The organism is Pseudomonas sp. Marseille-Q5117, from assembly GCF_946901175.1.
Taxonomy (GTDB): domain Bacteria; phylum Pseudomonadota; class Gammaproteobacteria; order Pseudomonadales; family Pseudomonadaceae; genus Aquipseudomonas; species Aquipseudomonas iranensis.
In genome coordinates this window covers 115,344-228,115 of record NZ_CAMPPP010000001.1, presented here as the reverse complement: position 1 = coordinate 228,115, position 112,772 = coordinate 115,344, and the positions used below count along the sequence as shown (strand labels likewise).

Sequence of the window (112,772 nt, the reverse complement as noted above, 5' to 3'; positions counted from 1 at the left end):
AGATGCCACGGCTGAAAGCCCGGCGCCCTGTTACGTCACGGTCACGGTGCTGGGGTTGGACGGGGAAGGCGAAGCGCCGCCGGAGCTGCTGGCAACGGTGGCCGCTGCTCTGAATGACGATGACGTCCGTCCGGTGGGTGATCGCGTGACTGTGCAGAGCGCAGAGGTGATCCGTTACGAGATTGACGCCATCTTGCACATGGCCAGCGCTGGGCCGGAAGCGGATGCCAGTTTGGCCGAGGCCAAAAACCGCTTGGCAGGCTGGATCAATCCACGCAAGCGCTTGGGCGTCGAGGTCGCCCGCTCCGCTGTTGACGCACAGTTGCACGTTGCCGGCGTTGCCCGAGTTGAGTTGGTCGGCTGGCAGGATCTGGCCCCGACCAAGGCGCAAGCGGCGTTTTGTACGCGCTACAACGTGAGGCTGGCGAGCTGATATGAAAAGTCTTCTGCCGCTCAACAGCACGCAACTCGAACGGGCCATGGAGGCCGCATTCTTCGAAAAGACGATTGTCCCTCTGCGCGACCTCTACAACGCCGATACCTGCCCGGTGCATTTGCTGCCGCACCTGGCATGGGCGTGGTCGGTGGATCGCTGGGATTACCGGTGGCCTGAGGCGACCAAGCGCGCGGCCATCAAGGCGTCGTACTACATCCACAAGCACAAAGGCACCATCGGCGCGTTGCGCCGGGTGGTCGAGCCGCTCGGCTACCTGATCGAGATTGTCGAGTGGTTCAACACGGTGCCTGAGGGCGTGCCGGGCACCTTCGCGCTGAAGGTCGGGGTGCTGGATACCGGCATCACCGAAGAAATGTATCAGGAGCTTGAGCGCCTGATTGACGATGCCAAGCCCGTCACCCGGCAACTGACCGGGCTGGCGATCAGCTTGGAAACTCAAGGCGATTTGAATATCGCCGTGTCCCTCTACGAAGGCGACGAAATCGACGTTTACCCGCCCGTCATGCGTGACATTGAGGTCACTGGCCGCTTTGGCGTGGTCGGTCGCGAACACACCATTGATACCCTGGACGTTTACTATGATTGATGCGAACTCGCAGTTTTTCGCGATCCTCACGAACGTGGGGATGGCCAAGCAGGCGAACGCCGACGCGCTCGGCATTCCCTGGCTGATCACACAAATGGGTGTGGGTGATGCCAACCCCAACGGGCTGGCGGACCCGCCCAACCCGGTGCCGTCGGCCAGTCAAACCAAGCTGCTCAACGAGTGGCGCCGCAAGCCGCTCAACCAACTGAAGATTGACCCGGTCAACCCGGCGGTGATCATCGCCGAGCAGATCATCCCGGCCGATGAGGGCGGTAAGTGGATCCGCGAAATCGGCCTCTACGATGCCGACGGCGATCTGGTGGCGGTGGCCAACTGCGCGCCAAGCTTCAAGCCGCTGTTGTCGCAAGGCTCAGGACGCACGCAAATCGTGCGGATGAACTTCATTGTCACCAGCACCGGCAATATTCAGCTCAAGATTGACCCGGCGATTGTGCTGGCCTCGCGGGCCTACGTCGACGCGGCCATTCTGGAGGTGCTGCCGAAGAACAAGGCGGCCGGCCAATACACCCGCGTCAAGGTCAACGATCGCGGGGTTTTCGTCTTCGGGGATAACCCGGAAACACTCGCCGGGATGGGCATCAAGGACACTTACACCAAGACCGAAATCGAGGCGATGCTTGCCCAGGCCTCGGCGCTGCCGATCGGCGCAACGGTGGCGTTTCCGCTGAACAAGGTTGCGCCGGGCTTTCTGGAGCTGGACGGCAGCGTTAAGAGCATCGCGGTTTATCCCGATCTGGCCGCTTTCCTCGGAACGGCCTTCAACAAGGGCGACGAGGGTGCCGGAAATTTCCGCTTGCCGGAATCACGCGGCGAGTTCCTGCGCGGTTGGGATCACGGACGCGGGGTTGATGCAGGTCGTGTGATCGGCAGCTTTCAGGCTGATGCTCTGAAAACTCACTTCCATTATCTGCCCACAGAGAGTGGCGGCAATCAGGCATCTGATCCTGCGGGAATCAATCCGACCTCTGTACTAAAAGACAATCCAGTTGACTGGCTTGCGCGAACCGCCGGGGATAATCCTACCTTTAACACGTTAGGGAATCCCCGTACTTACAGCGCGGGCGCAGAAGTAGAAACTCGGCCCCGCAACATGGCGGTGGTCTGGTGCATCAAGGCCTGGAACGCGCCCATCAATCAGGGTGTTATTGATATCGGGGCGCTGGAACAGCGGGTGAACGAAAACGAATTCGGTCGCCTGCTGAATATTCAGAAGTTCACGGCCAGCGGGACCTACATTCCGACGCCGGGGATGAAGAAGGTTCGGGTTCGGATCGTTGGTGGTGGTGCCGGATCTGGTGGCGCCTCGGCTACAACCGCCAGTCAGGTTGCAGCCTCCGGCGGTGGCTCGGCGGGCAGCTATGCGGAATCGCTGCTGACGGCTGCTGATGTTGGTGCCAGTCAGTCTGTGATCGTTGGTCTTGGCGGCGTCGCGGGCACGGCTTCAGGGACAAGCGGGACCAGTGGCGGTTCTGGCGGCGCTACCTCGGTAGGGGCGTTGTTGTCAGCCCCTGGCGGATTGGGATCAATCTTTTCTATTGCTATTTCAACGGCATCGCAGGCCTTGCTTGTAGGTGGTTACCCGGGCGCGCAGGCCTCCGGAGGAAGCATTGTGAACATGCCCGGGGCGCCTGGAAGTCCCGGCATTGCCGTTAGTGGCTCGACGTTGGCCGGGCACGGCGGTAGCGGTCCGCTTGGATCTGGCGGTAGCGGCTACGGTATTGGTGCGGCGATTCAGGTCGGTACGGGTTACGGTGCTGGTGCCGGTGGCGTAGCTAACGGGCCGTCTGCTGTGGCTCGGAACGGTGCGCCGGGCTCTGCCGGTGTAGCGATCTTTGAGGAGTACGCGTGATGAAAAAATATGCACTTTTGTACATGGGCAAGGCTGTTCAATTGTTCGAAACCGCCGGCGACATCAAGACGATGTTTCACCCGGACATGAATTGGATTGAGTGCCCCGTTGAAGTCCAAGAGGGCTGGCAGTACGACGGCCAGCAATTTGTTCCGGATGACGTTCCGGTTGTTTCACTGGATGAGCTCAAGGCCGCTGTAGCGTCTGAGCGTTTCCGGCGTGAGGGTGTCGGCATTGTTGTTGACGGCCTGCAAATCGAAACGACCCGCGACAGCCAGGCGCTGATTGCCAGTACCGGATTGTCCGCCGTCCTCGATCCCGAATACCGCTGCAACTTCAAAACGGTCGACGGATTTGTCGAAATCGGATCGGCGCAAATCATCACCATCGCCAAGGCTGTGCGAGCACACGTTCAAGCCTGTTTTGACCGCGAGCTGACGCTGTTGCGCGCGATCGAGGCCGGCGAGTATCACGACGAAATGCTGTCGCAGGGCTGGCCGGGTTCTACGCCGCCAGATCCGGCCGAGCTGCAATAAACGCCCCGCACTGACGGGGCGTTTTCTTTTCCGTTACGCATAACACGAACACCCTCACAGCCTCGCTTATGCGGGGCTTTTTCGTTTCTGGAGACTGACCCTTATGAGTTTTTTCCACGGCGTCACGACCACGTCGGTCGACACTGGCGCGCGCACTATCTCGCTGCCGTCGTCATCGATTATCGGTCTGTGCGACACCTTCACTCCTGGCGTTCTCGGCGGCGGTACGGCCAAGGCGGGAGAACTGAAGTTGATCACCACCGAGCGCGAAGCCGTCGCCGCCTTCGGCGCCGATTCGGCAATCACCAAGGCCTGTCAGGCGATCTACGTCAAAGCCAAGGCGGTGATCGTCGCCATCGGCGTGGCCAAGCTGGAAGACCCCGCGCTGCAGACCTCGGCGATCATCGGCGGCGTGCTGGAGTCGGGGCAGCGTACTGGATTGCAGGCGCTGCTCGACGGTAAAAGCCTGTTCAACGCCCAGCCGCGGTTGCTGATCGCCCCGGGCCACACAGCGACTCAGGCGGTGGCCACGGCGCTCGACAGCGTGGCGCAGAAGCTGCGCGCTATCGGCATCATCGACGGCCCGGGTACGACCGACGAGGCCGCTATTGCCTACGCCGAGAACTTCGGCAGTCGCAACCTGTTCATGGTCGACCCGGGCGTCAAGTATTGGGACACCATCACCAGCAAGACCGTCGACGCACCCGGTTCGGCTTGGGCGGCGGGCCTGTTCGCCTGGACCGATGCTGAATACGGTTTCTGGGCTTCGCCATCGAACAAGGAGTTGACCGGCATCACTGGAACCGGTCGCGCGGTCGAGTACCTGGACGGCGACGAGACCTGCCGGGCCAACCTGCTCAATAACGCCAATATCACCACGATCATTCGCGACGACGGTTACCGTCTGTGGGGCAACCGTACGCTGTCGAGCGATCCGAAGTGGGCGTTTGTCACCCGCGTTCGCACGCTGTTCATCCTCATGGACGCGGTGCAGGCCGGGCACAAATGGGCGGTCGACCGCTCGATCACCAAGACCTATGTGACCGATGTCACCAACGGTCTCAACGCGTTCATGGCCGATCTGAAAGCCCAGGGCGCGATCATCAACTTTGAAGTGTTCCCCGACACCGAACTGAACACGGCCAGCCAGATCGCCCAGGGCAAGGTGTATTGGCGCATCCGTTTCACCGACGTGCCGCCGGCAGAAAACCCGAATTTCCTTTTCGAAGTCACCGATCAATGGATGACCGAAGTGCTTGAAGCAGCCTAAGGGGGCGTAGCCAATGATTCCTCAGACTTTGTACAACACCAACCTGTTCGTCGACGGCGTGAACTTCTCCGGCGACGTGCCCAGCCTGACGCTGCCCAAGCTTACCACCAAGACCGACGAATATCGTGGGGGCGGCATGGCCGGCCCCATCGAGATGGATCAGGGACTGGAAAAAATGGAAGCCTCGTTTGTCACCAAGGGCGTGCGCCGCGAGTCGCTAAAATACTTCGGTCTGGCCGACGGCACAGCGTTCAACGCCACGTTCCGAGGTGCCTTCAAGGGCCAAAAGGGCGCGGTGACAGCGGTCGTTGCCACCCTGCGCGGCCGGCTCAAAGAGGTCGATCTCGGTGACTGGAAAGCGGGCGATGCTGCCGAGATCAAACACGCCGTAGCCATCACTTATTACAAGCTCGAAATCGATGGGCGCCTGATGTACGAAATCGACATGGTCGCGGGCATTCAGGTGATCGACGGCAAAGACCAACTGCTCGAAGTGCGCAATGCGCTCGGCCTGTAAGGAAAGATTCAGATGACTCAAGCAATCGCTCAAAACCTGCCGGCCTGGCTGTCGCTCAGCGCACACGGCGCCGTCGTGACGCTGACCCGCCCAACCAAAGCCAACAGCATCGATGTAGAAACGCTGAACTTGCGTAACCCGACCGTGCGTGAAGTGCGCGCGGCTGATCGTGCTGCCAACGGCGATGATGAACAGCGCGAACTGATGCTGTTCGCCGGTCTCGCCGAAGTCGGACTGAAGGATCTCGAAGGCCTCAAGCTGACGGATTATCGCCGCGTGCAGACGGCGTATTCGCACCTTGTACCGAAAACCGATTATTCGGACTCGATGCCGGCATGGTTGTCGCTGACGACCGATCAGGTGCTGGTAACGCTGTCGTGCCCGAGTGAAATCAACGGCGTGACGGTCGACAAGCTGGCCTTGCGTTCGCCAACCGTGGGCGACGTGCGGGCGGCCAACCGTGAAGTGGGTGGTGATGATGAGCAGCGCGAACTGGTGTTGTTTGCTGCGTTGTCCGATGCGCCTGTCGCGGATCTGGAGGGCCTGAAGCTGGTGGATTTTAACCGCTTGCAGGCCGGCTATTTTCGCATGGACGACGACGACGGGCTTTAACCCCAGCGTGATCAAGTCGGCGGCGAAACGTCTGGCGGCGGAAACCGGATTTTCCGCCGCCGAGATCCAGTCGATGCCGTTCGCGGATATGGTGTGGTGGCTCACCGATTGAGCCGCCATCGGTAGTGCTGGGCACATGAGGGCCATGACATGGCAAACAAACTCGCCCTCGGGCTGGTGATCGGCGGTGCCGTCAGTTCCACGGTCGGCGCCGCGTTCAAGGACGTGACCGGGCGCATCAAGCGCCTCGAGGCAGAAGGCAACAAAGCGCGGGTGCTGCAGCGCACGATTGGCGACACCATCCGCCTGCGCGAAGAATGGAAAAAGGCTCACGACACCGGCGCTGCCGGCGCGTCCAAATTACTCAATCGTTTGAACTCGAACCTCGACAGCTTGAAAAAGCAGGGGATCGAGGTCGGCCGGCTGGAAAAAGCCTATCGCTTGATGGGGCAGACGGCCAACAAGGCCGAGCTGAAAGCCAAGGGGCATCAGCAGATTGATGATGGTGTAAAGGGCATGAAGGGCGCCGTCGGTGCAGCGGTGGTCGGTGTCGGTGCCATGGCGGTACCGACCAAGGTCAGCGCTGATTTTGGCGCCATTGTGCGAGACATCGCCATCAAGGCCGGCATTGCCAACAAGGCGCAAGAGCAGGAGATGTCGCGCAAGATCATCGACACTTCACGCGACACCGGCATGGCGCGCAATGATGTGGCCGACGTGGTCAATCAGTTGGTTGGCGCCGGTATGGACCTGAGCAAGGCGCTGGAGTACGCGCCTGTCGCGGCCAAGTTTGTCGTGGGGCAGGGATCCAGCGGCGTCGACACGGCGAAGATGATCAACGCCCTGGGGCAGAACGCCAAGATCACCGACCCCAAGCAGATGCAGCAGGCGCTGGAGGCGATCGCTTACCAAGGGCAGGCGGGCAGCTTTGAAGCGGCCGACATGGCCAAGTGGTTCCCGGAACTGCTGGCCAACATGGCCAGCAACGGCATCACCGGCTTGGATGCGGTGACCCAACTGGGTGCCATGCTGCAGGTGCAAATGAAACAGGCCGGCAGTTCGGACGAGGCGGCCAACAACCTGAAAAACTGGATGGGCAAAATCGGTTCGACCGATACGGTCAAGGCTTACGAAAAAGCCGGCATCGATTACAAGGGATCGATGCAGACCGGTTTGCAAAACGGCCTGTCGACGCTTGAGACCAGCATGTCGCTGGCTCAGAAGTACATTCAGGCGACCGATCCGAAGCGTGCGGCGGCCATGGCCGAAGCGACGTCAAAAATCAGCAAGGAAGCCGACCCGGAAAAGGCCAAGGCCATGATGGCCTCGCTGGAAGAATCCCTGCGCACCGGCGACCTGTTCGCCGATATGCAGGTCAAGGCCGCACTGTCGGCTTACATGCAGAACAAGGCGCTGTACAGCCAGCTCAAAAACGATTCGCGTGACGCCACCGGGATCCTCGACAAGAACCTCGCCGAGCGGCGCGAGTCGTCATCGCAGAAATGGGCGGAAATGGCCCAGTCCATGGATGACGCCATGCGCAGCATCGGCGATGCGTTGCGCCCGGTGACGGACACCGTGGCCGAGTCGTTGACCAAGGTGACTAAAGGCATTACGTCGCTGACTGATAGCGCGCCCGGGGTAGTTGCCGGTATCGCCACGGTCGGGGCGGGGCTGATCGCCTTAAAGGGTATCTTCAGCACGATCAAGATCGGCAAGGGGCTGCTAAACCTTGCGCGTGGGTCGCGCGGTGGCAGGAGAGAAAGAGACGCCGGCAATCAAAAGCCCGGAGAACTTGATCTGGTAGCGACTGGCCTGGATGTTGTTTCGCGGGTGAAGGAAGCGGCAACAGGCAGCCTTGGCACAGAAACTGGCGCAGGTAACGACGGCGTCAAAAAGGTGTTCGTCGTCAATGCCAACGCCATGGGCGGCGCTGGCGGCGCGGATATCCAAGGCGAGTCTCGCCGGCGTGGTCGCGGCTCGCGGCGCAGTGCTTCGCGGCGGCGGCCGCTGCCTCGCCCTGGGGCGGCGCGTTCACCGCTGCCGCGTCCGTCTGTTCCCGTACCACGGCCGGTCACTCCACCGGTACCGGCTGTTCCGGCGGGCACGATGGCCAAGCTGGGCGGGGTTGTGCAGGCCGTTGGTAAGGTCGGCAAAGTCGCCAAGATGATTCCAGGCGGTACGCTGCTGGAGTCCGGGGCCATGGCCTATGAGACGTTTGAAAACGCCAAGACCGAGGACGAAAAAGCCGAGGGCTACGGTGCGGCCGCTGGCAACCTGGCCGGCACCATGGCCGGCGCAGCAGCTGGGGCCGCCATCGGTTCGGTGGTCCCGATCATTGGCACGGCCATCGGCGGCTTGATCGGTGCTTACCTTGGCAGTCAGGGCGGTGCGGCGCTGGGCGGGTCGTTGGGCAAGTCGCTGTTCGGTGGCGAGGATGAAAAGCCCGAACAAACGGCAAAGGCACCGGTGCCGACTACGCCGCTCATGCTTACGTCAGCGGCGCAGCAAGGTCCGGTGCTGGGGGATGTCGCGCGCTCGATGGCGGTGACGGCGCCGCTCAAGTCGGCGGCGCTGGCGATTCAATCCAAGGAACCGGAAAAACCGGCGCCGGCCAAGGTGGATCAGCAGTTTCAGTATTCACTGAGCATGCCGGTGACCGTGCAGGGCGACGTCAAGGACCCGCAAACCTTGGCGCAGGATCTGATGCCGCACATGCAGCGAATGATGGCGGATGCGGCGAAGGGTAACGCCGCCAAGCTGTACGACGAACCCCATGTCTAAGGAGGTTTCATGGCTTACATGGAGCAAATGCAATCGAGCCTGAAGTATCTGGTCGAGGCGGCGGAAACCGGCCGACGCAGTGCCGATGGCATGCTGACCCCGGTCAACGGCGCGATCCGCGAACTGACCGGCGCTGCGTCCGAGCTGGAGAACATCCCGTTTGTTGGTCCGGCCATCGGCGCCAAGCTTCAGCGGGTGATGCGCGGCGTCGACGCGGCTCAGGCCAAGGTCGGTCAGGTGGTGGCGGTATATGGCCGCGCCACCCGGGCGGCGGCTGAAGTGCAGGATCGGCTGGGCACATTGAAGGAGCAGGCGGGCAAGGCGGCCACGGCGATCAACAACGTCGCCGGCAAGGTCAGCCCATCGCTGGCCAACATCGTGCCCACCAGTTCCTTTGCCGGGGAAGCCACGCCGGCGCCGGAGGCGGTGAAGCCGTTCCCGCACCTGATGATCATTCAGCCGCGTGATCCGAAAATTGAGCCGTACTACTTCAACCTGGACACGGCGGCCTTTGATGAGCTGAGCCGCTCGACCGAATTCCGCTGGGCGTCTCAGGAGCGGTTGACGCGCCGGCCGGCGAAGCAGGCCATCGGTATGGGCGATGAAAAGTTAACGCTCAAGGGCACGATCTACCCGGGCTTCAAGGGTGGGCTGAAGCAGCTCGACACCCTACGTTCTATTGGTGCCAGGCTTCAACCGCTGACTCTGACCACGGGGTATGGCGAGGTGATCGGAACGTGGTGCCTGAAAAACATCAACGAAGAACAGTCCGCGCTGCTGCACGGCGGGATTGCTCGAAAACAGGGTTTCACTTTGGAGTTTGAGCGCTATGGCGACGACATGCAGGACGTCTGATGGCGACATGCTCGATGTCATTTGCAACAACGTTTACGGCCATTTGAATGGCAGCGCCGAGGCCGTGCTCGATGCCAATCAGGGACTGGCCGATGAACCTCAGCCGTTCCGGTCTGGCGTGATTATCGTCCTGCCGGATCTGCCGAGTCCAACCAGTGAAGGCGTCAGCTTATGGGATTGATTATGGCAATGCCCAACTACGCGCTCTTTTTCTGACCCGCCCTGTGCGGGTTTTTTATTGGGAAAAATCCATGACTCCGATGTTTCGAATCGTCGCCGATGGGGCCGTCGTCACGGCCAAGATCAACGATCGGTTGTTGTTGCTGCGTACCTCTGACAAGCCGGGCATGGAGTCCGATGAGTTTGAGTTGCGTATCGACGACCGGGATGGGCAGGTGAAATTGCCACGACGTGGCAGCTCAATCGAGATCTACCTGGGGTATGCGGAAACCTCATTGGCGCGCATGGGGAGTTACACCGTGGACACGGTCGAGGTGTCAGGCCCACCGGATACCATTGTGATCAAAGGTAAGGCCAGCGATATGCGTGGCAGTGGCAAAACCATCCGCAGCGGAAGCTGGGAAGACGTGCCGCTGTCGAAGATCGTGGCTGACGTCGCCGCGCGCAATGGCTGGACGCCGGTGTGCCCGGTGTCGACCAAGGTCGCCCGGGTCGACCAGCTCAACGAGTCCGACTTTAATTTCATCACCCGTCTGGCCAAGCAGTACGACTGCACAGCCAAGGTCGCCGACGGCAAGCTGTTGGTGATGCCGCGCCAAGGCGGCCAGACAGCCAGCGGCAAGGCGTTCGGCGCTATCACCCTGACCCGCAGTGACCTCAGCCGTTGGCAATTCAGTCTCGGTGATCGCAACTCACACAAGGCAGTCGCCACCAAGCATCAGGACAAAAAGAACGGCAAGCTAGCGGTGGTCACCATCGACAATGACGACGCTCCGGACGGCCTGCCGGCAGTGCATACCGACCGCCATATCTACCCGAACAAAACCGCTGCTGAAGCGGCGGCCAAGGCCCGTCTATCAGCGTTCAACCGCTCGACCGCCGACGTGCGGCTTGAGATGCCCGGACGCACGGACATCTTCGCCGAGCGTCCCATCATCGCTCAGGGTTTCAAGGTCGGGCTTGATGGCGAATATCTGGCGGATTCGGTCGAGCAGGTGTTCACCCAGTCCGGCTGGTCGACCACGGTCGAATGCAATGCCGGCAAAGCCGGTAAATCCAAGGGCAAGAAAAAGAAAGGGCCGAAACCACCCCTCAAGGTTGTGAATATCGAGAAGCAGTAGCCGCATCCCATCGCCGCCTGAGTGCGGTTTTTTTACGTCTGGAGTTTGTATGTCCATCACTGAACAACAGCTGCAAAGCATCATGCCCAACGCCCGCCGCCAAGCGGGCGTTTTTGTATCCGCCCTCAACGCAGCCATGGCCCACCGGCAGATCAACACGCCGAAACGCCAAGCCGCGTTTCTCGCGCAAGTCGGTCACGAGTCGGGTCAGCTGCAGTACGTCCGAGAACTGGGCGGCGACCAGTACCTGAGCAAATACGACACCGGCAACCTGGCTGCAAAACTGGGCAATACGCCGGCGGCGGATGGTGATGGCCAGCGCTATCGCGGTCGCGGCCTGATCCAGGTCACCGGCCACGACAATTACCTGCGCTGCAGCTTGGCGCTGTTCGGCGACGAGCGATTGCTACGCACGCCTGAACTGCTGGAGCTGCCGCAATGGGCCGCTGAATCGGCTGCGTGGTTCTGGTCCGTGAATGGGCTAAACGCGCTGGCCGATCAAAACGAATTCAACACGATCACCCGGAGGATCAACGGCGGCCTCAATGGCCTGCAGGATCGGCTGGAGTTGTGGGGGCGGGCGAGGGCGGTGCTATGCGTCTCGGCGAACTGATCCCGGCGCCGTATCGGCTGCTGGCAAAAGGCGTGCTGCTGGTCGTCTTGGTCGGTGGTTCCACGTCCATTACCTGGCAAGTACAGGATTGGCGCTACGGCAAACAGCTCGCGGAGCAGGCCCGACTCCACACCGAAACGCTTAACCAGTTGGCCCTGGCCACGGTTGCGCAGCAGCGTGCCGAACAGAACAAACGACTTGCGCTCGAGCAGCGCCTGGCCAACAGCGAACAGACCCATTACCGAGCTTTGAGCGATGTCCAACGTGATCAAGGTCGCCTGCGCGACCGTCTTGCCACTGCTGATCTGCGCTTGTCAGTCCTACTCGACGCCACCACCGGCGCCGTCAACGGATCATTGTCAGCCACCACCGCCCCCGGCGGCGTGGTTCATGGCCCCACAAGAGCCGAACTTGACCCAGCGCATGCTCAACGAATTATCGGCGTCACCGATGACGGCGACCGGGGGCTGATTGCCCTCGCGGCCTGTCAGGCATACGCCAGAGAAGTCTCAGCACCCAAGTGAAAAAAGAGCGGCCGGTCCGGATGCGTCAACATCCAGATCGACCGCCGTCCCTGCAGATGGTCCCTGCAAGTCCAGCCAAGGCTCTTGCTCCGTGCACAAAGCGCGGCGAGCCTAGCACCTGTTTATCCATACAGTAAAGGTCTTGCTTTTTATGTCTACACCCATCATCCCTTGGATGGGCGGCAAACGCCGCCTGGCCGACCGCCTCATTCCGCTTTTTCCGCCACACGAATGCTACGTTGAAGTCTTTGCCGGCGGTGCCGCGCTCTACTTCATGAAGCCCCAGCCATCGCCGGTCGAAGTCCTCAACGACATCAACGGCGACCTGGTCACGCTTTACCGAGTCGTGCAGAACCACCTCGAAGAATTTGTGCGCCAATTCAAATGGGCGCTCAGTTCGCGACAGGTGTTCGAATGGCAGAAAATGACCCGCCCCGAAACCCTCACCGACATCCAGCGCGCCGCCCGATTCTTCTACCTGCAGCACCATGCCTTTGCGGGCAAGGTCTCGGGGCAGACGTTCGGCACGGCGACGACTGCCCCGGCCATCAACCTGCTGCGGATCGAGGAAAACCTCTCGGCCGCTTGGCAGCGCCTGTCCGGCACCTACGTTGAAAATCTCCCCTGGCTTGAATGCGCTGAACGTTACGACCGACCGCACACCTTCCACTACATGGATCCGCCTTACTGGCAGACCGCTGGTTATGGCGTGGACTTTCCGTTCGAAAACTACGAGCGGATGGCCGACTTCATGCGGCGTTGCAAAGGCAAGGTGATGGTCAGCATCAACGATCACCCGGACATCCGTCGCGTGTTCGAAGGCTTCCAATTCGAAACCTTAGACATCCGCTACACCACAACCAATCAGCGGCAAGGCAAAGCCGAGGTGAGCGGTGAGCTGGTGATCATGAACTGGGCGCCAGAATCGTTGGGCGGCTTGTTTTGAGGAATCTCGGGCTTACTTACTCCGTCCGGAGCGGGGCCGGGTGGCACACTCCGCTCCAATAGCGAAGCGCCACGATAGTGCTCCTGGCTCAATTGCGTTAAAACTCGAAGGCATTGATCAGTGGCAAAGGGTTCGACAGATGTCCCATGGCTTAGACGTTCCCATCACGCATGAATATCGCGGCCATAAGCTGATCGTAAAATTTGATTGGAACAGGCCCAACGATCCATCGCCGACAGCGGCGCATGTACTGGCAGAGAGCGCGGTGCACGGGCTCGCCAATACGGTCGCCGAATTGCCAGGCCCGTGGCCGGATTATCCCAGTGCACTGGCTGAGGCGATGGCGGCCGCTGAACGTTGGATTGATAGTCAACTACCCTGACAGCCGATCGTCTGTTTGAACAACTATTTCCTTTGGGTGCTGTCATAATGATGTCATGTGGCAGCAGGGATGTGCGCGTTTCTCCATTTCATACAGTGTGACTCCATGCTCTCCACCGATGATTTTCGATTCAATGCCCATCACTTGTTGCTCGACCTCGATGCAACCACCAGTCATCTCATGATGCTAGTCGTATCGCACGAAGTCAGTGGCAGTCGATGGGAAGAAGCGTTAGCTCGACAGCAGCGAGCCTATGCCTCCTGGGTCTCCATCCTCCCAGGCATTCACGTCGACCCGATGCCTGTGCTCGATCGCCGAGCGGCAGACACGAACAATCCTACTGCCGAGTAAGAGTGTTCGATATTGAGTATTTACGTGTGGTCCTCTTCCCAGACGATCGCGACGGATTCCCGCCATTTCACGTCGGTCACGCCGAACCGTTCGGCCATCGGCTTAGAAAAGCGTTTCAACGGTGGCCGGCCAGGCTTGGGAATAGGGACAAGGCCTGCGTCACAGCTCGCCCACTGCCATGCTTCTACGTTGTTCATCAGAGTTGCTCTGATAGTGAAACGCTTCGGTTCGCCATGGAGCTTGTAATCAATTATGTAAAAATCCGCTTGCGTCATGAGACCTCCTATTGCACATGAACAAGTGAGGTCCTTGCTGCTCAAAGATTCAAAGAGATTGTCAGACGAACAATAACGCCACGTTGAGGCTACCAAGGGGATCAATCGTGTGGCCTATGACCAAAGTCCTATTCTCCAGTGCTACCAGTGAATTTCGCAGACCTTTGCAGACCCCGAAATTATTCATGGTAGTCAGCGCCCGCCACAGCAAGCAAAAAGGCTTGATCAGCCTCGATTCGTAAATCTCTCCACTCTTGCCAATTGATCATGCCGAGCCTGTCCATTTCATCCGCCAGGCGCAGCAGTTCGTCGTGATAGGCGTCCGGGCAGTTTTTTCGAAGCGCGCAGTTGTCCAGCGCTTGATGCCAACCATCATAGGCACGCAGTTTGGCTTCCTGGTCCACGGAGAACATATTTTTGCAGATATTCATGGCGATAGCTTATCGAGGTGGTTTGAGAGTGGAGCTCAGCGATGCCACGACAGTTCATTGGCATTGACGAAAGGCCTCGAGGAAGAGGTCGAAAGCCTTGTGATTAAACGGTTCAGGTTTTTGGAGAACGCCGTTGGTCTAGATATGATCGCCAACCGAAATTTTATTGAAACTCCCAGACAATATTGCCCATCCTAATATTAGCCTGTCACATTTTGCAGGCTACTCATGAAACTCCTTTAAAGCCCATACACCGTGTGGGCTCTTTTTCTGGATGTTGAAAGTTTATGCGGTCGCGTGCACTCCGGAGAGACCATGGCTATCAGCGCGCCCGAGCAAAGTCTAAATCCGAATGCTGCCATCCGTACATTCGAAAGGGATATTACTTAGGCTTGCCTGATGAGGTTTACGTTTGTATGAGTTGCGGGGAACAACGTTTAAAAGGTCAGTGGGAGAATTTCGAGTCGCGGCGCAGACCGCCCTCTGGCTTGCTAAATTAACGATAAGTCCGTTCTTCACGAGTTTGCTACCCGCCAGTCGCAGTTTTGGGCCAATAACCGCGAGCGTCACCGGCGTAGATCATGCAGCCGTACGCGCCCGACTTGACCACACATGCTTAGAGAATTATCCCAATCTCCGACACCGGCGACTGAGGACTGATCGCAGTGCAGGCATTCCAAGACTTATGTACAAAACCTGCAGAAATGATGGCTCTGAGCCACGCTTGTCGGGCTGCAGGTCTTTAACCATCATTCTCATTTTACAACTGGCATGATCGACATGGATAAGCGGTTCGTTGGGCTATCGTTTCTGATGACCCTCGCGTGGGTCTCCGTCGTTTTGTCGGTGATGTATTGGATATCAGACTGAGTGAGGGCGCGCGACGTTGGAAGGCGTAGTGATGGGCGACAAAATGCAGCGAGAGGCCGATCGTCTGCTGGCGCAGATCGTCCGGACGGATTCGATGATCACAGCGGTGAAGGCGGGAGCACGGGCGGAGGGCTTCGTGCTTGGGCTTGAAACCGCCGGCGCGTTGCGCTCCGGCGATGCTGAAAGGCTGTACATCATTTTCGAAGCTGCTCTGGTGGAGCACCTGAAAACCTTGTCGCAACAATAAAATCATTTGGCCGGCTTGATCAGGTCGGGGCCTTGATTGCGAACATTGCCCACGACGCGATCGACCTTGAACCATTCGAAAGCCTCGGAAGGCTCGCCCTCATGCAGCACCATTTGTTCGGCGCGCTCTTTGGGTGTGGTTCGGTCGAGCCATTCGCGGGCAAGCTCTGGCGGAAGTACGACCGGTCGCCGATCGTGGACATCAATCATGCCGCCGGGGCTGTCGGCGGTGATGATCACAAAGCCGTTGTGCTCGCTGGGCTCATGCTCCTCATTCGGATACTGGCCGATCGCGGCGCACAGGATCGGGGATTTGTCGCGATGCCTGATCAGGTAGGGCTGCTTCTTCGGCCCAGCTTCATCGACCCATTCGAACCAGCTGTTGATGGCGATGATTGCCCGGTGCGGCCAGATCGCGCGGAAGAACGGGCCGTGGGCGACTTTTTCCACGCGTGCATTGATTGGCGCAGCGCGGTCTTTCGCCCAATGCGGGCGCCATCCCCAGCGAACCATGTCTGCGTGCAGAAACTCGCCCTCCTGGTGGAAGAGGGCGAGCTGAGCAGTCGGCGCGGCGTTGTACCGCTCAAAGGGCTGCTCGCCGGTCGAGTTGATGAGCGCGTTCGGCATGCTGAGCGCTGCCACGAATTCGTGAATGCCGCTGTACTGGGAAAGTCGTCCGCAAATTGCCCGCCCGCCTATCTGATATTTCCTACAAAAATTGACCGCAAGCCGTTCGGAAAGTTAACTGTATATTCGTACAGTTCTGGACGTCGTGCGTCATGAGTTACTCAATTCTAGGTCCCATCAGTCAGGGCGGCTTGAAGGTGCCGCTGTGTCTCTTCCGAGTCCCGGCCGGCTTTCCTTCGCCGGCAGCGGATCACATCGAAGCGCAGATATCGTTGGATGAGGTGATGAACATTCGTGCGCCGCATGTCTATTTGGTGTCGCTCACCGGTGAAAGCATGCAGGGTGCCGGGATCTACGAAGGGGACCTGGCCATTGTCGATCGATCAATCGAGCCAGCTCACGGCCACATCGTCATTGCGTTGTTGAATAACGAACCAGTGTGCAAGCGTCTGTGCCTTCGCGGTAGCGACGTAATACTGATGTCGGAAAACCCCAAGTATCCGCCACGGTATGTCCTTGAGGGTGATGAGCTGGCAATTTGGGGTGTGATCACCAGCAGCGTGCGCAGTCATGTCTAAGACGCTGCCGGTATTCGGCCTGATCGATTGCAACAGCTTCTACGCCAGTTGCGAACGCGTGTTTCGTCCTGACCTGGCGAAGGTGCCTATCGTGGTGCTGTCGAACAACGACGGCTGCGTCATCGCGCGGAGCTACGATGCCAAGCCCTACGTGAAAATGGGCGAGCCGTACTTCCAGATCAAGCACAAGCTCAAGCAGCATGGCATCGTCCCGTTCTCCTCGAACTATGCGCTATACGGCGACATGAGTGAGCGTGTCATGACGCTGATCGAATCGATGGTGCCGGCGGTTGAGGTCTACAGCATCGACGAAGCCTTCGTCGACCTTACCGGCATTAATGGCCTAGACGCCCTCGGCCGCAAGATCCGCAGCCAGGTGCTGCGCTGCACGGGCATCCCAGTCGGTGTCGGCATCGCTCACACCAAAACTTTAGCCAAGCTGGCCAACCACACTGCCAAGCGCCTGCAGGCGCAAACCGGTGGCGTCGTGAACATCTGCGATCCCATCAAGCGCGACTGGGTGCTTCGCAACACGGATGTAGCAGAGGTGTGGGGAGTAGGCCGGCGCATGAAATTGCATTTGGCTGGCATGGGGATCAAAACCGCCATGGATCTGGCCAAGGCCGATCCGTGGACGTTGAGAAAAAACTTTAGCGTGGTGATAGAGAAAACCGCCCGGGAGCTGGCCGGCACGCCGTGCCTGGAGCTGGACGAGCCGGATCCGCCAAAGCAGGAGATTTGCTGTAGCCGGATGTTCGGGAAGCGGCTTACGGAGCTGGCACCGATCAAGGAAGCTGTGGCCACCTACATGATGCGTGCTTCGGAAAAGCTCAGGGCGCAGAAGTCGTTGTGCAAGAAGATTCGCGTCAGCATCCGCACCGGCATGTTCAACCCCGATGAGGCTAAATACGCAAACGGTGTCGTGATCGATGTACCTTTTCCAACGGATGATGTTCGGCTGCTAACGACGGCGGCCGTCGATGCACTTGATCGCGTGTTCCGTCCTGGTTTCAGTTATAGCAAGGCGGAAGTCATGCTTCTGAATTTATGCCAGCAAGGCGAATACACGGATGATCTCTTCACCACTTCTCAGCCAATAGAGGCGAAAAGGGTGATGGGCGTATTGGATGAAATCAATGGCCGTTGGGGGCGAGGCACGCTAAGACCTGCTAGCGTCCCGGCTAATCCAGATTGGAAAATGCGTCGAGAAATGATGAGCCAAAGTTTTACTACCCGATTAGATCAGCTATGGTGCGTACCATGTGAGTTTGATTGAAGAAGTCATGTTCATATAGTAGCAGTTGTTTATCTACAAATTTTTTACTTCCAGTCCGAAGTCAGCCAAGCGTTCCTTTACAAACTCTAAACCAGTGGATTTTTCGGATGCAAACGTTTTAAAAATGTTAACTAATTCATTGCTTGATCTGACTTGATCGTTGTGTTTGGCTATTTTTATAATCAAGTCTAGCTGTGCTCGCGGTTCCGAAATCTCAGTAATCTGTCCTCTTATGAGGCGACCAATATCATTTGCGTCAGCAAAATTTGCAGCTTGCTTGTAGAAATGCAGAGCCCGTTCAAAAAAAACGGTTGGAACAAAGAACATCCATTGAATGGATTTTATCTCTTCGAAGGTCGTTTTATTTACTCGTTCTATAGCTGCTGCGTGAAGCTTATGTTCTTTGGGTAAGTCTAATAGACCGTCAAAATCTTCTAGCATGAATGATGGCGAATTTTGAACGAAGGTGCTAATGCGTAACTGCTGAACTGCCGGCAGACAGTCCCACAGCCCAAGTTCACGTTGCCACACCATGCACAATACGGTTCGTGCAAGGCTTTTTTCATCGACAATATATTCAACTAATTTTTGAAAGATTTTACCGAACTCTGCCTGCCACATTGCGGGATGCATTTTTTTCATAGCGGTAAGCGAGCTGATAGCGCGACTTCGCCTCACAGGAGGGGCATCTACGCTCAGAATCGTCTTGGTCATAACTTGGATGAAATTTCGGAAAAGAGATTCTTTGGGGCGGCCTAAAGGTCCCGCACTGAGAAATGCGTATATGTCGTTGGCTTTCGCCGGGAAATATCTTGAGTCAAGGTCCTGCATTATCCGGTCTAATGCGGCCTTCCCCTGCGCGACAGGCTGAGAAAGAATTGATCTTACAGAATTTGAAATGTGTAATCTTGCCAGTTCAGCTGAGGCTTCGAATACTTGCGCGTCGGTAACCTTAGATGGGTGTGCGCATCGGTTTCTATCTTCCACAAGCCTAACCAAATCTTGATATTCTAGATGAGATATAAACTCAAATTTATTTAGCGCCATGTCTGGTAATTCTTTCTCAAACGAGAGTGCACCAGAGATGTCGTTGCTGCTTTGTATTTTTTCGAATCTTGTCATTTGCTCTTGGGCTGATTTATCACCAGTTGCCGCCAATTCCTTTATTTTGTCTACAAGGTCGAAGGCGACGGCAATCCAACATGAAACTACAGAGGCTCTGTAGGCACCTGCCTTGTAACATTGTACCGATTCATATATATATGCTCTAGATCTGGGGTCGGAGCATGTCAGGATAAGTTCATCTAAATCAGCTAGCATGGTTAACTCCAGAGCTTTAGGATATATATAAAAGTTAGTTCGCGCCAGTTCATGTTGTTCTTAAAGACGGATGGGCTACTGAGATTCAGAAAATTTCGCAAGCTCCTTCCAGATGTAACCATAGCTGTAGCGTAGCCATGCAACCTTTAACACGTGTAAATGGCGTCGTAGCCAGCTGGTTTCTCGTGCTTGTAGTTCTTTGGCTATTTCGTTTAATAACCATTCATCCTGGAAACCACTCCAAACAGGCGGGACGGGCGTTTCAAGGTTGCTGAAACATACAGGGGCAACCTCAGAGTACAGAATGTGCTCAACAACCTCCGGATCAAAACCTCGGATTCGCTCTGCAATTGAGCCATAGTCAACAGCGCTGTCTACAAAGGCTTCTGCCAGCGCGATCTGGATACGTGCTCGTTCTGCATCAGTCAGAATATGTCCCAATGGGCCAGCTCCTCTAACTCTGCGTCGAACGTATCGGCGGCAACTCCGCCGGCAATGCCACCGGCGATGCTTCCAATGAGAACAACTGCTATGGCGCAGGCCGGAGCTCCTGGCCCACAAATAGCGGAGACCCCCAAACCTGCCAGAAAACCACCCGCCGCACCTCCACCCAGAATCGTGGCTTGACGAGCCGTTTCCTTGGCCTTGTCGTCTGCATCCAATATCTGATAAGTGGCCAATACCGCTGTCAGGACAATTCCAACCTTGCCCATGACGGACATGATTTTAGTTCCAGCAGTGAACTTCGCATTAGCGCTGCCCGATCGTTCCAAAGCTCTGTACAGGACCTCTTTCTGTTGAGCCTTGGAAAGCTGGTCGTAGTTTTTTTTGAACTGAGCCTGGGACTTCTCATTCAGGATTTCGTTGTATGTTCGACCATTTTTTTTCTTCTTTTCCGCGATGGCCAGACCTTGTGCAGAGGTCATCTTGCGGTGTTCGAACATGATTTTGTTGCGCATCTCGTTGCTGAACTTGGTCGCATCTTCAACGCTGATATTGCCAGCTTTCACGTCGGCGAATATTTGTTGAGACATTCGTCGAATATTGCGCTCGTAGTTTGCGCGGACGCGTTCATCCTTAATCGCATCAGTTGCGAAACGACTGGCCGCCCCTTCCATGCCAGCTACGGCCATCTCAAGAGGGGAGCGTTCGAGGGTATGTTCACTTTTGACAATATAACTTCCAGTTACCAGGTTTGGTTCCGTCACAAGAATATCCTTATCCCAAGATGTCATTCAGCAGTCCGTCAATACCTGCGGTCGTGCAGGTATTTTCATGATGGGCGAATGCCAAGGTGTGGCACGTTTTTCCGGTGGGGTTGGAGAATTTGACCGAATTGTTTGCATCAAATACGCCAGGCATGGAAGAGCCGTCGTCAAAGTGTGCCGTACAGGTGAGCCCTTCGTAGCTTTCTTCCGCGGGTATTTTAAAACCGATCCAGTTCCCACGGATGGCCATGGGTGTAGGCGGAATGAAGGGGGCTGGTGTATGGGAACTTCCAATTATGACCGTACCCGAGCCTCCGATCACGACGTCTCCGTGGCTACCGACAGTGCCGACTAGCGCAGCATTCTGGCCGTTAATAAACACTGTGGAGGATACTGCCGAGGCTAACGCACTTCCGCAGGTACACTTGTCATCTTTGCGAGCGGCTGCAAGGCCGTCGAAATACACATCAGGAGATCCGGACGCAATAGCTTTCGGTCCGTGCCCTGCGATGGGGCAACTCGTTGGGTCGGTGATACGCGCTGCTGGCTTTGCCATGATTGACTCCCTGTCAGTGAATGTACTCAGATGACTGTATCAGACTTGTTTCTAAGCTTGGCTCGCTAAGATGAGGGCAAGGTTGGGTTCAAGGTAGGGCGTGTGAAGATGAGCAAGGGCGAGACGTTCTAATAAAGGCCTGGGGCAAAAATGGGGCAAACCTGACGCCAAACAATGCCATTCAGTGCCAGATTAGCAATATTTACGATAGGTGAAGAAAGCCCTATAAGCCTTTACTCATGAGCTATAGGGCTTTTTCGCGTTGCTACTCCAGCACAATCGGAGTGTGGTCTTTCAGAGGTTTTTGCTCCGGAGCTTTGCCAGGCCCTGTTTAATGTGTCCAGCGTTCTCTCCAATCGCCCACAAGGCCCCGCGAACGTTGTCTCCGACTCCGGTGAAACCTTGCTGTTCAACATGAAGCGTCAGCTCCATCAGGGCTGCTTCCAGACCGAGCTGATTCTGGTAGATCCTTTCCAGCACATCCGATAACGAATACTCGTCAGCCATAGCATCGACTCCTTTCGAAAAAGGAAAGCATAGTACCGGTAGTGCCCTTTGTGGGCGGTAGTTGCTGGATGCTTAGAAATTGCTACAAAGCATTGTGTCTTTGCGGGCATGGCCAGGCTGGCCGGGGTGCAGACGAGGGACTACGCCCAATCCATCATGGGGGCGACACTAAACCGCCGAGACAGCGTAGGCCTTGATTTTACTGGGCTAAAGCTCTGATTCTGTACCATTTTACTCAACGTGTTCTTCGACGTGCTTTTGGGCGTTTTCAAGGGTGTTCAGCATCCGATTGGTACGATGTACCCATTCGAAGCCAATGCGTACCACTTTCGTTTGTGGCAGTTGTCGGGACTCGAAAACTGGCGGATGTGAGCTGTGCGCTACACCGCGCAGCACCACATCCGGCGGAATGGAGTGCAAGTCTACCAAGAGAGCGAGATTTGCGCCCCGGAAACGAACTACACGAGCGCGAATCAGAGCTGGATGAGCGGGCGATCAAGCGGGCGATAACGCAGGATTCGAGTGCATCAATGGCTGCACTTACGTTCAGTCCTGGTTGCGCTGGAAAGACTGAATGGCATTCTCGGAGTAGATTGGGGCGCTGCCGCCCCATCTATGACGATCGATGTGGCCTACTTGCTGTTCCATGGGAGCTCACGGCTAACTCATGGTCGGAAAGGGTCAGGTTCGCCAGTGCATTGTTTCAATCGAGCAATAACGTCCGGGCCGGTTTTAGCAATATCGATCCTGCCTGTTGCATCCAAATAGATGTCAATGGTTCGGCCCCATTTGGGGCTGATGTCCACGCACCTCTGAAAACCTTTATCAGTCCACCAATCAAACATCATGAAAAAGTCGTCATCAGGGAATAGGTAGCCGAACTCAACGGCTGAGCCACCATGCTTGATATCGCCTCTATGAATCCTCTCCTGAGTATTCCAAACGTAGTGAAATTCTTCCTCACTGTTCGGGGAAAAATTCACCGCTACAACCGGGGAGCAGAGGTACCAGAAAAAAAGGACGATGAGCGGCAGAAGGATCCACCGTACATACCGGCGTCCGACTTTATTTGCATCCATGTGGCTTGATACCTTTTTCCATCTCTGAGCTGTATTGTCAGTACCAATTCCATGATCATTTTAATGTTAACCCCGGCGGGGGGATGGATCAGTAAAAAGCTGGGCAGGTGCATGGAGTATTCGTTCAGAAGCTCGTTCCGCCTATGATGTATATGCTGAGATGAAGGTGGGAACTATCTCTTCTTGCATAGTTCAAGCTCCTCTTGGTTATGCAGGTCAGTAGTCACCCCGAGCCGATATTTGCAGTACTGAATTACCAACTGTCGTTCCGTACCGCTTAACTCACCTACAGTTTTGTCATCTGATTCGTACGCGAAAATATTTTCAAATTTCATTTGAAATGTCGGGCTTTTCTTGATGAAGAACATTTTTCTGGATAAGCGTCCTCCATCTTTTCATAGAAGCCGACGTAAAGGATAACGACACAGATAATTGTGCTGATGATAAGAAGCGATTTCATGATGAGGGCGGTCGCAAGAGTTTGGTTTTAATTCGAAGATTTTTTACCAGTTCCATGCCAATATTGCCTGGACAAATCTTCCCTTCGCCGGCCTGCATGGGGAATTCACGATGTCCTCCTAACGTCGTTACCCTGAAAACACTGGTCAGGGCCTGAATCAACTCAGAAGGGTGTCAATCTGAATGGCAGAAATTTTCTGATCCATATTGCCATTGAAGGTTTCAAGAGCCTGACGGGCAAGAGCCACCATGTCTCCACCTTCTTCGGCCGTCGCCAGGTTCTCCAGCAAAACGATCCCAATTACACCAGTGTTGTAGTTATGTACGCTTGAGCCTTTGAATCGTATGTCACGTCCTTCAAAGACTTTCCCCGTGCAGTCGATACCATAGTGATAGCCGATGTCATCAAACTTGGCTTGATGCTCACTTTGGATTGCCCGCATTTGTCCTGCCCCAGCACCGCAACCCATACTCCGGCCGGCATGGTGAAGGGCGATCATTGAATAGTCCCAATCATCGACCATTTCGCCTTTTGCTTTATGTGCTCCCCAAGAGGATCTTTCCACAAATTCGCATTGTTTTTGTGGAGAAGCCTGATAATCGCTTCCCTTGTTGCAGCTCTATCGTTGACCGTGATAATCGTGGGGACAGTCGGCGCGCCTGGTTTGATTTCCGCTGCTTTTGCTTCAGTAGTAAACTGTTCGGCCATAGTGTTCAATCCGTGAGTTCGCTGAGCGTCCGAGTTGGTGAGGTGAAGCCGATGGTAATTGAAATTGGTGGAATCGGTAATACGAGCTGCTGGCTTTGCCATGTTTGACTTCCTGTCTACGATTTTGCCAAGTGGAACTGTATCAGTTTCGATTTGAACTTTGGCCCGGGATTTTTAAACGGTTGCGCAGGCGCTTGTTTAAATCTGACTAGTGAAAGTCATCCGAAGCCTACGTTGTCTTGCGCCTCCCCCTACACCTAAGACAGAATCCGCCGGCTTGTGCGTCTAGCCTGCGGGTTTTATCGTCCCTGGGTCACTGAAATCAGTGGTCGGGTTTGGTAGCCCGCTTCGTGTCTAGATGCATTGCGTCACCTGATTCAGGCCGCTTCTCAGCGCTCGATATCATGGTGGTCATGCGTGGGGTCCATTCGTGGGCGCCGGGTTCTAGTGCGACCGGTCTACCAACCTGCGTATGGCCGCCACCCTTCGTTTGGTAGCGAGGGTGATGGCTTCTTTTGGTAATCGCGCTAGAGGTTTCATCCATGTTTAAAGTCACACCCAACCCGCCGGACACCAATCCCGCATCCCCCCTACAAATCCCCAGATTCAAAAAAACTCCACGACGCCGCCGAGCGTGCGCTGGATTACTACCTGCCTCCCGCCAGTCACATCAAAGCCTCCACCAACCAGCCCGAGCGCATGTTCCTCACCAACCCGGCTTACGACAGTGAGTCCCTGTTGGCCAATGCCAGTGAATCACTGGGTTCGGCCAGCATCATGCTCAACGACTTCGCCGCGTTACTGGAAAACTCGCAGCGCAAGACGTTATTGGGCATCGCCCAGGTAGTGATGCTGGGAGAGATCGCAGTGAATCAGGCGTTGGACAAAGTTGAAGTGAAGGCTTGAAGCGAACCTCGCGGTGACGGAGCGGTTAACCGTCACCGCGAGGCTAAATGGCTAGCTGAACAGTCGCCGTCACCGCTGCACGACGATTAACCGTTACTGCCCCGGCACCGCAATCCACTCACTCAACGTCTGCTGATACTTGCCAGTGACCTTGCTCAAATGCAGCCACTGATCGACATACAGTTTCCAGCTGATGTCGTCGCGCGGCAGCAGGTAGGCCTTCTCGCCGTATTGCATGTATTGATGCGGATTCACCGCGCACAAACCGGGTTTGAGTTTCTGCTGATACAGCGCTTCCGAGGCGTCGGTGATCATCACGTCGGCTTTGTTGTCGAGCAGTTGCTGGAAGATCGTCACGTTGTCGTGCAGGGCCAGCTGTGCCTTGGGCAGGAAGGCGTGGACGAAGGCTTCGTTGGTGCCGCCGGCAGGTTCCACCAGGCGCACGTTGGGCTGGTTGATCTGGTCGATGGTCTGGTATTTGGACTGGTCGGCGCAGCGCACCAGCGGGATCTTGCCGTCGGTGTCGAGGGTGTTGCTGAAGTAGGCTTTTTTCTGCCGTTCGAGGGTGACCGAGATGCCGCCCATGCCGATGTCGCATTTGCCGGCCTGCATGTCGGGCATCAGGGTTTTCCAGGTGGTCTGCACCCATTGCACCTTGACGCCGAGGCTGTCGGCCAGGGAGCGGGCCATGCTGATGTCGATGCCTTCGAAGTCGCCATCGCTGCGCTTGAAGGTGTAGGGCTTGTAGTCGCCGGTGGTGCAGACACGCAACTGGCCTTGTTGCTGGATGCTGTCGAGGTGCGAAGTGCTTGGCTCGGCGTGGGCGACGGCGGCCACGGTCAGCAGGCCGCAGAGGATCATCGTTTTTGGCATTGTCATTGTGATCGGGTTTCTGAGAAGGAAGGTGGCCCAGTGTAGTGAAAGGCCTTCTCGGGTGTCATCCCGCGCCCGGACTCAACGTACCGGGCAACGCCACCAGCGCCAGCATTCAGTTGGCTGAGTAGGGGATTACAGTTTTGACAGGTTCAGCCAACTGCTCAATACGGCGTTGGAGTTGGAGGACCTGTGGCGATAGGTGAATCGGTTTGAGAATGGCTGAGCGCAAGTGATCCCAGCCAACGATGTGTTCAGCACGCTGCTGCCAGCTGAGTAGCGGCGCAAGCCCTGGACGCAACGGTTTCTGAGTGACCTTGCTGTTACGTGTGGCGATGCAAAAGTGTGTGTAGCGAGGCAATTCATACAGGTTCAAACGCTGCAGGTCTCTGCTGCACAACAGCAAGATGTCGCCAAAGGTGAACAAGGGAAACGCCGTGACTTCGATCTTTTGTTTTTCATTGAGTGTGGTTCGCCACAGTCTGTTATCCAGATCGTCCAGGCTGATGTTTTCGTCAAGTATGAATCGCGCCGGTGGTTGACGAATCGCCAGATTTCCAGCAGCTGCGTAGGTGATGCTTGGCATTGCACCTGGCGATAAAAGAAGAAACCCGCTGAACAGAACCAGTGCTGTTGCGATTCCATAAGCGATACGCGCAAAGACATGGCCTCTGCTGATATAAAAAATCAAAATCGGGACGAGACTGAAAATGAGTGTGCCGAGGGAAAACAACCCGACAACCACTACCGCCTGCGCATTATCATCGCCGACGTAGGTCTCGAGGATCAGCAATGTGGGGAGTGACGCACACAGAACGGCTAAGCCGATCATGCCACCGATCAAGAGTCGGAAACCGTTTTTCTTCCAGCCTCCCATTCGTCGGGTGTTTTTGTTGAAAATCTTTCGAAAGTGTTTGAACAGGAAAAGTGCGAAATAGGCCAGCAGGGTCATGGAAAAAACAAACAGCATCGAAATTCCGGCGCTGAATGTGTTCGAGAACTTGAAAAGTAGAAAAATGAAAGTACAAAAGCCAAAACACAAAGGAAGCAGCAAATAGGTAGCGATCTGTTTGTGCCTTTTTGGCACTTTTTCGAACATCGATACGGTAATACCGTAGAACCATGCACTGGCGGAGAGTACGCCAAGGTAGCCCACCATGATCAGCACGATCAGTAAAAGCCAGATAGCAAGGGCTGACTTGGCATCGCTGCCTGCCAGGAAAAGGTCAGTACGACCAATTGCCCGGGTGTAGACGTATAGCCCAAGGATTGCCAACCCCGCGCCGAGAAAGCCCAGAGTGACGGTGATCTGGCTCCAGTAATCAAGAATACGTTTGAAATTGCGTTTGAAGAACTGCGTAAACGTTGGTGCGGGCGAAGCATCCATGCGATCAAGATTCCATCGGGTTTGATTGGTGGTTCTGTAACGACAAATGGCCAGATTTCTTTAGAAATCCGGCCATTCAATGCAATTGGTCTGTTTTTCTGAGTTGATCGTGATGGAAAGAATTTAAAGCCCCAATCCTTCCTGCACCACCTGCAGCAGATTGTTTTCGGTCAGGGCGATGGCATCCAGCTCCTGGCCGGTTTCAATCGACTGCATCCACCAATGGCTCTCACCATGCTCATCCACTGTACGCAGCAGATAAGTGTCCGTGGCTGACGGGTTGATCTGCACCCGCCCGGCGCCATCCTCGGTAAACCTTGCAATGGGATCAAATGTCAGGCTTCGCTCATTGGCTTCGATCACCAGTTGGTCGATGGCGTAATCGTGGCTTTCGCCATCCGGGGAGCTTTCGCAGATGTGCGTGGGATTGCGCCGAATCTTCAAACCAACCTCAGTCACCGGTTGCAGCCACGCTTCGATGCGGTGGTACAAGTCGTACACCTGCGCCGGCCAGCAATCGATCTCCAGCGCGGCATCGGCATGGGTGTGCCGGGTTTGCTTGAGTTTGGCGGCGAGTTCGTCTGCTTTACTCATTTCGGATCCCTTGGTTTGATGTCTGCCTGTTAATCGTAGACCTTTCAACGGTGTACGACGTTGCCTTGCATCATGCGCCTGCAACACAAGCGTGTCGAAATCAGCGCTGGCCAAGTCGGTCAGGATCGAAAACCATGGACGCAGGCGTCCCAAGGAGTGGGTACATGAAAAAGCTGTTTACAATTTTGGCGGTGATTGCGCTGATGGCCGGTAGCATCGGCTTGAGTTCGGCGCGGCAATCACAGTCAAGCAAAGCCCAGGCGGAATCGGTGGCGGGAGTGTTCGATTACTACCTGCTGACGCTGTCCTGGTCGCCGACCTTTTGCCTGACGCATAAAGATGACTCGCAGTGCACGGGCAAGGGCTACGGCTTCGTGCTGCACGGCCTGTGGCCGCAATACGCCAAGGGCGGCTGGCCGGAATCCTGCCCGCCGCTGACCACGTTGAACGCGGCGCAAACCAGCAAAGGTCTGACGCTGTTCCCGACCAAGAAACTGCTCGACCACGAATGGTCCAAGCACGGCACCTGCAGCGGCCTCGGCGCGATGGGTTATCTGGATGAAGCGGACAAAGCGGTGGCGGCGGTGAAAGTCCCCGATGAGCTGCAACCCTTCAGCTCCTCCTATTACTTCGAAGCCCAGGAAATTGCTGACCTGTTCCGCAAGGCCAACCCGGGGATCCCGGCCGATGGCATCGCCGTCATTTGCAGTGGCCCGGAACTGGCGGAAGTGCGCGTGTGCATGGGCAAGGATTTGCAGTTTGGCGCGTGCGGCAAGGGTGTGAAGACTCAGTGCCGGGCGGGGGATATTCGAGTTCCGCCGTCGCGGTGATAAGAAAACAGGCGTCCGACGGGACGCCTGTTTTTTATGCGGCTTGATAACTCAGTGGTTGACCAGCGTGGTGTTACAGCTGCATCCGAGGCAGTTTGGCAAAGGCGATGTCAGAGCCTCCCAACCGATTAGCACGCCTCCTCGATATGATCCGGTAACGGCATTATCGGCGGTTGCACAGATATCGGCTGTCTTCACACAGCCACCAGGGGCGGTCGACCAGGTTCCGACATCCCAGCCCGCATTCTTATGCCGTTCTACTGACTTGGGAGTTGGATGCCTGTATTTGTTACCCCTGCCAAATGAATAAACCAGACGCCGGTAACCACTTTGCACAGGTATCGGTACAGTGCCGGTAGCTTTTAAATTAGCGCCATGGTGCGGTGCTATGACTGCCACGGCGGGTGGTGGTTTTAATTTGTCGAGGAAGTATTTGTAGTCGCAGTCGCCGGTCAAGAGCCAGCAGGCCGGGAAGTCCGGGTCATTGTTCTCGATGGAAAGAACAATCCCGGAATCGTTGCGCGTGCGTCCATTGCCCAGAGTGAATCGGATGGACATCTTATTGTTCAAAACAGCCTGACCAATATCTCCCACTGGCATGTCGAGAACTCTGATGCGGCCTTTTTTATTGATTACCTCCATAGCAAAGGTCTTGTGGATGGGGTCAAGGATTTGATTGGTCACAATCCAGTTCATCTTCAGCGCGTCGCTGTCCTTGTTTTCCTTCGGACAAGCACCTGCCCAGTGATCATGATCCCAATGAGACATGATGATGAGCGGTTGTTTGCTAAAGCAGAAATCAATCAGACCCGGTTTTGAACTTTTGTTGGGGCCGACAGCGGCACCAACATCAAAGTAGATGTCTGGACAAGCCCCCCCGGAGTCACTGATCAAGGCGTTGGAGTTGCCCTGGCCAACGTCATATGCAGCCAGAAATTGTGGGCCTGGGGTCGATTGGGCGATCAGATGCTGTAACTCGACCATGTTGATCTTTTCGGCGGTGTCGAGAGAAAACTCCCGGTTAAGCATTTTCTGGTGGTCCGGGTCCACCGGGTCGAAACGAACCTGACTCGGAATCGACGTAGTAAAGAGGTTGGTGTAGAGCCTCGAGTTCCCGTTTTGTTTGCCGGGATCGCGGACTTTGAATATGTACCACTTGTCCTGATGACTCAGCAGAAACTCGTCTAGCGATGAGTACTCCCGAGAAACATGGAGTTTTATTTCTATGCGGAAAATCACCGCTTCTTCGTATGGATTCTCATCGAAACTCGCAAGTTCGCGGTGAACTTGAACGTGATGTTTGCGCTGCAATCCACATTTGTATAGTGAATTTATGGCGATCAAGTTGAACCACGCCATGGCGAAAGAGGGTTCGCCGGGAATAGCCTCAATGTCATCGATCTTGCCGTAAGCCAAATAGTTGCTGAAATCGAATGGCGGCGTGTCATCAAGTTGTTCAAGAAAGCGGTTCACGTTCAGTCCTTGAGGTCAGCGGTAAGAGCTGCATGGTGGCCTGTAGCCATTGCTTTTTGAAAGTTTTTGACTTTAACAGGTCAAGTTGCGGAGATACAGGTCGCTAACGTTCTCGTGGGGTGATGGAGCTGACTGCAATACCGTAGGTGCCTTCAATTGCCTCGATACTGTCCATGAACTACGCTCACAAAAATAAGGGTTTCGGGCTCACGCCCTAGTCGTACCTGCCCAGGACTTGCTTTTGCCTATCCCCATTCACGATCCGCATCAGGCCCCCGGAGGCACCCTTAAACGCCTGCCGCTGCGCAAAGCGGCGCTGCTGTTTATCGTTGCGGTGGGGCTGTGCCTGTCCGGTTTGCTGTACCTGCAACTGGAGCAGTCGCGGCGCCAGGATCTGGCGGTGGCGAAAGTGGCGTCGAGCAACTTGACCCGGGCCATGGCGCAGCAGGCAGAGGATACGTTTCTGGCCGCCGATCTGGTGATGACCAGCCTGGTCGACTGGATTCAGGAGGATGGTTACGGCGCCGCGCAGAAACCACGCTTGCAGAGAACCCTCGCCCGTCGGGTGCAGCAACTCGATCAGTTGCACGGCATGTTTCTCTTCGACACGCAGGGTCAGTGGGTGATTACCTCGTTCGCCGATCTGCCCCGTGGCAACGGCGTGGCTGACCGCGAGTACTTCAAATTCCACCAGCAGAACGCTTCGACGCTGGCGCACATCGGCCCGGCGATTCGCAGTCGCGAGAACGGCGAGTGGATCATCCCGATTTCCAAACGCATCAATGATCACGCCGGCAATTTTCAGGGCGTGCTGCTAGCCGGGATCAAGATGTCGTACTTCGACCGCTTCTTCGAAAGCTTCAGCCTCGATGATCAAGGCATCATGTTTCTTGGTCTGAGCGACGGCACCTTGCTCGCCCGCCGACCGTTTGATGAAAAGCTGATCGGCACTTCGCTGGCGCAGGGGCGGATCTATCAGACGTTGCTGCCGGAGGCGGCTGCGGGCACGGCGATGATCCATTCAGTGGTCGATGGCGTGATCCGTTTGTACGGTTATCGACGTTTGTCGGCGTATCCGTTGGTGGTGGCGGCGGCGACCTCGCGCGATACGATTCTCAAGGGCTGGTACGAGCGTGCGTTCCAGTCCAGCGTAATTGTCGCGCTGGTGATTCTCGGGGTTGGCCTGTTCGGCTGGGTGTTCATTCATCAGGTGCGCGACGGCGAGCGTATCGAGAATAACCTGCGCAAGGCGCAACGGGCGCTGGAGCAGATCGCCACCCACGACAGCCTTACCGGGTTGGCCAATCGGCGCTTGTTCGAGCGCTCGCTGGACATTGAGTTTGCCCGTGGCGCGCGGCAGGTCAGTCCGGTCAGCCTGATCATGCTCGATATCGATTTCTTCAAGCGCTACAACGATGCTTACGGCCATGTCGCCGGCGATCAATGCCTGGCGCAGGTGGCGCAAGTGGTGAAAACCTGCTGCCAGCGCAAGTCGGATCTGGCGGTGCGTTATGGCGGCGAAGAATTTGCCGTGCTGTTGCCGGACACGGACATCAACGGCGCGCTGGCGATAGCCGGGCAAATTCGCCGCAGCGTCATCGACAAGCACATCATCCACAGCGGCTCGCCGACCGGTTATCTCACCGTGAGCCTGGGCTGTTATGCGTTTATTCCGCACGGCAACGACAGCCCGCAGGTGTTTATCCAGCGCGCGGACGCGGCGTTGTATCAGGCGAAAAATGCCGGGCGCAATCGCGCGGCGGTGTTTGCAGCTGAAGAGGCTTTTGCCGAGCTGATGCGTTCGGATCGCTGATTCTTTCAATCGACATGAATCAGAAGTGGGAGCGAGCCTGCTCGCGAAGAGGGCATGTCAGTCGCCATATTTGTTGACTGATACACCGCTTTCGCGAGCAGGCTCGCTCCCACATTGTTTCGTGATGGACTCAAGACTATCCGGGATGGCTCTTGTTCGTTCAGCCGCCCGTGCCACCGCCCGCGCCACCCGTGCCGCCGCCGGCCGAACCGGTGCCGCCACCCGCGCCGGAACCCGAACCGCTGGCGCCGCCATTGGTGCCCGTGCCACTTCCTGCGCCGCTGCCCGTGCCGCCGCCAGAGGTTCCCGAACTGTTGCCGCCCGAAGGCGCGCCCGGGGTGTTGTCCGGCGGCATGGTCGAGCTGCTGGCGCCGCCGGACTTGGTGCCCGTCGCATCGGTGCTGTCATTGGCCGCGAAGCTGGCGGCGGACGCCGTGGCGAGCAGGCCGGCCAACAATAACGAAGTGAATTTGCGCGTCATCATGGTACGTCTCCTGATAAAGGGGATTACCTGATATTGGTCTTGCGCACTGAAACCTTGGTGCCCGTCGAGTGACGAGCGGTCAGTCGCCGCGCCAAGTGGCCTACCGTTCTTCTGCAATATTGGCTATTTGCCGAACCACCCCCGGGGACTAACGTAGCCACACATTCAATCGCTACCCCGGAGCCCACCATGCAACCTCGTGCCGATTTCTACACCGCTTCCCCAGATGCCATGAAAGCGATGATGGCGCTGGAAAATGCCGTCTCGAAACTGTCGCTGGAAAAGAGCCTGCTCGAACTGGTCAAGCTGCGCTCTTCGCAAATCAACGGCTGCGCATTCTGCATCGATATGCACACCGCCGACGCCATCAAGGACGGCGAAACCCCACGCCGCCTGTTCGCCGTGACGGCATGGCGGGAAGCGCCATTCTTCAGCGAGCGTGAGCGTGCCGCGCTGCTGTGGACCGAGTCGCTGACGCAACTGAGCCTGACCCACGCGCCGGACGAAGACTATGAAGCAGTCGCTGCGCAGTTTTCGCCGAAGGAGCTGGTTGACCTGACGGTGGCGATCAACACCATCAACGGCTGGAATCGCCTGGCGGTGGGCTTCCGCAAACTGCCGCAGGCCTGAGGCATTCACGCTTTTACCTTGTGGGAGCGAGCCTGTTCGCGAAGGCGACGTGTCAGTCACCATCATCGTTGCTGACATACCGCATTCGCGAGCAGGCTCGCTCCCACAGGGACCTGCTCAATGCCCATCGGAGCTCGGCGTCGTCGGTGGTTGCACCTTGCGCATTAAAAACACCATCACAGCGTGCATTGCTTTGTATTAATACGAAGCATTACTATTCACGCCCCTTTCTCACCACGCCGCCCATCCCCCATGCGCTCCCGCAGATCCGGCTTTTTCGAGCACTACGAAGAGTTGATCGGCACCTGGACTCGGCGCCTGCGCAATCGCGCGCACGCCGAGGATCTGGCGCACGACACCTTTGTGCGGGTGCTCGAGGCAGATTCGGCGGCGGTGCAGCAGCCGCGTGCGTATCTGCATCAGACCGCGCGCAATATCGCGGTCGATGGTTATCGGCGGGAGGACCGGCGGGGCGCTCTGGAGTCGGAGGCGTTCGAGGACACTGCGTCGTCAGCGGGCGATCCGGAGCATTACATGCACGCGATCCAGTTGGCCGACTCCATCGAACGCGCGCTCACCGAGCTGCCGCTCAACTGCCGCAAGATATTTGTATGGCAGAAGATCGAAGGCCTGACGCAGGCAGAAATCGCCGAACGCCTGGGGCTGTCCAAGAACATGGTCGAAAAGTATATGATCCGCACCCTGCGGCATCTGCGTGAGCGGCTGGATGGCTTGCAATCATGAGCGCTTGGATCTTTTCATTTTCAGCCGGACAGGACATTCCATGATGGAAACGGGTGATTGCGCCTGTGGACAAACGGCGGTGCGTGACGAAGCGGCGGCCTGGTTCGTGCGTCTGCAGGAGCCGGATGTCAGCGTCGAGCAACGGCAGCGCTTCGACGCCTGGTTGAACGAGCATCCGCAGCACCGTGAGGAATTCCAGTTGCTGCAAGGCATGTGGACCGCGGCTGATCTGTTGCCGACTTCTCGCCTCATGGCGCTTGCCGAAACGCCGCCACCTCGCCGCGAACGCCGGCCGTTGTTGCATTATGCCGTCGCCGCGAGTGTCCTCGCCGTGGCGCTGGGACTTGGCCTGTTCAGTGGTTTGAATCAGCCGGGCGGTTACCGCGCCGAATTCGCCACCGAGCTGGGCGAGCGCAAACATGTGGCGTTACCCGATGGCTCGGTGATCGACATGAACAGTCGCAGCCGCTTGCAGGTGCGTTATGAGAAGGATCGACGGCTGATCGAATTGAGCGCGGGCGAGGCGATGTTCAGTGTTGAACACGACGCCTCGCGTCCGTTTATTGTCGAAGCCGGCAGCGGCAAGGTCACAGTCACCGGTACGCGTTTCGATGTGCGCCGCGATGCCACGCAAACCCGCGTGGTGGTGGAACAGGGCGCGGTGAAGGTGCAGGGAAGTGCTGCCCCGGACAACCAATTCATCAACCTCACCGCAGGCCTCGGCACCGCGGTCGATGCCCAAGGCAAAGTCCTGCCGGCCTACGCGGTCAACCCGGCGGAACTGACCGCATGGCGCAACGGCAAGCTGGTGTTCAACAACGCCAGCCTCGGCGAAGTAGCGGCGGAAGTATCGCGCTATCGCGACAAACCGCTGACCGTATCCCAGCCGAACGTGGCCAGCCTGCGCCTGACCAGCGTGTTCAAATCCGACGACACCGACGCCTTGCTCAAAGCCTTGCCGAGCATCCTGCCGGTGACGGTGCGCACCCTCGCCGATGGCAGTCAGGAAATAATTTCCAGATAGCATTCAGGTTTTTTCCCCGTTCATCGTCTTCCTGTTCAACTGCAACTGGTTTGCATTAACAGCCGCACACTCTTGCGATCCACAGGACTCCGTACGACGTGAACATCACCACCCACCACAATAAAAAATCCCCTTGGTTGCCATTGGCTCTCGCGCTGGCGGTCAGCGCCGCGATGCCGTTGGCGTTTGCCGCTGAAGCCATTCATATCCGCGCGCAACCGCTGGGCCAGGCCTTGAGCGAGCTGGGCCAGCAAACCTCGCTGCAGGTGTTTTTCAGCCCCGAACTGGTGGCCGGCAAACAGGCGTCAGCGGTCGACGGCGACCTTTCGCCAGAGCAGGCTTTGCGGCAGCTATTGCAGGGCAGCGGTCTCGATTATCAGATCAATGAAGGCTCGGTGACGCTCGCCCCAGCCGCTACCTCCGCAGCCAGCAACGGCCCGCTGGAGCTCGGCGTGACCGACATCAAAGTGGTCGGCGACTGGCTCGGTGACGCCGACGCGGCGGTGGTGCAGAACCACCCCGGCGCACGCACGGTGATTCGCCGCGAAGCGATGGTCGAGCAGGGCGCGATGAACGTCAGCGACGTGCTCAAACGCGTGCCCGGCGTGCAGGTGCAGGACTCCAATGGCACCGGCGGCAGTGATATTTCCCTCAACGTCGGCGTACGCGGTCTGACTTCGCGCCTGTCGCCACGCTCGACCGTACTGATCGACGGCGTGCCAGCGGCGTTCGCGCCATACGGCCAGCCGCAGTTGTCGATGGCGCCGATCTCCTCGGGCAACCTCGACAGCATCGACGTCGTGCGTGGCGCCGGTTCCGTGCGTTACGGGCCGCAGAACGTCGGCGGCGTGATCAACTTCGTGACCCGCGCGATCCCGGAGAAAACCACCGGCGAAATCGGCACCACCCTGGAAACCACGCAGTACGGCGGCTGGAAACACATCGACACCGCGTTTCTTGGTGGCACCGCCGACAACGGCATGGGCGTCGCGCTGCTGTACTCCGGCGTCAACGGTCACGGTTATCGCGAGCGCAACAACGGCAACGACATCGACGACGTGCTGCTCAAGACGCACTGGGCGCCGACCGACCAGGACGATTTCAGTCTCAATTTTCACTATTACGACGCCAGTGCCGAGATGCCCGGCGGCCTGACCCAGCGTCAGTACGACGACAAACCGTACGAATCGGTGCGTGACTACGACCAGTTCACAGGCCGGCGCAAAGACGTGTCGTTCAAGTGGATCCGCCAGATCGACGAGCGCACTCAGGCAGAAATTCTCGCCTATTACACCGACAGCTTTCGCGGCAGTACCATCGCCGCGCGCGATCAGCGCACCCTCAGCTCATACCCGCGTTCCTATTACACCCTGGGCATCGAGCCGCGCGTGTCGCGGGTGTTCGATGTCGGTCCGACCACCCAGGAAGTCAGCGTCGGTTATCGCTATCTGAAAGAGGCCATGCACGAAGAGTCGAGTCGTCTGGCGCTGGTCAACAATCAGCCGGTGGTCACGCCGACCTCCGACGGCCATGTGTTCCAGGATCGCACCGGCGGCACCGAGGCCAATTCGGTGTATGTCGACAACAAGATCGACGTCGGCAACTGGACCATCACCCCGGGCATTCGCTTCGAACACATCAGCACCGATTGGCACGACCGCGCCGTGCTCGACACCGCTGGCCGGCCGGTCCCGGAGAAAAACCGCAGCATCGAAAGCAATGAGCCGCTGCCGGCGCTGAGCGTGATGTATCACCTGTCCGATGCCTGGAAGCTGTTCGCCAATTACGAAACCTCGTTCGGCAGCCTGCAATATTTCCAGCTCGGCCAGGGCGGTTCGGGTGACAGCACCGCCAACGGTCTGGAGCCGGAAAAGGCCAAGACCTACGAGATCGGCACGCGCTACAACGATGATGTCTGGGGCGGCGAGGTGACGCTGTTCTACATCGACTTCGATGACGAACTGCAATACATCAGCAACGACGTCGGCTGGACCAACCTCGGCGCGACCAAGCACCAGGGCATCGAAGCCTCGGCGCACTACGACATGGCCGCCCTCGATCCGCGCCTCGATGGTTTGACCGCCAACGCCGGTTTCACCTACACGCGCGCCACCTATGAAGGCGAGATCCCCGGCTTCAAGGGCCGCGATCTGCCGTTCTATTCGCGGCAGGTTGCGACGGTCGGATTGCGTTACGAAATCAACCGCTGGACGTACAACATCGATGGCTTCGCCCAATCGAAACAGCGTTCGCCGGGCACCGGTGTGAATGCGGATGGCAGCTTCAATGGCAACTACATCACTGAAGGCACGGCGGACGGGCAGTACGGCGACATCCCGGGTTACGTGACCTGGAACGTGCGCGGCGGCTATGACTTTGGTCCGCAGGTGTCGAACCTCAAGCTCGGTGCCGGGGTGAAGAACGTCTTCGACAAGCAATACTTCACCCGCTCCAGCGACAACAACTCGGGGATGTATGTCGGCGCACCGCGCACGTTCTTCGTGCAGGCCAGCGTAGGCTTCTAAGGCTTGATCGTTCCCACGCTCTGCGTGGGAATGCAGCCCGGGACGCTCCGCGTCCCTTGCAAAGCCGAACGCGGAGCGTCCGTTGAGGCATTCCCACGCAGAGCGTGGGGAACGATCTGGCTACGTCCTGCTCGCGAAGCTTTTAGACTTTGAGGACTTTGCCGCCGATCGCCACAGCCACCAGCAACACTGCCATCAATCCAAAGGCAAAACTCAGGCTGCTGGCATGGGCGACAAAACCGATCACCGCCGGCCCGGCGAGAATCCCGGCATAACCCAGCGTGGTAATCGCCGGTACCGCGATGCTCTCCGGCATCACCGTCTGCTTGCCCACCGCCGTGTACAGCACCGGCACGATGTTCGAGCAACCGGCGCCGACCAGCGCATAACCGAGCAGTGCCGCTTGCCAGCTCGGCGCGAAGGTGGCGAGAAACAACCCCGCCGCCGCCAACAGACCGCCGAACAGAATGATCCGCGTGGCCCCCAGCTTGCGCACGATGCGATCACCCAGCAGACGGCCCACGGTCATGGTCAGGGCAAACGCTGCGTAACCCATTCCCGCATAAGCCGTGTCGATCCCGCGTTCCTGAGCGAGGAACACTGCGCTCCAGTCCAGCGCCGCGCCTTCGGTGAGGAACACGATGAAGCACATGCCGCCGATAAACAGCACGATGCCATGGGGAATGGCGAACGCCGGGCCGGAGCTTTCGCTGCCGTAGGGCAACATGTGCGGCACGCATTTGAGCAAGGCGCCGATCAACAACACGACGACGACCAGCATCGCTGCCAGCGGTGTCAGCCCGAGGCCGAGCAGGGCGCTGACGCCCGCCGCACCGACAATGCCGCCGAGGCTGAACAGGCCGTGAAACCCCGACATCATGTGCTTGCCGCTGGCGCGTTCGACGATCACGGCTTGCAGGTTTACCGTCGAATCCACCGTGCCGAGGCCGGCACCGAACATGAACAGCGTGGCGATCAGCGCCGGGATCGATGACACCGTCGCCAGCAACGGCAGCGCCGCGCAGATCAGCAAGGTGCCGCCGGTGGCCACACGTCGGCAACCAAAACGCGTGGCGAGGATCCCCGCCAGCGGCATCGCCAGAATCGAGCCGACGCCCAGGCACAGCAGCAATAACCCCAGCGTGCCCTCATCCAGCCCGGCCCGCGCCTTTGCGTACGGCACCAGCGGCGCCCAGGCGGCGATGCCGAGGCCGGCAATGAAAAAGGCAACGCGCGTGGACATCTGTTGCAGGCGTCCGGGGACGAACGTGTCTTGGGGGTTGAGGCTGGTCATATCGATCCTTGGCAAAAAAACAACTGCATCCCGAGTGACATTCTGACGGCGTTGAGGTTCGATCGCGAGTGTCGGGTTGGCGCGGTGGACATCCTTGCACAGCATGACCTGTGGGAGCGAGCCTGCTCGCGAATGCGGTGGGTCAGATAACGCCGTGTCGACTGGCACACCGCTTTCGCGAGCAGGCTCGCTCCCACAGGGACCGTGTTAATCGTTAGAGTGGCGTTTATCCAGACGGCGAAAAAGGGCAGGGCAATGACGAGGTTCTACGACGCACGCGGCAATATCTACGGAGTGGTTTCGCCCCAAGCCTTGCGCGAATCCGGAATTGCCTTGCCCGCCAGCGCCGCCGAGTGCGCCACGTCTCGACAGCAATGGAGCGAAGCCGCCATCGCCCGGTGCTGCGATTGGCCCGACGGCCAGCGTCCGGCCAACAGCAAATCCCACCGCAGCGACGGCCTGCTGATCGGCCCGTTTCAGGCATCTGCGCCGTTCGATGTGCTGATCGTCAACACCGACGGCAGTCTCGCCGAGCGCAGCGGTAACGGCCTGACGATTTTTTCTCAGGCATTGACCGAGCAAGGCTTGCTGCCGGAGCAGGGTGCAGTGTTGCGCGTTCATCATGACAAGGGCGAAGCGCTGGGAACCGCGGTGACACCGGCCGAAGTCGAAGGCGTGCGCGGTTTCTGGCTCGACCTCGGCCAGCCCGGATTCGGCCCGCAAGCCGTTGGGGCGCAGGCAGTCGAGAGCGTTCAAATCAATAATCGCGACGTCAGCCATGTCCAGCCCTTGGCGCAACTCAATCCCGACTGGACGCACAGTCAATTCGTCCGCATCGGCAATCCTCACTGCGTAACGCTGCTCAGCGATGCGGCTGCTTTGCCGAGCAACGAGCAGATGCGTGAATCACCCCTTAACCAACGGCTGACCGCTATTGCCTACGCCATGCCCACCGGTGCCGGCAATCCCTGCCCGGCGGGCGTCAATCTGCAATGGGCCGCGCTGGCGTCGCCGCAGACGATTCTCGCTCGGGTGTTTGAACGTGGCGAAGGGCCGACAGCGTCATCCGGCACCAGCGCCAGTGCGGTGGCGTGTGCAGCATGGCGGGTGGGTTGGGTTGAAGCGGGGGAAGTGCGGGTGGTCATGCCCGGTGGTACCGCGCCGATTCTGCTGCAACAGCGCAGCGAACTCGGCGTGACTGTGCACCTGTTTGGCGTGGCCGTATCCCTTTCTGACCGTTGATCATATCTAGAAGCGTCCAGTGGTTTCGCTCACCGTGCCAGTGGTCACTGAGGTGTTCGGATTCGCCTGCCAGTAAACGACGCCAGAGGGATCGCTACTTCGTACAATGCATTTCCATTCAATAGCCTGCCGTGCCGGTATTTCAATGCTCGCGCTCCAGCGACCGTCCGACGCGCTCAAGGCAAGCGCATGGCGTGGGTCCCATGCGCCAAGCTCAAGCGTCGAGCCCACGGCATAAACGCTTTCGTCGCGCTGCGGATGGGCATTGTCGCAATTGAGGCGCAGGCTGACAGGGGCAGCGTGGGCGGCAACGCTCCAGATCCTGATAGCGCCGGCGTCCCATTCCAGAGCAGGTTTTTCAAGTTCCGTTGGCAGGCGTTCCAGATCCGAGCCAAGGGCAATCACTACGCTCTTACGGCTGCCGGAGATCGTCGCCACCAGTCCGGAATATCGCGTGTGAAACCGAATGGGGGAGTCGGCGCGGACCCCGGCGTTTTTGCGCAGCTTGATCAGTTGTCGAATCAGTGGGCCACGGTTCCAGTCATACATGTCTGGCCAATAAACGGTGGGCGTTCCGGGACTGCTCAGAATATAGGCATAGGCCTGGTTGCGTCGTTCTTCGGCTAGCGGCCAATGGTGTTGACCGGCGAAGTCGCCCGGGGAGTAGCCGGTATCGTGATTGTCGACAAAGGTCACCGCGACCTGACGCCAGGAAGGATCCGGGTTGCCGTTAAGGCCATCGCGCCACTGCGCCAGCGTGCCGTTCTGCATGCGCTCCTTGAGGGCGAAGTCGAACACCGTGCAGTGCGAACGATCTGACCAGTCTTTCAGTGCATCCTGCCAACTGGCACTGCGCCGCCAGTCCCCTTGCGGGTATTCGTTTGGGCCTTTCCACATTTCCCCGACACAGAACTGCCGGTCGCCAAAGTCTTTCATCCAGCGGTCGACAGTCTCCGGTGCATACCCTCTGACAAAATCAAAACGCAAACCCTGAGCACCAAACTGGTCGCGCAGATTGGTGAATTCTTTTTTGAAGGTTTCGAACACTTCGGCGTTGCCCGTATTCAGATCGGCCGTGCCGTCCATGAACGGGTCGCCTTCGTCACACCGGGCGCAGTCGTGACGCCATTCGTTGCGTCCTCGGGGGAACATCGTTACCACGCCCTTTTCACTCATGTGATTGGGCACCACGTCGTATACGACTTTGACGCCCGCATTGTTCAAGGCCGAGGCTGTTTGCTTGAGTTGTTCGGCAGTCCCATAGCGGCTGGACTTATTAAAGTCCTGCCAGAAATAACCTTCACCGCCGCCGCTGGCCGTGGCGCTTTGCCAACGGGACTCATCCACCCAGGGAGGAGGCATCCATATCAGTGTGAATCCATCGTTGCCGATAGTTGAGGCCATGCGGTCCAGTGCGGCATACCACTTCTCCGGGGTGCGGCTGGAGTTCCAGTGAAAGCCTTGCAGAAGAACTTCTTCGCCGCTGCCATTGCGCACAGCGACGGTTGCCTCTGCCGCGTCGCAAATATTCAGGAACAGAAAAAGCATCAGGCTGGGCAGTGAGGTCCATTTCATGATCGCACCTGGGATCGACTGATTTATGGACTTCACTTTGCGTAGCATGGACGCGTTTGTCGCCTGTCAGAGTTGACAGTCCTTTAGACTGGTTAGCGATAAAATTTCCAAGAGTCATTAGCGTTCGGCAGTGTACTGGTCACGCAAACTCCACCACCGGCATCTGCCGCTTCATCAACACCTTGCCGCCGCGAATCGAATACAGCGGCAGGCCCTGGCTGCGGATCACTTCGTAGTCGCTGTCCGCCGAAAGAATCAGCAGGTTCGCCGGGCGGCCCTGTTCCAGTCCGTAACGCTCGCCCAGGTGCATGGCTTTGGCGCTGTTGTCGGTGACCAGATCCAGCGCGCTTTGCAGGTTGCGATAACCGAGCATGTGGCAGATGTGCAGACCGGCTTCAAGCACGCGCAGGATGTTGCCGTTGCCCAGCGGATACCACGGGTCGACGATCGAATCCTGGCCGAAACACACATTCATGCCGGCTTCTAGCAGTTCATTGACGCGGGTCACGCCCCGGCGTTTGGGGAAGTTGTCGAAGCGCCCTTGCAGGTGAATGCTTTCGGTCGGGCAGGAGACAAAACTGATCCCGGAATGGCCGAGCAGGCGGAACAGTTTGGCGCAGTAGGCGTTGTCATAAGAGCCCATCGCCGTGGTGTGGCTGGCGGTGACGCGGGCGCCCATGTCGCGGCTGCGTGCTTCTTCGGCAAGCACTTCAAGGAAGCGTGAATGCGGATCGTCAGTCTCGTCGCAGTGCACGTCGACCAGGCAGCCGGTACGCTCGGCCAGGTCCATGAGGAACTTCACCGAGCTGACGCCCTGATCGCGGGTGTATTCGAAATGCGGAATGCCGCCGACCACGTCAGCGCCCATGCGGATCGCTTCTTCCATCAGCTCGCGACCGTTGCGGAACGACTCGATGCCTTCCTGCGGGAACGCGACGATTTGCAGATCGATCAGGTGACGGCTTTCCTCGCGCACTTCGAGCATGGCTTTGAGCGCGGTGAGTTGCGGGTCGGTGACGTCAACGTGGGTGCGCACGTGCTGAATACCGTGGGCGGCCAGGGCCTGAATGGTCTTCTTGGCACGGGTCTTGGTGTCTTCTTCGGTGATGGTGACTTTGCGCTCGCCCCAGCATTCGATGCCCTCGAACAACGTACCGCTCATGTTCCAGCGCGGCTCGCCGGCGGTGAGGGTGGCGTCGAGGTGGATGTGCGGCTCGACGAAGGGCGGCACCACCAGATTGCCGCCGGCATCGAGGTCATCCGGGCCGAGGGTCGGCGCTTCGGTCTGACGGGCGATGCTGTGGATCAGGCCGTCTTCAAGGTGCAACTCGTGCAGGCCTTCCTGGTTGCGCAGGCGGGCGTTGATGATGTGCATCAGGCGAATCCTTTTTATAGGTCTTGTAGTGGTGCGCTGACGCGACGGGCGCCCAGCACACCGGTGACGATGACATACGTTAGCGCGGCAGCGGCAATGCCTACCAGCGGCGCGACCCAGGGCGAACTGAACGCAGCGACGGTGCCCACCCCGTAGGCCCCGAGCCCCGGCCAGTTGAACGCCGGCAACCGTGCGTCGGCCAGACGCGGATAGTGCCCGCGCCAGCGGTAGAAAAAGTCAGCCATGATCACTCCGCCAATCGGCGGAATCACCGTGCCGAGCAAGATGAGGTACGGCACCAGCATGTCGTACATGCCCAGCAGGGCGAGCAGGGTACCGATCACCGCGCCGCCCAGGGTCACAGTCTTGCGCCGGCCGGTACGCAGCAGGTTGCAGCCGGCCACGGCGAAGTTGTAGATGGTGTTGTCCTGAGTACTCCAGATGTTCAACAACAGCATGGCCATCGCGGCCATGGCGAAACCTTGCAACAGCAGCACTTCAACCACATCCGGCTGTTGATAGACGATCGCGCCATATGCGCCGATCAGCACCATCAGGCCGTTGCCGATGAAAAAACCGATCAGGCTGGCCAGCACTGCCACTTTTGCCGAGCGCGAAAATCGCGTCCAGTTGGTGGCTTGGGTCGCGCCGCTGACGAAGGTGCCGAAGACCAGGGTGATCGCTGTCGACCAGTCCAGCGAACCGCTCGGCACCACGCTGAGCAAGCCTTCGAAGCCGCCGACTTTCACCGTCGCTGCCCACATCGACAGCATCAGCAGCAACATCATCGCCGGCACCGCGATGTACGAGAGAATCTCCAGTCCGCGATAACCGATGTACGCCGTAGCGCAGAAGCCCAGACCGAACAGCACCATCAGGACCAGCACGGTGGTTTCATCGAGATTGAAATACTTGCCGATCACCACCGCTGCCGTCGCCGTGCCCCAGGCGTACCAGCCGATCTGGGTGAAGCCGAGGATCAGGTCGCTGAGCTTGCTGCCAACTTCGCCAAAACAGAAGCGGCCCATCAGCACCGAATTGAGGCCGCTCTTGAAGGCGATGTAACCCAGCCCTGCGGCGTACAGGCCCAGGAGCAAGTTGCCGACAATGATCACCGCCATCATCTCGGCGAAACCGAACGCGACCCCCAGCTTGCCGCCGGCAAACATGGTCGCGGTGAAAAACGTGAAGCCCAGTAACACCATCGCCGTCGAGGCCAGGCCTTTGCGCGCGTGCATGGGCACTTCACTGAGCGGGTAATCGTTGCCGGAGGCGTTCTGCGTCATGAGGCAGTCCTTGCTGGAAGGGGAAGACGCAGAAGGGTTGCAGCGGTCGTGCCAAGCGACGCAAGTGACCGAATGTGGAGACGCGACTGGGGTTTTCAGCGCGAAAGCAGTGCACTTAATGCACCAGGAGCCCAATGTGGGAGCGAGCCTGCTCGCGAATACGGAGTGTCAGTCACCGAATAAATTGACTGGAACGACGCTTTCGCGAGCAGGCTCGCTCCCACAGGGGCGGGGAGATGTGTGGTGCTTATTCGCCGCGGTAAATGCAGCCGCTGGTGCACGTCTCATGAATGCGGATCGCGCTGAGTTCCGGCAGCAATGGCTTCATCTCATTCCAGATGAATTTGGCCAGTACTTCGCTGGTCGGGTTTTCCAGGCCGGGAATGTCGTTCAGGTAGTTGTGGTCGAGGCGCTCATACAGCGGCTTGAAAATCGCTTTGATCTCGGAGAAATCGCGAATCCAGCCAGTGTGCGGGTCGAGGTCGCCGCTCAGGTGCAGCGCGACCTTGAACGAGTGGCCGTGCAGGCGTCCGCACTTGTGGCCGTCCGGGACGTGCGGCAGGCGGTGGGCGGATTCGAAAGTAAACTCTTTGAAGATTTCCACGGTAGTTTCGGCTCTGTTCAGATGGCGTTCGCCGCAGCGATTCGGGCAGGCGGCGAGTTTATCAGCTTGTCTTGGGCCGTGCTGACTAAAGGGTCAGCAAGCGCTCGGCGAGGCGACCGTTGGCCGTCAGTTCGAGAAACTCGTCGCCCAGTCGCCGGCTCTCGTCCATCGCCGTGTGCCAGTATTTCTGCCGGCTCGGCGCATCGCCCATGAAGCGTTTGAAGTCGTTGCGATCGGGCAGTTTGCCATAGGGCAGGCGCGCCAGATATTCCTTCGACGGCGCGACCAGCAGCACATCCTGCAGACGCTGCACCGAAGCGCGGCGCCAGGGCAGGGTCTTGTCGAACCAGCCGGGAATCACTCGATCGGTGAAGTGCGGATAGAGCACGATGCCGTCGCCGCTGTAGGGCAGGTCGAGGTGGTAGTCGAGCAGACCGCCGTCACGGAATGTACCCGCGCCGGCGCCGGGCAGGTCGCGCACGCCTTCCATGACCATCGGGATCGATCCGGAAGCGAGCAGGGCCTGGCGCAGGTTGCCGGTGTTGAGGGCAACGAAGCGCGAGGGGAAATCGGTCAAGGCATCAAGCGGCGGCGCCAGGCGCGGATCGTGGGTGGTCAGCCGGTCGGAGGGCCGCGACAGGCGCGCACGACCGCGCAGGTTGTCCGCGATCACTGAACCCAGTGCCAGACCGAGGCGCCCGCGATGGTCTTCAGCGAGGCGGCCCTGGCTTTTCACCACCATGATGTTCAGTCGGTAATCGGCGTTTTCGAGAATGCTCGCATCGCGGCCGTCGAGCAGGTCATTGAGCATGCGCTGCGAGCTCTGGCTGATCTCGGCCATGCTCACGCCTTTGTTGAAATTCTGCTCGGCGTAGAGCTGGCCGAGGCGGCGAATGCCCTCGGCGGCGTCCGGCAGGCAGGCGCTGGCGAAGCGCCAGGAACCCACCGAGGCGCCGATCAGCGAACGCTCACGCGGCGCACTCGGCAGCCACTCGCCGAACAACGCCAGATCGAGCCCTTGAATCCCCAACGCCTTCGGCCCACCGGCCGCACCGGGCAGGGTGCCGACGTCTGCGGCGTGCAAACCCTGCGCACGAATCCGCGCCATGGCCCGTGGGCCGGCCTTGAGGGTGAGGGCGGGAAACTTGATGTGGATGGCGGTCATACCGGTCTCGATCGTTAGCAAGCTGGCGATTATAAGCACATGTTGCAGGCCCATGCAGGAGTGAGCCTGCCCACAAGGGGGGCAGACGCAAACCAGTGTGGGAGCGAGCCTGCTCGCGAAAGCGGTGGGTCAGAAACATCGTTGCGGCTGACACTGCGCCTTCGCGAGCAGGCTCGCTCCCACAGGGGACCTTGCCAGCAATGGGGCACAATGATGGCCATTCAGTTTCAGTTAAGTTGATCCCGCTATGGTGCCCACCGTAAGCAACACATAAGAATTCGGAGACACCCATGAAAACCCTGACTGCCCTGACCACTGCCTCGATCCTCGGCCTTGGCGCCAACACTGCGCTGGCGCGCGATCTCGGGCCTGACGAGGCGCTTCGTTTGCGCGACGCTGGTACTATCGTCTCCTTCGAGAAGCTCAACGCCATCGCCCTGGAAAAACACCCCGGTTCGGAAATCACCGAAACAGAGCTGGAGGAAGAGTACGGCAAGTTCATTTACCAGATCGAACTGCGCGACCCGAAAGGGCTGAAGTGGGATCTGGAGTTGAACGCGGTCGATGGTGAAGTGCTCAGGGATCATCAGGATACGTAATGAAGCTGAATAGTCGCGCCACCCGCCTGACGGCGCTGGCGCTGGTGTTGTTGTGCAGCACGGCCATGGCTCGCGACCTCGATCAGGACGAGGCGCTGGCCCTGCGTCGCGATGGCGTGATCCTGCCGCTGGAGCAAGTGCTGCAGCAGGCCATGGATCGCTACCCCGGCGCCAAACTGCTGGAAGTCGAGCTGGAAGAAAAACACGACGTGTACATTTACGAAGTCGAATTGCTGACGGTCGAGGGCGTGGCGCGCGAGCTGCACCTGAAGGCCGATACCGGCGAGTTAGTCAAAGACAAGGAAGATTGATCGATGCGTTTGCTTCTGGTGGAAGACCACGTACCGCTGGCCGACGAATTGCTCGCCGGTCTGCAACGCCAAGGCTACGCGGTGGATTGGCTGGCCGATGGCCGTGACGCGGTGTATCAGGGCAGCAGCGAGCCCTATGACCTGATCATCCTCGACCTCGGCCTGCCCGGCGTGCCGGGGCTGGACGTGTTGGCGCAGTGGCGCGCCGCCGGCCTGGCGATTCCGGTGCTGATCCTCACCGCGCGTGATTCCTGGGCCGAGCGCATCGAAGGGCTGAAGGCCGGCGCTGACGATTACCTGACCAAACCGTTCCATCCGGAAGAGCTGTACCTGCGGATTCAGTCGCTGTTGCGCCGCTCCAAGGGCCAGGCCAACCAGCCGACTTTGCAAGCCGCCGGCCTGCATCTGGACGAAGGTCGCCAGTGCGTGGTTCGCGACGGCGCCGACATTCAGCTGACCGCCGCTGAATTCCGTCTGCTGCGCTATTTCATGCTGCACCCCGAACAGATCCTCTCGAAAAGCCACCTCGCCGAACACCTCTACGACGGTGAGACCGAGCGTGACTCCAACGTCCTCGAAGTCCACGTCAATCACCTGCGGCGCAAGCTCGGCAAAAGCGTGATCGAAACCCGTCGCGGCCAGGGTTACCTGTTCGGCGGGCAAGCTTCATGAGATCAATCCAGCGCCGTTTGAGCCTGGGTTTGATCAGTGTGATGGTGATCGTCGGTCTGGTACTGGCACAAACCAGCCTGTGGTTGTTCGAAGTCGGTTTGCAGCGCTACCTCGAAGCCGGCCTGCGCAACGACAGCGAAAGCCTGCTGGTGGCGCTGGTGCGCGGCCCGCAAGGTCTGCAACTGGATGAGCGGCATCTGTCGCCGGCCTATCAGCGGCCGTTTTCCGGGCATTACTTTCGCATCGATTTCTCCGACAGCCACTGGCGTTCGCGCTCACTGTGGGATCAGGAACTGCCGCTGCTGCAACACCCGGGGCTGCACAGCAACCTGCAACTTGGCCCGGGCGGGCAACGCTTGCTGATACTGCGCTCGGACTATCGGCGCCTGGGTCAGTCGATCTCGATCAGCGTCGCCCAGGATTACACGCCGGTCAGCGACAGCTTCCAGCGCATGCGTCAGATCGGCCTCGGTCTGGGGCTGGCGGCGTTGCTGCTGATCCTGTTCCTGCAACGCCTGACCGTACGCCGCGCCCTTAAACCGCTGGAGCGCGCGCGCGAGCAGATCGCTCAGTTGCAACAGGGCCAGCGCTCGCAACTCGACGATCAGGTGCCGGTGGAACTGGAGCCGCTGGTGGCGCAGATCAACCACTTGCTCGCCCACACCGAAGACAGCCTCAAGCGCTCGCGCAATGCCTTGGGCAACCTCGGCCACGCGCTGAAAACCCCGTTGGCGGTGCTGCTCAGCCTGGCCTCCAGCGACAAGCTCGATGACCATCCCGAGCTGCGCAAAATTCTCAAGGAACAACTGGAACAGGTGCAGCAGCGCCTCAATCGCGAACTCAATCGCGCGCGGTTATCCGGGGATGCGCTGCCCGGCGCGTTGTTCGATTGCGATGCCGAGCTGCCGGGGTTGCTGGCGACGCTGAACATGATTCACGGCGAGCATTTGGCCTTGAGTTACGTTGCACCGCCGGGCTTGCAACTGCCGTGGGACCGCGAGGATTTGCTCGAACTGCTCGGCAACCTGCTCGACAACGCCTGCAAATGGGCCGATGCCGAGGTGCGCTTGAGTGTGATCGAAAGGTCTGACGGCTTTGCCCTGAGCGTGGAAGATGACGGCCCGGGGATTCCCGAAGAGCAGCGCACTCAGGTGTTCAGCCGTGGCACGCGGCTGGATGAGCAGACCCACGGGCATGGGCTCGGCCTTGGGATCGTGCGGGATATCGTCGATACGTGGGGTGGCTTGCTGGTGCTGGGCGAAAGCGAGTGGGGCGGTTGAAAGTGGTGATTGAACTGCCTAAGCGGTGAGCCCTTGAAAAGCCCCTCACCCTAACCCTCTCCCAGAGGAGAGGGGACTGATTGTGTTGTTCTTGAGAGATGCACCCACTTGAAATCCGAGACGAACTCAGGACTTGAATGGCATGAAGATCGGCTCCCTTTCCCCGTCGCCCCCCTTGGGGGGAGAGGGCTGGGGTGAGGGGGGATTGCAACTGACACCCCGCACTTGTCAAACGCGAAACTGATCCATCAACCGCTGCTGCTGATTCGCCAGGCTGTTGAGTGACTGACTGACCCGCGCCGACTCGTTCGCCTGTCCGGACAGCGATTCGGTCACATCGCGAATCGTCGCCACGTTGTTATTGATCTCCTCAGCCACCGCGCTCTGCTCTTCGGCAGCACTGGCGATTTGCAGGTTCATGTCGCTGATCACGGTCACCGCATCGCCGATCTGCCGCAGCGCCGTCACCGCCTGGCCCACCTGCTCAACGCTGCCCTGGGCCTGACGATGGCTGTTGCCCATCGAACCGACCACTTCCTGCGTGCCGTTCTGCAATTGCTCGATGACCTGGCGGGTTTCCTCCACCGACTCCTGAGTGCGGCGCGCGAGGTTGCGCACTTCGTCGGCGACCACGGCAAAACCGCGTCCGGCTTCACCGGCACGGGCGGCTTCGATGGCGGCGTTGAGCGCCAGGAGGTTGGTCTGCTCGGCGATGGCGCGGATGGTTTCCAGCACCGTGCCGATCTTCTCGCTGTTCGCAGCCAGCCCTTCGACCTGAACCATCGCTGCGCTCATGTCGGCGGCGAGGGTGTCGATGCTTGCGGTGGTGCGGTCGATCACGGTCAGGCCCTGACGCGTGGCGCGGTCGGCGTCCTTGGCCGCTTCGGCGGCCTGCGCGGCGCTGCGTGCAACGTCCTGGGCAGTGGCGCTCATTTCGTGGGACGCGGTGGCGACCTGATCGACCTGGCGATATTGCTGCTCCATGCCGGCGCTGGTCTGAGTGGCGATGGCCGAGGACTGGTCGGCAGTGTTGCGCGCGTCCTGCACCGAGCGTTTTACCTCGGCAATGATCGGCTGCAACTTGTCGAGGAACTTGTTGAACCAACCGGCCAATTGGCCCAGTTCGTCCTGCTTGTCATAGGCCAGACGCCGGGTCAGGTCGCCTTCGCCGCTGGCGATGTCTTCAAGCATGTGCGCCACACCGAGAATCGGCTTGGTCACGCTGCGCGCCATCAGCCACACCAGCAGCAGGCCGATCAGCGCGGCGAGCAGGCCCAGGCTCAGTTCGATCAGTGTGCCCGAGGTATTGCTCGCATCCAGTTGCTGTTTGAGCGCTTCGGCGCGGCTGACCAGGACTTTCTCCGGCACATCGAGCAACACGCCCCATGCCGGTCCGTCGGGAATCGGCTGGAACGGCGACAGCACTTTCAACTGGCCGTTGCTGTGCAGGCTGCTCACGCCAGTGCTCGCGGCGAGCAGGCGCAGCAACTCGCTGCCGCTGGCCTGATCCACCGCATCCAGGCGCTGGCTGAGTTTGCCGGCATCCGGGCTGTAACCGGCGAGCAGGCCGGCGGGGCTGACGATACTCACGGCGGTCTGACCGTCATACAGCTTGCGGCTGGCGTTCTGGCTGATCGCTTGCAGGCTGTTGAGGTTGATGTCGACCGACAGCGAGGCGATGACTTTGCCGTTGACCTGCAGCGGGAAGACGATGCTGGTCATCAGCACTTTGTGGCCGTCGATGACATAGAAGTACGGCTCGATCACACACGGTTTGAGCGTGGTGCGCGGGCAGGTGAACCAGGCGTTGGCGGCCTGACCGCTGGGGCCGGTGCTGGTGTCGCTCATGTCGCTTTCCGGCAGCGCCATCGAGGTGACTTTGCCCGGGGTCGGCTGCGACCAGTACAGGGCAAAACGGCCCTTGTCGTTGCTGCCCAGTTCAGCCTGATCGGCGAACAGTTCGTCCTTGCCGTCCAGCGCATTGGCTTCGAACACCAGCGACAGGCCGAGCAGGTCCGGGTTGGCTTGCAGCGCGGATTTGACCTGACGGGTCATGTCCTCGCGCAGGTCGAAGGCATCGAGAAAACGCTTCTCGGCCTGCTCACGCAAAAACAGCACCTGCCGCGAGAAACCGTGGCCGTACTGATAGGCGTCCATGAACTGCTGACGAATGCCGGCGGCCTGCACTTCACCTTGCGACTCGATACGCGCCTGCGCCGATTCGGTGAGCATCTCCATGCTCGAGGCCTTGACCAGCGCCGAGCTGTGTTCCATGCGATACAGCGAAAGACCGACCAACAGGGTCACGATACCGGCCAGGCAGAGGCCGGCGAGCAGGGTGATTTTCCATTGGATGGAAAGTTGTCTGAGCGACATGGAAAACATCCTTATCCGATAAATATCTGAGACTTTGCACTGTAGCGGCCGCGTTTCGGCTTTCTTTATGCCGTGAGCGCAATATGACCGATTGCCGCATGCGGGGCCTGTGGTCCTGTGGTCCTGTGGTCCTGTGGCGAGGGGATTTATCCCCGTTCGGCTGCGAAGCAGTCGTGACAAGGGTTGTTTTGAAGTTTGCCGGGGGCGGCTTCGCCACCCAACGGGGATAAATCCCCTCGCCACGGGGCTTTGACACCGCCGCCACTCTGCGGCACAGTGCGCGCCCTCTAACAAGACCCTCTGTACACATCCGCCGGCCAACCCGGGCGGACTCATCCTGTCTGGCGGTGTGTTTTCACCCGCAGTGTTTTTTGAGGTAGTGAAATGAATGCAGTCATAGCAGCCGTCGGCGTCATGCTGATCCTCAGCCTGTCGCGCGTGCATGTGGTGATCGCGCTGATCGTCGGGGCGCTGGTCGGTGGCCTGACCGGCGGTCTGGGCATCGACGCAACACTCAAGGCGTTCAACAGCGGTCTGGGCGGCGGCGCGACCGTGGCGTTGTCCTACGCCTTGCTCGGCGCGTTCGCCGTAGCGATTGCCAAGTCGGGCCTGGCCCATGCGCTGGCCGACAAGGCCCTGGCCATGGTGGATCGGCAGCATGCAACCGGCGGCGGTAACGTCAAATGGCTGCTGATCGGCCTGCTGTGGGTGGTGGCGATTGCCTCGCAGAACATCCTGCCGATCCACATCGCCTTCATTCCGCTGCTGGTGCCGCCACTTCTATATGTACTGACCAAGCTGCAACTCGATCGCCGTCTGATCGCCTGCGTCATGACCTTTGGCCTGATCACCCCATACATGTTTCTGCCGGTGGGCTTCGGCAACATCTTCCTCAACGAAATCCTGCTGGCCAACGTCGCGCGCAGCGGCGTCGACATCAGCGGCATCAATGTCACCCACGCCATGGGCATTCCGGCGCTGGGCATGGTCTTCGGTCTGGCGATGGCGTTCATCAGCTATCGCAAGAAGCGCGTTTATGACCTGGCCAAAATCGAACAGGTCGAGCAGACGGCGGTGCACTACAACCCGCTGAGCCTGATGATCGCCGGTGTGGCCATTGCTTCGGCATTCGTGGTGCAGTTGCTGCTGGACTCGATGATTATCGGTGCTTTGGTCGGGTTCCTGATTTTCTCGGTGTCGGGCATCGTCAAGTGGCGCGAGACCGATGACCTGTTCACCGAAGGCATGAAAATGATGGCGATGATCGGCTTCATCATGATCGCCGCCTCAGGTTTTGCCGAGGTGATGAAGGCCACCGGGCAGGTGCAGACGCTGGTCGAATCGTCGGCGGCCTGGATCAATCACAGCAAAGGCGTCGGGGCTTTGTTGATGCTGCTGGTGGGCTTGCTGGTAACCATGGGCATCGGCTCGTCGTTCTCCACCGTGCCGATTCTCGCAGCGATCTTCGTGCCGCTGTGCGTGCAGCTGGGCTTCAGCCCGATCGCCATCGTCTGCATCGTTGGCACTGCAGGTGCGCTGGGCGATGCCGGTTCGCCGGCCTCGGACTCGACCCTCGGCCCGACCTCGGGTCTGAACATCGACGGCCAGCATCACCACATCTGGGACACCGTCGTACCGACTTTCCTGCACTACAACCTGCCGCTGCTGGTGTTTGGCTGGGTGGCGGCGATGGTTCTGTAAAAAATCCACAATTGCCCCATGTGGGAGCGAGCCTGCTCGCGAAGGCGTCGTGTCAGTCGACACACAGGTTGCTGAGCCAACGCTTTCGCGAGCAGGCTCGCTCCCACAGGGGGGGCGGCGATGTTTCAAGACTCAACTTTTGCTCCGGCGTGCCGTTAAAGCCTTTAACCACGCCAACAAAATCAAAAGAGTGAGTCCCCCGATGCGCCTGAGTCTCAAGGCTAAAGTCTTGTCCCTTGCTGTTCTGCCGGTGCTGCTCTTTGCGCTGGTCATCAGCGTGACCACGCTGTTCATCCTCCAGGAACAGGCGCGCAAGGAGGTCGAACAGACCCGCGAGCGGCTGCTCAGCGACGCCAAGGCCACCCTGCAAAGTTACGTCGCCGTGGCCATGACCACGATCAAACCGCTGTACGACGCCGCCGCACCGGGCGATGACGCGGCGCGGGCGCAAGCGATCAAATTGCTCTCTGGCATCCGCTACGGCAAGGATGGCTACTTCTTCGGCTACGACTCCGAGACGGTGCGTCTGTTCAAGGCCAACGACCCCGACGGCGTGGGCAAAAGCTTCAAGGACAACCGCGATCCGAACGGCGTCTACGTCAACCTCGGCCTGGTCAAAGTGGCCAAGGACGGCACTCACTATCTGCAATACAGCTCGCCGCTGCCGGGTAACGCCAAGGTGCTGGTGCCGAAGCTCGGCTACACCGAATACCTGCCGAAGTGGGACATGGCGGTCGGTACCTCGGTCAACCTCGACGGCATCGAAGCGCAAGTGGCGCAGGTCGAGGCGCAAGTGCAGGAGCGCGTGCAAGGCGTGGTGCTGAGCATTGTCGGCGTTGCGGTGCTGGTGCTGCTGGTGATCGCGGCGGCGGGCATGCTGCTGGCCAACACCATTCTGCGCCCGCTGACCCTTATGAAAGCCAATCTCGACGACATCGCGGCGGGCGAGGGCGACCTGACCCGGCGCCTGAACATCACCAGCCAGGACGAACTCGGCGAGTTGGCCGGCTCGTTCAACCGTTTCGTCGACAAGATCCACGGCCTGGTGCGGCAGATCACCGAGATGACCACGCAACTGACCGGTCTGGTCACCCAGGTCTCGGAACAGGCGCAGCGTTCCGATCAGGCGATGGAGCGTCAACGCCACGAAACCGATCAGGTCGCCACAGCGATCAACGAAATGTCCGCCGCCGCCCAGGAAGTGGCGAAGAGCGCGCAAAACGCCGCCGTCGCCGCTCAGCAGACCGACGAAGAAGGCCAGAGCGCCAAGCGCGTGGTGGCGGGCAGCATCAAGCAGATTCATGCGCTGGTCGACGATATCCGCAACAGCGGCGTGTCGCTGGACAGCCTGCAGCAGGACGTCAGTTCGATTGTCGGCGTGCTTGGGGTGATTCGTTCGATTGCCGAACAGACCAACTTGCTGGCGCTCAACGCCGCGATCGAAGCGGCACGTGCCGGTGAGGCCGGGCGTGGCTTTGCGGTGGTTGCGGACGAAGTACGCGCACTGGCCAGCCGCACGCAGATCAGCACCCAGGAAATCCAGGGCATGATCGACCGCTTGCAGGCCGGCACGCAGCAGGCAGTTGAGGCCATGCGCCGTTCCAGCGAGGCTGGCGACGGTACTTCGCAGCAAGCCAATCAGGCCGGTGCTTCGCTGGACGCGATGGCGCAGCTGATTGCCACGATCAACTCGATGAACGCGCAGATCGCCAGCGCAGCGGAAGAACAGACGGCGGTGGCCGAAGAGATCAACCGCAGCGTGCATCAGATTGCCGTGGCGGTGGACAGCGTCGCCGATGAAACGCAACTGGGCGCGCAGACGTCGCGCAGTCTGGCGGAGCTGGGGCAGCGGTTGGGCAAGCTGGTAGGGCAGTTCCGTATCTGATGGCCTGAAAAGCCCCTCACCCTAGCCCTCTCCCAGAGGGAGAGGGAACTGATTGGGGAATATTGCGGGATTACGCCGACCTAAAAGTCCTGCTTTGAATCCATAATCGACGCGGTTTTTCAGGTCGATGCAGTAGGTGGGACACCTCGGTCGGTTCCCTCTCCCTCAGGGAGAGGGCTAGGGTGAGGGGCTCTAGATCTTCAGGCTCTGTCCCAATAAGGAATCTCGCCAAAACACTCGACAAAAAAATCAATCACCGTCCTCACCTTCACCGACAGCCGTCGGCTCCCCGGCCACAGCACGGCGATCTGCTGCGGTTCCAGGCTGTTCGACACCTGATACTCCCTCAGCACCGGCACCAGCGTGCCTGCGCGTACCGCTTCGCCAATCAGCCACGATGGAAACATCACAAGCCCTAAGCCTTGCTGGGCGGCCTGGGTCAGGGTGTCGGCGTGGTTGCCGGTGATCGGGCCTTTGACGGTGTACGGCGTCCAGTCCTCGCCATCACGGCGGAAAAACCAGCGCTGCTGACCGGCCGCGCCTTTGTAGGCCAGGCACTGATGTTGCGCGAGTTGGTCGGGATGCTGCGGCGTGCCGTGGCGTTTGAGATAGGTCGGGCTGGCGGCGACCTGAAAACGGTGCGGCGCCAGAATGCGTGCCTGCATGCTCGAATCGTGCAGCGCGCCGATGCGAAACAGCAGGTCGGCGCCTTCCTGTAGCGGGTCGACGTAATGGTCGGTTTGCTGGATATCCAGTTGCAGCTTCGGATAGCGCGCGCAGAGCTGGCCCAGCCAGGGCGTCAGATGGCGCTGGCCGAACACCACCGGGGCGTTGATGCGCACCAGTCCGGTGGGTTCGCTTTGCTGTTCCTGCAACGCCTGTTCGGCTTCTTCCAGTTGCACCAACAGCAACCGCGCATGGTGGCCGAGCGTGCGCCCGGCTTCGGTCGGGGTGACGGCGCGGGTGTGGCGGTAGAGCAATTGCTGGTTGAGCGCCTGCTCCATCAATTGGATCTGCCGCGAAATGGAGGAGGGCGCGACCCCTTCGCGGCGGGCGACTTCGGAAAAACTGCCGTGGTCGAGGACCGCTACAAACAGCCTTAACGCTTTGAATCCGAGTTCGTTGAGCCCGTGCATGCCATGTCTCGCTGTGCGTGTTGCGCAAAAGTGTTGTCCGGATGCTCCCATTTATCGCACAGCGGCGCCAGCCGATAATCCGCGCCATTGTTTTTGAGCGTGGAAGGTTATGTATGCAGACGTTGGATGAAGGGGTGGTTGCTGCACCGGTAAAAAGGTCGGTGTTGCGTCTGCTGTTGCTGCCGCTGGTGATCCTTGCCGGCATGGGCTTATCGGTAGAAGCCGGATTGCTCGGGCCGCTGGGTGAGCAGGTCGGGCATTTGTGGGCGACGTTGAGCATCTTCGGGGTGGGTTCGGCGATCCTGCTTTTGCTCCTGCTGTTTGCCGGTCCGCAAAAAGGTCCGGCGCTGACCGAACTGCCGCGCTGGCAGTTGATCGGCGGTTTTCTCGGGCCGATCTACGTGGTGGTGCTGACGCTGGCGACGCCGCATATCGGCATTGCCATGACGATGATTGCGATTCTGTCCGGTCAGGTCGGCAAGAGTGTGCTGATCGACCATTTCGGCTGGTTCGGTGCGACGCGCAAGAAGGTCAACGGTGAGCGCTGGCTGGCGTTGGGCTTGATTGTGGTGGCTTTGGTTCTGATTGCGCGGGGGTGAGTGATGGGTCTGGTGATTTTGTTGGCGGTGGTGGTGTTGGCCGGTGCGGTGTTGAGTGTGCAGGCTGCGATCAATGGTCGTCTGGGTGAGACGGTCGGTGTGCTGCGCTCCAGTCTGCTGACCTTTGCGGTGGGCGCGGTGGTGACCGGGTTGTTGATTCTGTTTTTTGAGCCGGCGCAGGCGGTGAGTCTGCTTGAGGTGCCGAAATGGCAGTTGACCGGGGCGCTGTTCGGCGTGGTGTACATGATGGTGATGGTGGGCGCGGTGCCGGTGGTCGGGACGGCTGTGGCGACGGTGGCGGTGATTGTCGGGCAGTTGGGCATGGGGATGTTGATCGATAATTTTGGCTGGTTGGGGAATCCGGCGATCGGCTTGTCTCCGAGCCGGATGCTGGCGATGGTGTGTCTGGCGGTGGCTTTGGTGTTTATGTATCGGAGTTCGCGGCAGGCGCAGTGATTTTATTTGTATGACTGTGTACATATCCGTTGCTGCGGGTGTTGCTTCTGGCGGTTCCGCTGTGTACGACTGCGTCGTTCGGTCGCTGCGCTCGCACGTCCGGATCAATCCCTCCACTCAGCCTGCCGACGGGCTCTGAGATCAAGATCAAAAGCGATACTCGAGCTTGCGCTCATTGTTTTGAGTGGTTAGGAGCGGGTGGTGTCTGGCTTTGGTTTTTGTGGTGGGATTCGCCCCTCATCGGAACGCCGCCCGCCCAGCCCTCTCCCGGGGGAGAGGGGGCCGATTTTCGGGCTTTTCAAAATTTGCGTTCGACTCGGTATTCCACGTCGGCGGGTTTCTCGCAATCATCTCGGTCAGTTCCCTCTCCCTCCGGGAGAGGGCTAGGGTGAGGGGCTTTTGATGTCTGCGCAGGTCTGTGCTGCGCGCAGTTGTTCTGTGGCAGCGAGCCTGCTCGCGAAAGCCATCTCAGGGTCGACCAATCTCTCAACAGTTGGCCAGCCTGTAACACCACCTTCTACACTGTCCCTTATGGCTTGCTCGCAAGCCTCAGACAACCACCACGCAAGGAGTCTGTCCCATGTCCGACAAAAAATGCGACTGCCCGGGCTGCAACTGCACGATCAAAGAAGGCGAACATTCCTACGCTGTGCACGGTAAACACTATTGCTGCGAGGCTTGCGCTCATCACCACAAACACGGTGAAGAGTGTGCGATGAAGGGTTGCGGTTGCGCTCATCCGAAATAAGCGCGGCAAAAAAAAGTGGAGCCTAATCAGGCTCCACTTCCATTTTCAGACTGTCGTCTTCCTGTCGCTCAAAGTGCCTCACCGTGCCTTGCAAGGTTCGCCCTTCGACTTTGACCACCACAATCTTCGCTTGGTCGAGGTCTTCCGGTACCGGTGCCTGGACGCACAAGGTGAAGCGATAAGGGTCATCCGCGACCGTTTCCAGTGCGACTTGGCAATTCACCGTTTTGGTGATCTGGCCGAAGAAGGTGGTCAGGCCGTAGTCCAGTCGGGCCGGGTGATAAGTGTCGGTCATCGGTCGATTCCCCCTGTCGATTGCCAAGCCTGCGGTGAGGGCGGTGGGATCAGTTGGTCTGGCGCCAGGTGACGTTTTCCAGGCCGAATTTTTCTGCCATCGGTTTGCTGGTCTTTTGCACTTTCTCGCGACCGAAGCGCGGGATGCGACCCACGCCCGCGTCGCAGCTTGCCCAATGCCAGGCTTCGGCATTGTCCATTTTGTCCGAGCGGATAATGAACGACTTGGGGGTGCCATGCAGTGTGTAGTCGATGACGTAAAGTTTTGCGTTGTTCATAAAGCCCGAATTCCTCCCTGTGGTATTAAACGGATCGCGCTGTGCCGGGAAAATTCATTCGGATTGTCCGACGGTAGCTATCGTTGGCGAGGGCGGGGCAGGCTGGTTACCATGGCGGCTTCGCCAACCCCCCTGTGAACGCTCGCCATGGCCCTCGCCGCGCCCCCTGATCTGACCGACACCGATGTGCCCGTGCAACCGCTGGCGCGAACCTATCCGCGTGGTTTGTTCATCGAGCCGCACGAGCATGTCTGGGGGCAGTTGCTGTATGCGATGAGCGGAGTGATGTGGGTCGAAACCCCGCACGAAGCGCTGGTGGTGCCGCCGCAGCGGGCGGTGTGGTTGCCGCCGGGAGTGCTGCACGGGATCCGTGTGGTGTCGGATTTGCAGATGCGCAATATCTACCTGCGCCCGGCGCTGGCGGCGACGCTGGATGCGACGGTGCAGGTGATCGAAGTCGGCGGGTTGCTGCGCGAGTTGATCGTCGGGCTGGTGGCGCAGGGCGATGCCGGCGAGGCTGAGTATTACGAGGCACTGGTCGGGCTGGCGTTGCTGGAGCTGCGCCGGGCCAGGCGTTCGCAACTGAAGATTCCGCTGCCGGATGAGTCCGACCGGCGTCTGATGAATCTGTGTCAGGCCGTGATGGCCGCGCCGTCGCTGGAGATCCCGTTCGAGCAGCATGCGGAGCACGCCGGGGCCAGCGTGCGGACGCTGGCGCGGCTGTTCAAGGACAGCCTCGGCATGGGCTTCGCCGAGTGGCGACGGCAGGTGCAGTTGGCGACGGCGGTGGCGGCGTTGATTCAGGGCGTGGCGGTGAGCGTCATTGCTCGCGACCTGGGTTATTCGCCGAGCAGCTTCAGCGACATGTTTCGCCGGGAGCTGGGGGTGGCGCCTTCGCAATTCTCGGCAACTTGAACAGATCCCGGTGGGAGCGAGCCTGCTCGCGAAAGCTTTGCACCAGGCAATGAAGTTTTGACTGGAAGACCGCATTCGCGAGCAGGCTCGCTCCCACACGGTTCTATGGCGGCTGCAGAAGGTTTGTCCGAAATTCAGAAGTCCTTGGCCGATACCCCTCCGCCCGTTTCCCTAGACTCTGCCCATCACTTATCGCGGCGGAGTTCCCCCATGAACTACCTCATTTCTCTGGCCATCGGCCTGGGCGTCGGCCTGCTCTACGGCGCGCTCGATTTCCGTTCTCCCGCACCACCGGCGATCGCGCTGGTCGGTCTGCTCGGCATGTTGGCCGGTGAGCAGTTGTGGCCGCTGGGCCGGCAACTGGTCGCTGGCTGGTTGTCCTGAATTTCCCTTTTTCCTTTCGGTGGATGTGCCCATGAAAGCGTTGCAATTCGATCAGACCGGCGACCTGTCTTCCCTGCGTTTCGTCGACGTTCCGACCCCGGTGCCCGGCGCCGATGAAGTGCTGGTGCAGATCAAGGCTGCAGGCCTCAATCCCAGCGATGTGAAAAACGTCCTTGGGCGTTTCCCTTACACCACGCTGCCACGGGTTCCGGGGCGGGATTTTGCCGGGGTGGTGGTCGAGGGGCCACAAGCACTGATCGGTCAGGAAGTCTGGGGTACCGGGCGCGAGCTGGGCTTCTTCGCTGACGGCGCCCATGCGCAGTTCGTCAAACTGCCGGCCAGCGGCGTGGCGCACAAACCGGTGCATTTGAGTTTCGCTCAGGCGGCCAGCCTTGGCGTGCCGTACACCACGGCGTGGGATGCGCTGGAACGCAGCCTGGTCAGCGCCGATACGCGTTTGCTGGTGATCGGCGGCGGGGCAGTGGCAACTGCGGCTTTGGCCCTGGCAAAAGTACGCGGCGCGCAATTGCTGGCGGCGGCGCGCCGGCCCGAGCAGGTCGCCGATCTGCAACAGCAGGGCTATCAGACGATTCAACTGGATAAGCCAGAAGTCCTCGGTGCGCAGGTCAACGCGGTGTATCGCGGCGGCGCCGATGTGATCTTCGACACCACTGGTTTCTGGCTGCCGGCCTCGGTCGCGGCACTGGCGACCTTCGGCCGCATCGCCATCATCGCCGCGCCGGTCGACGGCCACGTGCAATTGCCGGCGCTGGCGCTGTATCGCAAGGGCGGTTCGGTGGTCGGGATCAACTCGTTGTTGTATGGCGTCGAAGCGTGCGCGGCGAAGCTCGAGCAGTTCGGGCGGTTCTTCGATGAGGATCGCTTGCCGCTGCCGCAGGGCTTGGTGGAGGTGCCGCTGGCTGAAGGGCTGGCGCGCTATGAAGAGGTCAATCAGGGTGGTGGTGACAAGATCATCTTGCTGCCCTGACTCACGCAAACCCCTGTGGGAGCGAGCCTGCTCGCGATGACGGTGGATCAGTTAAACAGTCGGCGACTGACACACCGTTTTTCGCGAGCAGGCTCGCTCCCACAGGAGACCACGCTACAAATGTGGGAGCGAGCCCACTCGCGAAAGGGCCGCTCGGTCAGCACAAAAATCTGCGCGCTCGCGCTCTGCTAGAATCCGCCCCATTCATTGCCAGAGACTCTCCCATGAGCGAGCCGATTCGTCTGACCCAATACAGCCATGGCGCCGGTTGTGGCTGCAAGATTTCCCCACAGGTGCTGGAAGTGATCCTCGCCGGCAGCGGCGCACAGAACCTCGATCCAAAACTCTGGGTCGGCAATGCATCGCGCGATGACGCGGCGGTGTATGCGATCGATGCCGAGCGCGGGGTGGTGTCGACCACCGATTTTTTCATGCCGATTGTCGATGACCCGTTCGACTTCGGCCGCATCGCCGCGACCAATGCGATCAGCGACATCTACGCGATGGGCGGCGATCCGTTGATGGCGATCGCGATCCTCGGCTGGCCGGTGAATGTGCTGGCGCCGGAAGTGGCACGGGAAGTGATTCGTGGCGGTCGCTCGGTGTGCGACGCCGCGGGCATTCCGTTGGCGGGGGGGCATTCGATCGATGCGCCGGAGCCGATCTTCGGCCTCGCCGTCACCGGGCTTGTGGAAAAGCGCCACATGAAGCGCAACGACACCGCTACCGCTGGTTGCCTGTTGTACCTGACCAAACCGTTGGGCATCGGCATCCTCACCACTGCGGAAAAGAAGGGCAAGTTGCGCGCCGCCGACGTCGGTGTCGCCCGCGATTGGATGTGTACGTTGAACAAGCCTGGCAGCCGTTTCGGCAAACTCGCCGGCGTCACCGCGATGACTGACGTCACCGGTTTCGGCCTGCTCGGGCATCTGGTGGAAATGGCCGATGGCAGCCAGTTGACCGCGCGCATCGCCTACGACCGCGTGCCGCGTCTGGACAGCGTCGAGTACTACCTCGATCAGGGCTGCGTGCCGGGCGGTACGCTGCGCAACTTCGACAGCTATTCGAGCAAGCTTGGCCGCGTGCAGGAGTTGCACAAACGCGTGCTGTGCGATCCGCAGACCAGCGGTGGTCTGCTGATTGCGGTCACGCCTGAAGGCAATGACGAGTTCCTCGGCGTCGCCGCCGAACTGGGTCTGAACCTTGCGCCGATCGGCGAACTGGTTGAGCGACAGACGAACGCGGTCGAGGTGATTTAATGCTCCGCGACTGCACCGACTACCGTGACATTTTCCTCAACGACCGGCCAATGATGGATGCCCGTGCGCCGGTCGAGTTTCACAAAGGCGCGTTCCCCGGCGTGGTGAATCTGCCGCTGATGAATGATCTGGAACGGCAGAAGATCGGCACTTGCTACAAGCAGCATGGCCAGCAGGCGGCGATCGAGCTGGGCCACCAACTGGTGTCCGGCTCGGTCAAGGCCGAGCGCATCCAGGCCTGGGCCGACTTCGCCCGGGCTCATCCCGATGGTTATCTGTACTGTTTTCGCGGTGGCTTGCGCTCGCAGATCACCCAGCAGTGGCTGCGCGACGAGGCGGGCATCGACTATCCGCGCGTCGGCGGCGGCTACAAGGCGATGCGCAGTTTTTTGATCGACACCCTTGAGCAAGCCATCGCGCAGTGTGATTTCGTTTTGCTAGGCGGCATGACCGGCACCGGCAAGACCGAAGTGCTGGTGCAGTTGCGCAACGGTGTGGATCTGGAAGGCCACGCCAACCATCGCGGCTCCAGTTTCGGCAAACGCGCTACCGGGCAGCCGTCGAACATCGATTTCGAGAATCGCCTGGCCATCGACTTCCTGAAGAAACGCGATGCCGGGATCGAGCAGTTTGTGCTCGAAGACGAGAGCCGCGTGGTCGGCAGTTGTGCCTTGCCGCTGCCGCTGTATCAGGGCATGCAGCAGTACCCGATGGTCTGGCTGGAAGATCGTTTCGAGGATCGCGTCGAACGGATCCTGCGTGATTACGTCATCGATCTGTCGGCGGAGTTTGCCTCCCTCCACGGCGACACCGGGTTTGCGCTGTTCTCCGAACGTCTGCTGGAAAGCCTCAACAACGTACAGAAACGCCTCGGCGGCGAACGCCATTTGCGGATGCTGGTGTTGATGGAGCAGGCGCTGGCCGAGCAGGCCCGCAGCGGCGCGGTGGAGCTGCATCGCGGCTGGATCGAGGGTTTGCTGCGCGAGTATTACGACCCGATGTATGTCTTCCAGCGCGAGAAGAAGGGCGGGCGGATCGAGTTTGCCGGAGAGCGGGGGCGGTGATCGAGTATTTGCGTGGGCGGGTGAGCCAGAAGGCTTGAGGCGCAAGCGACTGGCCTCTTTGCGAGCAGGCTCGCTCCCACAGTTGAAATGCGGTTCCCTGTGGGAGCGAGCCTGCTCGCGAAGACGCAAGGTCAGGCACTGCAAAACTCAGGTCGGGCAAGTGTCCTTGCCGTTATCCAGCCCCTGTTTGTAGCTATGACTCTGCAAACTGGCCTTGCCGTTGTGCCACTTCAGGGTCAGCACATACAGCGAATCGAAGTCATCGCCGGCCCAGTCATCGGTGATCTTCTGCCGCTCGCCCACTGCGTTGCCAGCGACCTTGTTGATCAGCTCCGGCAGATAACCGTGGGACCAGGCGGTGTAGATCGTCGAGTTGTGGTACTTCTCGTCCAGCAGCTCGCGGGCCAGATCGCTGGTGTCGTTGGCGGAGAACTCGATGTTCACCGGCAGGCCAAGCTTGATCGCGGCCGGGCTGATGGTCATCAGCGGACGAATGTAGCTGTAGGAATTGTCCAGCTCGCCTTCCTCGACGTTGCGCGTCGGGTTGGCGGCGAACACGTAGTCGGCCTTGCCGAATTTTTCCGGCAGCAGCGTCGACAGATCGATGGCGCGGTTCAGGCCCTGGCAGTTGAGCTGGCCGAGGCCGCCTTCGGGCTTTTCCGCGTGGCGCAGGAACACCAGCGTCTGCGTGCCGTCCGCTGGTTGTGCGCGGCTTTCGCTGGATTCGAGGGACAGAAACAGCGCGCTGACTGCCAGCAGGGAGGGCAGGGCCACGTACGCGCGATGTTTGAAGCGTTTGGCGAAACTCATCAGATTCGTCATCAATTCGAGGGTTCTTCAGCAAAATCGGTTAAGGCTGACAAACCTTGGCACCGCGGGCTCCCAGCACCGGGTGTTTCCCTGTCGTAAACAGCTTCCTCTGCGAGAAAGGCATAGCTCAGAGTCCTGTAATGCCCGTTTGGTTCGATACGGGCCAGTGCGCAGCACTCTAACGGCAACCTTTGCGGGCATGCAGGCAGGTTAGCGACAGGATGTTACGGTTCGTGTAGGCGCAGCGGCAGGCCTACTTTATGATCGGTTTTCAATTTGTGACTGGATGCTTCCAATGACCGATCTGTCTGCATTCCCGATTACTCAGAAATGGCCGGCGCAGTACCCGGACTGGATTCAGCTCTACTCCTTGCCGACCCCGAATGGCGTCAAAGTGTCGATCATGCTCGAAGAGATCGGCTTGCCCTACGAGCCGCACCGCGTCGGTTTCGACACCAACGACCAGACCTCGGCGGAATTTCTCTCGCTGAACCCGAACAACAAGATCCCGGCGATCCTCGACCCCCATGGCCCTGAAGATAAACCCCTGCCGTTGTTCGAATCCGGCGCGATCCTGATTTATCTGGCCGACAAGAGCGGCCAGTTGCTCGCCCAGGAAGGCGCGCTGCGCTACGAGACCATTCAGTGGCTGATGTGGCAGATGGGTGGCATCGGCCCGATGTTCGGCCAGCTCGGTTTCTTCAACAAATTCGCGGGCAAGGATTACGAAGACAAGCGTCCACGTGATCGCTATGTCGAAGAGAGCAAACGCCTGCTGAATGTGCTCAACACTCGCCTCGAAGGCCGCGAATGGATCATGGGCGAGCGCTACACCATCGCCGACATCGCCACGTTCCCGTGGGTGCGCAATCTGCTTGGCTTCTATGAGGCCGGGGATCTGGTCGGGATTGAGAATTTCCCCAATGTCACACGGGTGCTGGAGCGGTTTCTCGCGCGTCCGGCGGTCATTCGTGGCCTGACCATCCCGTCCTGACTTTCAGTTGTACACATGTCCCCTGTGGGAGCTGGCTTGCCAGCGATGAAGCCAGCACAGTCAACATCATTGGTGACTGACCTGCCGCCATCGCTGGCAAGCCAGCTCCCACGGGAATTTGAAATGTACATGCAAGATTATTACAAGCCCGGTAACGCTCTCTTGATTGATCCAGGTTTGTCCCGCACCCGCCGCAAGGCATAAGCTTCGCCCCCTACGACTTTCGTCTCATCCGCTGTTTTCAGGAAAGGCCCCATGTCCAGTCAGTTCCCCGAAGCACGTCCCCGCCGTCTGCGCCGCAATGCGAGCCTGCGCAGTCTGTTCCAGGAAACCGAGTTCAGCCTGAACGATCTGGTCCTGCCGATCTTCGTCGAGGAAGACATCGACGACTTCGTGCCGATCACCAGCATGCCCGGCGTGCAGCGCATTCCCGAGCGCAAACTGGCCGGCGAAATCGAGCGCTATGCCCGTGCCGGCATCAAGTCGGTGATGACCTTTGGCGTGTCCCATCATCTGGATGCCAACGGCAGCGACACCTGGCGCGAAGACGGTCTGGTCTCGCGCATGTCGCGCATTGCCAAGGACGCCGTGCCGGAAATGATCGTGATGTCCGACACCTGCTTCTGCGAGTACACCGATCACGGCCATTGCGGCGTGATGCACAACCACGAAGTCGACAACGACCAGACTCTGATCAACCTTGGCAAACAAGCCGTAGCGGCCGCCCGCGCCGGGGCTGACGTGATCGCACCGTCGGCAGCAATGGACGGCCAGGTTCGCGCGATTCGCCAGGCGCTCGACGCTGCCGGCTTCACGCAGGTTCCGATCATGGCCTACTCGACCAAATTCGCTTCGGCACTGTACGGCCCGTTCCGCGAGGCTGGCGGCAGTGCGCTCAAGGGCGACCGCAAAAGCTATCAGATGAACCCGATGAACCGCCGCGAAGCCCTGCGCGAATCGCTGCTCGATGAGCAGGAAGGTGCCGATGCGCTGATGGTCAAACCGGCCGGTGCTTACCTCGACATCATCCGCGACATCCGCCAGGCCTCGAACCTGCCACTGGCGGCGTATCAGGTCAGCGGCGAGGACGCGATGATCAAGTTCGGCGCCCAGGCCGGGGCGATCGATGAAGATCGCGTGGTCCGTGAAAGCCTAGGCGCGATCAAGCGTGCCGGGGCGGATCTGATCTTCACTTACTTTGCGATGGATCTGGCACTCGCCGGGATCTAAGCCGCACCTCGTACCCCTGTGGGAGCGAGCCTGCTCGCGAAGAAGCCGGATCAAGCACCACAAAAACCAGAAAGGCCCCGCAACCGTGAAGCTGCGGGGCCTTTTTTACGACGCAATCACGCTTAGAAGTCGATCGTCCCCGACAACTTTGCCACCCGTGGTTCGCCTTGGGTCAGGTAGCCGCCCTGAGCCGATTCCCAGTACTTCTTGTTCGCCACGTTCTCGACGCCGAACCGCACGGTCACGTCCTTCTCCGACACCTTGAACGCATAACGCGCGCCGGCATCGAAGCGGTTCCACGTCGGCAGGCTGAGGTTGTTCGCCGCATCGGCGTATTGCCCGCCGGTACGCAGCATCCGCGCGTTCAGCGCAACGCCTTGCAGGCCCGGCACGTCCCAATCCACGCCAGCGTTGAACTGGAAGGTCGGTACGCCGATGGCGTGGTTACCGTCGTTGGCGCCGTTGAGGGTGTTTTTCAGTTCGGTGTCCATCAGGGTCAGGCCGCTGATCAGGCGCAGGCCGTCGATCGGCTCGCCGAACACGTTCATCTCCACGCCTTTGTTGATTTGCTCGCCTTCGCGCACGTAGGTGCAGGTGGTGGCGCTGTTGATTTCGCAGTAGCCGTCGCTCGGCTGTTCGATGCGATAAACACCCAGGCTCGCGCCGTAGGTGCCCATGTCGACCTTAACGCCCAGCTCGGTCTGCTTGGAGCGCTTCGGTGCGTAAACCTCGTTGCCGTTGGTCACGCGGAAACCGCCAGAGCTGGTTGGCGAAGTCGGTCCCTGGGCCAGGCCTTCGATGTGGTTGGCGTAGAACGACACATGCTCCCACGGCTTGAACACGATGCCGTACACCGGCGTGGTGATCGACTCGTCGTAGCTCGACGAGCGCGGGCCGCTGCCGTAGCTGGCGTAGCTGTAACCCTGCACCACCAGTTGCTGGCGACGCAGACCGGCGGTGACCAGCAGGCGATCGTCGAAGAACCCGAGGGTGTCGGAAATCGCCACGCTGCGGTTGAAGGTTTTGCCGACGATGCCCGGATCGTTGAGATCTCCGCCAGAGAAATTGCCGACCGGTGCCGGAGGAGTGATCGGATGGTAGATGTTGTTCGAGTAGCGGGTCAGGTCGAAGTCATAAGCACTGCGCTGCTCGGCCCAGATCCCGGTCAGGCCGAAATTGAGCTTGTGGCTGACCGGGCCGGTGTTGAACTTGCCATTGAGACCGGCCATGACGCTGGTGTTGTCCTCGTCATGCGGGACGAACGAGCCAGTGGTGAACGAGGCGCCGCTGTTGCCGACCAGCGTGGTCGAGTTGTACCGGCCGACTTCACGGGTGTGCTTGGCGCCACCGGCGGCGTAAGCGGTCCAGTTGTCATTGAGGTCGTATTCGGCGCGGAGCATGCCGAAGGTGTCTTCGATGTCGGTGTAACCCCATTTCGGCGCGTAGTTGGTGTCCGCCGATGGCGCATCCGGGATGTGCGTGGCGGTGCCGAGGTTGACCGAGCTGCGGCCACCGTTGACGCGTTCCTTCTGATAGGCGAAGTCACCGGAAACCCGTAGCGCATCGCCGCGATAATCCAGACCGATGGCGAACAGTTTCGAGCGCTGGTTCTCGTGATCGATGCCGGTGTCGCCTTCGCGCTGCGACAGGTTGACCCGCGCGCCGAAGCGGTTGTCTTCACCGAAACGCTGGCCGATATCGAAGTGATGACCGATGCGGCCTTCGCTGTTGATGTCGGTGGTGTAACGGCGCAGCGGCACGTCGCCGGCGCGCTTGGGTTGCAGGTTGACGCCGCCGCCGATGCCGGAACCGGTCGGCGTTACGCCGTTGATGAAAGCGTTGGGGCCTTTGAACACTTCTACGCGCTCCAGCGCATCGGTGGAAATGATCTGCCGGGGCAATACGCCGTACAGGCCGTTATAGGAAATGTCGTCACCATTGAGCGGCAGGCCGCGAATCATGAAAACCTGCGCCTGGTTGGAGAAGCCCGAGGCCTGGCGCACGGAAGAATCGTTGAGCAGCACGTCGGCGACGTTTTCCGCCTGCTGATCCTGGATCAATTGCTCGGTGTAGGACGCTGCGCTGAACGGCACGTCCATCATGTCCTGATTGCCGAGCACGCCCAACTGGCCGCCGCGCGCAACCTGACCGCCAGCGTAGACCGGGGGCAGGGCGTTGGGCGCAGGCGCTTGGGCATTGACGTTGACGTCGTCGAGCACCAGCGCTTTGCTGTTTTGTTCAGCAGCGTGAGCGGTGACGGTCAGGGAGCACAGCAGGGCAAGCAAAGTCGGGCGAAATGGAGCGCCGAGTCGAGCTGAAGCGGGCATGTCGGATACCTGGAGGCGAACGGCCAATGAAAAAATAAGGGCGGCGCGGAACTCCTTGCGCTAATGCGACTCCAGACGCGAATGATAGGGTTTCGCAGTAACGTTTTGCAATCAGTTTGTTATCAGGCTTGTGGGTGCTGGCGAAGGCTGCGATCTTTTGATTTTTCCTTTTAAAACAAGATCAAAAGATCGCAGCCTGCGGCAGCTCCTACGGGGGTTGTGTATGGTGTTGTGGCTAATTTGATTGGATGGAGCAACATGCGATTACTCATTACTCTCGGCGCGGTGCTACTGCTCGCCGGTTGCGCCAGCCAGCGCAGCAACGAACCGGCGCCGCGTCCGCCGGCCGAAGTGAAGGCTGAAATTGTTCGGCTGTTGCCGGCGAAAACTGCCGACCGTCAGGGCTGGGCCACGGACATCTACGCTGCGTTTGCCGCACAAGGCATCAACACCACCACGCAGAATCTGTGTTCGGTACTGGCCGTGGCGGAGCAGGAATCGACGTTCCAGGCCGACCCAACGGTGCCCGGCCTGGGCAAGATCGCCCGCGACGAAATCGACCGCCGCGCCGCCAAGGTGCACATCCCCAGCCTGCTGGTCAGCGGCGCTCTGCAAGTGCGCTCGCCCAACGGCAAGAGCTACAGCGAACGTCTGAATGCGGCGCGCAGTGAAAAAGAGCTGAGCGCGATTTTCGACGACTTCATCGGCATGGTGCCGATGGGCCGCACGCTGTTCGGCGGCTTTAACCCGGTGCACACCGGCGGGCCGATGCAGGTCAGCATCGAATTTGCCGAGGAGCACGCCAAGGATTACCCGTACCCGGTGGACGGCACGATCCGCCGTGAAGTATTCAGCCGGCGCGGCGGCATGTATTTCGGCATCGCCCATTTGCTCGGCTATCCGGTGAATTACCGCGAGCCGTTGTATCGTTTCGCCGATTTCAACGCCGGCTGGTACGCCAGTCGCAATGCCGCGTTTCAGAATGCGGTCAGCCGCGCTTCCGGCATCCCGCTGACCCTGGACGGCGACCTGATTCGCTACGACTCGATCATGCCCGGCAGTACCGAACTGGCGGTGCGCACCCTCGGCAAGTCGCTGGGCATGCGCAACCCGACGATTCGCGATCAATTGGAGAAAGGCAAAACCCTGGAATTCGAAGAGACCAAACTCTATCAGCGCGTGTTCGAACTGGCGGAGCGGGCCGAAGGCAAGGCGTTACCGCGCGCGGTATTGCCGGGGATTGTGCTGCAGAGTCCGAAGATCACCCGCAAACTCACCACAGCCTGGTTCGCCAAGCGCGTGGACGAGCGCTACAAGCGCTGCATGGCCAAGGCCGGATAAAACACGCAGACATAAAAAACCCGGCTGCGGGAGCCGGGTTTCTCTGCGGTGTTGCGCTTGAAACTGTGCATTCAGGCAACGCGGCGTTCGATCAGACGATCCGAACCACCTTCGGCGACGGTATTGCCTTGCAGACGATCGGAGCCATCAGCGGCGACAGTGTTGCCTTGCAGGCGATCGGAGCCATCAGCAGCGACGGTGTTGCCTTGCAGACGATCGGAGCCATCAGCGGCGACAGTGTTGCCTTGCAGGCGATCGGAGCCATCAGCGGCGACGGTGTTGCCTTGCAGGCGATCGGAGCCATCAGCGGCGACGGTATTGCCTTGCAGACGATCGGAGCCATCGGCGGCGACGGTGTTGCCTTGCAGACGATCGGAGCCATCAGCGGCGACGGTGTTGCCTTGCAGGCGATCGGAGCCATCAGCGGCGACGGTGTTGCCTTGCAGGCGATCAGAGCCATCGGCAGCGACAGCGTTCTGATACAGGCGATCCGAGCCGTCTGCGGCGATCATGGTGTGCGCCGGGGTGGCGGCGAAAGCGTTAACTGCGAAAACCGAGAAAGCGATGCTGAGAAGAGTCTGGCGTTTCATGATGGTGTGCTCCGGGGTGTTGTTGGTTGGTATGGAGCTGATCTTACGCCCGGATATTTTTATGAGAACTTCATTGCCGTGATGGTGAACATCGACGCCGATGATGGTTGCGGGCAACCGCGTAGCAGAGCCTCAGAGCACCTTCACCGCACGCCCGATCGCCTGAATCGGCCCGGTCGGTTTGCCGATCGGTGAGCCATTGGCGCCTTCCAGCGTCAGCTCAAACAGCTGGTTCGGTTGCAACGGCGGCAGCTTGTCCAGCGGCACCGACAATGCCTGCCCCGGCTTGACCAAGCCCAACGACACCGGCCCCGACCAGCCGTCAGCCTTGGTCCAGAACTCCAACGCCTTGTCCGCCGGCACCTCGACCACGCCCAGTGGAATCAACTGGATCTCCCGCGCATTGCTCGCCTGAATCACCCAGCCCGGCGCCTTGTCCTGCGGCGCTACCAGGACCACCAGATAACTCGGTTTCGGCGCAGTCTGGGTCAGCAGCATCGTGCCGAGGATCAATGTCGCCGCCAGCCCGGCCGCGCTCAAGCCGCGCCACAGTGGCAGCAGATTCCACCACGAGGTCAGCGGTTTCTTCACCGTCAGCCGTTCGAGACTGCGCTCGATGCGCGGCCATAACTGCGCCGAGGGTTGCTGAGGTTCGGCCAGATCGGTCAGCTCCAGCAGGCGCCGCTCCCAGGCATCCACCGCTGCACGCAATTCGGGATCGTTCGGCAGGCGCCGTTGCACCTCGATGCGCTGTTCGAACGACAAGGTGCCGAGCACGTATTCGCCGGCCAGTTCATCCCGTTCCTGCGCTGATTCGCCGGTCATCCCATGCACTCCCGCAAAGCATTGAGGCTGCGCTTGATCCACGCTTTGACCGTGCCCAGCGGCGTGCCGAGGCGTGTGGAAATCTGCGCGTGGCTGTAACCGTCGACGTAGGCATGGAGGATGCAGCTGCGCCGCTGCGGTTCCAGTTGCTCGAGGCAGCGATGAATGCGCGCCGAGTGAACATCGACCGCCTCATCAGGCGCCGCTACCTCATGTTCTTCGCTGAACGGCGTTTCCCGACTTTGCTTGCGCAACTGATTCAACGCCAGGTGCCGGGTCACGCTGAACATCCAGCCCCGCGCCGAACCCCGCGCCGGGTCGAACCCGGCCGCACCGTGCCAGATCTTGATGAACGCCTCATGCACAATGTCCTCCGCCAGCGCCGTATCGCGCACCAGCCGCTTGGCCACGCCGAGCAGGCGCGGGCCTTCCTGCACATACAAATCGCGCAAAGCCGCGCGCTCGCCCCGGGCACAGGCTTTGAGGCGGGCTTCGTAATCGAAAACGGATTCGGGTAAAGGCATGGGGTGCAATCTAGCTCACATTTCCCAAACATCCAGAGGCATTATTCCCTGTGGGAGCGAGCCTGCTCGCGAATGCGGTGGGTCAGAACTTAATAAGGCGACTGACACTCCGTCTTCGCGAGCAGGCTCGCTCCCACAGGATTGTGCACTGCTTCCGAATATCAGTTCGCCGCCCAGAAAATATAATCCGCCTGGTATTTCACCACTTCCTGCTTGCCCTTGTTCGCCATGGTGCACTCACTGCCCGGCGCGACGCCGCCCTTGAGCGCGACACGCTGGATATAGCTGACCCCGGTCATCGCACCTTTGCCCTCGGCCGGATTGGCCTTGACCAGTTGATAGGGCAGGTTGCCCGGGCTCGACGGTGCCACGGCCAGTTGCGTCCCGGTGACTTTCGAACCGTCCTTGGCTTGCCAGGTCGCTGGCGGGCCGAAATAGGTGCCGACCTGTTTGCCGCTGCGATCATTGAGCACCGCTTTCGGGCCGACAAAGGTCCACTCGGTCTGTCCGGCCATATTGGGCTTGTCGCGGCATTCGTAGGTGATCTCGCCAACCCCGGTGGTTTCCAGGGCAATCTTGTGCCCGTCCGGCACCTTGATCGCGTCGGGATAACTGCTCTGGGCGAAGGTGGTCGCGGTGAAAGCGAGCAAACCGGTGAAGCCAATCAGCTGGGTGATGTTCATCCGATGATTCTCCGAAAAGGGTAGGGCGCTGACAGCACCAGAGTGGGCTGTTACAGGGACTACCCGTGGCGGAGGCGATTGGATGCAGTGCCGGAAAAATATTTTTGGATCACCTCTATACCTGTGGGAGCTGGCTTGCCAGCGATGGCGTCGTGTCAGCAGACGTCGATTTTTCTGAGACACCGCCATCGCTGGCAAGCCAGCTCCCACAGGGTTCTTCATCAGGCTTGAGGCCCGAGGCTTTCAGTAACTCTTGGGTATACGGATGTTTCGGCGCAGCGAAAATCTCCCGCGACGAGCCTTGTTCCACGACCTTGCCGTCCTTGATCACCATCAAGTCATGCGCCAGCGCATGCACCACTGCCAGATCATGGCTGATGAACAGGTACGTCAGCCCATGCCTGATCTGCAACTGGCGCAACAATTCCACCACTTGCTTCTGCACCGTGCGATCCAGCGCCGACGTCGGTTCGTCGAGCAGGATCAGCGCCGGTTCCAGCACCAGTGCGCGGGCGATGGAGATGCGCTGGCGCTGGCCGCCGGAAAACTCGTGAGGGTAACGATGGCGGCTCTGCGGATCGAGGCCGACCTCCTCGAGCACGCGAATTACCGCTGCCTCGCGCTCGGCCTCGCTGCCGATGCCGTGGGTCAGCATGCCTTCGGCAATGATCTGCTGCACCGACATGCGTGGGCTGAGGCTGCCGAACGGGTCCTGAAACACCACCTGAATCTGCCGGCGCAGCGGGCGCATCAGGCGCTGATTGAGCAGGCTCAACTGCTTGTTGCCGAAACGGATATTGCCCTCTGATTCGACCAGTCGCAGGATCGCCTGGCCCAGCGTCGACTTGCCCGAACCCGACTCGCCGACGATGCCCAATGTCTTGCCGCGTTGCAGGGTGAAACTGACCCCGTCTACCGCTTTGATGTAATCCTGCTGACGGCTGAAGAGTTTTTTCGGCAGGGGAAACCACACCTTCAAATCATCCACTTCCAGCAGGTTGTGCTCGTACTCACTGGGCACTGGCGCGCCGCTCGGTTCAGCCTCGATCAACAAGCGGCTGTAAGGATGCTGCGGCGCCTGGAATAGCGTCTCGCAATCGGCCTGTTCAACGATCTCGCCTTGACGCATTACGCACACACGCTGAGCGATCCGGCGCACCAGATTGAGGTCGTGGCTGATCAGCAACAGCGACATGCCGAGGCGCTGCTGCAACTCGATCAGCAGTTCAAGAATCTTCTGCTGTACGGTTACGTCCAGCGCCGTGGTCGGCTCATCGGCAATCAACAGTTCCGGCTCGTTGGCCAGCGCCATGGCGATCATCACCCGTTGCCGCTGACCACCGGAAAGCTGATGCGGATAGGCTTTCAAGCGCTGCAACGGCTGGCGAATACCCACCAGCTCCAGCAGTTCCAGGGTCCGCGCGCGGGCGGCGCGGCCCTTGAGGCCCTTGTGGATTTCCAGCACTTCGCTGATCTGTTTTTCCACCGTGTGCAACGGGTTCAGCGAGGTCATTGGCTCCTGGAAAATCATCGCAATGCGATTGCCGCGCAGACCACGCATCTGCTGTTCGCTGGCGTGCAGCAAATCCACGCCGCTGTAGCGAATCGCGCCGCTGCTGCTGACGTTCTTGCCCGGCAACAAACGCAGAATCGAATGCGCCGTCACCGACTTGCCCGAGCCGGATTCACCGACCAGCGCCAGACACTCGCCACGGCGGATATCCAGGTTCACACCGTGCACCACTTCCTGCCCGGCGAAGGCGACGCGCAGGTCGCGAATTTCAATCAGGTTGTCTTGCATGTCAGCTCCTCGGATCAAAGGCATCTCGGCACGCTTCACCGATGAAAACCAACAAAGACAGGATCAGCGCCAGGGCAAAAAATGCTGTCAGCCCCAGCCACGGTGCCTGCAGATTGCGTTTGGCCTGGCCGATCAACTCGCCCAGCGACGCGGTGCCGGCGGGCATGCCGAAGCCGAGGAAATCCAGCGCGGTCAGGGTGGCGATGGCGCCGGTGAGAATGAACGGCAGGTAGGTGAGGGTGGAAGTCATGGCGTTGGGCAGAATGTGCCGGCGCATCAGTTCGCTGTCGGTCAGGCCCAGCGCCCGCGCGGCTTTCACGTATTCGAGATTGCGTCCACGGAGGAACTCGGCGCGCACCACGTCGACCAGCGCCAGCCAGGAAAACAGCGCCATGATCCCCAGCAGCCACCAGAAACTCGGCGAGACGAAGCCGGACAGAATGATCAGCAGATACAGCACCGGCAGCCCCGACCAGATTTCCAGTACGCGCTGCCCGAGCAAGTCGACCCAGCCGCCGTAGTAGCCCTGCAAGGCCCCGGCGACAATGCCGATCAACGCGCTGATGGCGGTGAGGATCAGCGCGAACAGAATCGAGATCCGCGTGCCGAAAATAACCCGCGCCAGAACATCGCGGGCCTGATCATCGGTGCCCAGCCAATTGCTCGATGACGGCGGGCTGGGCGCCGGTTCGGTGAGGTCGTAGTTGACCGTGTCGTAGCTGAACGGGATCGGCGGAAACAGCATCCAGCCGCCCTGATCCTCGATCAGCTTGTGCACGTAACTGCTGGCGTAATCCGGTTGAAACGGCAGCTCGCCGCCGAAATCGGTTTCCAGGTAATCGCTGAGGATCGGAAAGTAAAAGGCGTCGTGGTAGCGGATCACCAGCGGCTTGTCGTTGGCGATCAGCTCGCCACCGAGGCAGATCAGGCACAGGCCGATGAACAGCCACAGTGACCAGCGCCCACGGCGGTTGGCCTTGAATTGCGCGACGCGGCGCTGGCCCAGAGGCGACAGTGTGAACATCAGGCAGTCCTCGCCGAGAAATCGATGCGCGGGTCGAGCAGGGTGTAGCAGAGGTCGCCGATCAGCTTGATCAGCAGGCCGAACAGGGTGAACAGAAACAGCGCGCCGAACACCACCGGATAGTCGCGCGACACCGCCGCTTCGTAGCTCATGCGCCCGAGGCCATCGAGGTTGAAGATGGTTTCGATCAGCAGGGAGCCGGCGAAAAACACTTCGATCAGCGCCGACGGCACACCCGCAACCACCAACAACATTGCGTTGCGAAACACGTGGCCGTAGAGCACGCGCCGCTCGGTCAGGCCCTTGGCTCGTGCGGTGATCACGTACTGCCGGCTGATCTCGTTGAGAAAGCTGTTCTTGGTCAGGATCGTCAGCGTGGCAAAGCCGCCGATCACCAGCGCCGTGACTGGCAGTACGAGGTGCCAGAGGTAGTCGCCGACCTTGCCCAATGTGCTGAGGCTGTCGAAGTTGTCCGACACCAGCCCCTGCACCGGAAACCAGTTGACGTAGCTGCCCCCGGCGAACACCACGATCAACAGAATGGCGAAGAGAAACGCCGGCATCGCATAGCCAACGATGATCGCGGTGCTGCTCCAGACATCGAAGGCACTGCCGTTCCTGATTGCCTTGCGAATGCCCAGCGGGATTGAAATCAGGTAGGTAATCAGCGTCGCCCACAAGCCCAGCGACAACGACACCGGCAGCTTCTGCACGATCAGGTCGGTGACCTTGGCGCCGCGAAAGAAACTGTTGCCCAGATCCAGTTGTGCGTAGTTTTTCAGCAGCAGCCACAGGCGTTCGTACAGCGGTTTGTCGAAGCCGTAATGGTGTTTGATTTCCTCGATCAGCGCCGGGTCCAGCCCACGGCTGCTGCGCCCGGCACCGCCGACCGCCGCGACTTCGCCGCCACCGCCCATGCTGTGCCCGCCAAAGCCTTGCAGGCGGGCGATGGCTTGTTCCACCGGGCCGCCGGGTGCGGCCTGCACGATAAGAAAATTCACCACCAGAATGCACAACAGCGTGGGGATGATCAGCAGCAAACGGCGACTCAGATAACGCAGCATGTCACTGGCCTCCCGCAAGCTGAGCGCTCATCTGCTGAGTCGTCAGCGGCCTGGCCGAGACTTCCCACCAGGTGTTGAGGCCTTCGTCATACGAAGGTTGCACGGCGGGCATGCCGAAGCGGTTCTGATACACCGTCGGCGTGCCTTTGGAGTAGTAGTTGGGAATCATGTAGTAACCCCATTGCAGCACCCGGTCGAGGGCGCGGGCGTAATGCACCATGGCTTCGCGGTTGTTGGCCTGGACCAGCCCGTCGAGCAGTTGATCGACCGCTGGATCGGCCAGCACCATCGCGTTCGAGCTGCCGACTTGCGTGGCACTTTGCGAGCCGTACAGGCTATACAATTCGCGGCCCGGGGAGACGATCGGATCGCCACTGCGCGGGAAAGCGCAGACGATCATGTCGTAATCGCGGGCGTTGAGACGGTTGATGTATTGCGCTGAATCGATGCGGCGCAGATTGAGCGTGATGCCGATCTGCGCGAGGGTGCGTTTGAACGGCAGCAGCATGCGATCGAAGCCGCCCTGGCCATCGAGAAAGGTGAATTCCAGCGGCTCGCCGGCGGCGTTGACCAGACGATTGTTTTTCGCCGTCCAACCGGCTTCGCCGAGCAGCTTCAGCGCTTGCAATTGCTTGTCGCGGATGTAGCCGCTGCCATCGGTTTTCGGCGCTTCATAGACCGTGGTGAACACCTCGTCAGGAACCTTGCCGCGCAACGGTTCGAGGATCTTCAGTTCCTCGGCATCGGGCAGGGCGCTGGCGGCCATTTCACTCTTGGGCCAGAAGCTGTTCTGACGCACGTAGAAGCCGCGCATCATCTGTTTGTTGGTCCACTCGAAATCCCAGAGCAGGCTGATCGCCTCGCGCACGCGGCGGTCCTGGAAGATCGGGTTTTGCAGGTTGAACACAAAACCTTGGGCGGCGGTGGGTTTGTGCGGCGCAAGAATGGCTTTTTGCAAGCGCCCGTCGCGCAGGGCCGGGCTGTCGTAGCCAACCACGTAACCCGAGGAAGAAAACTCGCGGTTGTAGTCAAACGCGCCGGCCTGCAACAGCTGGCGGGCGACGTCGGTGTCGCCGTAGAAATTCACCGTCAGGCTGTCGAAGTTGTACATGCCGCGACTGACCGGCAGGTCCTTGCCCCACCAGTCCGGGTCACGCTGGAAACTGATGCTGCGCCCGGCGTCGACCTTGCTCACCCGGTACGGCCCGCTGCCCAGCGGTGGCTCGAAGCCGCCGCCGTTGGCGAAGTCGCGGGTTTTCCACCAGTGCTCGGGCAGCACGCGCAGCGTCGCCAGATCCAGCGCGAGGGTGCGATTGAGGTTGTTCTTGAAGGTGAAACGGACCTGCCGTGGACCTTCGACCAGCACGTCTTGCACGTCGGCATATTGCTGGCGATAACTCAGGCTGCCCTTGGTCATCAGCAGGTTGAAGGTGTAGCGCACGTCTTCGGCGGTGATCGGCGTGCCGTCGGCGAAACGTGCCTTGGGGTTGAGGGTGAAGCGCACCCACAAACCTTCGGGATCGCGCTCGATCTGCTGCGCAACCAGAGCGTAAACCGTGTAGGGCTCATCCAGCGAACGAAACGCCAGCGGCGCGTAGACCCAGTCATTGACCTGCACCACGGAAATGCCCTGATCGGCATACGGCGTGATGTAGTTATATTGACCGATCTCCATCGACGCACGGCTGAGCGAACCGCCCTTGGGCGCGTCGGGGTTAACAAAATCGAAATGCTTGAAGCCGGCCGGATATTTCGGCGCCTCGCCGTACACCGTCAGCGCGTGACTGCCGCCGGCCAGCGCCGAAGTGCCAGTGCACAGCAGCGCACTGCCGAGCAGCAGGCCAGCCATGTTGCGCAAAAAACTCATGAAGTCACCCTTGAAATCCCTGAAGGAACCCGGACCCCCGGTGGGAGCGAGCCCTTGTGGCGAGGGGATGTATCCCCGATCGGCTGCGCGGCAGTCGCAAGATCAATGCATGCTGTACTTCTGATGCTCCGCGTCGGCAGGTCCTGGGGGCGCTTCGCACCCCATCGGGGATAAATCCCCTCACCACAAAGGCTCGCTCCCACAGAGGGATGCGTTTTATTTGGGGTTAGAAGTGGTAAGTCATGCGCGCAAACAATGTCCGGCCCAGCGGGTCGGTGTAGCGCGGGTCATAGCCGCTCTGGAAGTTGTAAGCCTGGTTGGAGAACGGCGGGTTGCGGTCGAACACGTTCTTCATCCCGGCATCGACGTCGAGTACCTTGTTGAAGGTGTAACCGGCCGACAGATCCCACACCGAATACGAGGCCACGCGCGAATGGGTGTCGCGGTCGTAATCGTTGTAACCGGTGGTGAAGCGGTTGGTCAGCGCTGCTCGCGCCGCACCCAGGCTCCAGCTGCCGGTGAGGTTGTGCTTCCAGCGCGCGATCACGCCGTCACCCTGAAAGTCGCCGACCTTGTCGGTGAACGGGCCTTTGATGGTGCTCTGGAAGTCGTACTCGTCGACATAGGTGCCTTGCAGACCGAGGCCGAACTGACCGTACGGCGTGTTCGGGAAGCGATAGTCGAGCGACACATCGACACCATTGGTTTCGACGATGCCGAGGTTGGCGTTGCCGGTAACGATGTAGTTAAGCGTGCCGTCGGCGTTGCGCACGAAGCGGTCCGGGTAGGATCCGGCCTGATCGAACACGGTGGATTCCGGGAACGGCTGGATCTGGGTGGAGATGTGAATCCACCAGAAATCCAGACCCACCGAGAGGGTGCTGATCGGCTGGGAGACGAAGCCCAACGTCACGTTGCGCGCCTTCTCCGGGGCCAGATCCTCGTTGCCGCCAATCTGGTTGAGGAATTGCTGACCGCAATCACGCCCGCCGTTACCGCCCGGTTGCACCACGCCGCCGGTACACAGCACCGGATCGTTGTAGTAACCCTGAGTGAACGTGATGCTGCGCGGCGAATACAGCTCGTACAGCGACGGCGCGCGGAAACCTTCGCTGTAGGCGCCACGCACCACCAGCTCTTTCAACGGCTGATAACGGAACGAATATTTCGGGTTGGTGGTGCTGCCGAAGTCGCTGTATTTGTCGTGGCGCACAGCGGCGGACAGTTCAAGGCTGTCGAGCACCGGCACGTTGAGTTCGGCATAGGCGGCCTTGACGCTGCGATCACCTTCGACGCTACCGGCCGGGTCAATGCCGAGGCTCTGGATGTCGCCGGCGAACGACTCGAAGTCCTGATGGAATTTCTCCTTGCGGTACTCGCCGCCCAGCGCCAGACCGGACGGACCTGCGCCGAACCAGTCGCCGATTTCACGGCTGACGCGGCCATCGAAACCGGCGACGCGGCCCACGGCTGTGGAGTAGGCACCGTGGTACGCGGCGGCATCGATGTACTGCTGGCCGGCAGCGGTCTGCGGGCCGAACGGGTTGAGCAAACCGCTGGCCAGGCCGTCAATCATCGCCTGGTCGCTGACATAACCACTGGTGACGCTGGAGACGATTTTGTTCTGGTTGTACGAGGCGCCGACGTTGTAATCCCAGCCGCCAACCAGACCATCGAAGCTCAGCAGAAAGCGCTGGCTGGTGTTCTGGTCTTTCGATTCACGCGGGCCGGCGGCAGTCTCGCGCCAGTTGACGTCGACTGGCTGCGTCGGGTCGAGGGCAAAATCGGTGGGCGCCGGGGTGATGCCATTGCCGGGGTAGTACGGCGACGAGGAATCCAGGCTCAGACCGGTCAGTGGCGCCGGGCCGACGGCGACGGCGTTGTTGTTGCGCGACCAGAAATATTCAAGGTTGGCGTTGTGATCATCGCCGAGCTTGGCAGTGGTCTTGCCGAAGAACGAGGTCTTCTCGGTCTGTGGCACCAGGTCGATGAATTCACGGGTGCTGAAGCGGCACAAGCCGTCGCGGGCGATAAGGTTGGGGCCGTTGCAGTTGCTGTTGGCCAACGGGTTGGTGGCGTTGCCGTTCTGGCTGTAGTTGCCGGGGAACGCGGTGCCGGAGGTCTGATCGAGACCGCGACCGGGCGCGTAGTCGGTGGCGAAGGAGCGGTCGTTGGCGTCGAGGTTCTGCTGCTTGTTGTAGTTGAACACGCCGAGGACGTTGAAGCGGTCTTCTTCCAGATCGCCGTAGCCCCAACTGGCGCTCATGTCCTTGGTCGCGCCGCCACCGCTGTGGGTCGGCGTTTCGCCACCGAGGGTCAGGGCGCCATCGGTAAGGGATTTCTTGGTGATGAAGTTGATCACACCGCCGATGGCGTCGGTGCCGTACAGGGCCGAGGCGCCGTCGCGCAGCACTTCCACGCGCTCGATGGCGGCAAACGGGATCATGTTCAGGTCCACCGCGCCGCCGGCCGAGTTGGTCCCCGACAGGGCGTTGTTGGCCAGGCGTCGACCATTGAGCAGCACCAGCGTCTTGTTCGCGCCGATGCCGCGCATGTCGGCAAACGACGCACCGCCCGTTGCCGCGCCGACGGAGCCGGCGCTGTTGTTGATCGACTGACTGCCGGTGATGCGCTGCACCAGTTCGGCGGTGGTGGTCACGCCCTGTTTGCGCAGCTCTTCAGCCTTGAGGATGGTGATCGGCACCGCCGTTTCCGCATCGACCCGGCGAATCGCCGAACCGGTCACTTCGACCCGTTGCAGTTGCGTGGTCGGCGCCGCCACGACAGCGGCTGCCGGCGTGGCGCTGTTGTCGTCCTCGGCCGCTTGCACGGTCCCGGCGCCCATCCCCATGGCCACCAGATACAGCGGAACGAAACGGTGGCGAGACATCGTTGCCACCAAAGGTTTGAGCGTGAAGCGTGGAGTGTTCATCAGCATGGTTGTTTCCGATTTTCAGACGTTATCGAATTGGCCTTGTGAGCCGCTCATTGCTCCGCTTCCGGTGATACCGCGCGCGGAAAACCACTTTCTTCAAGCAAGCCGATCCCCTCCGAAGACGCGTGGCGTTTCTTCGGTCGGCCGGGTGCGACGGGATTTCTTTTTTCAGCGGTGCCGGGCGGATGCTTTCAACAGCCGCCCGGCACCGCACTCAGTGGGTGGTCATCACCGAAATCTTGCTGATGCCGGAGCGTTCGATCGATGCCATGGCCTTGGCCACCTGGCCGTAATTGACGGTGGCATCGGCCTGCAACTGCACGCGCACGTCGGCGTCTTTGGCCTTGACCTCCCTGAGGCTGGCCTCGAGGGATTCCGGGGCCAGCTCGGTCTTGGCCAGATAGAACTTGCCGTCCTGATCGACGCTGACCACCACCGGGTCTTTCTTTTCGGCAGGGGCGACGGCATCGGTTTTCGGCAGGTTGACCTTGATCGCGTTGGTCATCAGCGGCGCGGTGACAATGAACACCACCAGCAGCACGAGCATGACGTCGACTAGCGGCGTGACGTTCATTTCGCTGAGCACTTCATCGCTGTCTTGGGTAGAGAAGGACATCAGCTGGCCTCCCGCACGGCGTTGGTGCTTTTGCTGGCAATGGCCTGGCGGCTGATGGAAAACGCACTGCGCGAGGCGAGGGCGTCGAAGTCGTGGGCGAAGTCGTCCATGTCCGCCGAGGCGAGTTTCAGCCGGCGCAGGAAGAAGTTGTAGATCAGCACTGCCGGCACCGCGACGGCGATGCCCACGCCCGTAGCGATCAGTGCGTGGCCGATGGGGCCGGCGACCGCTTCAAGGCTGGCCGAGCCGGTTTCGCCAATGCTTTGCAGGGCTTCCATGATTCCCCACACGGTGCCGAACAGGCCAATGAACGGCGCGGTGCTGCCGATGCTGGCGAGGATCGCCTGGCCGTTTTCCAGCGAGCGACGTTCCTTCTGGATCTGCTGGCGCAGGTTGCGTTCCAGGCGATCGGAACGGTTGATGGTGTGCGCCAGTTGTTGCGTGGTACGCGGCGACTCTTCCACCAGCAGGGCTTCGAAACCGCTGCTGGCGATGCGCGCCAGCGAGCCTGGATACTGGCTGGCGTGTTCGGCGGCGGTGAGCAGGTCCGGCGCGCTCCAGAAGGCTTTGGTGAACTGTTTGTTCTGCGCTTTCTGGCGCAGGTACTGGGCCGACTTGACCAGCAGGATCGCCCAACTGACCACGGAAAACAGCACCAGGCCCCAGAGCACACCGGGGACAATCATCGAAGACAGTGAATCGTTCATGGCTACACCTCGCTTGCGTTAATCAGTAATGAGTCGGTTGCGCCGTCATTGCGGCAATTTGAAATCGATGGTCTGGGTGGCGAAGCCGTCGATCGGCGTGTCACCGCGCTTGGCCGGAATGAACTTCCAGTTCTTCACCGCCGCGACGGCCGCCTCATCCAGTTGCGGCTTACCGCTGGACTTGGTCACCGTCACGCTGCCGGCACGGCCGCTGGCCAGCACCTGAATGCGCAGCACCACGCTGCCTTCCCAATTGCGGCGCAGCGCCAGCGACGGGTATTCCGGCGGCGGGTTGCCAAGGCTGGCCAGGCCGGAAATCGCCGCCGACTCCTTGACCGGAGCGGGCGCAGCAGGTGGTGCCGGTGGTGCGCTCGGTGTCGTCGGCGCCGCAGGTGCGGCAGGTTGCGCCGGGGCTGGCGGCGCTTTTGGTGGCTCGACTTTCTTCACCGGTTTGGGTTTCTCGACCGGTTTTGGTTTTTCGATCGGCTTGGGCTTCTCCACCGGTTTGGGCGGCGGCTTGACCGCGTCCTCGTCTTCCACCGGCTGCTCGGGTTCCGGCGGCGGTGGAGGCGGGGCGGCGGTGGTGGTTCCGGTGTTGGCGGGGCCGGAGGCGTCGGGCTGGTCAGCTCGACGGTCATTTCCGGGATTTCCGGCGGCGTCGGCAGTGGCTCCGGACGCGCCTGATGGAAGACCCACCACGCGCCGCCGTGTATCAGCGCCGACACGGCGATCAGCAAGAGCATCTGTGGTTTGTTCAACCCGCCGGGTCGTGACGTATTGGCTGTAAACGCCGGCCTGCCCGTTGCCGGCGAGACCGGCGCTTGCTGCAACGGCCCCGGCAGGGTTTTGTGCTTTACCGCATCGTTCATTAAAGCTCCCTCGGGGCAGATGAAGGGCAATAAGGTGCCGTCCGAACATATGGCTGATGTTCGAGTGAGTGGGTGCAACTTTCTTCAAGGTGTACGCGGGCCGATAGTTGGACTATCTGTTTAAATGGCCTCGGACAAACTTAGTGGCTTAGTAGCGTCTATATCGATTGTTCATTATCCATTCCGTGGCTTGTTGTTGTGTGGAGACGTGAGCTGTCTCAGGTTTGTTACAGTTTGCAACAGGTGTGCCAGATGTTGCTGAAACCGGTTGAACTCATATCCTTCGGTGTTGCTGGTGTCGCATTTATATAAGTTTCAAGTTCGCCCACTGTTTATTCGGCGCGAAGTGGTCCTAAAGTCCTCGCAGAAGGGCTTTTTCCAGAGCGAGTCAGAGGGAACGCTGTATCACGCCAATCCACGGGATAGAGCGGCTGCTCGGTGATCAGGCTCAGCACCTATCGGTGCGTAGCGAATCGATTTGGTGCAGGTCAGTCATTCAGCGGCTCACGGGACAAGTTCCTTATTTTGATTCTGGAGTATTGGTTAACTGCATCACATTCGGGCGTGCGCTTTTGGTGCAACTTCAATGACGGAAAGTCATTGTTCGACAATCTTGTTGTTGTGCCTTTTATTAATTGCCGTATTTAAAAAATAAATAACACTCGGCGCCCGGCGATTGCTCGATCGCCAGGCACGCAAAGTGTGCATTGGTTTCAGGTAATAAAGGAGAAACGCGCCAGGCTGAGTAGGCTCGGCTGAACTTGGGTCTGGATTTGCGAGTGAGTGGGGTATGTCGTACGGCGGAGCATTTGAAGATTCACAGGTGAACTCCTTATTGCCAGCTCGGACAGGCGAACTTTTGGTTCGCTGTCGCACCTTACAAGAACGCGGATAGCGTTCGATGAATGCTCTTGGTGCGGGATGGGCACCGCCAGCGCTGATTGGCGAAGGTTGATTTCGCAAGTCGGCAGTGCATGGGAAAAACGTGCCAATCACGACACATTTGCAGAATTTTCTACGTCAGGCCAGCCAGCCATCTACCCTGTGCAAAGGCCTTATCGGGGGAACGGACATGTACCAGCTCTACGGGCACAAGAATTCCGGCGCGGCTGCCATCGAGGCGGCACTGGAGTTGTGCCAGATCGCCTATCGCTTCATTGATACCGAAGCCAGCGCCGAGGCCGACGAGGCGCTGGGCAAACTCAATCCGTTGAAACAGATACCGACCCTGCAACTGCCGGACGGCAGCGCCATGACTGAAAGCGCGGCGATCCTGATTCATCTGGGCCTGACGTTTCCCAAGTCCGGCCTGCTGCCGAGTGAGGCTGCCGATCGTGATCAGGCGATTCGCGGCCTCGCCTACATCGTCAGCAATTGCTACGCAGCGGTCGGCATCATCGATTACCCCGAGCGCTGGCTGAGCACGCCCGACGAGAGCGCACGGCAAAACCTGATCGCCGGCACGCGCCAGCGCCTGCACTTCAGTTGGGAGGTGTTTGCCGATCAGTTTTCCGGAGAGCTATATTTGGATGACGAAACGCCCGGCGCGCTGGATGTGCTGGCGGCCGTGGTGAGCCGCTGGGCCGGCAGCCGCGAACACCTGCGCCAGACCCGCCCGGGCTTTTATGCGTGGCTGCAAAGGATCGACCGGCACCCGGTGCTGGCACCGGTGTTTGAGCGGCATTGGCCGGCCTGACGGGCGAGATCGTTCCCACGCTCTGCGTGGGAATGCCTCAACGGACGCTCCGCGTTCGGCTTTAGAGGGACGCAGAGCGTCCCGGGCTGCATTCCCACGCAGAGCGTGGGAACGATCATCACTGACCTGGCGCATTCGCGAGCAGGCTCGCTCCCAAGGGGACGACGGCGGTGGGCTCATTCGCCGCGAATGTACTGCTCCAGCTGTTTGATCAGCTCGGCCTGTTCGGCAATCGCTTCCTTCACCAGGTCGCCGATCGACAGCAGGCCGATCAACTGGCCGTCCTCGACCACCGGCAAGTGGCGCAGGCGTTTGTCCGACATGATGCCCAGGCAGGTGTCGACGGTTTGTCGGGTATCCACGGTAATCACGTCCTTGACCATGATGTCTCGTACTGGCGTACCGACCGAAGAGCGCCCGTGCAGCACCAGTTTGCGTGCATAGTCACGCTCGCTGATGATGCCGACCACTTTGTCGTCTTCGACCACCAGCAAGGCGCCGACGTTTTTCTCGGCCATCTTCATCAGCGCTTCGAGCACCATGTGATCGGGTTTGATCTGGTGCACTTCCTGATTTTTCTGATCTTTGAGCTTGAGCAGTTGGGCGACGGTCTTCATGGCGGTTACTCAGGTGTTGTCGTTGTTCATCAAGCATCGTAGACGCAGCCGCGCAGAGCAAGGTGGCAAAGCGGCAGTTAGCGTGCAAAAAACGCCATTTGCCGGAAAAAACATCTTTGTATCGGTAAATGAAGCATCTGTGGCGAGGGGATTCATCCCCGTTGGCCTGCGCAGCAGGCCCTTTCATTAAAAGCGGGGCCGCTTCGCGGCCAGCGGGGATAAATCCCCTCGCCACAGATAAATCCCTCGCCACAGATCCTGCGTAGAATGGCGTTCTGATTGAAACGTTGAGGTCGCAGTGGTGGATTTACAGCAGGGCTTCGTCCTGACCCGGCATTGGCGCGATACGCCGGCCGGCACCGAAGTGGAGTTCTGGCTGGCGACCGATGCCGGGCCGCGCCGCGTGCGTCTGGCGCATCAGCCGTCGGTCGCATTTATTCCCGCCGCACAGCGAGAAGCGGCCGAGCGTCTGCTGCACGATGAAAAGAACGTGGAATTGCGACCGTTGGCCTTGCTCGATTTTCAGCATCGTCCGGTGCTCGGTCTGTATTGCCAGCAGCACGGCCAGTTGATGCGCCTCGAAACCGCGCTCAACCGCGCCGGCGTCGACGTCTTTGAAGCCGACGTGCGCCCGCCGGAACGCTATCTGATGGAGCGCTTCATCACCGCGCCAGTGCTGTTTGGCGGCACCCTGGATGCTGACGGCGTACTGATCAACGCCCAGCTGAAACCCGACCCCGATTACCGGCCGAAACTGCGCTTGGTCTCACTCGACATCGAGACCACCGAAAACGGCGAGCTGTATTCCATCGCGCTGGAAGGCTGTGGCGAGCGCCAGGTGTACATGCTCGGCGCGCCGAACGGCGACGCCAGCATTGTCGATTTCGACCTTGAATACTGCGATTCGCGCACGCTCATTCTGAAGAAGCTCAACGACTGGTTCGCCCGCCACGACCCTGACGCGATCATTGGCTGGAACGTTGTGCAGTTCGACCTGCGCATCCTTCACGAACACGCGCGGCGTCTTGGCGTGCCGCTGAAGATCGGTCGTGGCGGCGAAGAAATGCAGTGGCGCGAGCACGGCAGCCGCAATCACTACTTCGCCTCTGCAGCGGGGCGGCTGATCATCGATGGCATCGAGTCGTTGCGTTCGGCGACCTGGAGTTTTCCCTCGTTCAGCCTGGAAAACGTCGCGCAGACCCTGCTCGGCGAAGGCAAGGCGATCAACAATCCGTACCAGCGCATGGACGAGATCAACCGCATGTTCGCCGAGGACAAACCGGCGCTGGCCAAATACAACCTCAAGGACTGCGAGCTGGTCACGCGAATCTTCGCCAAGACCGAACTGCTGACGTTTTTGCTTGAACGCGCCAGCGTCACCGGTTTGCCCGCCGACCGCAGCGGCGGTTCGGTCGCCGCTTTCACCCATTTGTACATGCCGTTGATGCACCGCCAGGGCTTTGTTGCACCCAATCTGGGCACCAATCCACCCCAGGCCAGCCCCGGCGGGTTTGTCATGGATTCACGCCCGGGGCTTTACGAATCGGTGTTGGTCCTCGATTACAAAAGCCTCTACCCGTCGATCATTCGCACCTTTCTGATCGACCCGGTGGGCTTGATCGAGGGCCTGCAACACCCGGACGACGCTGACTCGGTAGCGGGTTTTCGTGGCGCACGCTTCTCGCGCACCCGCCATTGTCTGCCGTCCATCGTGGCGCGAGTGGCCGAAGGGCGCGAAACCGCCAAGCGCGAGCACAATGCGCCGCTGTCCCAGGCATTAAAGATCATCATGAACGCCTTCTACGGCGTGCTCGGCTCCAGCGGTTGCCGTTTTTTCGATACCCGGCTGGCCTCGTCGATCACCTTGCGCGGCCACGAAATCATGTTGCGCACTCGCCAGTTGATCGAAGAACAGGGCCACGCCGTCATTTACGGCGACACCGATTCAACCTTCGTCTGGCTGCGCAGTCTGCACGGTCAGGATGAAGCAGCGCAGATCGGCCATGCGCTGGTCAAACACGTCAACGACTGGTGGCGCACGCATGTGCGCGAGGAATATGGGCTGGAAAGCGCGCTGGAATTGCAGTTCGAGATTCACTACAAGCGCTTCCTGATGCCGACCATTCGCGGCGCCGAGGAGGGCAGCAAGAAGCGCTACGCCGGACTCGTCACCCGCGCCGATGGCAGCGAGGAAATGGTCTACAAAGGCCTGGAAACCGTGCGCACCGACTGGTCGCTGCTGGCGCGGCAGTTTCAGCAAGAACTGTATGAGCGGATTTTTCAGCGCAAGCCGTATCAGGATTATGTGCGCGATTACGTGCGCAAGACCCTCGCCGGCGAGTTCGACGATCGGCTGATCTACCGCAAACGTCTGCGCCGCACCCTCGACGATTACGAACGCAACGTACCGCCGCACGTCCGCGCGGCGCGGCTCGCCGACGAATACAATGCCGAGCAGGGGCGGCCCCGGCAGTATCAGAACGGCGGCTGGATCAGCTACGTCATCACCCTGGCCGGCCCGGAGCCGCTGGAAGTACGCCGCGCCGCCATCGACTACGACCATTACATCACGCGACAGCTGCAACCGGTGGCGGACGCGATTCTGCCGTTTGTCGACGACGACTTCTCAACCCTGATCGGTGGGCAACTGGGCCTGTTTTGAGTCGAGCAGTTGCAGCGTCCATTCATCGAGGATGCCGTGGAAGTACCGCTCCAGCGCCTGATGGAACAGACTGTCCTCGGCGCTGAACTGGGCGAACAGGGTCATCGAAGAATGAAATTTCAGGTCATCGGGATGGCCAAACATTTCTGCAATCGAGCGCTGCGGCACATTCAGCACCAGTTGCGTGCAGGTGCGCAGCCGCGCCCCGAGCAGCTCGTGGGCCAGATAGGCCTGGGCTTCCTCGGCTGAACCAATCGCAAAGCGCCGGGCCATTTCGCTGCCGCCCAATCCGGCGAACTGCGGGAAGACGAACCACATCCAGTGGCTGCGCTTGCGGCCCGTCTCGAGTTCACGCTGGACCCGTTCGAACACCGGGTCCTGTGCCTGGACAAAACGTTGCAGGTTGAACGGGTCGTGCAGATCTGTGCTTCTCATGGCGAAGCCCTCGCGGTCGGCAGCTCAGACCATGGCCAGCCGCTGCTTGCGTTGAGGCGCCGGGAACACCTTGTCCAGCGCCGCCAGATCCCCGGCGTCCAATTGCAACTGGGCCGCCTCGGCATTGAGTTGCACATGCTCCGGGCGCACAGCCTTGGGAATCGCAATCACGCCACCCCGGCGCAGGATCCACGCCAGTGAAATCTGCGCCGGGGTGGCGTTGTAGCGCCTGGCAATGTCTTGCAGAACCGGCTCGGCGAGCATCGCGCCGCCTTGGCCGATCGGACAGTACGCCATCAACGGCAGGCGCTGATGCTGGCACCACGGCAGCAGATCGAATTCGATGCCGCGCTCTTCAAGGTTGTAAAGCACCTGATTGGTGGCGCAGGCCGAGCTGGACAGTTCTTCGAGGTCGTCCACATCGAAATTCGACACCCCCCAACGGCCGATCTTGCCGTCCTCGCGCAGGCGTTCGAAGGCTTCGACGGTTTCCTCCAGCGGATACTGACCGCGCCAGTGCAACAGATACAGATCGATGTAGTCGGTGCGGAGCCGACGCAAACTGCGCTCGCAGGCTTGCGGGATGCCTTCGCGGCTGGCGTTGTGCGGGTAGACCTTGCTGACCAGAAAGACTTGATCGCGCAGACCGGCGATGGCTTCGCCGACCACTGTTTCGGCACCGCCCTCGGCGTACATCTCAGCGGTATCGATCAGGCTCATGCCCAGCTCGATGCCGGTGCGCAGCGCCGCCACTTCACGGCTGTGCGCCGAACGATCCTCGCCCATGCGCCAAGTGCCCTGACCAATCACGGGAACCTGCACGCCGGCCAACTCAAGGGTACGCATTCAAACCTCCTGCCTGAAAGAGTCGATATCTCTAGTGGGCAGCAGGATAGAGCAAGGGTTCCCGCAAGGAAGGGGGAGTCAAGGATGAAACCGGATCAATTGTGGTCAGGGGATCTTGTGGTGAGGGGATTTGTGGCGAGGGGATTTATCCCCGCTGGGCTGCGAAGCAGCCCCGATCCTGCAACACGCGCTGTATCAGACAGCGTTCTATTGCAGGTTTTTGGGGCTGCTTCGCATCCCAACGGTGATGAATCCCCTCGCCACAGGGGGTGCATGGCAGGTTACTTGGCGGAGAACTTGAGGATCACGCTGTGGGCATAAGTCTGCCCCGGATCAAGCCGCGTGCTCGGGAAATCCGGCTGGTTCGGCGAATCCGGGTAGTGCTGGGTCTCGAGGGTGAACGCGCCCCAGTGCGGATAGACCTTGCCACCCTTGCCCTTGACCGTGCCGTCGAGGAAGTTGCTGGTGTAGAACTGCACGCCCGGCTCGCTGGTGAACAGTTGCAGCACACGCCCGGATTGCGGGTCGCTGACTTCGGTAGCGAGCTTGCTGATATCGCCCTTGCTGTCCAGCGCCCAGTTGAAATCGAAGCCGCCCTGTTTCGGCTCGGCGAATTTCAGCTGCGGATGATCAGCCTTGATGTGCGTGCCGATCGCCGTCGGTTTGCTGAAGTCCATCGGCGTACCGGCAACAGGCGCCAGCTCCCCGGTCGGGATCAGTTTCGCGGTGACCGGCGTGTAATGGCTGGAGTTGATCATGGCGACTTGCTTGAGAATATCGCCATTGCCGGCGCCGGCCAGGTTGAAGTAACTGTGGTTGGTCAGGTTGAGCACGGTCGGCTTGTCGGTGCTGGCCTTGTAGTCGATGCGCAGTTCATTGTTGTCGGTCAGGCGATAGGTGACTTCGGTGGTCAGATTGCCCGGGAAACCCATCTCGCCGTCGGCCGAGAGGTAGGTAAGGGTTACGCCCACCGAATCCTTGTCCTTGGTTTCCCTGGCCTTCCAGACTTTCTTGTCGAAACCTTCGGGGCCGCCGTGCAGGGCGTTGGATTTGTCGTTCTGCGGCACTTGATAACGCTTGCCATCAAGTTCGAAAGCACCTTCGGCCAGGCGGTTGCCGAAACGGCCGATGGTCGCGCCGAAGTACGCGGTACCTTTCTGATAACCCTGCACATCGTCAAAACCCAAGACGACGTCGTCGAACTTGCCGTGTTTGTCAGCGACTTTCAGCGCTTGCAGGGTCGCGCCGTAGGTAATCACGGTGGCTTGCATGCCGTGGCTGTTGCGCAGGATGTACTGTTCGACAGGCGTGCCGTCATTGGTTTTGCCGAAGGCTTTGTGTTCAGCGGTCAGGCCCGCCGCGTTGGCGGAAAGGGTAGCGATCATCAGGGACAGTCCGAGGCCGGAGAGCAGGTGACAGGATTGAAGCATGGTTGACCTTCCTTTTTGTTGTTGTTTTAAACACCGCGGTCCCCTGTAGGAGCTGCCGCAGGCTGCGATCTTTTGATTGTGATTTTTGAAAGCAAGATCAAAAGATCGCAGCCTTCGGCAGCTCCTACATATAACTAGTCATGCTATTTGTGGGGCTGAACAGGATTTATAGCGGATTTACGTACATTGGCAAATATAAAGTCCGACTAATTGCTATGGCGAAAAGCGCCGAAGGTCGGCTCACCGCCCGGGCACTGCACTTTTTCGCAATCGGCGGCTCTATGCATGGCCAGGATGCGGTGACTCCCGCCGCACAGGAATGTGCCTGTCCGAGACTTCATGCCGAGTGTTTTTGCCCTGATCACCGCCGCTCACCGCCGCCCGTGCCTGCTGCTGGCCTGCCTGTTGTCGCTGTTGCTCAGCGGCTGCAGCCACCAGAACGGCAACGGATTCTTCAATCAGATACGAGAAGGGCAGCCGCAGGAATTTCTCCAGACCAGCGTCGACCGCATGGCCACCCTGGCGATGCGCGACAACCTCGACAGCCTCTATCGATTGATGGGCAAGCTTTACCTGCGCAACCCGGAAGAACTGCGCAAATCCGGCTTCCTCACAGTCAACGCCGCCGTGAAACAGGTGCGTCTCGCTGTCGAGCAACAGCAGCCATTGCCCGTGCTGGGCGGGCGCAAGGACCTGGCGGCGCTGAGCTATGCGATGAGTCCGGAGTTCCTCGGCGACCGCGTCGGCGCGTTCATCTATGCGATCGGCAGCATGCTGGTTACCGCCCACGGCAATCGCACCGAGTTCTACATGACCGACGCGATCAACCCGACGTTCGTGCACAACGCCGCGCGCAACATCGAAAAAGCCATGTGGATTTTGTCGCAACGACAAAACAAGGAAGGCCAGCCGTTGCTGTTCTCCAACGAAATCTCGGAGGAGGGCAGCAACCTCAGCTTCGCCACCGAATTCAGCAAAATCGTCGCGCGCCTGGATCTGCTCACGCAGATGCTCGATGAGCGCTATCGCAGGATCGGCCTGAATTACGCGCAGAGTCTGCTGTTTCTGAATTTCTTGCCGGTGCAGTGAGCCTTGCAGGTTTGCTGTAGCGCAAAGATCCACTGTGGGATTTGCGGTGAATTCGATATGGCATAACGATAGACCGCATCGATATATGTGGTTATAAGAAAAATCGCTATGCTGCGGGCCAGATTTTCCTGTCGTTTTCTGGACGTTTGAATGGAATTGGCAAATTTCGGCCTGGTAATTGCCGGGCTGGTGGTGGGGTTTATCGTAGGCATGACCGGTGTCGGCGGCGGTTCGTTGATGACGCCGATCCTGCTGTGGTTCGGCATCAACCCGGCGACGGCGGTAGGTACCGACCTGCTGTACGCCGCGATCACCAAATCCAGCGGCGTCCTCGTTCACAGGAAGAACAAGAACATCGACTGGGCCATCACTGGCTGGCTGACCCTCGGCAGTGTGCCGGCCGTGGCCATGACCCTGTGGTTCCTCAGCACCCTGCACACCGCGCCGGACGCGATGAACGCCATCATCAAGCAGGCGCTCGGCTTCGTCCTCTTCGCCACCGCCCTGGCAATCTTCTTCAAGAAACGCTTGCTCGAATTCGCCCACAAACGCGCGGGTGGCAACTACAACCCGAGCGGTTCGCGCCTGAATATCATGACGGTGATCACCGGTCTGATCCTCGGCACCATGGTCGCCCTGACCTCGATCGGCGCCGGCGCACTCGGCACCGTCGCATTGTTCATCCTCTACCCGCTACTGCCAACCCGCCGCCTGGTCGGCACCGAAATCGCCCACGCCGTACCCCTGACCCTCGTCGCCGGCCTCGGCCACGCAAGCATGGGCAACATGGATTGGGGCGTGCTGGGTTTCCTGCTGATGGGCTCGCTGCCCGGCATCTGGCTGGGCAGCCACCTGACCGGACGCATCTCCGACGAAGTCCTGCGCCCGTGCCTGGCGACGATGCTGGTGTTGATTGGTTATAAGTTGGCGTTCTGAGTCAGTCTGGAGCAAACACTTCCAATGCAGCGGCCGTAGGGATGTGCCGATGATCGCTTGCGTCATGTTGCGCAAAGTTCTCCCTGACCTAAGCTTCTGACAGGGCAATGCCTTTTTGCCAGACGCCGCCGGAACAATCGCCACGATGCGCAATCAGTAGTGCGTGGATATCAAAAGGAGATGCGCATGCTCATCAGGTCCCTGACCCTGACCCTCTTGCTGGCAATCGCCGGCCCCCTGTTCGCCGCCGACAGCGATTCCCCCCTGGCCGGGGACGTGGGCCGCGCCCGCCCTCTGATCGTGATTGCGCAAAGCACCGTCGACCCGGTGTGGCTGAGCCTGAAGAAGTCGCTGGAAGATCCGGCCAACAAAAAGGGCGTCACCGACCGCAACATCAAGGTCTACACCATCCTCAGCATGTCCGGCCAGCTCGACGGCAAGGACATGGGCCAGCAGGACACCATGGCCCTGCTGCGTTCGCTGAAGCTCGGTGCCGGCGCTTATCCAAAAGTGTTCCTGGTGGGCAAGGACGGCGAAACCAAGCTCTCCGCCTCGGGTGATGAAGCCAAGGCATTGAGCCTGGCAAAAATCTTCGAAACCATCGACGCCATGCCCATGGCCGAAAAAGAAGCCGCCGCTGCGGCCGCCGCCGCACAAACACCTGCCGCCACCGAGCCGGAACCGGCCAAAGGCGCGAAGGGCAGCAAACCGGCGAAACCGAGCAAACCGCCGCAGATGCTGGATGATTGATTGCGCGTTGACTGAATGAAGCAAAATTCCTGTGGGAGTTGGCAAATCAGCTCCCACATTTTTTTGTGAAGTGCACAGTTCAAATGTGGGAGCGAGCCTGCTCGCGAAAGCGGTTTTTCAGGCGCTGAAAGGTGGCTGATCGAGCGCATTCGCGAGCAGGCTCGCTCCCACAAGTCATCTGCTGATCGAAAGTCATTGCAGCATGTGGCTGCCGAAATGTCTGACGCCAACAGCCTTCAAACCCAGTGGATTTTTCCTGCAAGACGCGGCGGCTGGGGTGAACTGGTGCGTTGTGGCGCAGGGGGATAACCTCTTTTGGCCGCTGAAAAAAACAGTGGTCGGATGTGGAAGTCCGGTTGTTCGGTTACATCCATCAATGTCTCAAAAGCGCATGTCGACGGGTTTTATGTCAACATCGCCGCGTTTTGGCGGCTGTGCGCAGGAGCACTCTCGAGTGCGCCGGGTATTGGTGGATTGGCCTGGTCTTCCACACCTGCGTACAGCTGCCACCCTCATGTGGAAGTGAGACAGGTAGTGTTTCCTACAATCCACAACGGTAATCAACATGAAAAAACACACTCCAAATCCCCCCGAATCCCCCATGGATTCAAGCTCCTTCGACTCCAATAATCCGCGTCTGCGCCACCCCGGCCAACCCGATCCCATCAGCCACGTCTTCACCATTCTCCCCGACATCGACACGGCGACACTGCTGAGCCATGCCTGCGAAACCCTTGCCTCACTGAACGTACTGACCACCGATCTGGCCTGCGAGTTGAGCGGTGCGCAGCGCAGCCTGACGTTGTCGATCCAGCAATTGGCGGTAGTCGGAGAACTGCTGGTCAACCGCGCGCTGGACAATCTCGATTCACCCCCAACGGCGACTCAACATTGAACAGGGAGGTTCTACCATGGCGCGTTACATACCGATCACCGGGATTGACTGCAAAATTCCCTGTGTGCTGATCGACAGCGAAGCCCCCATTGACGTGTTGCACGGCACCGCGGCTTACCGCTTGCGCTGTGTGACGCAGCTGATGGAGAGCCTTTCGCTGGACGAGGGCAAGGGACACGATGCATTGCTGTTGCAGGATTTCGCCCGGGTGCTGGCGATTCCGTTGCGCGATAGCTGTGACTTGATGGATGTCATTGGCTGGCGCTTGCAGGCGCAGCTTTAAGCGCTGAAACGAAAAGATCGCAGCCTGCGGCGGCTCCTACAGGATCGGGTTTTCACTCGGTCAATGGAGCTGCCGCAGGCTGCGATCTTTTGATCTTTATTCGGTCAACTGAGTGAAAATCTCATGCGCAATCTTCACCCGTTCGGCATTCGGGTAGTTCTTGTTGGCAAGAATCACAATGCCCATGTCTCGCGACGGCACGAACGCCACATACGCGCCAAAGCCCCGTGTAGAACCGGTCTTATTGAACAGCACATTGGCTGGTTCAGCTTGCGGTGGAGTCAGCCACTCGACTTTGTGCGGCTCCATGGCCATGGGGGTCGAGTTGCCGTTTTGCAGTTTTTCCAGGCTGATCGGGTAGGCGTAGCGCTCCCAGCCCAGGCCCTGGGTCATGTCGCCGACGCGGTAATAACCGATGTGGGTGTTGGCGATGGCTTGGTGCAGATCAGGCGCAAGGCTGGCCGGTTTCAGCTGTGCCTGGACGTAACGCAGCAGGTCGGCGGCGCTGGTTTTGATGCCGTAGGCTTCGGCGTCGAGGGCGCCGGGGCTGACGCGTACCGGTTGGTCGGCGCTTTCGTAGCCTTGGGCATAAAGCTTCGACTGCGCTGACGGTACGCTGAGGAAGGTGTGCTGAAGGCCGAGTTTCGGCAGCAGGGTTTGCGTCATTGCCTGGTCGAACGGCTGGCCGAGGCTTTTCGCCGTCAGGTAGCCGAACAGGCCCAGGCTCGGGTTGGAATACAGGCGATGCCTGCCGGCGGGAAATTGCGGTTTCCACTGTTGGTAATAGCCGAGCATCTTGTCGGAAGAATCCGTCTCAGCGGGGAATTGCAACGGCAGTCCGCCTGCACTGTAGGTGCCCAGTTGCAGCACGCTGATGTTGTCGAAGGCGCTGCCCTTGAGCTCCGGCCAGAGTTGGCTGGCCTTGCTCGACAGGTCGAGTTTGCCTGTGGCCTGTGCGTAACCAGCGAGGGTGGCGGTGAAGGTTTTGCTCACCGAGCCGACTTCGAACAGGGTGTTTTCGCTGACCTTTTGCGCGGTGTCTTTAGCGGCAACCCCGTAGTTAAAGTAATGCGCCTGGCCATTCAGCGTGATCGCTACGGTCAGCCCCGGGATGTTGTTTTGCTGCATCACCGGGGTGACGGCTTGGCTGACCAGTGCCTGCAATTGCGCATCCGTCGGCGTTGCGGCATGACAGGCAACGCTGCCGAAGAACAGTGCGAAAGCGCTGTAGGAAAAGGCCTTGCTCGGTTTTAAGGAACACATGATTGAATCACTCTCCATGAGTGTCGATTGTTGTATCCCGCTACACTGCGGGTGATTTTTCATCGGGCGGCCGATCAGCGCGGCCAATTTAGGCACTTCGCTGGATCTCGACAAACGATGAAAACTCGCATGGGCCATTAGAAAAAATTGGGGCAACGCATGATTCGACCGCAACTGCCGCTCAACGCTCTGCGCGCATTTGAAGCCTCGGCACGTCATTTGAGTTTTACCCGTGCTGCCGTCGAGTTGTGCGTGACACAAGCGGCGGTGAGCCATCAGGTCAAAAGCCTGGAAGCGCAACTCAACCTGACCCTGTTCAAACGCCTGCCCCGTGGGCTGATGCTGACCAGTGAAGGCGAGACCTTGCTACCGGTGCTCAGCACCTCATTCGACCACATTGCGCAGATGCTCGAGCGTCTGGCCGGTGGGCAGTATCGCGACATGTTGACGGTCGGCGCGGTGGGCACGTTTGCCGTGGGTTGGCTGTTGCCGAGGCTGGCGGACTTTCGGAGGAAACATCCGCTGGTAGATTTACGCCTGTCGACCAATAACAACCGGGTGGATGTGGCGGCGGAAGGACTGGATTACGCCATTCGTTTCGGTGCTGGCGCCTGGCATGGCATCGAGGCGACGCGCTTGCTCGATGCGCCGTTGTCGGTATTGTGCGTGCCGGAGATTGCCCGGCAGCTGCACTCGCCGGCGGACCTGTTGCAGCAGACCTTGCTGCGTTCCTATCGCACCGATGAATGGCCGGAGTGGTTTCACGCAGCGGGACTGGCGACGCAGGCCGCGCCACCGCAAAGCATCGTGTTCGATTCGTCGCTGGCAATGATGGAAGCCGCATTGCAGGGCGGCGGCGTGGCGTTGGCGCCGCCGCTGATGTTTGCCCGGCAACTGGCGGCTGATGCAATCTGCCAGCCGTTTGCGATCGAGATCACTACGGGTAGTTACTGGCTGACGCGGTTGCAGTCGCGAGCGGAAACGGTGGCGATGAAAGCGTTCAAGGCGTGGTTGCTGCAGATCTCAAGCTGAAAACCGATTTGTAGGAGCTGCCGAAGGCTGCGATCTTTTGATCTTCAAAACAGAATCAAAAGATCGCAGCCTTCGGCAACTCCTACTCCCACAATTGAAATCAGCGGCGCCTGCTGGATTACCGCACCAGACACGGCCGTTTGTTATCGAATTTCCACCCCGGAATCAGGAACTGCATCGCCACGCTGTCATCCCGCGCGCCGAGGCCCATGCCTTTGTACAGTTCGTGGGCCTTGGCCACTTGATCCATGTCCAGCTCCACACCCAGTCCGGGTTTTTTCGGCACCTGCACGAGACCATCGACAATCTGCAGCGGTGCCTTGGTCAGGCGCTGACCGTCCTGCCAGATCCAGTGGGTGTCGATGGCGGTGATCTCGCCGGGTGCGGCGGCGGCGACGTGGGTGAACATGGCCAGGGAAATATCGAAGTGGTTGTTGGAATGCGAGCCCCAGGTCAGGCCCCACTCGTGGCACATCTGCGCGACGCGTACCGAACCCTGCATGGTCCAGAAGTGCGGGTCGGCCAGCGGGATGTCCACTGACTGCAACTGAATCGCGTGGCCCATTTCACGCCAGTCGGTGGCGATCATGTTGGTCGCGGTTTTCAGCCCGGTGGCGCGGCGGAATTCAGCCATGACTTCGCGCCCGGAATAACCGTTTTCCGCACCGCACGGGTCTTCGGCGTAGGCGAGTACGTGGTGCTGATCGCGGCACAGACGAATCGCCTCTTTCAGCGACCAGGCGCCGTTCGGATCGAGGGTGATTCGCGCTTCAGGGAAGCGCTCGGCCAGTGCCGTGACCGCTTCGATTTCGGCATCGCCACTGAGCACGCCGCCCTTGAGTTTGAAATCCTTGAAACCGTACTTGGCGTGCGCCGCCTCGGCCAGACGCACGACTGCTTCGGGGGTCATGGCTTTCTCGTGGCGCACACGGAACCAGTCGTTGTCGGCGTCCGGTTCGCTGCGATAGGCCAGATCGGTTTCGTGTTGATCGCCGACGTAGAACAGATAACCGAGCATCTTCACTTCGTCGCGTTGCTGACCTTCACCGAGCAGCGCCGCCACCGGCACGTCCAGATGCTGGCCGAGCAGGTCGAGGAGGGCGGCTTCCAGGCCGGTGACCGCGTGAATGGTGATGCGCAGGTCGAATGTTTGCAGGCCACGGCCGCCGGCATCGCGGTCGGCGAAGGTCTGGCGCACCTGGTTGAGGATCTTCTGGTAGGTGCCGATGGGGCTACCGACCACCAGATTGCGTGCATCTTCCAGGGTCTGGCGAATGCGCTCGCCACCGGGCACTTCGCCGACGCCGGTATGGCCGGCGTTGTCCTTGAGGATGACGATGTTGCGGGTGAAAAACGGCCCGTGGGCGCCGCTCAGGTTGAGCAGCATGCCGTCGTGACCGGCCACCGGAATGACCTGCATGTCGGTGATGATCGGAGCTTTGGCGGTATCGTGAACAGTCATTATTGTTTTCCTTGTCGAGACGAAGTCAGGCGTGTTTCGGCGCGGCGTCGGCCACAGCCTTTTCAGCAGCGGGTTTGGGCGTGGTGCGCGCGGCGAAGACGATGATTGCGGCGATGATCGAGGTCGCGGCCAGACCATAGAGGCCGCCCTGGATCGAGCCGGTGTGTTGCTCCAGCAGGCCGAAGGTGGTCGGCGCGACGAAGCCGCCGAGGTTGCCCACCGAGTTGATCAGCGCGATCACTGCCGCCGCGATGCGTGCATCCAGATAAGCCTGGGGAATCGGCCAGAACAGCGACGAGGCGGATTTGAAACCCAGCGCCGCAAAGCAGATCGCGACGAAGGCAAAGATCGGCCCGCCAGTGGTGGACATGAACATCCCCGCTGCCGCGATCAACAGGGCAGTGGCGACCCAAGCTTGTTGATGTTTCCACTTCGCCGACAGCGAGGCGAAGGCGTACATGCCGACGATCGACAGCAACCATGGAATCGAGTTGAACAGGCCGACCTGCACGTCGCTGAGTTCGCCCATCTTCTTGATGATGCTCGGCAGCCAGAAAGTCGCCGCATAAATGGTCAACTGAATGAAGAAGTAGATCAGGCAGAACAGAATGATCTGCCGGTCCTTGAGCAGTTTGCCCAGCGACGGCCGGATCGGCGTCGCGGCTTCACGTGCTTTTTGCTCGTCGTCGATGGCGCTGACCAACGCATCCTGTTCGGCGCGGCTCAGCCATTTTGCGTCGTGGGGTTTGGCATCCAGCCAGAACCAGACGAAGACGCACAGGCACACCGAGAACATCCCCTCGATGAAGTACATCCATTGCCAGCCGTGCATGCCCAGCCCGTTGATCTGCAGGAGCAGGCCGGACAGCGGACCGGAGATCAGCGAGGCCACGGCCGAGCCGCTGAGGAAGATCGCGATCGCCTTGCCACGCTCGACGCCTGGCAGCCAACGGGTGAAGTAATAGATCACCCCGGGAAAGAACCCGGCCTCGGCGACACCGAGCAGGAAACGCAGGATATAGAAGTGGGTTTCGTTCTGGATGAAGGCCATGCAGGCCGCGACTATGCCCCAGGTGAACATGATGCGGGTCAGCCAGATGCGTGCGCCGACTTTCTGCAAAAGCATGTTGGACGGCACTTCGAACAGCGCGTAACCGATGAAGAACAGCCCGGCGCCGAAGCCATAGGCGGCAGCACCGATGCCCAGATCGGTTTCCATGTGGGTGCGGACGAAGCCGATGTTCACCCGGTCAATGTAATTGACGATGAACATGATCACGAAGAGCGGCAGGACGTGGCGTTTGACTTTGGAGATGGCTGAGGCGAGCGTCGGGTCGACGCTGTCCTGCATCCCGGAGATGGAGGTTTTCACTGATATTTCTCCCACTGATTATTTTTATGCGGGTAGGACTGGGTGCTGCGTTGTTGCTAGACATCATACAACTCTAATTTTTTGTCCTACAAGTGTGGAGGGCGATCAAATTCTTCTGATTGTTCGGTTTTTTATGCGAAAGCCGGATTCTGGCTCGTATTCATTGAAAATTTCGCCAGTCGATCGCAGCGCCTTTTTGAGATATGAATGGTAATGCGTGATGGCTGGCTATCGAAAATATTCGACGTAATTGAGTGTTGTCATACAAGTGGATGGCCCGTCGACCGCTAAAATCCATCTCAACCGTCATCCCGCAGTGCTACGATCGGCAAGCCCCGATCACCGGAACCGATCATGCAAGAAGACCTCGACGCGCCCGCGCGCAAACGCACGCACAACCTCGCTCATGACCTGGTGGAAAAGCTCACCCAGAGCATCCTGCTCGGACAACTGTCGCCCGGTGACAAATTGCCGTCGGAGAATTCCATCGTTCAGGAACACGGCGTCAGCCGCACGGTGGTGCGCGAGGCGATCTCCAAGTTGCAGGCCTCGGGGCTGGTCGAGACGCGCCATGGCATCGGTACTTTCGTCATCAAGCGCGCAGCGGAGCAGGGCCTGCGTCTGAATGTCGACACGGCGCTCGGTGTGCGCAGCATTCTCGAATTGCGCATGGGCCTGGAGACGCAAGCGGCGGCGCTGGCGGCGCAGCGGCGCAGTGAGCAGCAGGTGCAGCAGATGCGTCAGGCGCTGGATGACTATCAACGGTTGCTGGCGAACAACGACAGTTGCGTGGAGGCCGATCGGCGTTTTCATCTGCTGATCGCCGAGGCCACCGGCAACGCTTGCTTCAGCGAAATCATGCAGCACCTGGGCAGTGCGATGATCCCGCGCAATCGCCTGAATGCCGCCGAGCGTGGCGCGGCGGATCTGAGCAAGCTCGGGCACTTGGCCAATCTGGAACACGAGGCGATTCTGAATGCGATCAAGCGCCAGGACGCCGATGCCGCCCGCGCCGCGATGTGGCTGCACCTGACCAACAGTCGTGATCGCTTTATCGCCCAAGGCTGATGCCGCTGGTCTGATCTACCGCACGCCCTCAGCACCCGCGCTTCCAAGTAATACGCCCCGGATAATCCGGGCCAGTATTGTGAGGTGCAGCATGGCTGATGACTCGCTTGTTCCCGGTGGCATGGCGCCCACCGACCAGACCCGCCCCGTATCCGGCACCGACGAGCCGACGCTGAGCGATCACGACGCACCGCCGGGCATGGACCCGGGGCGCGATCCGCTGAGCGATGCCGACCGCCCGGATGACTGGAAGGATCCGCCGGATGACGAGGATGTACCGCCGGCGGATGAGCCGACACCGTTGTCGGATGATATGCGCTGAGGTCTGGATTATTCATTGAGTGGCCCGGCCTCTTCGCGAGCAGGCTCGCTCCCACAGGGAGTTTGTGTCATCCACTGAGGGAGCGAGCCTGCTCGCGAAGACGGCATCGGCCTCACAGCAGATTCAAGCCTTGCTCTCAACTGCTCGAACGACGCCAACCCCACGCTCCAGATTCAACGCCAACACACTGATCAACACCACCACCGCTCCCATCAGTACCATCAACGTCGGCCGTTCCCCCAATCCCCACGACGCAATTCCCATGGCCGTCGGCGGTATCAGATACAAGGTCATCGTCGCCCGACTCAAGTCCACATGCTTGAGCACGAAACCCCAGGCCAGATACGCCAGCGCGCTGGGAAACACCCCCAGCATCAGCACCGCCCACTGCGCACGCGGCGGCGCCTGCATCACGGCGTCAGCCAGCCCCGGCAGATAAATCAGCAACAGCAACGTCCCCGACCACACCGCGTAGCAGCCCAGGCTGAAGCCATCGTAGCGCCGCGCATGATGCTTTTGCAGGGCGAAATAGAGGCTCCATGAAAGCGCCGCCAACAAGATCAACAAGCCATGGGCATCGATAGCGCCCATGCCCTTGTCGCCGCTGACTACGATCACCACGCCGACAAATCCAAGCAACACGCAACCCCAACGCCAGACGCTCACGCGGTCCTTGAACACAAGGCGCGCCAGCAGCGTGCTGAATAACGGGCTCGATTGCGCCAGCACGCTGGAAGCCCCGGCACTGATGCCTTGCTGGCCGATGTTCAACGCGACGTGATGCAGGCTGACGGCAAAGAAGCCCAAGGCTACCAGCAACGGCACATCGCGCCACTGCGGCAGGCGAATGCCTTTGAAAATTGCGATCAGCGCCATCAACAGCGACGCCAGCAGAAAACGCAGCAAGGCCAGATGTCCGGGCTCATACCCTTGCAAGCCGATGTGAATGCCAGTGGGCGAATAGCCCCAGCAGCCGATGACAAACGCCATGGCCAGGATGATTTTGCAGGTAGAAGTGGAAGTCATGATCGAGGCACCAGGGCAGTGGATGCGCCGAGTATCCGCGCGCCCGATCATTCGTCACAACTGACTTATACTGCGTCGACTGTTCACTCGGAGTGATGATTATGGAGCTGGCGCAAATCCGCATGTTCAAGACTGTGGCCGAGGTCGGCAGCATTGCCCGGGCCGCCGAAAAGCTGTTCTGCGTGCCGTCGAACATCACCGCGCGGATCAAAGCGCTGGAGGCCGAGTTGGGCGTGGCGCTGTTCTTGCGCGAGGGGCGCGGACTGCGGATCAGCCCGGCGGGGCAGACCTTTCTGGTTTATGCGCAAAAGATTCTGGCGCTGACCGTCGAAGCCAAACGCGCGCTCGACCCGGCCGCCGAGCCGTCCGGACCGCTGCGCATCGGCGCCATCGAGTCCTCGGCGACCGGGCGCTTGCCGCGTCTGCTGGCGAAATTCCACCAGCGTTATCCGCAAGTAGCACTCGAACTCACCACCGGGACCTGGAGCCAATTGCTCGACGACACCGTCAACCATCGCCTGGATGGTGCGATCGTGGCGGTAGATGTCGAACGTGCTCAGCTCAAACGCACGCCGATGTATCGAGAGGAATTGTTACTGATCGCCTCGACTTCAGTCGGCCCGGTGCGCGACATCGCGGATCTGCAAGACAAAACCCTGTTCATGTGGCCACCGGGTTGCCCATACCGCGCGGCACTTGAGCATTGGTTGCTGCGCCAGGGGCAGGCGCTGCCGATTGTCAGTCTGGCCAGTTACGGAGCGATTGTCGGCTGCGTCAGCGCCGGTGCCGGGGTGGCGCTGGTGCCCCGGGGCGTGTTCGAGCAGTACGCCAAAGGCGCGGGCTGCGAGGGTTACGAGTTCGCTGAACTGATGGCGATCGAGAATTTGTTTTACTGGCATGAAAACGCCGGTGTGCACCCGGCGCGAGATGCATTTGTGGCGATGTTGCGGGAGGAGTTTGCCCAATGGAAAAGCGGCCCTCACCCCAGCCCTCTCCCGGAGGGAGAGGGGGCCAACCGAGGTGTCTTGCGCCAGACATCGACCTGAAAGTCCGAGCCGCTTATGGATTCACGAGCACAACCAGCGCTGTGTAGTTTGCGGATTCAGCGGTCCCCGTTCAGGTCAGCGTACCTCTGAAATATCCCCCGATCAGTCCCCTCTCCCTCTGGGAGAGGGCTAGGGGGAGGGGATTCAGGTCCGCGGCAAATCCCGCATCAACAACCCAAAGCGCAAATCCACCGCATCCGGTATCGGCACGTACACCGTATGCCCGTCCCCCGGCGCCACTTCGATCGCTTGGCCGCTGACACTCTGCAATTCATGCAGATCAAAATGGAAATTGCCCTTGGGCGTCATCAGTTCCAGATGATCGCCCACGGCAAAACGATTCTTCACTTTCACCTCGGCCAGGCGGTCCCGGCGCTCGCCGGTCAGCTCGCCAACGAACTGCTGCCGCTCCGACACCGAACTGCCGTGCTGATAGTTCTGATATTCGTCATGCACATGCCGGCGCAGAAAACCTTCGGTGTAGCCGCGCTGGGCGAGCGACTCAAGATCCAGCATCAGGCCGCGATCAAACGCGCGCCCGGCCACGGCATCATCGATCGCCCGGCGATACACCTGGGTGGTGCGTGCGCAGTAGAAATGCGATTTGGTCCGGCCTTCGATCTTCAATGAATGCACGCCCATGCGCGTCAGGCGCTCGACATGCTGCACGGCGCGCAGGTCCTTGGCGTTCATGATGTAGGTGCCGTGTTCGTCTTCGAAGGCCGGCATCAATTCATCGGGACGATTGGCTTCCTGCAACAGGAAGACCTGATCGGTCGGTGCGCCGAGGCCCAGCGTCGGCTCGGGTTGAAAGGTCTGGACGATCTCGCCGAGCTGGTTTTGCGTGGCTTCCTGCGCCGTGTACTTCCAGCGGCAGGCGTTGGTGCAGGTGCCCTGATTGGCATCGCGTTTGTTCATGTAACCGGAAAGCAGGCAGCGCCCGGAATAGGCCATGCACAGCGCGCCGTGCACGAACACTTCCAGCTCCATGCCCGGCACCTGCTCGCGGATTTCGCCGATCTCCTCCAGCGACAATTCGCGCGACAGAATGATCCGGCTCAGTCCCTGTTGCTGCCAGAACTCGACGCTCGCCCAGTTCACCGTATTGGCCTGCACCGACAGGTGAATCGGCATCAGCGGAAAATGCCGGCGCGCCAGCATGATCAGGCCCGGATCGGACATGATCAGCGCATCCGGGGCCATCTCGATCACCGGCGCCAGATCCTTGAGGAAGGTCTTCAGCTTGGCGTTGTGCGGGGCGATGTTGACCACCACGTAGAAGCGCTTGCCCTGCGCCTGCGCCTCACGGATGCCCAGCGCCAGGTTGGCGTGGTCGAATTCGTTGTTGCGCACCCGCAGGCTGTAGCGCGGCTGGCCGGCATAGACCGCATCGGCGCCATAAGCGAAGGCGTAACGCATGTTTTTCAGGGTGCCGGCGGGGGCGAGAAGCTCGGGGGCGATGAGAGTCTTCATTTGGGTGTCGGTCGCAAAAGCCGCGCAGGGTAGGGCAGCTGTTGCGAGGGTTTATTGATCTGGATCTATGCTCCATGAATAAACATGGCACTCGCGCGCTCGGCGGCTGACTAAGTGGGGCGTGCGTGCGTGACGCCTGACTGACATGGACCGGATATGAACGAAAAGAGTCTGCAATTCAAATCCCTGACGGTGCTGCTGGTACTGGTCACGGTGGCCTTTATCTGGATCCTGCTGCCGTTTTACGGCGCGGTGTTCTGGGCTGTCATCCTTGGCATTCTGTTTGCGCCGGTACAGCGCAGGTTGCAGCAGAAGTTCGGCTGGCAACGCAACGTGACGTCGCTGTGCACCTTGAGCCTGTGCCTGGTGATCGCGATTCTGCCGGTGATCATCGTCAGCATCCTGCTGGTGCAGGAAGGGGCGACGGTCTACAAGAACATCGAAAGCGGCGAGCTGGATATCGCTGCGTATCTGGCGCAGTTCAAGCACAGTCTGCCGCCGTACTTTCAGCACTTGCTCGACCGCTTCGGCATGGGCGAACTCGACAGCTTGCGCGAGAAGATCGTCAAAGCGGCGATGCAGGGCAGCCAGGCGCTGGCGACTCAGGCGTTCAGCTTCGGCCAGGGCACGTTCGAATTCGTGGTGAGCTTTTTCATCATGCTCTATCTGTTGTTTTTCTTTCTGCGTGACGGCCCCGAGCTGGCGCGCAAGATACGCACCGCCGTGCCGCTGGAAGAAAACCACAAGCGCCGCCTGCAACTGAAGTTCAACCGCGTGGTGCGCGCGACAGTCAAAGGCAACGTGGTGGTGGCCGTGACCCAAGGTGCACTGGGCGGGCTGATTTTCTGGTTTCTCGACATTCCCAGCGCATTGCTCTGGGCGGTGCTGATGGCGTTTCTGTCGCTGTTGCCAGCGGTGGGCGCGGGGATTGTCTGGGCGCCGGTGGCGGTGTACTTCCTGCTCAGCGGGATGATCTGGCAGGGTGTGGTGCTGGGCTTGTTCGGCGTATTCGTGATCGGCCTGGTCGACAACGTGCTGCGCCCGATTCTGGTGGGCAAGGATACGAAAATGCCCGATTACCTGATTCTGGTTTCCACCCTCGGCGGCCTCGCGGTCTTCGGCCTCAACGGCTTTGTGATCGGGCCGCTGATTGCCGCATTGTTCCTGTCGAGCTGGGCGCTGTTTGTCGAGACCAAGCCCAAGGTGCAGCTGCCTTAGGCATGAAAGGTGTTGCTGGCGACTTGTTGCGACAAGGCCTGTGCTGCTGGCAAGGAGGTGAGCGGGCCGCTGATCGGCTCGCCGTCGCGCACCAGATACCAGCAAGCGAGCAAACCGGATGCACGCAGCGAAGCGGGAACTGCGCTGCCGATCACCGACATGATTTGAACCTGTGCCATGGGAAAACCTCCATCAAACTGATGGGGCTACCTTAGGGATTTGCCGGCACGACGGACAATCAACGCTTTCGATAGTGGTCATTGATGCCAGTGAGGTCTGGCGTCATTCGACCACTTGATCGAGCATGTGCATGACTTCGCGCTCATTGAGCAGGCCCTTGTGCACGAGGTTTTCGGCGAGCAGGGACAGCAGCTTGGCGCAGCGATGGCCTTCCAGATGCTTGAGCTCGGTAAGTGCGCTGTACACCTTGCTCGAGGTGCACAGACCGACGATGCGGTGCGGGTTTTGTGTGGGCATACAGTCGTCCTTGTTGTTATCGATCTGTTGTTTACGGACGGATTCAGATTGCGGTTCCGTCATGACAAAGCGGTGACCGTTCGATGAAAAAAGCCCGACGGTCGATTCCATCATGCCGACTTTAGCTGCTCGCACTGTCCTCACAGCGACCTTGGCGAGATTTTTTCAGACGTTGGCCGACCAGCGGTCATAAAAAAGCCCTGCTCGAAAGCAGGGCTCTGTGTTGCGCTTACCAGCGTGGACCACCGTAGTAACCATGTGGGCCGCCGTAATAGCCGTGGGGCCGGCCGTAATAACCGCGAGGCGGGCCGTAGTAGACCGGGGCCGGCTGCACGTAAACCGGTTGCTGCACATACACCGGCGCCGGCTGGTAATAGACCGGTGGCGGTGGTTGCTGCACGTAGACCGGTTGCGGCTGAACATAAACCGGTTGTTGTTGCACATACACTGGCCGATCCTGGTTGATCAGTGCCGAGCCGATGATGGCCGAGCCGACGATCGCGCCAAACACTGCAGGGCCCTGCCAGCCATGGCCACCACCCGCTTCAGCCTGGCCGGTGACGGCAAGTGCGCCAATCAACAAAGCCATGATGGGAAGTTTACGAATCATGATAAGTCCTCGGTTCTTCGACCCGGCGCCGCGGCCTGAATCAGGCCCACAGTTGTCGCGGGGATACAGCTAAGACAGCAAAATTGCGAAATTCAGCACAGCCGCTGGGTAAATTTTGTGTAAGGTCTGTAGCGGCTTCTTTACCCGGCTGCGCGGCGCCACAAACAAGCCCCAATGATGATTCAGAACCCGGTGGGCTGGCCAATCCCGTCCATCCGAAAGTGCGTTTGAAGGAGAAGTTTCATGCAGATGAACCCGAACAAAGACACCCAACTGTGCATGTCCCTGTCGGGGCGGCCGGGGAATTTCGGTCTGCGTTTTCACAACCATTTGTATGAACAGCTGGGCCTGAATTTCTATTACAAAGCGTTCAGCAGCCAGGACCTGACCGGCGCGGTCGGCGGCATCCGGGCACTGGGCATTCGCGGCTGCGGCGTGTCGATGCCGTTCAAGGAAGCCTGCATTGCGCTGGTCGATGAGCTGGATGCGTCGGCGGCGGCGATCCAGTCGATCAACACCATCGTCAACACTGGCGGCCACCTCAAGGCCTACAACACCGATTACATCGCCGTCGCGCAATTGCTGGAAAGCCACGCGGTGCCGAAGGATTCGACCTTCGCCCTGCGCGGCAGCGGCGGCATGGCCAAAGCGGTGGCCAGCGCCCTGCGCGATGGTGGCTACAAGAACGGTTTGATTGTCGCCCGTAACGAACGCGCCGGCCGCGCCCTGGCGGACTCGCTGGGTTATCGCTGGCAGGCCGAGCTTGGCGACGAGCGCCCGCAGATGCTGATCAATGTCACACCGGTAGGCATGGACGGCGGGCCGGGGGCGGGGGCACTGGCGGTCGAGCCTGAAGTGATCAAAGCGGCTGAGACTGTATTCGACGTGGTGGCGATTCCTTCGGAAACCCCACTGATTGTGCGTGCACGAGCCGAGGGCAAGCGAGTGATCACCGGGCTGGAAGTGATAGCGATCCAGGCGCTGGAGCAGTTCGTGCTGTACACCGGGGTGCGGCCGAATGAGGCGCAGTTTGCGGCGGCGGTGGATTTTGCGCGCAGCTGATTGATCTTTTAGTGGCTGGGCTGGGCTCTTCGCGAGCAGGCTCGCTCCCACAGGTTGAGCGTGTTCCTCCAGTTGGAATGCGATTGAATGTGGGAGCGAGCCTGCTCGCGAAGGCGGCGCTGCGGTTCTGGATCACTATCTATAATCCTCGCCAGCACGCACAGACGTGCCCATCACAAAAACCTTAACCGAGGCCGCCCATGCATCCGCCCATCCTCAACCTCAACGAGGTCGAACTCGAAGCCCTTCCCGAAGCCCTGGCCCCTGAAGGCGAAACCGCCGGGCGTTATCAGCAGCGTATCGCGCGGATTGGTCAGCAACTGGGTGCGCAGAAACTCGGTTATCGCCTGTATGCGCTGCCAGCGGGCATGCGCGGCAGTCCATTCCACAGCCATCGGGTCAATGAGGAGATGTTCTACGTGGTGGCCGGGGAGGGCGAGGTGCGCTTGGGAGGGGAGCGTTTTCCGATCCGCGCCGGTGATGTGATCGCCTGCCCACCCGGCGGACCGGAGAAGGCACATCAGATCATCAATACCAGCGCGGGCGAACTGCGTTATCTGGCGGTGAGCACTCAGCAGCAGCCGGAGATCTGCGAGTATCCGGATTCGAACAAGTATGCGGTGATGGATAATTTCACGGTGGATGCCGAGGGCAATGCCTCGGGCTTTGTCGCTGTCGCGCGGCAGGTGGATGGGGTGGATTATTGGGATGGGGAATGAAGCGGGCAGCTGAATATCGCGCAGACCCTGTGGGAGCGAGCCTGCTCGCGAAGGCGGCGGGTCATCCGAGATCGTGGTGACTGACGCTACGCTTTCGCGAGCAGGCTCGCTCCCACTCTGGCTTTGCGGTGGTTATTCGAGGCGGGCCAGGCGTTCTTCCAGCGCCGCGATGCGGGCCTCGAGTTCTTCGATACGCTCCATTGAAACGCCACCGCTCGAGCGCTCCCCAGGATTCTGCCGCGCCGCCAGGATCGCTTCGATATCTGCCGGATCGCCCAAGGCATGGGTGTAGCGATCCTCACGCTGCCCGGCCTGACGCGGAATCAATACCGCCAGACCGCGTGCGATCAGGCGTTCAAGCTGATGAACCACCTGCTCGGCGTCCTCGAACTCGTGCATGCGCCCGCTGCGGGTCAGCAGTTCGTTGACGGTCTGCGGACCGCGCAGAAACATCAGACCCGTCAGAATCACCTGCGCCGGCACCAGCTCCAGCGCCTTGTCGACCTTGTGCTCCCAGCGGTCGGCACGGCTGCCCATTACCAGCCGGGTAAAACCACGCCCCTCCAGAGCGCGCAGGCTCTGGCCGACCTGGCCCTGATTGAGGTTCATCACCGGTTCGCGGCTGGTTTTCTGATTGCAGGCCAGCACCAGCGCGTTGAGGGTCAGCGGATAGGTTTCCGGGCTGGTGGCCTGTTTTTCGATCAGCGCACCGAGAATGCGGATTTCCGTGGCATTGAGCCGTGGCTGGTCGGAGGTGGATTCTTGTTCGTTGCTCATCGCGCGTTCCCTCTGCAGTCGAAGCCGCCTAGCCTAATCCTTGCCAAACAAAAGGCAAGCCGTGTGCTCATCAAGCATGGCTATAATCGCCACCACGTATTACCCAGCCATCACATGAGATTGCCATGACCATTTCACTGTACGCCGCATCCGTCCCGGTTTTTCAACAAATGCTCAACGCCCTGAGCGATGTGCTGAAAAAGGCCGAAGCCCACGCCAGCGCGAAAAACATCGACCAGAGCGTCTTCCTGCAAGCGCGTCTGTACCCGGACATGTTCCCGCTGGTGCGTCAGGTGCAGATCGCCGTGGATTTCGCCAAAGGCGTGTCGGCGCGTCTGGCTGAAGTCGAACTGCCGAAGTACGACGACACTGAAACCACCTTCGCCGAACTGCAAGCGTTGATCGCCAAGGTTCTGGCCTTCATTGGCGAGATCAAGCCAGAGCAGATCGATGGCAAGGAAGGCATCGAAATCGTGACCCGTCCGGGTACGCCGAAAGAGAAGCGCTTCAGTGGTCAGGCGTATCTGCTGACTTACGGCCTGCCGCAGTTCTTCTTCCACGTCACCACCACCTACGCGCTGCTGCGTCATAACGGTGTTGAAGTGGGCAAGCGCGATTACATGGGCGCGTTCTAAACACCCGGATACGAAAAAGCCCGCCAAGATTCGCGCCTTGGCGGGCTTTTGTTTTTCTGTGGGAGCGAGCCTGCTCGCGAATGCGGCGTATCAGGCGCTATTAATGCTGAATGTCTCGCCCCTTTCGCGAGCAGGCTCGCTCCCACAAGGTAAGGCGGTTACGCCGTACGCTGAGCCTTCTCTTCCTCGCCCAGGCAAGCTGCCGCTGTAAACAGCACGTCAGTCGACGAGTTCAGCGCGGTCTCCGCCGAATCCTGCAGCACGCCAATAATGAAGCCCACCGCCACGACCTGCATGGCGATCTCGCTCGGGATGCCGAACAGGCTGCACGCCAGCGGAATCAGCAGCAGCGAACCACCGGCCACACCCGAAGCACCACAGGCGCAAATCGCGGCGACGACGCTGAGCAGGATCGCGGTCGGGATGTCCACGGCGATGCCCAAAGTGTGCACCGCCGCCAAGGCCAGCACGGTAATGGTGATCGCCGCACCGGCCATGTTGATGGTCGCACCTAGCGGGATCGATACCGAGTAAGTGTCTTCGTGCAGGCCCAGGCGCTTGCTCAATTCCAGGTTGACCGGAATGTTCGCCGCCGAGCTGCGGGTGAAGAACGCGGTGATGCCGCTTTCGCGCAGGCACATCAGGGTCAACGGGTACGGATTGCGGCGCAGCTTCCAGAACACGATCAGCGGGTTCATCACCAGCGCGACGAACAGCATGCAGCCCAGCAGCACCGCCAGCAGGTGCGCGTAGCCGAGCAGCGCGCCGAAACCGGAGGTGGCCAATGTCGACGCGACCAGGCCGAAAATGCCCAGCGGTGCGAAGCGAATGACCACGCGGACGATCACGGTGACGCCGTTGGACAAGTCACCGAGCACTTCGCGAGTGGTGTCGCCAGCGTGGCGGATGGCAATGCCCATGCCGATCGCCCAGGCCAGAATGCCGATGAAGTTGGCATTCATCAGCGCGCTGACCGGGTTATCGACGACGCTGAGCAACAGGCTTTGCAGGACTTCGCCGATGCCGCCAGGCGCAGTCACGGCAACGTTCTCGGTCGATAACACCAGATTCGACGGGAACGCCATGCTGGCGACCACGGCCACCACCGCAGCGCTGAATGTACCCAGCAGGTAGAGGAACAGGATCGGGCGGATGTGGGTTTCCTGACCGTGCTTGTGGTTGGCGATCGAGGCCATCACCAGCACGAACACCAGAATCGGCGCCACGGCTTTCAACGCCGAGACAAACACCTTGCCGATGAACGCGGTGGACTTCGCCAGCTCCGGTGCAATCAGGGCCAGGGCAATACCGGCGATCAGACCAATGACGATCTGGGTCACCAGACTCAGGCGTTTCAGGCGTTGCAGTAACGAAGGGGATGAAGCGGTCATAGCGGCATCTCTGTTTTTTATAGGGTGCGAAGCGTCGTGGGCAGTCACGAAACGCCTGTCGAAGTGACATCAACGCCGCCAAACGGCACGTTGAACAGCTGTACGATTTTCAGGGCGCGGACTTTATCACAGCGTAGGCGTGAACCTTCAGGCCTGTGACGATCTGCCACCGGATCGGCCCGGCAGATCGGCAGTTTTGGGCAACTCAGTGCGGACGCAGTCTGTTAAGCTTCGCCATCCTCATTTTCAAGTTCTGCCAGCGGGCCTCCGGGTCAACGCTGGTGTCGTCGTTTTGCTGGAGTTGCGCATGCTGTTGCCTATTCTTCTGTTGTCCGCTGCCGGGTTCACGGTGCTGACCACGGAATTCGTCATTGTCGGCCTGTTGCCGGCGATCGCCCGAGACCTCGAAGTCAGCATCCCGCAAGCCGGGCTGCTGGTGACCTTGTTCGCCTTTACCGTGGCGCTGTTCGGCCCATTCCTGACCGCGTATTTCGCCCGTTTCGAACGGCGTAAACTGTTCATCAGCATTCTGATCATGTTCGGTCTGGCCAATACCGTTGCAGCGTTGGCACCGAACATCTGGGTGATGGCCATCGCACGGTTGATTCCGGCGTTGGGTTTGCCAGTGTTCTGGGCATTGGCCAGTGAAACCGCCGTCGACATCGTCGGCCCGGATTTCGCCGGCCGCGCCATCGCCAAGATCGGCTTCGGCATCGTCTGCGCCACTGTGTTCGGCATTCCGGTCGGCACGCTGATTTCCGACGCGTTCGGCTGGCGCAGCGCCTTCGGCATACTGGCGTTGATCGCGTTTGCCAAAGCCTTGCTGCTGTTTGTCTACCTGCCGAAAACCAGTCTGCACCAGCATCAGGTCAGCTTCCGTTCGCAGTTCAAGATCCTGCGCAGCCCGCTGATGCTCGGCCATATCTTGTTGTCGATTCTGGTGTTCAGCGGCATGTTTACCGCTTACACCTACCTTGCTGACATCCTCGAACGACTTGCCGGTTTCAACGGCACCGTGGTCGGCTGGTGCCTGATGGCGTTTGGCGCAGTCGGGCTGATCGGCAACTCGCTCGGTGGGCGAGCGGTGGATCGGCATCCGCTGGGGGCGTCGGTGTTGTTCTGTGCGTTCATGATCGCCGGCATGGTTTCGCTGGTGCCGAACATTCATTCGCCAGTGGGTCTGGCGGTGGCGATGGGCATCTGGGGCGTGACTCAGGCGGCGCTGTTCCTGGTCAGCCATGTGCGCCTGATGAAAGCCGCACCGGAAGCGCCGGCCTTCGCCGCGTCGCTGAACATCGCCGGGGCCAATCTCGGCATTGGTCTGGGCGCGATGGTCGGCGGCCGGGTGATCGACACTGCCGGGCTGGGCTTTCTCGGCTTTGCCGCTGCCGGCTTCATTTTGCTGTCGGTGTTCCTCGCCATGGTGCTGATGACGCTGAAGCCGCGTGAAGTCTGCGCT

110 protein-coding genes and 6 pseudogenes (2 of these 116 cut by a window edge) are annotated in these 112,772 nt (G+C 59.9%); 61 read left to right on the top strand and 55 right to left on the bottom strand.

Features of this window, described 5'->3' with window-relative positions; translation table 11 throughout:
- The 16 genes from OC605_RS01090 to OC605_RS01010 all read left to right on the top strand — a co-directional run.
- Positions 1-433: the 3' portion of a baseplate J/gp47 family protein gene (locus OC605_RS01090; protein WP_262136086.1), read on the top strand. The gene continues 449 nt to the left of window position 1, outside the view; only the last 433 of its 882 coding nucleotides appear in the window; its start codon lies beyond the left edge, outside the window; its stop codon occupies positions 431-433.
- A gap of 1 nt (position 434) precedes the next feature.
- Positions 435-1,043, top strand: coding sequence for a phage tail protein I (locus tag OC605_RS01085; RefSeq protein ID WP_262136085.1), 609 nt, complete (start codon positions 435-437; stop codon positions 1,041-1,043).
- Positions 1,036-2,913 carry a phage tail protein gene (locus tag OC605_RS01080; RefSeq protein WP_262136084.1) on the top strand — a complete coding sequence of 626 codons (1,878 nt, stop codon included), beginning with the start codon at positions 1,036-1,038 and terminating at the stop codon, positions 2,911-2,913. Before OC605_RS01085 ends, OC605_RS01080 begins: the two co-directional genes overlap by 8 nt.
- 23 nt (positions 2,914-2,936) lie before the next feature.
- Positions 2,937-3,449, top strand: coding sequence for a DUF4376 domain-containing protein (locus OC605_RS01075; protein ID WP_262136083.1), 513 nt, complete (start codon positions 2,937-2,939; stop codon positions 3,447-3,449).
- 103 nt (positions 3,450-3,552) lie between these two features.
- Positions 3,553-4,719, top strand: a complete 1,167-nt coding sequence (locus OC605_RS01070; protein WP_262136082.1) for a phage tail sheath family protein — start codon at positions 3,553-3,555, stop codon at positions 4,717-4,719.
- Between the two features lie 13 nt (positions 4,720-4,732).
- The gene (locus OC605_RS01065) at positions 4,733-5,236 is read left to right on the top strand and encodes a phage major tail tube protein (protein WP_262136081.1); all 504 of its coding nucleotides are present in this window, start codon (positions 4,733-4,735) and stop codon (positions 5,234-5,236) included.
- Positions 5,237-5,248: 12 nt separating this feature from the next.
- Entirely contained in the window at positions 5,249-5,848 is a 600-nt protein-coding gene (locus OC605_RS27995; RefSeq protein ID WP_316044620.1) for a phage tail assembly protein, read from the top strand.
- A 150-nt stretch (positions 5,849-5,998) separates the two neighbouring features.
- A complete protein-coding gene (locus OC605_RS01050; protein WP_262136080.1) occupies positions 5,999-8,632 on the top strand; it encodes a phage tail tape measure protein in 2,634 nt (877 codons plus the stop codon).
- 9 nt (positions 8,633-8,641) lie between these two features.
- Positions 8,642-9,487 (top strand): phage tail protein, encoded by an 846-nt coding sequence (locus OC605_RS01045; RefSeq protein WP_064596195.1) that lies wholly within the window; start codon positions 8,642-8,644, stop codon positions 9,485-9,487.
- The gene (locus OC605_RS01040) at positions 9,462-9,668 is read left to right on the top strand and encodes a tail protein X (RefSeq protein WP_262136079.1); all 207 of its coding nucleotides are present in this window, start codon (positions 9,462-9,464) and stop codon (positions 9,666-9,668) included. The genes OC605_RS01045 and OC605_RS01040 overlap by 26 nt, the downstream gene beginning before the upstream one ends.
- A gap of 70 nt (positions 9,669-9,738) precedes the next feature.
- Positions 9,739-10,788, top strand: coding sequence for a phage late control D family protein (locus OC605_RS01035; protein ID WP_262136078.1), 1,050 nt, complete (start codon positions 9,739-9,741; stop codon positions 10,786-10,788).
- 49 nt (positions 10,789-10,837) lie between these two features.
- Positions 10,838-11,401, top strand: a complete 564-nt coding sequence (locus OC605_RS01030) for a glycoside hydrolase family 19 protein (RefSeq protein WP_123377008.1) — start codon at positions 10,838-10,840, stop codon at positions 11,399-11,401.
- Positions 11,383-11,925 carry a lysis system i-spanin subunit Rz gene (locus OC605_RS01025; RefSeq protein ID WP_262136077.1) on the top strand — a complete coding sequence of 181 codons (543 nt, stop codon included), beginning with the start codon at positions 11,383-11,385 and terminating at the stop codon, positions 11,923-11,925. Before OC605_RS01030 ends, OC605_RS01025 begins: the two co-directional genes overlap by 19 nt.
- 151 nt (positions 11,926-12,076) lie before the next feature.
- On the top strand, positions 12,077-12,871 hold the full coding sequence (locus OC605_RS01020) for a DNA adenine methylase (RefSeq protein WP_262136076.1): 795 nt from the start codon (positions 12,077-12,079) through the stop codon (positions 12,869-12,871).
- Positions 12,872-13,010: 139 nt separating this feature from the next.
- A complete protein-coding gene (locus OC605_RS01015; RefSeq protein WP_262136075.1) occupies positions 13,011-13,253 on the top strand; it encodes a hypothetical protein in 243 nt (80 codons plus the stop codon).
- Between the two features lie 105 nt (positions 13,254-13,358).
- On the top strand, positions 13,359-13,604 hold the full coding sequence (locus OC605_RS01010) for a hypothetical protein (protein ID WP_262136074.1): 246 nt from the start codon (positions 13,359-13,361) through the stop codon (positions 13,602-13,604).
- 20 nt (positions 13,605-13,624) lie between these two features.
- On the opposite strand, the gene OC605_RS01005 is transcribed toward OC605_RS01010, so the two are convergent.
- Positions 13,625-13,879 (bottom strand): DUF6555 family protein, encoded by a 255-nt coding sequence (locus OC605_RS01005; protein ID WP_262136073.1) that lies wholly within the window; start codon positions 13,877-13,879, stop codon positions 13,625-13,627.
- A gap of 179 nt (positions 13,880-14,058) precedes the next feature.
- Entirely contained in the window at positions 14,059-14,310 is a 252-nt protein-coding gene (locus tag OC605_RS01000; RefSeq protein WP_262136072.1) for a hypothetical protein, read from the bottom strand.
- A gap of 901 nt (positions 14,311-15,211) precedes the next feature.
- Here OC605_RS01000 and OC605_RS00995 point away from each other — a divergent pair.
- Positions 15,212-15,427, top strand: a complete 216-nt coding sequence (locus tag OC605_RS00995; protein WP_410055969.1) for a hypothetical protein — start codon at positions 15,212-15,214, stop codon at positions 15,425-15,427.
- Between the two features lie 2 nt (positions 15,428-15,429).
- On the opposite strand, the gene OC605_RS00990 is transcribed toward OC605_RS00995, so the two are convergent.
- Positions 15,430-16,110: an SOS response-associated peptidase family protein gene (locus OC605_RS00990; protein WP_262136272.1), complete on the bottom strand. Its 681-nt coding sequence runs from the start codon at positions 16,108-16,110 to the stop codon at positions 15,430-15,432.
- Positions 16,111-16,205: 95 nt separating this feature from the next.
- Here OC605_RS00990 and OC605_RS00985 point away from each other — a divergent pair, with 95 nt between their 5' ends.
- Together OC605_RS00985 and umuC are read left to right on the top strand one after the other, a co-directional pair.
- Complete coding sequence (locus OC605_RS00985) at positions 16,206-16,631, top strand: LexA family protein (RefSeq protein WP_252887584.1); 426 nt, start codon at positions 16,206-16,208, stop codon at positions 16,629-16,631.
- Entirely contained in the window at positions 16,624-17,907 is a 1,284-nt protein-coding gene (umuC, locus tag OC605_RS00980) for a translesion error-prone DNA polymerase V subunit UmuC (RefSeq protein WP_262136070.1), read from the top strand. The genes OC605_RS00985 and umuC overlap by 8 nt, the downstream gene beginning before the upstream one ends.
- Before the next feature lie 33 nt (positions 17,908-17,940).
- Here umuC and OC605_RS00975 read toward each other — a convergent pair whose 3' ends face one another.
- The 8 genes from OC605_RS00975 to OC605_RS00935 form a co-directional block, all read right to left on the bottom strand.
- Positions 17,941-19,227, bottom strand: coding sequence for a hypothetical protein (locus tag OC605_RS00975; RefSeq protein ID WP_262136069.1), 1,287 nt, complete (start codon positions 19,225-19,227; stop codon positions 17,941-17,943).
- Positions 19,228-19,302: 75 nt separating this feature from the next.
- Positions 19,303-19,668, bottom strand: a complete 366-nt coding sequence (locus OC605_RS00970) for a hypothetical protein (protein WP_262136068.1) — start codon at positions 19,666-19,668, stop codon at positions 19,303-19,305.
- A complete protein-coding gene (locus OC605_RS00965; RefSeq protein ID WP_262136271.1) occupies positions 19,653-20,435 on the bottom strand; it encodes a hypothetical protein in 783 nt (260 codons plus the stop codon). The genes OC605_RS00970 and OC605_RS00965 overlap by 16 nt, the downstream gene beginning before the upstream one ends.
- A gap of 10 nt (positions 20,436-20,445) precedes the next feature.
- Positions 20,446-20,991, bottom strand: a complete 546-nt coding sequence (locus OC605_RS00960; RefSeq protein WP_262136067.1) for a PAAR domain-containing protein — start codon at positions 20,989-20,991, stop codon at positions 20,446-20,448.
- Between the two features lie 294 nt (positions 20,992-21,285).
- Positions 21,286-21,498 carry a hypothetical protein gene (locus OC605_RS00955; protein WP_262136066.1) on the bottom strand — a complete coding sequence of 71 codons (213 nt, stop codon included), beginning with the start codon at positions 21,496-21,498 and terminating at the stop codon, positions 21,286-21,288.
- Positions 21,499-22,163: 665 nt separating this feature from the next.
- Complete coding sequence (locus OC605_RS00950; RefSeq protein ID WP_262136065.1) at positions 22,164-22,577, bottom strand: hypothetical protein; 414 nt, start codon at positions 22,575-22,577, stop codon at positions 22,164-22,166.
- A 617-nt stretch (positions 22,578-23,194) separates the two neighbouring features.
- Positions 23,195-23,536: a peptidoglycan recognition family protein gene (locus OC605_RS00940; protein ID WP_262136064.1), complete on the bottom strand. Its 342-nt coding sequence runs from the start codon at positions 23,534-23,536 to the stop codon at positions 23,195-23,197.
- Positions 23,533-23,847 (bottom strand): hypothetical protein, encoded by a 315-nt coding sequence (locus tag OC605_RS00935; protein WP_262136063.1) that lies wholly within the window; start codon positions 23,845-23,847, stop codon positions 23,533-23,535. The genes OC605_RS00940 and OC605_RS00935 overlap by 4 nt, the downstream gene beginning before the upstream one ends.
- 440 nt (positions 23,848-24,287) lie before the next feature.
- Between OC605_RS00935 and OC605_RS00930 the strand changes: the two are divergent.
- Positions 24,288-24,651, top strand: a pseudogene (locus tag OC605_RS00930) (DUF6124 family protein).
- A 93-nt stretch (positions 24,652-24,744) separates the two neighbouring features.
- On the opposite strand, the gene OC605_RS00925 reads toward OC605_RS00930, so the two are convergent.
- The 3 genes from OC605_RS00925 to OC605_RS00915 form a co-directional block, all read right to left on the bottom strand.
- The gene (locus tag OC605_RS00925; protein ID WP_262136062.1) at positions 24,745-25,530 is read right to left on the bottom strand and encodes a transporter substrate-binding domain-containing protein; all 786 of its coding nucleotides are present in this window, start codon (positions 25,528-25,530) and stop codon (positions 24,745-24,747) included.
- A 109-nt stretch (positions 25,531-25,639) separates the two neighbouring features.
- Complete coding sequence (locus OC605_RS00920; RefSeq protein ID WP_262136061.1) at positions 25,640-26,911, bottom strand: hypothetical protein; 1,272 nt, start codon at positions 26,909-26,911, stop codon at positions 25,640-25,642.
- A 123-nt stretch (positions 26,912-27,034) separates the two neighbouring features.
- Positions 27,035-27,505 carry a hypothetical protein gene (locus OC605_RS00915; RefSeq protein WP_262136060.1) on the bottom strand — a complete coding sequence of 157 codons (471 nt, stop codon included), beginning with the start codon at positions 27,503-27,505 and terminating at the stop codon, positions 27,035-27,037.
- A gap of 164 nt (positions 27,506-27,669) precedes the next feature.
- Between OC605_RS00915 and OC605_RS00910 the strand changes: the two genes are divergently transcribed.
- Positions 27,670-28,335, top strand: coding sequence for a ribonuclease T2 (locus OC605_RS00910; protein ID WP_039760675.1), 666 nt, complete (start codon positions 27,670-27,672; stop codon positions 28,333-28,335).
- A gap of 51 nt (positions 28,336-28,386) precedes the next feature.
- On the opposite strand, the gene OC605_RS00905 is transcribed toward OC605_RS00910, so the two are convergent.
- Positions 28,387-29,808: a hypothetical protein gene (locus OC605_RS00905; RefSeq protein ID WP_262136059.1), complete on the bottom strand. Its 1,422-nt coding sequence runs from the start codon at positions 29,806-29,808 to the stop codon at positions 28,387-28,389.
- Positions 29,809-30,049: 241 nt separating this feature from the next.
- Between OC605_RS00905 and OC605_RS00900 the strand changes: the two genes are divergently transcribed.
- Entirely contained in the window at positions 30,050-31,621 is a 1,572-nt protein-coding gene (locus OC605_RS00900; RefSeq protein WP_262136058.1) for a diguanylate cyclase, read from the top strand.
- A 160-nt stretch (positions 31,622-31,781) separates the two neighbouring features.
- Here the strand turns inward: OC605_RS00900 and OC605_RS00895 are convergent, their stop codons facing one another.
- Positions 31,782-32,105, bottom strand: a complete 324-nt coding sequence (locus OC605_RS00895; protein ID WP_262136057.1) for a hypothetical protein — start codon at positions 32,103-32,105, stop codon at positions 31,782-31,784.
- 189 nt (positions 32,106-32,294) lie between these two features.
- Here OC605_RS00895 and OC605_RS00890 point away from each other — a divergent pair, with 189 nt between their 5' ends.
- From OC605_RS00890 to OC605_RS00875, 4 genes are all read left to right on the top strand, one after another.
- A complete protein-coding gene (locus tag OC605_RS00890; RefSeq protein WP_133340426.1) occupies positions 32,295-32,735 on the top strand; it encodes a carboxymuconolactone decarboxylase family protein in 441 nt (146 codons plus the stop codon).
- A gap of 252 nt (positions 32,736-32,987) precedes the next feature.
- Positions 32,988-33,479, top strand: coding sequence for a sigma-70 family RNA polymerase sigma factor (locus OC605_RS00885; RefSeq protein WP_262136056.1), 492 nt, complete (start codon positions 32,988-32,990; stop codon positions 33,477-33,479).
- Positions 33,480-33,519: 40 nt separating this feature from the next.
- Entirely contained in the window at positions 33,520-34,503 is a 984-nt protein-coding gene (locus tag OC605_RS00880; RefSeq protein ID WP_262136055.1) for a FecR family protein, read from the top strand.
- Between the two features lie 98 nt (positions 34,504-34,601).
- Positions 34,602-37,028: a TonB-dependent siderophore receptor gene (locus OC605_RS00875; RefSeq protein ID WP_262136054.1), complete on the top strand. Its 2,427-nt coding sequence runs from the start codon at positions 34,602-34,604 to the stop codon at positions 37,026-37,028.
- A gap of 142 nt (positions 37,029-37,170) precedes the next feature.
- Here the strand turns inward: OC605_RS00875 and OC605_RS00870 are convergent, their stop codons facing one another.
- Entirely contained in the window at positions 37,171-38,322 is a 1,152-nt protein-coding gene (locus tag OC605_RS00870) for an MFS transporter (protein WP_095182435.1), read from the bottom strand.
- Positions 38,323-38,577: 255 nt separating this feature from the next.
- Between OC605_RS00870 and OC605_RS00865 the strand changes: the two genes are divergently transcribed.
- Positions 38,578-39,564, top strand: coding sequence for a diaminopimelate epimerase (locus tag OC605_RS00865; RefSeq protein ID WP_262136053.1), 987 nt, complete (start codon positions 38,578-38,580; stop codon positions 39,562-39,564).
- Positions 39,565-39,570: 6 nt separating this feature from the next.
- Here OC605_RS00865 and OC605_RS00860 read toward each other — a convergent pair whose 3' ends face one another.
- The 5 genes from OC605_RS00860 to OC605_RS00835 all read right to left on the bottom strand — a co-directional run bounded on the left by OC605_RS00860 (position 39,571) and on the right by OC605_RS00835 (position 45,569).
- Positions 39,571-41,139, bottom strand: coding sequence for a glucan 1,4-alpha-maltotetraohydrolase domain-containing protein (locus tag OC605_RS00860; protein WP_262136052.1), 1,569 nt, complete (start codon positions 41,137-41,139; stop codon positions 39,571-39,573).
- 139 nt (positions 41,140-41,278) lie between these two features.
- The gene (codA, locus tag OC605_RS00855; protein ID WP_262136051.1) at positions 41,279-42,514 is read right to left on the bottom strand and encodes a cytosine deaminase; all 1,236 of its coding nucleotides are present in this window, start codon (positions 42,512-42,514) and stop codon (positions 41,279-41,281) included.
- A gap of 14 nt (positions 42,515-42,528) precedes the next feature.
- A complete protein-coding gene (codB, locus tag OC605_RS00850) occupies positions 42,529-43,800 on the bottom strand; it encodes a cytosine permease (RefSeq protein ID WP_122603777.1) in 1,272 nt (423 codons plus the stop codon).
- Between the two features lie 247 nt (positions 43,801-44,047).
- Complete coding sequence (gene queD / locus OC605_RS00840) at positions 44,048-44,404, bottom strand: 6-carboxytetrahydropterin synthase QueD (protein ID WP_007915588.1); 357 nt, start codon at positions 44,402-44,404, stop codon at positions 44,048-44,050.
- 85 nt (positions 44,405-44,489) lie between these two features.
- Positions 44,490-45,569 carry a patatin-like phospholipase family protein gene (locus OC605_RS00835; protein ID WP_262136050.1) on the bottom strand — a complete coding sequence of 360 codons (1,080 nt, stop codon included), beginning with the start codon at positions 45,567-45,569 and terminating at the stop codon, positions 44,490-44,492.
- A 290-nt stretch (positions 45,570-45,859) separates the two neighbouring features.
- Between OC605_RS00835 and OC605_RS00830 the strand changes: the two genes are divergently transcribed.
- The 4 genes and pseudogenes from OC605_RS00830 to OC605_RS00815 all read left to right on the top strand — a co-directional run bounded on the left by OC605_RS00830 (position 45,860) and on the right by OC605_RS00815 (position 48,460).
- Positions 45,860-46,168, top strand: a complete 309-nt coding sequence (locus tag OC605_RS00830; protein WP_016775414.1) for a PepSY domain-containing protein — start codon at positions 45,860-45,862, stop codon at positions 46,166-46,168.
- Entirely contained in the window at positions 46,168-46,479 is a 312-nt protein-coding gene (locus tag OC605_RS00825) for a PepSY domain-containing protein (RefSeq protein ID WP_016775413.1), read from the top strand. Before OC605_RS00830 ends, OC605_RS00825 begins: the two co-directional genes overlap by 1 nt.
- A gap of 3 nt (positions 46,480-46,482) precedes the next feature.
- The gene (locus OC605_RS00820; RefSeq protein WP_016775412.1) at positions 46,483-47,151 is read left to right on the top strand and encodes a response regulator transcription factor; all 669 of its coding nucleotides are present in this window, start codon (positions 46,483-46,485) and stop codon (positions 47,149-47,151) included.
- Positions 47,148-48,460 (top strand): annotated as a pseudogene (locus OC605_RS00815) (sensor histidine kinase). Before OC605_RS00820 ends, OC605_RS00815 begins: the two are co-directional and overlap by 4 nt.
- 199 nt (positions 48,461-48,659) lie before the next feature.
- Here the strand turns inward: OC605_RS00815 and OC605_RS28070 are convergent.
- On the bottom strand, positions 48,660-49,415 hold the full coding sequence (locus OC605_RS28070) for a methyl-accepting chemotaxis protein (RefSeq protein ID WP_371699990.1): 756 nt from the start codon (positions 49,413-49,415) through the stop codon (positions 48,660-48,662).
- A 102-nt stretch (positions 49,416-49,517) separates the two neighbouring features.
- Positions 49,518-49,664, bottom strand: a pseudogene (locus OC605_RS28065) (HAMP domain-containing protein); the annotation flags it as partial.
- Between the two features lie 1,527 nt (positions 49,665-51,191).
- Between OC605_RS28065 and OC605_RS00805 the strand changes: the two are divergent.
- The 3 genes and pseudogenes from OC605_RS00805 (at position 51,192) to OC605_RS28055 (ending at position 54,393) form a co-directional block, all read left to right on the top strand.
- Positions 51,192-52,508 (top strand): Na+/H+ antiporter family protein, encoded by a 1,317-nt coding sequence (locus tag OC605_RS00805; protein ID WP_024013513.1) that lies wholly within the window; start codon positions 51,192-51,194, stop codon positions 52,506-52,508.
- A gap of 202 nt (positions 52,509-52,710) precedes the next feature.
- Positions 52,711-53,535 (top strand): annotated as a pseudogene (locus OC605_RS28060) (cache domain-containing protein); the annotation flags it as partial.
- 36 nt (positions 53,536-53,571) lie between these two features.
- The gene (locus OC605_RS28055) at positions 53,572-54,393 is read left to right on the top strand and encodes a methyl-accepting chemotaxis protein (RefSeq protein ID WP_370695145.1); all 822 of its coding nucleotides are present in this window, start codon (positions 53,572-53,574) and stop codon (positions 54,391-54,393) included.
- Positions 54,394-54,593: 200 nt separating this feature from the next.
- Here OC605_RS28055 and OC605_RS00795 read toward each other — a convergent pair whose 3' ends face one another.
- A complete protein-coding gene (locus OC605_RS00795; RefSeq protein WP_262136048.1) occupies positions 54,594-55,529 on the bottom strand; it encodes a LysR family transcriptional regulator in 936 nt (311 codons plus the stop codon).
- Positions 55,530-55,642: 113 nt separating this feature from the next.
- Between OC605_RS00795 and OC605_RS00790 the strand changes: the two genes are divergently transcribed.
- The 3 genes from OC605_RS00790 to OC605_RS00780 all read left to right on the top strand — a co-directional run bounded on the left by OC605_RS00790 (position 55,643) and on the right by OC605_RS00780 (position 57,332).
- Positions 55,643-56,128: a DMT family transporter gene (locus tag OC605_RS00790; RefSeq protein WP_262136047.1), complete on the top strand. Its 486-nt coding sequence runs from the start codon at positions 55,643-55,645 to the stop codon at positions 56,126-56,128.
- Between the two features lie 3 nt (positions 56,129-56,131).
- Positions 56,132-56,584: a DMT family transporter gene (locus tag OC605_RS00785; RefSeq protein WP_016775406.1), complete on the top strand. Its 453-nt coding sequence runs from the start codon at positions 56,132-56,134 to the stop codon at positions 56,582-56,584.
- A gap of 580 nt (positions 56,585-57,164) precedes the next feature.
- Positions 57,165-57,332 carry a metallothionein gene (locus OC605_RS00780; RefSeq protein ID WP_016775405.1) on the top strand — a complete coding sequence of 56 codons (168 nt, stop codon included), beginning with the start codon at positions 57,165-57,167 and terminating at the stop codon, positions 57,330-57,332.
- A gap of 22 nt (positions 57,333-57,354) precedes the next feature.
- On the opposite strand, the gene OC605_RS00775 is transcribed toward OC605_RS00780, so the two are convergent.
- Together OC605_RS00775 and OC605_RS00770 are read right to left on the bottom strand one after the other, a co-directional pair.
- Positions 57,355-57,627, bottom strand: a complete 273-nt coding sequence (locus tag OC605_RS00775; RefSeq protein ID WP_123442056.1) for a hypothetical protein — start codon at positions 57,625-57,627, stop codon at positions 57,355-57,357.
- A gap of 49 nt (positions 57,628-57,676) precedes the next feature.
- Positions 57,677-57,904, bottom strand: a complete 228-nt coding sequence (locus tag OC605_RS00770; protein ID WP_016775403.1) for a DUF6555 family protein — start codon at positions 57,902-57,904, stop codon at positions 57,677-57,679.
- A 147-nt stretch (positions 57,905-58,051) separates the two neighbouring features.
- Here OC605_RS00770 and OC605_RS00765 point away from each other — a divergent pair, with 147 nt between their 5' ends.
- The 5 genes and pseudogenes from OC605_RS00765 to mnmH all read left to right on the top strand — a co-directional run bounded on the left by OC605_RS00765 (position 58,052) and on the right by mnmH (position 62,552).
- The gene (locus OC605_RS00765) at positions 58,052-58,819 is read left to right on the top strand and encodes an AraC family transcriptional regulator (RefSeq protein WP_262136046.1); all 768 of its coding nucleotides are present in this window, start codon (positions 58,052-58,054) and stop codon (positions 58,817-58,819) included.
- 210 nt (positions 58,820-59,029) lie between these two features.
- Positions 59,030-59,203, top strand: coding sequence for a DUF1427 family protein (locus OC605_RS00760; protein WP_073471384.1), 174 nt, complete (start codon positions 59,030-59,032; stop codon positions 59,201-59,203).
- 31 nt (positions 59,204-59,234) lie between these two features.
- Positions 59,235-60,191 carry a zinc-binding alcohol dehydrogenase family protein gene (locus OC605_RS00755; protein ID WP_262136045.1) on the top strand — a complete coding sequence of 319 codons (957 nt, stop codon included), beginning with the start codon at positions 59,235-59,237 and terminating at the stop codon, positions 60,189-60,191.
- A gap of 224 nt (positions 60,192-60,415) precedes the next feature.
- Positions 60,416-61,450 (top strand): selenide, water dikinase SelD, encoded by a 1,035-nt coding sequence (selD, locus tag OC605_RS00750; protein ID WP_262136044.1) that lies wholly within the window; start codon positions 60,416-60,418, stop codon positions 61,448-61,450.
- Positions 61,450-62,552: pseudogene (gene mnmH, locus OC605_RS00745) on the top strand (tRNA 2-selenouridine(34) synthase MnmH). Before selD ends, mnmH begins: the two are co-directional and overlap by 1 nt.
- Positions 62,553-62,661: 109 nt before the next feature.
- Here the strand turns inward: mnmH and OC605_RS00740 are convergent.
- Positions 62,662-63,336, bottom strand: coding sequence for a hypothetical protein (locus tag OC605_RS00740; protein WP_039763430.1), 675 nt, complete (start codon positions 63,334-63,336; stop codon positions 62,662-62,664).
- Positions 63,337-63,619: 283 nt separating this feature from the next.
- Between OC605_RS00740 and OC605_RS00735 the strand changes: the two genes are divergently transcribed.
- A complete protein-coding gene (locus OC605_RS00735) occupies positions 63,620-64,318 on the top strand; it encodes a glutathione binding-like protein (RefSeq protein WP_262136043.1) in 699 nt (232 codons plus the stop codon).
- Positions 64,319-64,573: 255 nt separating this feature from the next.
- Positions 64,574-65,548: a porphobilinogen synthase gene (gene hemB, locus OC605_RS00730; protein WP_262136042.1), complete on the top strand. Its 975-nt coding sequence runs from the start codon at positions 64,574-64,576 to the stop codon at positions 65,546-65,548.
- A gap of 122 nt (positions 65,549-65,670) precedes the next feature.
- On the opposite strand, the gene OC605_RS00725 is transcribed toward hemB, so the two are convergent.
- A complete protein-coding gene (locus OC605_RS00725) occupies positions 65,671-67,875 on the bottom strand; it encodes a TonB-dependent receptor (RefSeq protein ID WP_122698480.1) in 2,205 nt (734 codons plus the stop codon).
- Positions 67,876-68,133: 258 nt separating this feature from the next.
- Between OC605_RS00725 and OC605_RS00720 the strand changes: the two genes are divergently transcribed.
- The gene (locus tag OC605_RS00720; RefSeq protein ID WP_130929624.1) at positions 68,134-69,216 is read left to right on the top strand and encodes a DUF1615 domain-containing protein; all 1,083 of its coding nucleotides are present in this window, start codon (positions 68,134-68,136) and stop codon (positions 69,214-69,216) included.
- A gap of 71 nt (positions 69,217-69,287) precedes the next feature.
- Here OC605_RS00720 and OC605_RS00715 read toward each other — a convergent pair whose 3' ends face one another.
- The 12 genes and pseudogenes from OC605_RS00715 to OC605_RS00660 form a co-directional block, all read right to left on the bottom strand.
- Entirely contained in the window at positions 69,288-69,806 is a 519-nt protein-coding gene (locus tag OC605_RS00715) for a hypothetical protein (RefSeq protein WP_262136041.1), read from the bottom strand.
- A 132-nt stretch (positions 69,807-69,938) separates the two neighbouring features.
- Positions 69,939-70,631 (bottom strand): anti-sigma factor domain-containing protein, encoded by a 693-nt coding sequence (locus OC605_RS00710; RefSeq protein ID WP_016775384.1) that lies wholly within the window; start codon positions 70,629-70,631, stop codon positions 69,939-69,941.
- Positions 70,628-71,155 carry a sigma-70 family RNA polymerase sigma factor gene (locus tag OC605_RS00705; protein ID WP_262136040.1) on the bottom strand — a complete coding sequence of 176 codons (528 nt, stop codon included), beginning with the start codon at positions 71,153-71,155 and terminating at the stop codon, positions 70,628-70,630. The genes OC605_RS00710 and OC605_RS00705 overlap by 4 nt, the downstream gene beginning before the upstream one ends.
- A gap of 161 nt (positions 71,156-71,316) precedes the next feature.
- Complete coding sequence (locus tag OC605_RS00700) at positions 71,317-71,838, bottom strand: DUF3455 domain-containing protein (protein ID WP_016775383.1); 522 nt, start codon at positions 71,836-71,838, stop codon at positions 71,317-71,319.
- Positions 71,839-71,953: 115 nt separating this feature from the next.
- Positions 71,954-73,639: an ABC transporter ATP-binding protein gene (locus OC605_RS00695; RefSeq protein ID WP_262136039.1), complete on the bottom strand. Its 1,686-nt coding sequence runs from the start codon at positions 73,637-73,639 to the stop codon at positions 71,954-71,956.
- Position 73,640: 1 nt separating this feature from the next.
- Positions 73,641-74,663, bottom strand: a complete 1,023-nt coding sequence (locus OC605_RS00690; protein WP_123442070.1) for an ABC transporter permease — start codon at positions 74,661-74,663, stop codon at positions 73,641-73,643.
- Positions 74,663-75,727 (bottom strand): microcin C ABC transporter permease YejB, encoded by a 1,065-nt coding sequence (locus OC605_RS00685; RefSeq protein WP_125927583.1) that lies wholly within the window; start codon positions 75,725-75,727, stop codon positions 74,663-74,665. The genes OC605_RS00690 and OC605_RS00685 overlap by 1 nt, the downstream gene beginning before the upstream one ends.
- A gap of 1 nt (position 75,728) precedes the next feature.
- On the bottom strand, positions 75,729-77,594 hold the full coding sequence (locus tag OC605_RS00680; protein WP_262136038.1) for an extracellular solute-binding protein: 1,866 nt from the start codon (positions 77,592-77,594) through the stop codon (positions 75,729-75,731).
- Positions 77,595-77,820: 226 nt separating this feature from the next.
- Positions 77,821-80,532 (bottom strand): TonB-dependent receptor, encoded by a 2,712-nt coding sequence (locus tag OC605_RS00675; protein ID WP_262136037.1) that lies wholly within the window; start codon positions 80,530-80,532, stop codon positions 77,821-77,823.
- 211 nt (positions 80,533-80,743) lie between these two features.
- Complete coding sequence (locus OC605_RS00670; RefSeq protein ID WP_130900833.1) at positions 80,744-81,145, bottom strand: ExbD/TolR family protein; 402 nt, start codon at positions 81,143-81,145, stop codon at positions 80,744-80,746.
- Complete coding sequence (locus OC605_RS00665; RefSeq protein WP_122611220.1) at positions 81,145-81,852, bottom strand: MotA/TolQ/ExbB proton channel family protein; 708 nt, start codon at positions 81,850-81,852, stop codon at positions 81,145-81,147. The genes OC605_RS00670 and OC605_RS00665 overlap by 1 nt, the downstream gene beginning before the upstream one ends.
- Positions 81,853-81,897: 45 nt before the next feature.
- Positions 81,898-82,721: pseudogene (locus tag OC605_RS00660) on the bottom strand (energy transducer TonB).
- A gap of 1,072 nt (positions 82,722-83,793) precedes the next feature.
- Between OC605_RS00660 and OC605_RS00655 the strand changes: the two are divergent.
- Positions 83,794-84,417, top strand: a complete 624-nt coding sequence (locus OC605_RS00655; RefSeq protein WP_262136036.1) for a glutathione S-transferase N-terminal domain-containing protein — start codon at positions 83,794-83,796, stop codon at positions 84,415-84,417.
- Between the two features lie 176 nt (positions 84,418-84,593).
- On the opposite strand, the gene OC605_RS00650 is transcribed toward OC605_RS00655, so the two are convergent.
- Positions 84,594-85,034, bottom strand: coding sequence for a CBS domain-containing protein (locus OC605_RS00650; RefSeq protein ID WP_016775372.1), 441 nt, complete (start codon positions 85,032-85,034; stop codon positions 84,594-84,596).
- A gap of 301 nt (positions 85,035-85,335) precedes the next feature.
- On the opposite strand from OC605_RS00650, the gene OC605_RS00645 reads away from it, so the two are divergent.
- Positions 85,336-87,696 (top strand): DNA polymerase II, encoded by a 2,361-nt coding sequence (locus tag OC605_RS00645; protein ID WP_262136035.1) that lies wholly within the window; start codon positions 85,336-85,338, stop codon positions 87,694-87,696.
- Here OC605_RS00645 and OC605_RS00640 read toward each other — a convergent pair.
- The 3 genes from OC605_RS00640 to OC605_RS00630 all read right to left on the bottom strand — a co-directional run bounded on the left by OC605_RS00640 (position 87,661) and on the right by OC605_RS00630 (position 90,407).
- Positions 87,661-88,131, bottom strand: coding sequence for a DUF1810 domain-containing protein (locus OC605_RS00640; RefSeq protein WP_262136033.1), 471 nt, complete (start codon positions 88,129-88,131; stop codon positions 87,661-87,663). The genes OC605_RS00645 and OC605_RS00640 overlap by 36 nt on opposite strands.
- Before the next feature lie 24 nt (positions 88,132-88,155).
- Positions 88,156-88,977 carry an aldo/keto reductase gene (locus OC605_RS00635; protein ID WP_262136032.1) on the bottom strand — a complete coding sequence of 274 codons (822 nt, stop codon included), beginning with the start codon at positions 88,975-88,977 and terminating at the stop codon, positions 88,156-88,158.
- Positions 88,978-89,258: 281 nt separating this feature from the next.
- Positions 89,259-90,407, bottom strand: a complete 1,149-nt coding sequence (locus tag OC605_RS00630) for an aldose epimerase family protein (protein WP_262136031.1) — start codon at positions 90,405-90,407, stop codon at positions 89,259-89,261.
- A 339-nt stretch (positions 90,408-90,746) separates the two neighbouring features.
- Here OC605_RS00630 and OC605_RS00625 point away from each other — a divergent pair, with 339 nt between their 5' ends.
- The 5 genes from OC605_RS00625 (at position 90,747) to OC605_RS00605 (ending at position 94,360) form a co-directional block, all read left to right on the top strand.
- Positions 90,747-91,496, top strand: a complete 750-nt coding sequence (locus OC605_RS00625; RefSeq protein WP_016775367.1) for a hypothetical protein — start codon at positions 90,747-90,749, stop codon at positions 91,494-91,496.
- A gap of 150 nt (positions 91,497-91,646) precedes the next feature.
- Entirely contained in the window at positions 91,647-92,432 is a 786-nt protein-coding gene (locus OC605_RS00620) for a sulfite exporter TauE/SafE family protein (RefSeq protein ID WP_039763409.1), read from the top strand.
- 186 nt (positions 92,433-92,618) lie between these two features.
- Positions 92,619-93,182 (top strand): DUF4174 domain-containing protein, encoded by a 564-nt coding sequence (locus OC605_RS00615; protein WP_262136030.1) that lies wholly within the window; start codon positions 92,619-92,621, stop codon positions 93,180-93,182.
- 601 nt (positions 93,183-93,783) lie between these two features.
- On the top strand, positions 93,784-94,077 hold the full coding sequence (locus OC605_RS00610; protein WP_390896805.1) for a DUF6124 family protein: 294 nt from the start codon (positions 93,784-93,786) through the stop codon (positions 94,075-94,077).
- A 16-nt stretch (positions 94,078-94,093) separates the two neighbouring features.
- Positions 94,094-94,360: a hypothetical protein gene (locus OC605_RS00605; protein WP_016775363.1), complete on the top strand. Its 267-nt coding sequence runs from the start codon at positions 94,094-94,096 to the stop codon at positions 94,358-94,360.
- A 96-nt stretch (positions 94,361-94,456) separates the two neighbouring features.
- Here the strand turns inward: OC605_RS00605 and ampC are convergent, their stop codons facing one another.
- Positions 94,457-95,623, bottom strand: a complete 1,167-nt coding sequence (gene ampC / locus OC605_RS00600) for a class C beta-lactamase (protein WP_262136026.1) — start codon at positions 95,621-95,623, stop codon at positions 94,457-94,459.
- 159 nt (positions 95,624-95,782) lie between these two features.
- Here ampC and OC605_RS00595 point away from each other — a divergent pair, with 159 nt between their 5' ends.
- Positions 95,783-96,655, top strand: a complete 873-nt coding sequence (locus tag OC605_RS00595) for a LysR family transcriptional regulator (protein WP_262136025.1) — start codon at positions 95,783-95,785, stop codon at positions 96,653-96,655.
- Between the two features lie 118 nt (positions 96,656-96,773).
- Here OC605_RS00595 and gudD read toward each other — a convergent pair whose 3' ends face one another.
- Positions 96,774-98,117 (bottom strand): glucarate dehydratase, encoded by a 1,344-nt coding sequence (gene gudD, locus OC605_RS00590; RefSeq protein WP_262136024.1) that lies wholly within the window; start codon positions 98,115-98,117, stop codon positions 96,774-96,776.
- Positions 98,118-98,142: 25 nt separating this feature from the next.
- Complete coding sequence (locus OC605_RS00585; protein WP_024013478.1) at positions 98,143-99,489, bottom strand: MFS transporter; 1,347 nt, start codon at positions 99,487-99,489, stop codon at positions 98,143-98,145.
- 354 nt (positions 99,490-99,843) lie between these two features.
- On the opposite strand from OC605_RS00585, the gene OC605_RS00580 reads away from it, so the two are divergent.
- Entirely contained in the window at positions 99,844-100,557 is a 714-nt protein-coding gene (locus tag OC605_RS00580; protein WP_133336908.1) for a FadR/GntR family transcriptional regulator, read from the top strand.
- A 91-nt stretch (positions 100,558-100,648) separates the two neighbouring features.
- Entirely contained in the window at positions 100,649-100,879 is a 231-nt protein-coding gene (locus OC605_RS00575) for a hypothetical protein (protein WP_071172961.1), read from the top strand.
- 123 nt (positions 100,880-101,002) lie between these two features.
- Here OC605_RS00575 and OC605_RS00570 read toward each other — a convergent pair whose 3' ends face one another.
- Positions 101,003-101,905 carry a DMT family transporter gene (locus OC605_RS00570; RefSeq protein WP_262136023.1) on the bottom strand — a complete coding sequence of 301 codons (903 nt, stop codon included), beginning with the start codon at positions 101,903-101,905 and terminating at the stop codon, positions 101,003-101,005.
- 101 nt (positions 101,906-102,006) lie between these two features.
- Between OC605_RS00570 and OC605_RS00565 the strand changes: the two genes are divergently transcribed.
- Complete coding sequence (locus tag OC605_RS00565) at positions 102,007-102,951, top strand: LysR family transcriptional regulator (RefSeq protein WP_262136022.1); 945 nt, start codon at positions 102,007-102,009, stop codon at positions 102,949-102,951.
- 144 nt (positions 102,952-103,095) lie between these two features.
- Here OC605_RS00565 and yegQ read toward each other — a convergent pair whose 3' ends face one another.
- Positions 103,096-104,424, bottom strand: a complete 1,329-nt coding sequence (yegQ, locus tag OC605_RS00560) for a tRNA 5-hydroxyuridine modification protein YegQ (RefSeq protein WP_262136021.1) — start codon at positions 104,422-104,424, stop codon at positions 103,096-103,098.
- 156 nt (positions 104,425-104,580) lie between these two features.
- Here yegQ and OC605_RS00555 point away from each other — a divergent pair, with 156 nt between their 5' ends.
- Positions 104,581-105,642, top strand: coding sequence for an AI-2E family transporter (locus tag OC605_RS00555; protein ID WP_133336900.1), 1,062 nt, complete (start codon positions 104,581-104,583; stop codon positions 105,640-105,642).
- Here the strand turns inward: OC605_RS00555 and OC605_RS00550 are convergent.
- The 3 genes from OC605_RS00550 to OC605_RS00540 form a co-directional block, all read right to left on the bottom strand.
- Positions 105,639-105,821, bottom strand: coding sequence for a hypothetical protein (locus OC605_RS00550; RefSeq protein WP_016770690.1), 183 nt, complete (start codon positions 105,819-105,821; stop codon positions 105,639-105,641). The genes OC605_RS00555 and OC605_RS00550 overlap by 4 nt on opposite strands.
- A gap of 103 nt (positions 105,822-105,924) precedes the next feature.
- On the bottom strand, positions 105,925-106,119 hold the full coding sequence (locus OC605_RS00545; protein ID WP_016770691.1) for a hypothetical protein: 195 nt from the start codon (positions 106,117-106,119) through the stop codon (positions 105,925-105,927).
- A 229-nt stretch (positions 106,120-106,348) separates the two neighbouring features.
- Positions 106,349-106,729: a hypothetical protein gene (locus tag OC605_RS00540; protein ID WP_024013471.1), complete on the bottom strand. Its 381-nt coding sequence runs from the start codon at positions 106,727-106,729 to the stop codon at positions 106,349-106,351.
- A 243-nt stretch (positions 106,730-106,972) separates the two neighbouring features.
- Between OC605_RS00540 and OC605_RS00535 the strand changes: the two genes are divergently transcribed.
- Together OC605_RS00535 and OC605_RS00530 are read left to right on the top strand one after the other, a co-directional pair.
- The gene (locus tag OC605_RS00535) at positions 106,973-107,791 is read left to right on the top strand and encodes a shikimate 5-dehydrogenase (RefSeq protein ID WP_262136020.1); all 819 of its coding nucleotides are present in this window, start codon (positions 106,973-106,975) and stop codon (positions 107,789-107,791) included.
- A 200-nt stretch (positions 107,792-107,991) separates the two neighbouring features.
- Positions 107,992-108,510, top strand: a complete 519-nt coding sequence (locus OC605_RS00530) for a cupin domain-containing protein (RefSeq protein ID WP_024013469.1) — start codon at positions 107,992-107,994, stop codon at positions 108,508-108,510.
- A gap of 132 nt (positions 108,511-108,642) precedes the next feature.
- On the opposite strand, the gene OC605_RS00525 is transcribed toward OC605_RS00530, so the two are convergent.
- Complete coding sequence (locus OC605_RS00525; protein WP_130927961.1) at positions 108,643-109,287, bottom strand: YceH family protein; 645 nt, start codon at positions 109,285-109,287, stop codon at positions 108,643-108,645.
- A 125-nt stretch (positions 109,288-109,412) separates the two neighbouring features.
- Here OC605_RS00525 and OC605_RS00520 point away from each other — a divergent pair, with 125 nt between their 5' ends.
- Entirely contained in the window at positions 109,413-109,922 is a 510-nt protein-coding gene (locus OC605_RS00520) for a DUF1993 family protein (protein ID WP_016775348.1), read from the top strand.
- A gap of 158 nt (positions 109,923-110,080) precedes the next feature.
- Here OC605_RS00520 and sstT read toward each other — a convergent pair whose 3' ends face one another.
- Complete coding sequence (sstT, locus tag OC605_RS00515; protein ID WP_110646841.1) at positions 110,081-111,313, bottom strand: serine/threonine transporter SstT; 1,233 nt, start codon at positions 111,311-111,313, stop codon at positions 110,081-110,083.
- Positions 111,314-111,620: 307 nt separating this feature from the next.
- Between sstT and OC605_RS00510 the strand changes: the two genes are divergently transcribed.
- On the top strand, positions 111,621-112,772 hold the 5' portion of the coding sequence (locus OC605_RS00510) for an MFS transporter (RefSeq protein WP_122612098.1). It continues 6 nt past the right edge of the window; the window shows 1,152 of its 1,158 coding nt (coding positions 1-1,152); the start codon lies at positions 111,621-111,623; its stop codon lies beyond the right edge, outside the window.

Bases quoted from the DNA above. Each gene is read 5' to 3' on its own strand.
- OC605_RS00910 (WP_039760675.1), top strand. From the start codon at position 27,670: ATGAAAAAGCTGTTTACAATTTTGGCGGTGATTGCGCTGATGGCCGGT.
- OC605_RS00545 (WP_016770691.1), bottom strand. From the start codon at position 106,119: ATGCCCACACAAAACCCGCACCGCATCGTCGGTCTGTGCACCTCGAGC.
- OC605_RS00605 (WP_016775363.1), top strand. From the start codon at position 94,094: ATGGCGCGTTACATACCGATCACCGGGATTGACTGCAAAATTCCCTGT.
- OC605_RS00695 (WP_262136039.1), bottom strand. From the start codon at position 73,639: ATGCAAGACAACCTGATTGAAATTCGCGACCTGCGCGTCGCCTTCGCC.
- OC605_RS00535 (WP_262136020.1), top strand. From the start codon at position 106,973: ATGCAGATGAACCCGAACAAAGACACCCAACTGTGCATGTCCCTGTCG.
- OC605_RS01010 (WP_262136074.1), top strand. From the start codon at position 13,359: ATGCTCTCCACCGATGATTTTCGATTCAATGCCCATCACTTGTTGCTC.
- OC605_RS00610 (WP_390896805.1), top strand. From the start codon at position 93,784: ATGGATTCAAGCTCCTTCGACTCCAATAATCCGCGTCTGCGCCACCCC.
- OC605_RS01015 (WP_262136075.1), top strand. From the start codon at position 13,011: ATGTCCCATGGCTTAGACGTTCCCATCACGCATGAATATCGCGGCCAT.
- OC605_RS00690 (WP_123442070.1), bottom strand. From the start codon at position 74,663: ATGTTCACACTGTCGCCTCTGGGCCAGCGCCGCGTCGCGCAATTCAAG.
- OC605_RS00935 (WP_262136063.1), bottom strand. From the start codon at position 23,847: ATGGCAAAGCCAGCAGCTCGTATTACCGATTCCACCAATTTCAATTAC.
- codB (WP_122603777.1), bottom strand. From the start codon at position 43,800: ATGACGCAGAACGCCTCCGGCAACGATTACCCGCTCAGTGAAGTGCCC.
- OC605_RS01080 (WP_262136084.1), top strand. From the start codon at position 1,036: ATGATTGATGCGAACTCGCAGTTTTTCGCGATCCTCACGAACGTGGGG.
- OC605_RS00715 (WP_262136041.1), bottom strand. From the start codon at position 69,806: ATGAAACGCCAGACTCTTCTCAGCATCGCTTTCTCGGTTTTCGCAGTT.
- OC605_RS00675 (WP_262136037.1), bottom strand. From the start codon at position 80,532: ATGCTGATGAACACTCCACGCTTCACGCTCAAACCTTTGGTGGCAACG.
- OC605_RS01030 (WP_123377008.1), top strand. From the start codon at position 10,838: ATGTCCATCACTGAACAACAGCTGCAAAGCATCATGCCCAACGCCCGC.
- OC605_RS01020 (WP_262136076.1), top strand. From the start codon at position 12,077: ATGTCTACACCCATCATCCCTTGGATGGGCGGCAAACGCCGCCTGGCC.
- OC605_RS28055 (WP_370695145.1), top strand. From the start codon at position 53,572: ATGACCACGCAACTGACCGGTCTGGTCACCCAGGTCTCGGAACAGGCG.
- OC605_RS00630 (WP_262136031.1), bottom strand. From the start codon at position 90,407: ATGCTTCAATCCTGTCACCTGCTCTCCGGCCTCGGACTGTCCCTGATG.
- OC605_RS01035 (WP_262136078.1), top strand. From the start codon at position 9,739: ATGACTCCGATGTTTCGAATCGTCGCCGATGGGGCCGTCGTCACGGCC.
- OC605_RS00580 (WP_133336908.1), top strand. From the start codon at position 99,844: ATGCAAGAAGACCTCGACGCGCCCGCGCGCAAACGCACGCACAACCTC.
- OC605_RS27995 (WP_316044620.1), top strand. From the start codon at position 5,249: ATGACTCAAGCAATCGCTCAAAACCTGCCGGCCTGGCTGTCGCTCAGC.
- OC605_RS00625 (WP_016775367.1), top strand. From the start codon at position 90,747: ATGCCGAGTGTTTTTGCCCTGATCACCGCCGCTCACCGCCGCCCGTGC.
- OC605_RS00975 (WP_262136069.1), bottom strand. From the start codon at position 19,227: ATGCTAGCTGATTTAGATGAACTTATCCTGACATGCTCCGACCCCAGA.
- OC605_RS00820 (WP_016775412.1), top strand. From the start codon at position 46,483: ATGCGTTTGCTTCTGGTGGAAGACCACGTACCGCTGGCCGACGAATTG.
- OC605_RS01025 (WP_262136077.1), top strand. From the start codon at position 11,383: ATGCGTCTCGGCGAACTGATCCCGGCGCCGTATCGGCTGCTGGCAAAA.
- OC605_RS00950 (WP_262136065.1), bottom strand. From the start codon at position 22,577: ATGGATGCAAATAAAGTCGGACGCCGGTATGTACGGTGGATCCTTCTG.
- OC605_RS00925 (WP_262136062.1), bottom strand. From the start codon at position 25,530: ATGACAATGCCAAAAACGATGATCCTCTGCGGCCTGCTGACCGTGGCC.
- OC605_RS00770 (WP_016775403.1), bottom strand. From the start codon at position 57,904: ATGAACAACGCAAAACTTTACGTCATCGACTACACACTGCATGGCACC.
- OC605_RS00960 (WP_262136067.1), bottom strand. From the start codon at position 20,991: ATGGCAAAGCCAGCAGCGCGTATCACCGACCCAACGAGTTGCCCCATC.
- OC605_RS00955 (WP_262136066.1), bottom strand. From the start codon at position 21,498: ATGGCTGACGAGTATTCGTTATCGGATGTGCTGGAAAGGATCTACCAG.
- OC605_RS00615 (WP_262136030.1), top strand. From the start codon at position 92,619: ATGCTCATCAGGTCCCTGACCCTGACCCTCTTGCTGGCAATCGCCGGC.
- OC605_RS00755 (WP_262136045.1), top strand. From the start codon at position 59,235: ATGAAAGCGTTGCAATTCGATCAGACCGGCGACCTGTCTTCCCTGCGT.
- OC605_RS00790 (WP_262136047.1), top strand. From the start codon at position 55,643: ATGCAGACGTTGGATGAAGGGGTGGTTGCTGCACCGGTAAAAAGGTCG.
- OC605_RS00920 (WP_262136061.1), bottom strand. From the start codon at position 26,911: ATGGATGCTTCGCCCGCACCAACGTTTACGCAGTTCTTCAAACGCAAT.
- OC605_RS00550 (WP_016770690.1), bottom strand. From the start codon at position 105,821: ATGGCACAGGTTCAAATCATGTCGGTGATCGGCAGCGCAGTTCCCGCT.
- OC605_RS00760 (WP_073471384.1), top strand. From the start codon at position 59,030: ATGAACTACCTCATTTCTCTGGCCATCGGCCTGGGCGTCGGCCTGCTC.
- OC605_RS00540 (WP_024013471.1), bottom strand. From the start codon at position 106,729: ATGATTCGTAAACTTCCCATCATGGCTTTGTTGATTGGCGCACTTGCC.
- OC605_RS00825 (WP_016775413.1), top strand. From the start codon at position 46,168: ATGAAGCTGAATAGTCGCGCCACCCGCCTGACGGCGCTGGCGCTGGTG.
- OC605_RS00595 (WP_262136025.1), top strand. From the start codon at position 95,783: ATGATTCGACCGCAACTGCCGCTCAACGCTCTGCGCGCATTTGAAGCC.
- OC605_RS00915 (WP_262136060.1), bottom strand. From the start codon at position 27,505: ATGAGTAAAGCAGACGAACTCGCCGCCAAACTCAAGCAAACCCGGCAC.
- OC605_RS00865 (WP_262136053.1), top strand. From the start codon at position 38,578: ATGACGAGGTTCTACGACGCACGCGGCAATATCTACGGAGTGGTTTCG.
- OC605_RS00680 (WP_262136038.1), bottom strand. From the start codon at position 77,594: ATGAGTTTTTTGCGCAACATGGCTGGCCTGCTGCTCGGCAGTGCGCTG.
- OC605_RS00520 (WP_016775348.1), top strand. From the start codon at position 109,413: ATGACCATTTCACTGTACGCCGCATCCGTCCCGGTTTTTCAACAAATG.
- OC605_RS28070 (WP_371699990.1), bottom strand. From the start codon at position 49,415: ATGGAGCAGCAATATCGCCAGGTCGATCAGGTCGCCACCGCGTCCCAC.
- sstT (WP_110646841.1), bottom strand. From the start codon at position 111,313: ATGACCGCTTCATCCCCTTCGTTACTGCAACGCCTGAAACGCCTGAGT.
- OC605_RS00710 (WP_016775384.1), bottom strand. From the start codon at position 70,631: ATGACCGGCGAATCAGCGCAGGAACGGGATGAACTGGCCGGCGAATAC.
- OC605_RS00780 (WP_016775405.1), top strand. From the start codon at position 57,165: ATGTCCGACAAAAAATGCGACTGCCCGGGCTGCAACTGCACGATCAAA.
- OC605_RS00570 (WP_262136023.1), bottom strand. From the start codon at position 101,905: ATGACTTCCACTTCTACCTGCAAAATCATCCTGGCCATGGCGTTTGTC.
- OC605_RS00700 (WP_016775383.1), bottom strand. From the start codon at position 71,838: ATGAACATCACCCAGCTGATTGGCTTCACCGGTTTGCTCGCTTTCACC.
- OC605_RS00995 (WP_410055969.1), top strand. From the start codon at position 15,212: ATGGGCGACAAAATGCAGCGAGAGGCCGATCGTCTGCTGGCGCAGATC.
- OC605_RS00890 (WP_133340426.1), top strand. From the start codon at position 32,295: ATGCAACCTCGTGCCGATTTCTACACCGCTTCCCCAGATGCCATGAAA.
- OC605_RS00835 (WP_262136050.1), bottom strand. From the start codon at position 45,569: ATGACCGCCATCCACATCAAGTTTCCCGCCCTCACCCTCAAGGCCGGC.
- OC605_RS00940 (WP_262136064.1), bottom strand. From the start codon at position 23,536: ATGATCGCCCTTCACCATGCCGGCCGGAGTATGGGTTGCGGTGCTGGG.
- OC605_RS01050 (WP_262136080.1), top strand. From the start codon at position 5,999: ATGGCAAACAAACTCGCCCTCGGGCTGGTGATCGGCGGTGCCGTCAGT.
- OC605_RS00655 (WP_262136036.1), top strand. From the start codon at position 83,794: ATGTACCAGCTCTACGGGCACAAGAATTCCGGCGCGGCTGCCATCGAG.
- OC605_RS00685 (WP_125927583.1), bottom strand. From the start codon at position 75,727: ATGCTGCGTTATCTGAGTCGCCGTTTGCTGCTGATCATCCCCACGCTG.
- yegQ (WP_262136021.1), bottom strand. From the start codon at position 104,424: ATGAAGACTCTCATCGCCCCCGAGCTTCTCGCCCCCGCCGGCACCCTG.
- OC605_RS00720 (WP_130929624.1), top strand. From the start codon at position 68,134: ATGCGATTACTCATTACTCTCGGCGCGGTGCTACTGCTCGCCGGTTGC.
- umuC (WP_262136070.1), top strand. From the start codon at position 16,624: ATGTCTAAGACGCTGCCGGTATTCGGCCTGATCGATTGCAACAGCTTC.
- OC605_RS01085 (WP_262136085.1), top strand. From the start codon at position 435: ATGAAAAGTCTTCTGCCGCTCAACAGCACGCAACTCGAACGGGCCATG.
- OC605_RS00740 (WP_039763430.1), bottom strand. From the start codon at position 63,336: ATGACGAATCTGATGAGTTTCGCCAAACGCTTCAAACATCGCGCGTAC.
- OC605_RS00985 (WP_252887584.1), top strand. From the start codon at position 16,206: ATGAGTTACTCAATTCTAGGTCCCATCAGTCAGGGCGGCTTGAAGGTG.
- OC605_RS00885 (WP_262136056.1), top strand. From the start codon at position 32,988: ATGCGCTCCCGCAGATCCGGCTTTTTCGAGCACTACGAAGAGTTGATC.
- ampC (WP_262136026.1), bottom strand. From the start codon at position 95,623: ATGTGTTCCTTAAAACCGAGCAAGGCCTTTTCCTACAGCGCTTTCGCA.
- OC605_RS00785 (WP_016775406.1), top strand. From the start codon at position 56,132: ATGGGTCTGGTGATTTTGTTGGCGGTGGTGGTGTTGGCCGGTGCGGTG.
- OC605_RS00665 (WP_122611220.1), bottom strand. From the start codon at position 81,852: ATGAACGATTCACTGTCTTCGATGATTGTCCCCGGTGTGCTCTGGGGC.
- gudD (WP_262136024.1), bottom strand. From the start codon at position 98,117: ATGACTGTTCACGATACCGCCAAAGCTCCGATCATCACCGACATGCAG.
- OC605_RS00650 (WP_016775372.1), bottom strand. From the start codon at position 85,034: ATGAAGACCGTCGCCCAACTGCTCAAGCTCAAAGATCAGAAAAATCAG.
- OC605_RS00895 (WP_262136057.1), bottom strand. From the start codon at position 32,105: ATGATGACGCGCAAATTCACTTCGTTATTGTTGGCCGGCCTGCTCGCC.
- OC605_RS00735 (WP_262136043.1), top strand. From the start codon at position 63,620: ATGACCGATCTGTCTGCATTCCCGATTACTCAGAAATGGCCGGCGCAG.
- OC605_RS00555 (WP_133336900.1), top strand. From the start codon at position 104,581: ATGAACGAAAAGAGTCTGCAATTCAAATCCCTGACGGTGCTGCTGGTA.
- OC605_RS00565 (WP_262136022.1), top strand. From the start codon at position 102,007: ATGGAGCTGGCGCAAATCCGCATGTTCAAGACTGTGGCCGAGGTCGGC.
- OC605_RS00525 (WP_130927961.1), bottom strand. From the start codon at position 109,287: ATGAGCAACGAACAAGAATCCACCTCCGACCAGCCACGGCTCAATGCC.
- OC605_RS00640 (WP_262136033.1), bottom strand. From the start codon at position 88,131: ATGAGAAGCACAGATCTGCACGACCCGTTCAACCTGCAACGTTTTGTC.
- hemB (WP_262136042.1), top strand. From the start codon at position 64,574: ATGTCCAGTCAGTTCCCCGAAGCACGTCCCCGCCGTCTGCGCCGCAAT.
- OC605_RS01045 (WP_064596195.1), top strand. From the start codon at position 8,642: ATGGCTTACATGGAGCAAATGCAATCGAGCCTGAAGTATCTGGTCGAG.
- OC605_RS00860 (WP_262136052.1), bottom strand. From the start codon at position 41,139: ATGAAATGGACCTCACTGCCCAGCCTGATGCTTTTTCTGTTCCTGAAT.
- selD (WP_262136044.1), top strand. From the start codon at position 60,416: ATGAGCGAGCCGATTCGTCTGACCCAATACAGCCATGGCGCCGGTTGT.
- OC605_RS00765 (WP_262136046.1), top strand. From the start codon at position 58,052: ATGGCCCTCGCCGCGCCCCCTGATCTGACCGACACCGATGTGCCCGTG.
- OC605_RS00635 (WP_262136032.1), bottom strand. From the start codon at position 88,977: ATGCGTACCCTTGAGTTGGCCGGCGTGCAGGTTCCCGTGATTGGTCAG.
- OC605_RS00805 (WP_024013513.1), top strand. From the start codon at position 51,192: ATGAATGCAGTCATAGCAGCCGTCGGCGTCATGCTGATCCTCAGCCTG.
- OC605_RS00775 (WP_123442056.1), bottom strand. From the start codon at position 57,627: ATGACCGACACTTATCACCCGGCCCGACTGGACTACGGCCTGACCACC.
- OC605_RS01000 (WP_262136072.1), bottom strand. From the start codon at position 14,310: ATGAATATCTGCAAAAATATGTTCTCCGTGGACCAGGAAGCCAAACTG.
- OC605_RS01065 (WP_262136081.1), top strand. From the start codon at position 4,733: ATGATTCCTCAGACTTTGTACAACACCAACCTGTTCGTCGACGGCGTG.
- OC605_RS00620 (WP_039763409.1), top strand. From the start codon at position 91,647: ATGGAATTGGCAAATTTCGGCCTGGTAATTGCCGGGCTGGTGGTGGGG.
- OC605_RS00795 (WP_262136048.1), bottom strand. From the start codon at position 55,529: ATGCACGGGCTCAACGAACTCGGATTCAAAGCGTTAAGGCTGTTTGTA.
- OC605_RS01005 (WP_262136073.1), bottom strand. From the start codon at position 13,879: ATGACGCAAGCGGATTTTTACATAATTGATTACAAGCTCCATGGCGAA.
- OC605_RS01075 (WP_262136083.1), top strand. From the start codon at position 2,937: ATGGGCAAGGCTGTTCAATTGTTCGAAACCGCCGGCGACATCAAGACG.
- OC605_RS00530 (WP_024013469.1), top strand. From the start codon at position 107,992: ATGCATCCGCCCATCCTCAACCTCAACGAGGTCGAACTCGAAGCCCTT.
- OC605_RS00880 (WP_262136055.1), top strand. From the start codon at position 33,520: ATGATGGAAACGGGTGATTGCGCCTGTGGACAAACGGCGGTGCGTGAC.
- OC605_RS00705 (WP_262136040.1), bottom strand. From the start codon at position 71,155: ATGCCTTTACCCGAATCCGTTTTCGATTACGAAGCCCGCCTCAAAGCC.
- OC605_RS01040 (WP_262136079.1), top strand. From the start codon at position 9,462: ATGGCGACGACATGCAGGACGTCTGATGGCGACATGCTCGATGTCATT.
- OC605_RS01070 (WP_262136082.1), top strand. From the start codon at position 3,553: ATGAGTTTTTTCCACGGCGTCACGACCACGTCGGTCGACACTGGCGCG.
- OC605_RS00725 (WP_122698480.1), bottom strand. From the start codon at position 67,875: ATGCCCGCTTCAGCTCGACTCGGCGCTCCATTTCGCCCGACTTTGCTT.
- codA (WP_262136051.1), bottom strand. From the start codon at position 42,514: ATGCACATCATCAACGCCCGCCTGCGCAACCAGGAAGGCCTGCACGAG.
- OC605_RS00670 (WP_130900833.1), bottom strand. From the start codon at position 81,145: ATGTCCTTCTCTACCCAAGACAGCGATGAAGTGCTCAGCGAAATGAAC.
- OC605_RS00575 (WP_071172961.1), top strand. From the start codon at position 100,649: ATGGCTGATGACTCGCTTGTTCCCGGTGGCATGGCGCCCACCGACCAG.
- OC605_RS00830 (WP_016775414.1), top strand. From the start codon at position 45,860: ATGAAAACCCTGACTGCCCTGACCACTGCCTCGATCCTCGGCCTTGGC.
- OC605_RS00870 (WP_095182435.1), bottom strand. From the start codon at position 38,322: ATGACCAGCCTCAACCCCCAAGACACGTTCGTCCCCGGACGCCTGCAA.